Below are 115343 nucleotides of genomic sequence, written 5' to 3'. Positions count from 1 at the left end.
CTGGCCCAGGGTGTAATACATCAATCCCTCGTGACGGCCGACGACTTCGCCTTCCGGCGTTTGAATTTCTCCCGGCTGGGCCGGCAGATAGCGCTGGAGAAATTCGCGGAATCGCCGTTCGCCGATGAAGCAGATGCCCGTACTGTCCTTCTTGCGTGCGGTGGCCAGGCCCGCTTTTTCGGCGATCCGACGCACTTCGCGCTTCTCCAGGCCGCCGATGGGAAACAGGGTGCGGGCCAGTTGCGGCTGGCCCAAGGTATAAATGAAATAGCTCTGGTCCTTACTCTGATCGACACCTTTCAGCAAGCGATACTGCCCTTCCCGCCGGTCCACCCGGGCGTAATGGCCGGTGGCAATGAGATCGGCGCCCAACTCCTGGGCGTAGTCGAGGAAAGCCTTGAACTTGATTTCCTTGTTGCACAGGATATCCGGGTTGGGCGTTCGGCCCGCACCGTATTCGCTCAGGAAAACCTCAAAGACGTGATCCCAGTATTCGGCGGCGAAATTGACCGTGCGCAGGGTGATGCCCAACCGGTCGCAGACGGCCTGGGCATCGGCCAGATCCTGGAGGGCCGTGCAGTATTCCGTGCCGTCGTCCTCGTCCCAATTCTTCATGAACAGGCCGGAGACCTCATAGCCCTGCTCCAGCAGAAGCAGAGCGGTGACCGACGAATCGACGCCGCCGGACATGCCGACGATGACATGCTGGCTCATAGGCTTAGGCCAGGAGGAACTTGAGGACGCTCAAGGGATAGCGTTCCCCCGCGAGGTAATCATCGATCACCTGCAGCACCAGCGGACTGCGCAGGCGCTCCTCGTCGGCGAGCAGTTCCTGCCGGGACCGCCAGACCGCCCGCTCGATGCCCTCGTCCAACGCCTGCTCCGGGTCATGGGCGTCAACCGAGCCGGCGAAGCACACGCGCAGATAACCGGCTTGACCAGCGGGCCTGTTCCACAAATAGATACCCACGAGCGCTTGCGGAGTGAAGCGCCACGCGGTTTCCTCGAGGGTTTCGCGCGCGACGGCCTCCAGCAGGCTTTCGCCGTACTCCACATGCCCTGCCGGCTGGTTGAAGACCAGGCGGCCCGCGGCGGTATGCTCCTCGACGAGGAGAAACCGCCCTTCGTGCTCAACAACGGCGGCCACCGTCAAACGCGGTCGCTCGGGGACTATGGGATTAGAAGGCGGTAGCAGCATTTAGAAATGGACTTTCTTACCACAATGAGGTTGTCAATCAGCGCGGGCTAACTAACAATAACGACAAACCGAGACGGGCCACGGCGAGGCCCTCCGAAAACCATGGAGCCTCCATGCCACGTAATCTCAGTAACCTGGGACTATCAATCAAGTTGCTATTTTCCGGTTATTTAATGGTGATCGCAATCGGCTATGGTATGGCCATGGTACAGATACTGTTTACGCACGGTATGGCAGACGGCAAATTCGGCCTGTCCATCGAGGACATCGTATACAGCTATTACGGCAACCGCTCGGGCTCGCCGCTGGAAGGCAAGCTGAACGGCTCGATGAAAGCCAATGCACCGGACGAGTCCCGCTTCAAAATCATCCAGTGGGTACGCGACGGCGCCGATAAACTGCAGTACGAGAAGGCTATCAAGCCGATTTTCGAAGCCAACTGCATACCCTGCCACAATGGCGGAACCAGCGGTCTGCCTGACTTCAGCCGCTTCGAAACCGTGGAAAAATATGCGCGGCAGGATCAAGGCGCCACCTTCGCCTCGCTGACTCGGGTCTCGCACATCCATTTGTTCGGGATCGCCTTCATCTTCATGTTCGTGGGCCTCATTTTCAGCTTGGTCTCGGGCGTGCCCGTGAAACTAAAAGCGGCTGCGGTGGTCATGCCCTACGTGTTCTTGCTCATGGATATCGCCTCCTGGTGGCTGACCAAGTTGAATCCGCATTTCGCCTTGCTGGTCGTCATCGGCGGCAGCGGACTTGCGATGGCGTTCGTGTTCATGTGGGTGATATCGATGTACGAAATGTGGTTATTGCCGCGACACTTGCCTTTCGCGGACCGCCGCGACGCCTTGCGGCGCGCCTGAAGAACGACCGAACAGCTAGCCTAAACCTTGAAATATGTCCGAACCATCCCATCATGACTCTAGCGGCGATCAGTTGGCGGTAGAGCAATCTAAGCCCAAGCTGAAACGTCCGCCGCTTTACAAGGTCATACTTTTGAATGATGACTTCACTCCCATGGATTTCGTGGTGCTGGTTCTGAGAAACTTCTTCGCGATGAGCGAAGAGAAAGCGACGCAGATCATGCTCCATGTACACACCCGCGGCATCGGCGTGTGCGGGGTTTATTCCAAAGATGTTGCCGAAACCAAAGTCACGCAAGTTAACGAGTTTTCCCGCAAGCATCAGCACCCGCTGATGTGCGCGATGGAAGAAGCCTGAGGCGAATACCATGTTAAGCAAAGAACTCGAGCACTCTCTGAATACCGTTTTCCGGGTCGCGTATGAAAAGCGCCACGAATTCGTCACCGTGGAGCACCTGTTGCTCTCCATGCTCGACAATGAGGCCGCGCTAGAAGTCTTGCGCGCCTGCGGCGGCAATATCGATCTGCTGAAGCGGGAGTTGCAAGAGTTTCTGGACGAGACCACACCGCTGATCCCCCCCGGCGTCAAGCGGGAAACCCAGCCTACGCTCGGCTTCCAGCGTGTATTGCAGAGAGCGGCCTTCCATGTCCAATCCTCGGGCAAGAAGGAAGTGACCGGAGCCAACATCTTGGTGGCGCTGTTCAGCGAGCAAGACTCCCATGCCATACACCTGCTGAACAAACAGGACATCTCACGGCTGGACATCGTCAACTACATTTCCCACGGCATTTCCAAGGTGCAGAGCGAAAGCGAAGGCAGCAGCACCCCCTCCGTGAACGAAGGAGAGGAGCAGGAAGGCGCGAATTCAGCCAACCCGCTGGAGAAATTCGCCGCGAATCTCAACGAACAGGCGCGGCGCGGCAAGATAGACCCGCTGATCGGGCGTAAGGAAGAAATCGAACGCACGGTGCAGGTTTTGTGCCGCCGCCGCAAAAACAATCCGCTGCTGGTGGGCGAAGCCGGCGTGGGCAAGACCGCGATCGCCGAAGGTTTGGCGAAGAAAATCGTCGAAGGCGAGGTACCGGAGATACTGTCCCGCAGCACCATCTACTCCTTGGACTTGGGAGCACTGGTCGCGGGCACCAAATACCGCGGCGATTTCGAGAAGCGTCTCAAGGCCTTGCTGGCGCAATTGAAGAAACAGCCCGACGCCATTCTGTTCATCGACGAAATCCACACCATCATCGGCGCGGGTTCGGCTTCGGGCGGGGTCATGGACGCCTCCAATCTGATCAAGCCGGTCCTGGCCTCGGGGGAACTGCGCTGCATAGGCTCAACCACTTACCAGGAATACCGGGGCATCTTCGAAAAGGACCGGGCGCTGGCCCGCCGCTTCCAGAAAATCGACATCCACGAGCCTACGGTTGACGAGACCTTCCACATCCTCAAAGGACTGAAATCGCGCTTCGAGTCGCATCACTCGGTCAAATATTCTCAGGCCGCGTTGCGCTCTGCGGCCGAACTCTCCGCCCGCTACATCAACGACCGGCATCTACCCGACAAGGCCATCGATGTGATCGACGAAGCCGGCGCCTGTCAGCGCCTGTTGCCGAGTTCACGGCGCAAGAAGCTGATCGGCACCTTGGAAATCGAGGACATCGTCGCCAAGATCGCCCGCATCCCCCCCAAGAGTATTTCAGGCAACGACAGGGACAAGCTGAAAAACTTGGAGAAAAATCTAAAGATGCTGGTATTCGGTCAGGACGATGCGATCGATGCGCTGGCTTCCGCCATCAAACTGTCGCGGGCGGGCCTGCGGGAAACCCAGAAAACCATCGGTTCTTTCCTGTTTGCGGGGCCCACCGGCGTCGGCAAGACCGAAGTCAGCCGTCAGCTGGCCAAGGTGATGGGCATCGAGCTCATCCGCTTCGACATGTCGGAATACATGGAGCGTCACACCGTTTCCCGGCTGATAGGCGCGCCGCCGGGCTACGTCGGCTTCGATCAGGGGGGACTATTGACCGAAGCGGTCAGCAAACAACCCCACGCCGTCCTGTTGCTGGACGAGATCGAGAAGGCCCACCCGGACGTATTCAACCTGCTGCTGCAGGTCATGGATCACGGAACCCTCACCGACAACAACGGACGCAAGGCGGACTTCCGTAACATCGTGCTGATCATGACCACCAATGCGGGCGCCTTCGAAAGCGACCGCCCATCAATAGGATTCACCGCTCAGGACCACTCCAGCGACGGGCTCAAAGCGGTGGAAAAGATGTTCACCCCGGAATTCCGCAACCGGCTGGACGCCGTCATACAATTCAAGGCCTTGGACGACGAAGTCATCCGTCAGGTCGTCGACAAGTTTATTTTCGAACTGGAAGCGCAACTTGCGGAAAAGCGGGTTTCGCTGGCGCTGGAACCCGATGCGCGCGAGTGGCTAGCCAAGCGCGGCTGGGACCCCAAGATGGGTGCGAGGCCCATGGCCCGGGTGATACAGGAAAACATCAAGAAGCCGCTCGCCGAGGAAATCCTGTTCGGCAAGCTGACAGAGGGCGGCATGGTGAGGATCAGCGTCGACGAGGAAGACCGTTTGGCCTTCGACTTCGTGAACCAATCGGAAAAAACCCCCGAGACGGCCTGATGCCGTCTCTCAGCGCTGGCGAAAGGTGATGCGTCCCTTGGTCAGATCATAGGGGGTCATCTCGACCTTCACCCGGTCGCCCGTCAGGATGCGGATATAATGCTTGCGCATCTTGCCGGAAATATGGGCAATGATGACATGCCCGTTATCCAATTCCACTCGAAAAGTCGTGTTGGGCAAGGTTTCTATGACCTTGCCTTCCATTTCGATCTGATCTTCTTTCGACATAAACCCCGTCTCTATCGCCCTGAACGCGGCGCGGTACAGCGCCTCAAAAAGGGCGATGTTAGCACATCAATATTCAATGTTCTCGCCTTTTTCGAACAATCGCCATTGCCCGCCAACATAAGCTTCCAATGGCCGATACTGGGTCTTGTAAGCCATTTTCCGGCAGGCCCCTATCCAGTAACCCAGATATAGCCAATCCAACCCTAAATGCCGCGCTTCGGTGATCTGCCATAAGACGGCCAGAACGCCCGGACTTCTTGCGGCGTAGTCCGGATCGAAAAAGGTATACACAGCAGACCAGGCATCCTTGAACCGATCCACGACTGCCACCGCAAACAACCGTTTTTCAAGACGAAATTCGATAAATACCGTGTCGGACCAATCGCTGGCCAAGAAGCCGATGAACTCACCCGCCCCGGAGTCGGCCATTCCACCGTCACTGTGGCGCGCGCCCAGATAGCGCCGGAACAGTTCGTAGGACTCGTCGGTGTAGGCGGCTGGGCGCATCGTCACGATCACGTCCCGATTGAGTCGCTCGATACGGTGCTGCGAACGGTTCGGCCGAAAGCGCGAGAGCGGGATGCGCACCGGAACACAAGCGGAACACCCAGGACACTGGGGTCGATAAACCAGATTGCCGCTGCGACGAAACCCCAGCGGCGCCAACTCGCCGTAGATTTCCGTTGTCATGGACAGCGTCGGATCGACATAAGCCAAACGCGCCTCACGACCGGCTAGATAAGAACAATCGTGGGGACGATCAAGATAGAGGGAGATTCTCCTCATGGGCGGCACCAGGCCTGTTCCGCAACGAATTGATTGCAATAGACATGCAGCATGTCGATGAAATCGCTGCGCGCCACTTCACGGGCACCGAAACCCTCCAGATGCGACGTATGAACCTGGCAATCGATCAAGGCGTAGCCCCAAGCCTGCAAGCGTTCCGCGCCTAGGACGAAAGCGGCTTTGGACGCGTTGCTGACGCGGTGAAACATGGACTCGCCGAAGAATACCCGGCCGATAGCGACACCGTACAAACCGCCAACGAGCGCGCCGTCAAGCCAGACTTCGAAGGAATGAGCCAAACCCAGCCGATGCAGATCGTTGTAGGCTCGCTTCATCGACGGGGTGATCCAGGTTGAATCCGCATAAGCGCGCGGTTCGGCGCATGCCTCGATGACGGCATCGAACGCGGTGTCGAAACGGAACTCGAATCGCCCCTGCCTGAGCAGTTTTCTCAGACTCCGGGTCGTAACCAAGTGTTCCGGCCGCAACACCAGGCGAGGATCGGGAGACCACCACAAGATAGGCTCCCCAGCGCCGTACCACGGGAATATGCCATGGCGGTAAGCCGATTCCAGACGCGCGGGAGCGAGGCATCCTCCGACCGCCAGCAGGCCGTTGGGCTCGTTTAGCGCCTCGCTCACACTCGGGAAGGGTTGCAGGGGATCGTCGGGATCAAGGACCGTTAGCATATCGGGGCGATGGCACTTCACTAAACCGTAGGCTCACCATCGCACGGGAGACTGAGCGTCCCGCTTCCCATATCCGAACTTCCGATACCTAGAGAGCGACGCAGCCGAACTAAAGACGAAAACGCCGAGCACCTCGCGACCGGTTCGAGGAACTTCAGTTCCTGTCGGCAGCCACGGTCAGATTGACGCCCGGCTTGAACTGCTTATCGGCCCTCGGACCGTTCCACTTCCGCAGTTCCGCCACGCTGACATTGAAGCGTTTGGAAATCGCAAAAATCGAATCACCTTGGCGCACGGTGTATTTGATCGACTGGGAGGATCTGATACCCGCTCCGGCAACCGAGAGGGGAAGTTTTCTGGCGGTGGTATCCTTGGCGGCCAGTGACAAGGTCATACCCGGCCGTATACCGTTCTTTTTGGACAACTTGTTCCAGCTGGTCAAATCATCGACCCCCACCGAATGGCTGCGGGCGATCGAATACAAAGTGTCGCCGTTGCGCACGGTGTAGACCGCCTTCTTGTCCGGTTCGCCGGCCTTGGCCTGCTTCCTGTTCAATGCCTCGTCATCTTCCGCTCCGCCTCGCAGCTTGTGGACGACTTTGACCGAAGTGCCGGGTTCATCATCGCGAGACTGAGCCTTCTTCGCGTGGACATGCGTGGTATCGGACCTCGATTTTTCCTTTATGGAGACCGTATGCTCCTCAGATTGCGCAACCTCCAGCTCATCCTGCACCGGCGACACTTCTTTCTGCATCGAATTGCCACCGAAGACGGCTTGCTCCTGTACCAGGCGCGCCAACTCCTCTTTAAATCCTTTGCTCTTATTAGCCGGCACGTAAAGATGATAGCTGCCGTCCACATCGGCATATTGCCCCTTGAAGCCGGGGTTTAGCGCTATCAACTGATTCAGGCTGATATCGGCGGCGTCGGCGGCCAAAGCCAGATCCAACTGGTCCTTCACCCGGACCGCCCGGTATAGCGCTTTGTTGGGAATAGGCCGCAAATCGATGCCATAGCGTTCGGAATCCACGAACAGGCGAGAAACCGCCAACAAGCGCGGCACATAGGACCGCGTTTCTTGCGGCAGATCCAAAGACCAGAAGTCGGTGGGCAATCCTTTGGCGGCGTTTTTCTGGATCGCGCGGGACACGGCACCTTCACCGCAGTTGTAGGCGGCCACGGCCAGCAACCAGTCGCCGTTAAAGTCGGCGCGCAGTTTTTTCAAATATTTGACCGCAGCCCGAGTGGACGCATAAACGTCGCGGCGTCCGTCGTACGAGCGGCTCTTCTTCAACCCGTAGTTTTTCCCGGTGGCCGGGATGAACTGCCACAGTCCTGCCGCATTGGCAGGAGAAATGGCGTGAGGCTGGAAGGCACTTTCGATTACCGGGAGCAGGGCAATTTCACCCGGCACATGCTGCTTTTCGATATGCAGGATGATGGAATACAAGAACGGCTCGGCGCGCTCCTGGACCCGTTCGATGTAACTGGGGTGGTTGATGAACCAGTTGAGTTCGCGCTCGATATCCTGGTGCTCAACCTCGGGGAACGCATAAAGATCGAACAAACGGTCCCAAAGATTGTCGTATTTGGGCTTGCCATTGGCACCGATGCTGATGGCGCCCCGTTTCCGGGATATATGAAAAATGCGCGACTTGCCCGCCGCCGTTGACTCTGCCGCAGCGTTCTCGCTTAAACTCGCATCGCTTTTGACCTTGCCGCCCTGCTGGCTACAGGCACTCAGGAACAGCGCAAATATCGACGCACAGCATAGAAAACGACCGTTAGGCTTTCGCTGCTTCATGATTGTTTCCTTCTGGATAGACACTCGGCGAGTCATTGCATTAACGAGCCGCTCAACACAATGAGATCAAAAGAAACCAGCACTCCATCGCCGCATCCTCGCCAAGCGTTCATGGCCTGGTACCGAACGACGAAGCTTGGAGTAACTTTGCAAAAGGCCGAAGCATCGTACCTTTTGGACATATTACATCCTACTTATAATCATAAGATATTACAAGTTGGCCCCATATTCTCAGAAAATCAATACATTAGCGACGAATCGCGGCGTGACTTCATCTTGCTGTCAGCCAGTGCCGATGGCGGGCTTACGCCGCTGAATCTGACCCTGGCCTACCCGGATCAACTCCCCATCGCCACCGCCAGCATCGATACCGCCATACTCCCCCACCTGCTCGAATTCGAAAACGAGCCCAGGGCCGTGCTAGCGGAAATCGAGCGAGTCCTGAAACCCGGCGGCCATCTGCACATCCTGGGTTTGAACCCTTGGAGCCTCTCCGGACTGTTCAAGCGCCTCCCCCCCTTCCAGGGCGACATGAGGGACAAGCTGATTGCTCACCACCGCCTGATCGACTGGTTAAACCAGCTAAGCATCGAGGCCGAATGGCAGGCCGGCTTCGACTACTCCCTGGATCACACGATCCGCACACCGGCCACCCTGTTCGGACGATCCATGGCCCACCTGGCGGCCGCCTATGCGATCCGCGCAATCAAGCGCACTTGCACGCTGACCCCGGTGCCGCTGAAAGCTCGTTGGATAAGCACGCCATCCTTGGTACCGGAAGGCCTGCTGGATACTACGAGCGGCGTGCTGAACAGGAAGTCGCCGTAAGCGCCCCTCCCCGGAGCCCGGCCCGAGCCTCCTTGCCGCCCCGCGGCCCTTGTTGCTAAAGTGCCGGTCCTTTTTTGGAACGCCAAGACCCAAGGCCATGAGCCCTCGAAAAACCCGCTTCGCCCCCAGCCCGACCGGACTGATGCACCTAGGCAATGCGCGCACCGCACTGTTCAGCGCGCTCTTGGGCGACCGTTTCCTCCTGCGGATCGAGGACACCGACGCCGAACGGAGCCGTCCGGAATTCGTCTCGGAACTGCTCGACGACTTGCGCTGGATGGGTTTGACCTGGGACGAAGGCCCCGGCTCGGCCCAGCCCGAGGTTGACTATTTTCAGTCGCGCCGGGGGGAAATCTATCGTCATTACTATGAGCGCCTGGAACAAGACGACTTGGCCTATCCCTGCTTCTGCACGGCGAGTGAGCTGGAAATTTCCCGCAAGGTGCAGCTCAATGCCGGCCAGCCGCCCCGTTACAGCGGCAAATGCTCGCGGTTAACCAGGGAAGAAGTCGAACGCCGCCGGGACCAGGGTCTGCAGCCCACCTTGCGTTTCCGTGTGCCGCGCGGAGTCAGCGTGGAATTCGACGACGAAGTGCGGGGGCCGCAGAAATTCGCCACCGACGACATCGGCGACTTCATCATACGCCGTGCCGACGGCTCTCCCGCCTTCTTCTTCTGCAACGCGATCGACGACGCGCTCATGAGCGTCGGCCGTGTGGTTCGGGGCGAAGACCATCTCAGCAACACGCCGAGACAATTACTGCTGCTGCGGGCCCTGGCGCTAGCCTCCCCTTCCTATGCCCACATTGCACTGATACTCGGCGAAGACGGCGCACCCCTGTCCAAACGCAACGGCAGCCGCAGCATCAAGCAATTGCGCGAAGAAGGCTATTTCCCCTCCGCGCTGCTCAACATGCTGGCGCGGGTCGGCCATCACTACGAACAGGACGACTTGCTGGATTTCGCCGCACTCAAAGCGAAGTTCAACATTGCCCACCTGGGCAAATCGCCCTCCCGATTCGACATTGCCCACCTCAAGCACTGGCAGGAATTGGCGGTTCGCGCAGCGGACGACAGCGAACTGTTGCAATGGCTGCGCGAAGAAACCCGCGCCATCCTGCCGGCCAACCGTACAGCGCTGTTCCTGGATATCGTGCGCAGCAACTGCGTGTTTCCCGATCAGGCGCACGAATGGGCGCGTATACTCTTCACCGAAGAACTGTTAGTGGGCGCCGAGGAAGCCGCGGTCGCCCAAAACGCAGGCACCGGCTTCTATCTGGCGGCCCTGGACGCCGCCTCCGAGGCCGGGGAGAATTTCGATCTCTTCATGACCGGACTCAAGGCGCGCACGGGAGCGAAAGGCAAGCAATTGTTCATGCCGCTGCGCGCCGCGTTGAGCGGCCGCCTGGATGGGCCCGAACTGGGCAAGCTTTACGCGGCCCTGGATCCGTTTCTCATACACCGCCGGTTGGCGGAATTCGCCGGCGAAGTCACATGACCCCGGCTCCGACCCCGGCCATCGGCGTCAGCGCAATCGTTTTCGACGACCGGGAACGCGTCCTGCTGGTGCGCCGCGGCAAACCGCCCGCACAAGGGCTTTGGCACGCCCCCGGTGGCCGGCTGGAAGCCGGCGAAAGCCTCGTTACGGCCTGCCGCCGGGAAGTGCGCGAAGAAACCGGGCTGGACGTGACCGTGGGCCCCATCCTCGCCGCGGTGGAGCGTCGCCAGGAGGGTTTCCACTACCTGATCGTAGACTTCCTCGCCCGACTCACCTCCCCGGCCGAAACCGCTCCCAGCGCCGGCGACGACGTGACGGCGGCCGCCTGGGTCGCCCCGGAACACCTGCGGGACTATCCGATCGCCGGCGGCCTGGTGCCCATATTGGAACAGGGGCGAAGGGCGCATCGCGGTGAAATCCTCGGCCTTCACGATGCCGACGGCGCGGGCTCCGACTTCATCGCCCACCGTTAAGCCGCCCGCCCCCAATAATATCGACGCTCCGAAACACTCATGCTCAAAATCTACAACACGCTCCGCCGCCAGAAAGAACTATTCACCCCCCTGGAGCCCGGCAAGGTCCGCATGTACGTCTGCGGCATGACCGTATACGACTATTGCCATCTGGGGCATGCCCGCGTGATGGTGGTGTTCGACACGGTAGTACGCCATCTGCGCCAGCGGGGCTACGCGGTCACTTATGTGCGCAACATTACCGACATCGACGACAAGATCATCGCGCGCGCGCAGCTTAACGGCGAAACGATCGAAAGCCTGACCGAACGTTTCATCGGCGCCATGCACGAGGACGAGCGCGCCCTGAACGTGCTGCCGCCCGACCTGGAACCCCGCGCCACGGCCTCGATACGCGAAATCATCGCCATGATCCAGCGTCTGATCGACCAGGGTTATGCCTACCCCGGAAGCAATGGCGACGTGTTTTATGCCGTGAGCAAGTTCGAGAGCTACGGGCGACTGTCGGGCAAGAACATCGACGAATTGCGCGCGGGCGAGCGGGTCGACGTGGACACGGCCAAGCGCGATCCACTGGATTTCGTGTTGTGGAAAACGGCGAAGCCGGGCGAGCCCCATTGGGATTCGCCCTGGGGGCCGGGGCGCCCTGGCTGGCATATCGAATGCTCGGCCATGTCCACCTGCTGCCTGGGCAATCACTTCGACATCCATGGCGGCGGGATGGATCTCCAGTTTCCGCACCACGAAAACGAGATCGCCCAGTCGGAAGGCGCGACCGGGGAAACCTTCGTCAATCTCTGGATGCACAACGGCTTCGTGCGCGTCAACGAAGAGAAGATGTCCAAGTCCCTGGGCAATTTCTTCACCGTGAGGGAAATACTCTCCCGCTATCGGCCTGAAACCGTCCGCTTCTTCATCCTCAACAGCCATTACCGCAGTCCGCTGAACTACTCCGACGAGAATCTCGACGAAGCCCACAGCGCGCTGACCCGCCTCTACAATGCGTTGCGAGGCCTGGAACCCGGCGCGGAAAGCGCACTCGGCACCCCCTTTCGCAGCCGCTACGAAGCGGCCATGGACGACGACTTCAACACGCCCGAGGCCCTGGCCGTGCTGTTCGATCTGGCCAAGGAAATCAACCGGCAGAAAGCCGCGAACGAACCCGGTGCACGGGATCTGGCCGGCACGCTGAAGGCCTTGGGCGACGCGCTGGGGCTGCTGCAGGAAAATGCGGAGGACTGGATGAAAGGCGGCTCCCCTCAAGCCGCTTCGGGAACCGAAGAACCCTCGGAATCCGCAGTCGAAGCCCTGATCCAGCACCGTCTCGAAGCGCGCAGGAACAAGAACTGGGCAGAATCCGACCGCATCCGCGACGAACTCAAGGCGCTCGGTATCGTACTCGAAGACGGCGCATCCGGAACGACTTGGCGGAGGGCCTGACCGAGGGAGTAAACTATACACCGGGGTGTCCGCTCGCTACCCGATCGACGTTCACTCCCGGAGCCAAACCCGTTTCAGCAAGAGTTCATCACCCTGCCCGGCGCAGATCTCAAGGTCTCCATCGCGCAGCACTAATCGCCACACCGACCCGCATGTCCGATTCCGCTTATGCCGAATAGACGGCAACCACCCGCTACGCCCGTTGCAAAGCCTCCCAAAGCCGGCTGGCCCGCTTGGCTAAAACGGCTGCTGTTCCTGGTCGTCCCTCCCCTGCTGGTCGCACTGGTCGCCTACGTCGGCTACCAGGACTATTCCGTGCGGCAGCAATTCGAAGGCAAGCGCTGGGCCCTCCCCGCCCGGGTCTATGCGAGCCCGACGGAATTGTTCGCCGACCTGCCCATGGATGCCGGACGGCTGACGGCTCTGCTCGATGAGCTGAAATACCGCAGCGATCCCACGCTCTCGACCCAGGCGACCTATGCCCGCAAAGGCAACGAGGTCCGCATCAAGACCCGCGAGTTCCGCTTCGCGGACAAATCGGAACCGGCGCGGGACATCCGCGTGCGCCTGGCCGACGGCCGCGTGGAGGCCGTGGACGATGTGGAGGCCGGGCAGCCGGCGGCCATACTGCGTCTGGAACCGGTGCAGATCGGCAGTTTCTATCCCGCGCTGAAGGAAGACCGGGTGCTGATCAAGCTCGACCAGGCACCCAAGGTGTTGATTAACGCCTTGCTGGCGACCGAGGACCGTGACTTCTACAACCACTTCGGCATCTCGCCCAGGGCCATCCTGCGCGCCATGTGGGCCAACTTGCTGGCCGGCGGCATCGTCCAGGGCGGCAGCACGCTTACCCAGCAATTGGTGAAAAACTTCTTCCTCAGTTCCGAACAGACCTGGTGGCGCAAGATCAACGAAGCGGTGATGGCCCTGGTACTGGAGGCCCGCTACAGCAAGGACGAAATCCTCGAGGCCTACCTCAACGAAATCTATCTGGGTCAGGACGGCGCGCGCGCCGTTCACGGTTTCGGCCTGGCCTGCCAGTATTATTTCAGCCGCTCGCTGGACGAACTGGAACTGCATCACATCGCCTTACTGGTGACGCTGGTGCGCGGGGCTTCCTATTACGACCCGTTCAAGAATCCGGAAAGAGTGCTCAAGCGCCGCAACCTGGTGCTGGACGAAATGGCCGAGCAGGCCTACATCACCACCGCCCAGGCCAACGCCGCCAAGGCCAAGCCGCTGGACACAGTCAAGAACCCGCACCAGGCGATCAGCCGCTATCCCGCCTTCCTCGACTTGGTCAAACGCCAGCTTCAGGCCGAGTATCGCAACGAGGATCTGACCTCGGAAGGATTGCGCATATTCACCACCCTCGACGTCGAAGCCCAGCAGCAACTGGAAGCGGCCATCGCCGCCACCATGCCCAAGCTCGACAAGCAGACCCGCACCGAAGGCCTGGAAACCGCGGCCGTCGTCACCCGGCGATCCAACGGCGAGATCGCCGCGCTGGTCGGCAGCCGCGACGCGCAAGCCTCGGGATTCAACCGCGCGCTCGATTCGGTCCGGCAGATCGGCTCGCTCTACAAGCCGGTGGTTTACCTGACGGCCTTGAGCGATCCGCAAAAATACACGCTGGCCACCCCGCTGCAGGATACGGCATTACGGATTCCCAATCCCGGCGGCGGTCCCTGGAGCCCGCATAATTACGACAACAAGGAACATGGCGCCGTGCCCCTGCACAGCGCGCTGGCGCACTCCTACAACCTCGCCACGGTACGCCTGGGCATGGATGTCGGCGTCGCGCACACGCTCAGGACCTTGCGCAATCTGGGCGTGGAGCGCCCGCTGGACACCTATCCGGCCACCCTGCTCGGCACCGGCTCGCTCAGCCCCATGGAAGTGACGCAGATGTACCAGACACTGGCCAGCGACGGCTTCATCACGCCGCTGCGCGCCATCCAGGCGGTGGTCTCCCAGGAGGGTCAGCCATTGCAGCGCTATGCCCTCAATGTGCGGCAGGCGCTGGACCCCGGCCCCGTCTACCTGACCAACACGGCCTTGCAGGAAGTGTTGCGCGACGGGACGGCACGCTCGGCCTACAACATCATCTCTCCAGAGCTGAACGCCGCCGGCAAAACCGGCACCACCAACGACCTGCGGGATAGCTGGTTCGCCGGCTTCACCGGGGATTATCTGGGCGTGGTCTGGGTGGGCCGGGACGATAACCAGCCGGCGAAGCTGACCGGCGCGCAGGGCGCCTTGCAGATATGGGCTCAGACGCTGAGGAAGATCAGCCGCGAACCGCTGGACCTGATCCCGCCGGACGACATCGAAACCGTCTGGATAGACCGGGACAACGGCTTGCGGGCGAGCGAGAGCTGCCCCAGTGCGAGCCCCTACCCTTTCATACACGGATCGGCGCCGAAGAGCTATTCGCCGTGCGCGGGCGGCCAGCCGCCGCCGGCGGAAGAAAGCGGCGGGTTTCGCCTGTTCTAGCCTTGCCCCCCTCGACAGGCATGGGGAGGGCACGGGCCGAATCGGGCGTAGGGACTTCCAGTGCGCCAGCCCGAGGAAACCGGAGTTCGCTCCCGCTCATGCCGGCCTGCGGATTGACCCCTTCACGGGTTGGAAGGGACCGCTTCCAGCGCCTTCCAATCTTCCGGCGTGTTGACGTTGGTAAACCACTCGGGGTGATCGTGGCAATCGGCCAGCGCCAGCTTGTGGTGGGAGAGCCACCGATCCACCTTGCGTTGGCCGGCCGCCAGATAGGCCTCCAGGTCGGAGAGCAAGGCCGTCTCGGCCAACAGGAACACCGGATGCAGCCGCTCGCCGTCGTGGGCGGCGCAAACTTCCGCGCCCTGGGCTGCGAGGGTGGAAACCAGCCGGTCCAGGAGTTCGCCGGCTATCAGCGGCGAGTCGCAGGGCACGGTCAACACATAAGGCGTTTTCGCGGCTTTCATGGCAGCGAGCAATCCGGCCAGCGGACCGTCGTAGCTTGCAGTCGCATCGGCGATCACCGGATAACCCAGGGCGGCGTAAGCCTCGTGGTTGCGGTTCGCGTTGATGAGGACGATGTCCGTCACCCTTTCCAATGCGGAGACGGCCCAGGCGACCAACGGCCGGCCGCGAAAACTCAGCAAACCCTTGTCGCCGCCGCCCATGCGCCGCGCCCGCCCGCCCGCCAGGACCACGCCGGTGATTTTTTTGCCGTAAGCCTGCATGATTGCCGTCTATCCATCCCGTTAGCCCGTGGGGCCCGCTCGGCTTGTCGAAGTTCGTCCCTCGACAAGGCAAAGGACTCTTGGGCCGGGTTTAGCGATGCCGGAATCCGAACCGCCTCATGACCAGCCGACCGCTTTCGATTGTCGCATTATCGCTCCTGCTGCTGCCAGGCTGCGCCAGCCATGCCCCGGGCATCCCGCCGGGCTTTTACGAAGCCAGCACCCGCAAGCCCTACGCCGATGTCATGGCGGAGCTGGAATTGGCCATCACCGAGCATAATTTCCGCATAACCGGCCACAACCACATCGGCAGCGTCATCCGCGAGCGCGACAACATCGCCTTCCCGGATTACGACACCCTGCAATTCTGCAATCTGACCTACGCCCGGCAGATGCTGGAAATCTCCCCGGCCGCGGTGGCCTACATGCCCTGCAACATCTCGGTCCGGCAGCAGGGAGAGCTCGTCTATGTCACCACCCATTTGCTCCCCACGGACACCCCCGATGCCCGATTGAATGCCTTCTTCACCCGCATGAACGGCGAACTCAAAAAAATCGTCGACTTCGCGGCGGAGCAATGACTCGGTCCGTCCCATCGCGCCGCGGGGTACATCTTGATAGGCCTGGCCGGGAACACCGCTCGAATCCGCCCCAACAAAACGGTTAGAATGCCGCCTCGCTATCGAAACCGCCCGGAGAAAACCATGTCTGTCGGCCAATTCTGCAACCGCGAGACCGTCATCGTCCGCAAACAGGACTCCATCGTCGAAGCCGCCAAACTCATGCGCGAACACCACGTCGGCAGCATCGTCGTGGTGGAAGACAGCAAGGGTGTGGTCGCGCCCGTCGGCATCCTCACGGACCGGGATCTGGTGATCGAAATTCTCGCCGCCGAGCTCAATCCGGACGAGGTCGCCGTCGGCGACATCATGAGCTACGAATTGCTGACCGCCCGCGCATCGGACGGTCTCTGGGAAACCCTGCAACGCATGCGCGGCAAGGGCGTGCGGCGGGTGCCTGTGGTGGACGAGCAAGGAGGACTGGCCGGCATCATCTCCAGCGACGATTTGCTGGAGATCCTGGCCGGCGAGCTGGGCGAACTGACCAAGCTGATCGCCCGCGAACAACAACGCGAACAACGCGTCCGTCCGCCGGTCTGAGCCCCCGATCGTCTGCGCACGAGCCTAGTCCACCCTCCGGAATCGCCATGCCATGAGCCTGACCATTTATCACAACCCCCGATGCAGCAAATCGCGCGCGGCCCTCGAACTGGTGCGCGGAAAAAATTCCGCGGCGGAAGTGGTCGAGTACCTCAAGGTACCGCCCACCGCCGAAGAGCTGGAAAACCTGCTGAACCTGCTCGGCATGGAACCACGCGAGCTGATGCGCAAGGGCGAGGCCATCTACAAGGAGGCCGGGCTGGATGACCCGTCGCTCGATCGCAAGGCCTTGATCGCCGCGATGGTGCAACACCCCATACTGATCGAGCGGCCCATCGTCGTCCACGATGGCAAGGCCGTCATCGGAAGGCCGCCGGAAAAAGTGCTGGAAATTCTGTGATCGCCCCGTAGGGCGGCAAATTACTTAAGTCGAGATACCACTCCAGGCCTCCCCTTGTTTCCGGCGCCCGCGATACCGCGGGCAGCACGAATGTCCACCACACCGTCTATCCAAGAGTTAACCGCATGGTTGAAATCCTGATCCTTTATTACAGCCGTTACGGCTCCACCACCGACATGGCCAACCAGATCGCCCGCGGGGTCGAGGAAGTTCCTGGCGCGACGGCCAAGATACGCACGGTGCCTGAAGTATCGCCCGTGTGCCAAGCCACCGAGGACAGCATACCGGCCTCCGGCCATCCTTATGCGACCATGGACGATTTGAAAAATTGCGATGGCCTGGCCTTGGGCAGCCCCACCCACTTCGGCAATATGGCCGCACCGCTGAAATATTTTCTCGACAGCACCAGCGGGCTGTGGTTTTCCGGGGCGCTGACGGGCAAGCCGGCCGGGGTGTTCACCGCCACATCGTCCATGCACGGCGGGCAGGAAACCACTCTGATCACCATGCTGCTGCCCTTGCTGCATCACGGCATGGTGCTGGTCGGCATCCCCAGCCGCGAACAGGCGCTCACCGACACCGTTTCAGGCGGCACGCCGTACGGCCCCAGCCGCCACACCGGGCGCGACGACGACGGCATGACGGAAGACGAGAAGAAACTCTGCCGCGTCTTCGGCGCACGGCTGGCAAACGTAGCCCTGGCTCTCAAGAACGCCGGCGCGCGATGAGTTTGCCGGGTGTCGGGGCGCTGGTCGGTTATTTCGGTCTGCTGGGACTGTGGATCGCCTGGAGCATCCTGCCTGGCGGTCCCCACAAGCCGCCCACCGCCTTGCTGCTGATGATCTCCACCCTACCCTTGCTGCCGTGGCTGCGCGGTCTGCTGTACGATCGTCGCACGAGCTATCTGGGCTTGGCCGTGCTCAGCCTGGTCTATTTCATCCACGGCGTGGGCGCCTTGACCAGTCCGGCCGAACGCATCCCGGCCGGGCTGGAAATCGGATTCAGCCTGACGCTCTTCCTCGGCGCCCTGTTCCGCTTGCGCTCGCAACCCTCGTCATGAGTCTGCCCAGACAACTGCCGCTACGCCTCGCCTTCAACCCGCGGCACGGCTTCGCGGAATACCATGCCGGCGCCAACGCCGAGGTCGTGGACCATCTGCGCCGCTGCGCCAGCGGCACGGGCGAGAGCTTCATCTTCCTGCACGGCGATTCGGGATCCGGCAAGACCCATCTGTTGCACGCCTGCTGCGGCGAGGCCCAACAGCACGATGCCAGCGTCTTCTATCTGCCCCTGGCGGAGCTCGCCGACCATGGCGCCGGCATGCTGGAGGGACTGGAACGGCAAACCCTGGTCTGCCTGGACGACATCGAGGCTATCGCCACGCGCAACGAATGGGAGCACGGGCTGTTCGATCTGTTCAACCGGCTGCGCGACGCGGGCCATCGCTTGATCGTATCCTCGCACTTGGCGCCGGCCGAACTCCCCATCGCACTGCCCGACCTGCTCACCCGGCTCAACTGGGGCCTGACCCTGCGCCTTCGCCCCCTCGACGACGACGACCTGCTGGCCGCTCTCGCCCTGCAAGCGCAGTCGCTGGGCCTGGAGCTACCCGCACCGGTCGGACGGTTTCTGCTGAACCATTGCCGGCGCGACCCCGCCCACCTGCGTCGGCATCTGGAACAACTCGACACCGCCACCCTGGCAGCCAAGCGGAAACTGACCATTCCTTTCCTCAAGACTTATTTGGAAGAAAACCCATGAACGTATTGGTGATAGGTACCGGCGCCGTAGGCAGCTTCTACGGTTCTTTGCTGGCACGGCAAGGCATCGCGGTCTCGGTGCTTGCGCGCTCGGACTATGAGCACGTCAAGGCGCACGGCATCCAGATCCAGACCAAGAACGACGTCTATGACTTCGTCCCGCACCAAGTCGTGCGCAGCGCAGCCGAGCTGAGCGAAAAACCGGACTATATCCTGCTCTGCATCAAGGTGGTCGAGGGCGCCGACCGCATCGGCCTGCTGAAGAACGCCGTCGGTCCGAACACCGCCATCGTGCTGATTTCCAACGGCATCGACATCGAACAGGAAATCGCCGAGGCCTTCCCCGACAACGAACTTATCAGCGGTCTGGCCTTCATCTGCGTGACCCGCACCGCGCCAGGCAAAATCTGGCACCAGGCCTACGGCCGACTCGCCCTGGGCAACTATCCGAAGGGGCTGTCGGAAAAAACCCAGGCCCTGGCGGCGGCTTACGAGAAGTCCGGCATCAACTGCGTAGCCAGCGAGGACATTACCACCGCGCGCTGGCAGAAATGCGTGTGGAACGCGGCCTTCAATCCGCTGTCCGTGCTGTCCGGGGGGCTGGCCACCTCCGACATACTCAACACCCAGGAAGCCTTCTGCCGCGTCATCATGGAAGAGATCGCCGCCATCGCCAAGGCGAGCGGCCATCCGCTGGCGGACGACATCGTCGAGGTGAACATTTCCAGCACCCACAAGATGCCGCCCTACAAGACCAGCATGCTGCTCGACTTCGAAGCCGGCCGTCCCATGGAAACGGAAGCCATCCTCGGCAACGCGGTGCGCTACGGACTGCGCCTGGGCGTCGCGATTCCCCATCTGGAAGCGGTCTACGCCCTCATGAAACTACGGGAGCTCAAGCTGCAACAAGACCAGTAAGCCAAGAGCTTACTACGCGTCGAGGGACACTCCATTAACGAGGACTCAGCCCCGCGAGGTGTTTAGCAGACCGGTGAAAAACACTTGGAACCTGCCCGGTAAAAGTTTGGGGCACGTCTACGCCGCGCATGGGCTTGCTCGAAAAGCGAGCCCCCCATTCTAGGTCGCCCAAGCCCGCAACGTCCCGCCCCGCAAGGGCCGAGCGCTTTGCAAATTGACTCCGCTTTTTTCTCGGTATCGGGTGTGCCAGATTGGATATGGAGTTAACCAATCGATTACTTCTTACCTTGCCCCAAAAGAGTCGCGCCGCGTTGCTTTGACGCGATTTGCAGCATCGGGCCGATTACTACGCTTAACCCCCTGCCCGAAATTCGGGGGCCACTTCACCATTCGGAACAATAAGCCGGCAGCAAGAATACGTCACTTTATTTCCCGCTCAAGCCTTACTCTTCCGGCAGCTTGTGAGCGATACCCTTATGGCAGTCTATGCAAGTCTTGCCGGATTCCTCCGCCGACGCTTGCCCATGCTTTTTCTTTGCGGTCTTGTCTTGCAATTCCATGTCCATGGCATCGTACCGGTGGCAGTTGCGGCACTCGCGTGAATCGGTACGCTTCATCCGATCCCATTCGTGTTGCGCCATTTCCGCCCGCTTGGCTTCGAATTTTTCCTTGGTGTCTATAGTGCCGACCAAGGTCCCCCACACTTCGCCTGAGGCTTGCAGCTTGCGGACAATCTTGTGCGTCCAGTCCCTGGGCACATGGCAATCGGAGCAGACCGCGCGCACGCCGGTGCGATTGTTGTAGTGGACGGTTTTCTGGTACTCCTGGTAAACATTGTCCCGCATCTCGTGGCAGGAAATGCAAAATTCCAGGGTGTTGGTGGCATCCATCCCTGTGTTGAAGCCTCCCCAAAATAGTATGCCGAGGATGAAGCCTGTGCCCAGCAAGGATATCAGCGAGTAGCGCGCGCTCGGGCGGCGCAAGACCGCCCAAAGGCTATTGCGCGTCGATGGAGTAGTTTCCGACATGGTCAACCTTTAATATTCCGCCGCACGGTAAGCGGCGGATTCGTCTCGATCGAGTCGCCCTAGTGCGCGCTGCCGTAGAAATGGACCAAGGCTTCCAGGTCTTCCTTGTCGAGTTCCTCGATCTTCGGCTTCATTTTTTTATGGATCGGGCGCTTTCCCTCGACGAAGTCCTTCAACGCTGCGTCCAGGTAAGCCATTTTCTGGCCCGCCAGTATGGCCGCGTCGTCGCTGGCGAGGCTGCCCCCTTCCGAGTGGCATTTTTCGCAACCTTTTTCGTGGAGGCTCTTGCCCTTGGTGGCCAGCGCCGGATCGAATTTCTGTGCGGAGCGGACGAATTTCTGCGCCGCGTAATAACTGGCCAGTTGTTTGATGTCGCCTTCACTCAACTCGCCGGCCACTTGACACATGTCGGTCTTGCCGCCTTTCTTGGCGCCGTCGCGGATTTTCGTCTCCACGCAAGGCCGTTCCTTGTTTTTGTACTCGGTCAGGCTGATGTTGAGATATTCCGCGGAAGTTCCGCCTAGGATCGGTACGTCCACTTCCGAGTTGGCCCCCTCCTTTCCGTGGCAAGCACTGCAGGCTTCGACCAGTTTGTCCACTTCGGCGGCCGAAGCAGGCGCCGATAGCGCTAGGCCGAACAGGGCGCTACTAGCCAACACGATGTACACGCTGCGTTTGTTTTTCATAGTTTCAGCCTCTTAATTTTTAATGTCGTTTATAGGGAGTGTGACAACCGCCGCTTTCCTTAAAAACCCAGAGCAACACCGACCATCACCGTGTGGTAACCCCCGGTCAACGTGCTGTAGATTTGGTCATCGTAGTAGTCATAGGAATAGGAACCCTTGAGCTTGGTGAATTTGTTGAAGGCGTAATCCGCCCCCAACGCCAAGGTTTGCAGGGTATTGTCCACCTGCTCATCGATGGTGGGGAGCTTGCTCGCGATATAGCCGGTCGTGTTGTGCCCCTTGGCGTGCGATAGGGTGTAGCCACCGCTCAAGTTAAAAGCTTTGTTCACTTGCAGATCGGCGCCGACCGAGAACACATAGGTATCGACCAGGTAGTTGGGCGTGTCCCGCGTTTTGAACCATACCGGATTGTTCGGTGCCTCGAAGCGCCTGCGGTTGGAAGAAATGAAGTAGGACGAGAAATCGTTGCGCAGCCATCCCAGGGTGGCAGTGGTGGACAAACTCTCGTTGGGAGTAAAGCTCAGCGAGATGCCGGACGATTGCTGCGTATTGTCGGTGCTTTGTTCGAGCGAGGCTCCATCGACCTTGGTCGGCACGGTAAGCGCGTAAGTAAGGCTATTGTTGTCGTTTTTCTTATTGCGGTAGTTGTAGTAGAAGCTAAGCGCCGTGCGCTCATCGAACGCGTAGTTGATCTTGGTCTTCAAACTGACCGATTCCCCCGGCTCCGTGACCAATCCGGTCTGGCTGGCGTTAAGGTAGGACGGCGTTATCCGGACGATCAGTCCATTTAAAGGGCGCGCCACCCAAGTGATGTAGCCCTCGTTGGAGAACGACTGCTGCCTGTACAAAGACCGTTGCGGCTGTATGCCATTCAAAGTCGGCGCGACCTTGGAGGTTGCGGTCCAGGTCAGATCCCGGTCCTTGTCCTCACCCTTCCATCCGACGGTCACGGTGGACTTGAACACGGGTGGGCGGAACGTGGCGGACGCCCCGTAAGTGAAAGACTGGATCGTGTTGATGCGTACTCCGAGAGTCTGATCCGTCGTGGCGCTCAACAGTCCTGTCGCCGGAAAAGTCGAGTCGTTTTCCCGGTTGTAATACTTGGCGTAGCCTTCCAGCCCTACCCAGGACAGTTCGGCGGAATTCAAGTTGAGGTAGGCGTTATTGGTCATGATTTCGCCCTTGTCATAACCCGCGGCTAGCTGGTTCTGAGTGAACGAATCCTGCTTGAGCAGAGACATGCCATAACCCGCCGCCACGGTAGTACGGCCGAATAACTTGGTCATGCGTAGTCCGCTCGTGAACAATGTGCTGTCCGGCATGTAGTCGACGGGATGATTGCTAGGGACGATGTTTGCGCTGAATGGCGCGAAGCTGGCGACGGTGAAATCCTTCGCCTGATTGTTGAATTTTTCCACCGACCCGTCATAGGCAATCTGCAAGTTACCCGAGGCGCCGCTTAGATTGAGCGAGTAGCGGTTCATTTGCTCATCGACCGGCATGTCGAATCCGCGCCAACGCTGCACAGTTCCGGCGAAGCCCCCTCTGACGTCGGAGCCACCCAGTGCGAAGGTACCGAATCGGTTGCCATCACGCTGATAGCCATCGTAATTGAACCGGCCGGTAACGGTCGTGCCAAACAATTCCGGCTTCAGGGCGATGCCCCCACCGTAGGTGGAGCGGTCGATCTTGTACAAGGTCTGACCGGAGTTGTCGTTGAAACGAGACACGTAGCCGCTGCCGGTGTTGTTATTTCTGGGTCCTGCATAGGCCGGATCGGTGCCACCGGCAACTTGATTGGGGCTATAGAGAAAGTCCACTCCGCCGGTGGCCGAACGAAACATCGAATAATAGCCGGTGACACCGAACAACTCGGTGTTGGCCTTGGCGGTTCCCCGCTGGTTATAGATGCCGAAACCCTGCCGCTCCAGCGAGAACACATCGCGCTGCGGATTCGTCACTCGCAGGCGCAAATCGGCGTCGGGATAAAAGCCTGACCGGTTGTCGCCGCCGCTCATCTGGTAGTTGTAGCGTTCCAGAAACTGCGTTTTGTCGCTGCCTACGCCTTTGTAATAGTCGAAGTAATAGGCCTTGGGCGTTACCTCCGCGCTGACAGTGTTGCCGCTTTCCGCCGACTTCTCCGCGGCAGAAGCCAAGTCGATGCCCTGGATCGCCAACAAGGACACGGCAAACTTGAACAATGTTGTGGTTTTCATGGTGTCTGATTCCCTATCCATCAATGCCTGAGGTGCTGATCGAAAGCGCTTCCGTGGATCGCGCCATGACAGTTCACACAATTACGCAGTACGGCTCCCGAAATGGTTTCGGTCGTGATATTGCCGGTGTCAGTGCTTGCAGTTTGTCCGTGGCGATTGTTGGGTAGCGAGTGGCACTGCAGGCATTGCATCGGCATGGCGACTTCGAGCAGCCTGCGGTTCGGCGTGCCGTGCGGGTTATGGCAGTTGGCGCAGTCTTCCGCCGCGGGCGGGTGCTCGAACACATGCGGTCCGCGGACAGCCTGATGGCACTTGGTGCATTGCTCTGTCTTGCTGACCAGGGTCGTTTGCTTGCTATCGTGTTGGTTATGGCAGTTGGTGCAGGAGATAGCGCCCTCCCTCAACGGGTGGTGCGAAATCATGTTGAAGCGCGCCAGTATGTCCTGATGGCAGGTAGCGCAAAGCTGGGCGTTCTTGTCCATTTTCAGATTAGCGATATTTGAGTCCTCGCCGATCTTGGGTTTATGTATGCCGTGGCAGTCTGCGCACTTCACGCCGGCCTTATTGTGCTCGGAGAATGCGAAATTCATCCGGTTAGCGTCGGTGGTATGCCCCTTCCCGGTACCGTGGCACGTCAAGCAGGTTTCCGAAGCAATATCCTTATTCGGCAATATTTTCTTCGAGTTTCTGTGCGCCTCCGCGTCGGTGTGGCACGACAAACAATCGCTGTGATGGGCGTGCACTTTGGCTTCCGAGTCGTCGTGGCACGACGTGCATGCCTTGCCGGCCGGCGGCGGAGCCGCTTTTTCGGCAGCGCCCGCCTCGCCAAAGCAAACGAACATCGCCAGTAAGGCCAGGACGGCCATGTTTAAGGCCGACGTATGCGGTAGTCGGAATCTCCTCTTCCCGTCGAACGGATGGACAAAGCGGCGTGCTGAAAGTCTATTCATCAAGGGGATAACCATGTAATCCAATCTCATCGTTTTAATCCTTAATCCCACCAAAACGGGAAATCATTAGGAAAAACACCGGGCGACAAACGCCGGAAGCCTGTGCAATGTTGTTGTGAAGTTTTTTGGCCCGGATAATTCGCAAAAATGGGCGAACCTCGTTTAAGTGATTGATAAATTGACAGTTACTCCAATAACGCTTCGGACGAAGCTAAACGAGATCGTCCATGAGCCATACTACTCAAGAAACCCTGCCCCCCGGCGGACGTTTTGACGGTCGGCAGGAAGTTCGACGGCGCGGTATCGAGAAGGCCTCGTGGATCAGTTCCGGATGGGCTCTCAAACGGATTTACGAAACATTCGGGTTGGGCTCGTATTTCCAATTGCAAGCATTTCTCCTTGAAGAGACCTCGCAGTCGCGCGCGCTCCTTAAGCCCTTACCTTCTATGCGGACATGACTGCTTGAGGCGAAACACAGCAAATACCACGCCATCTCTTGCATTGAATCAGCGGTCCGGCCAAGTTCGCCGGAACTCAGTGCCTGGGAACAACGGGCAGACTGAACGGCAACATTACTTAAGCCAGGGTCCCATTTTCCAGGGCCAGTTCTGATCAGCATGGCACCCCTTAATTTCGCAGGAATCTGGTTGCAAGCCAGCTTCGCCATCCAGGTTAGCGCGCCGATAAAACAACCGTTGTTGTCGGGCGCATTGGGCATGGACGTGGACCAAATCCGCCAGCCGTCAGGCAAACTGCTCAGACTGGTGATCGAATCCCCAGCCGCCAGAGGAGGCTCGGCGCCACGCTCCGCACTCATCGGAATGGCCATGACCGGCTGGATACTATAGCTGGGCGCTGGCGGCCTGCCGCTCACATTCGGTACTTATCAAGGACGAGGCGACACGTTAAGACTATCCTTTCCGGCAAGTCCGACCGTAAACGACGCGCGGGCGGCGTTCCGCGCTTGACCCCGAACACATTGATGGAGACACCGCGATGATGGAATCCACGCCCAAAGACATGACGCGCCCGGCGGATTTGGTCATGCATGGCAAAGGCACCGGGCCCGTGCGCAAACAGCGTCCGATCTATCAGGATTTGCTTCCTCCCTGCAACAACGCCTGCCCGGCGGGCGAAAACATCCAGGCCTGGCTTGCGCTGGCGCAGGCCGGCCAGTACGAGCGGGCCTGGCGCGAATTGGTGCGCAACAACCCGCTGCCAGCGGTGCACGGCCGGGTTTGTTATCACCCCTGCGAGAGCCAGTGCAATCGCAAACAGGTGGACAGCCCGGTCAGCATTCATGCCGTCGAACGTTTCCTCGGCGACCTGGCCCTGAAAGAGAACTGGACCATTCAGCCCGATGCGCCGCCCAGCGGCAAGCGCGTGCTGGTGGTGGGCGCCGGCCCCAGCGGACTTTCCGCCGCCTATCATTTGACCCGACTGGGGCACCAGGTCGAAATTTTCGAGGCCGGTCCGATGGCCGGCGGAATGATGCATTTCGGCATTCCGGCCTATCGGCTGCCGCGCGAGGAGTTGGATCAGGAGGTTCGGCGCATCCAGAACATGGGGGTCAAGATCCGGCTCAACCACAAGGTTCAGGACGTCCTGGCGGAAAAGGAAAATGGCCGCTTTGATGCGGTGTTCGTCGCCATCGGCGCCCATCTCAGCAAGCGGGTGGATATTCCGGCGCGGGATGCGGGCAAGATACTGGATGCGGTCAGTTTTCTACGGCAAGCGGCGTCCGGCGACGCCCCTTCGATCGGTCGCCGGGTGGCGATCTACGGCGGAGGCAACACGGCCATGGACGCCGCGCGCACCGCCAAGCGCCTCGGTGCCGAGGAGGCGTTGATCATCTACCGGCGCGACCGGGCGCACATGCCCGCCCATGCCTTCGAGGCCGACGAGGCCATCGAGGAAGGCGTCAAGATCAACTGGCTTAGGTCCATCAAGGAGATCGACGAGACCCATATCCAGGTCGAGGTCATGAAGGTCAACGCCGAGGGTTATCCCGAACCCACCGGCCAGTTCGAGACCCTGGAAGCCGACGCGCTGATCCTGGCCCTGGGCCAGGAAACCGACTCCGCATTCCTGCAAAACGTGCCGGATATCCAGTTCAAGCGGGACGGGGTCGTGGAAGTGGACGCCAACATGATGACCGGCCATGCCGGGATTTTTGCCGGCGGCGACATGGTGCCCAGCGAACGCACCGTCACGGTGGCCGTCGGCCACGGCAAGAAGGCCGCCCGCCATATCGATGCGTATTTGAAAGGCGGAGCCTACGTCAAGGCGCCTAAGCACGACCTGGTGGGCTTCGACAAGCTGCACATGTGGTATCTCACCGAGGCCGGGCAGCGTCTGCAGGAATCACTGGACCCGGAAAAACGCGCTTATGGCTTCGCCGAAGTGGTCAAGGGACTCGGCGAAGCGGAAGCACAATACGAGGCCAAGCGCTGTTTTTCCTGCGGCAATTGCTTCGAATGCGACGGCTGCTACGGCAGTTGCCCCGAGCAGGCCATCGTCAAGCTCGGCCCCGGTCAGCGCTATCGTTACGATTACGACAAGTGCACCGGATGCGCGGTCTGCTACGAGCAGTGCCCCTGCCATGCCATCGAGATGATCCCAGAACCTGGAGTTTAAGCCATGAACGCGGCTAAGGTTACAACCCTGGAAGGCAACGAGGCGGTCGCCTACATCGCCTATCGCATCAACGAAATCTGCGCCATCTATCCGATCACGCCGTCCTCCACCATGGCCGAACTGGCCGACCAATGGGCGTCCGAGGGCAAGACCAATATCTGGGGCAACATCCCGCTGGTGGTCGAGATGCAGAGCGAGGGCGGCGCCGCGGGGGCGGTGCACGGAGCGCTGCAGACCGGCGCACTGACCACTTCGTTCACCGCCTCGCAGGGACTGCTGCTGATGATCCCCAACATGTACAAGATCGCCGGGGAACTGACACCCATGGTCCTGCACGTGGCGGCCCGCTCGCTGGCGGCCCAGGGATTGTCGATTTTCGGCGATCATTCCGACGTCGCCGCGGTGCGCAACACCGGCTTCGCCCAACTGGCGTCCAGTTCGGTCCAGGAGGGCCACGACATGGCGCTGCTGGCCCAGGCCGCCAGCCTGGAGGCTCGTATCCCCTTCGTCCACTTTTTCGACGGTTTCCGCACGTCCCATGAGGTCAACAAGCTCTACTTGATAGCCGACGAACACATCCGCGCGATGATGGCTTCGGAACAAGTCCGGGCCCATCGGGGCCGGGGGCTCAATCCAGACAACCCCTTCATCCGCGGCACCGCGCAAAACCCCGATATCTATTTTCAGGCGCGGGAAACGGTCAACCCCTTTTATGCCAGGCTGCCGGCGATCCTGCAGGCCAAGATGGACCGGTTCGCCGAATTGACCGGCCGGCAATACCATTTGTTCGACTATTTCGGCCATCCGGAAGCCGAGCGGGTGGCGGTCATCATCGGTTCCGGCGGGCAAACCCTGCGCGAGACCGTGGATTACCTGCAGCAGCGGGGCGAAAAAGTCGGCGTGATCCTCGTGCGGCTGTGCCTGCCGTTTTCCGCGGAGCATTTCCTGGGCGCGTTGCCCGCCACGGTTAAAGCCATCGCGGTGCTGGATCGAACCAAGGCACCGGGCGCGACCGGCGAACCCTTATACGGCGACGTGATCACCAGCCTAACCGAAGCCTACAGCAACAGCCTGCTCCCGACACTGCCGCGGGTCGTCGGCGGCCGCTACGGCTTGTCGTCCAAGGAGTTCACCCCGGCCATGGCCAAGGCCGTGCTGGACGAGTTGCAGAAAGACACACCGAAGAATCACTTCACCGTCGGCATCCAGGACGACGTTTCGCTGACCAGCCTGGAGTTCGATCCCGGCTTCGACATCGAACCCGACGACGTGGTGCGCGCCCTGTTCATCGGTCTGGGCGCCGACGGCACCGTCGGGGCCAACAAGAACAGCATCAAGATCATCGGCGAATCGACACCGCTCCACGCCCAGGGTTATTTCGTCTACGACTCCAAGAAATCGGGTTCGCGCACGGTCTCTCACGTGCGATTCGGACCCAAGCCCATCCTGTCGCCTTATCTGATCCAGTCAGCCAGTTTCATCGGCTGCCACCAGTTCGTCTTCGCGGAGAAGATGAATGTCCTGGAATCGGCCCGGCAGGGCGCCACCTTTCTGTTGGACAGCCCTTATGGTCCCGAAGAGGTCTGGGATCATCTGCCCCATCCCTTGCAGCAGCAGATCATCGACAAAGGGATAGCCTTTTACGTGATCAACGCCACCCAGGTGGCGCGGGAAACCGGCATGGGCAACCGCACCAACACCATCATGCAGACCTGCTTCTTCGCCATCTCCGGGGTGTTGCCGCGGGATGAGGCCATCGCGAAGATCAAACAGTCGATCCAGAAGACCTACGGCAAGAAAGGCGAAGACGTCGTCCAAAAGAATTTCATCGCCGTCGATCAGACCTTGGCACAGCTTTACCGGGTCGAGGTTCCGTCGCAAGCGAGCAGCCGTGTGGAACTGCCGCCGACCGTACCCAGGGAGGCTCCGGATTTCGTGCAGACGGTGACCGCGCCGATGATGGCCGGTGCCGGCGACCGCTTGCCGGTGTCCCTGCTGCCCATAGACGGCACCTATCCCAGCGGCACGACGAAATGGGAGAAGCGCAACATTTCCGCCTACGTGCCGGTTTGGGAGCCGGACATCTGCATCCAGTGCGGCAACTGCAGTTTCGTTTGTCCGCACAGCGTGATCCGTTCCAAGTTTTACCCGCAGTCCCAGTTAGAACGGGCGCCGGAAGGCTACAAGTCGGCGCCTATCAGCGCCCGCGGTTTTCCCGAGACGCGCTACACCCTGCAGGTCTATCTGGAGGATTGCACCGGCTGCGGCTTGTGCGTGGAGGTCTGCCCCGCCAAGAGTTTGCAACAATCCGGCGTCAAGGCCATCAACATGAAGCCCAAGGAACCCATCCTGCAGCAGGAGCGGGCCAACATCGGGTTTTTCGAACAAATTCCGGTCAACGACCGCTCCAAGGTCGACTTTTCCTCGGTGCGCGGCGCGCAATTTCTCGAACCCCTGTTCGAGTTCTCCGGCGCCTGCGCCGGATGCGGAGAAACTCCCTACGTTCGCTTGTTGTCGCAGTTGTTCGGCGATCGCTTGATCATGGCCAACGCCACGGGCTGTTCGTCCATTTACGGCGGCAACCTACCCACCACCCCATGGACCAAGAACGCGGAAGGCAGGGGTCCGGCCTGGTCCAACTCGCTGTTCGAGGACAACGCCGAATTCGGCTTGGGCTTCCGGCTCGCCGCCGACAAGCATCTCGCCCTGGCCCGCGAACTGGTTAAGGAACTAAAAGACTACATCGGCGCGGATCTGGTAGCCGAACTGCTCGAAGCGCCGCAGGTGACCGAATCGGAAATCCGCCTGCAGCGCATCCGGGTGGCGCATCTCAAGGCCGCCCTGATCGGCTTGGACAATGAAAAAGCCAGGGATCTGCTGTCGGTGGCCGATCAACTGGTCCGCCGCAGCATCTGGATCATGGGCGGCGACGGCTGGGCCTACGACATCGGCTCGTCCGGCGTCGACCATGTGCTGGCCAGCGGCCGCAACGTGAACATCCTGGTGCTGGATACCGAGGTCTATTCCAACACCGGCGGGCAGATGTCCAAGTCGACTCCCCTCGGCGCGGTGGCCAAGTTCGCCGCCGCGGGCAAGCCGGTGGCCAAGAAGGACCTGGCGCTGCAGGCGATTTCCTACGGCAGTGTCTATGTCGCCCGCGTCGCCATGGGCGCCAACCCGCAGCAGACGCTTTTGGCCTTGCGCGAGGCGGAAGCCTACCCCGGCACCTCCCTGGTGCTGGCGTACAGCCACTGCATCGCCCACGGCATCAACATGCAGCACGGTTTGAAGCAGCAGGATCTGGCGGTCGCCAGCGGGCATTGGCCGCTGATACGCTACAACCCCACGCTGCGCCAGACCGACCGCAACCCCTTCGTGCTCGACTCGCCCAGGCCGACCATCAAGCTGAAGGACTACGCCTTCAACGAACTGCGTTACAAGATGCTGTCCCGCGTGCACCCGGAAGAAAGCCAACACCTGATGCAACTGGCGCAGCAGGTGGTCGACCAGAAATGGGAGATCTACGAAGAGATGGCGGCCGGGGACGGCAAGCGATTTCATCCCGATGCCACCCTCAAGAGCCGACAATAAGGAGGCGTTATGGACCTGACTACCAATTACATGGGTCTCGAACTGCGGCATCCCATCGTCGCGTCCTCGTCGCCCTTGTCCGGAACCCTGGACGGCATCAAGCGGCTCGAAGATAGCGGCGCCGCGGCGGTGGTGATGACTTCGCTGTTCGAAGAACAGATACGCCACGAAAACGAATCGTACTCCTACCTGGTGGAATCGGGCGCCCAGAGTTTCGCCGAATCGCTGAGCTATTTTCCCGATTTCGACGCCTACCCGGTCGGTCCCGACAACTATCTCAACATCCTCAGACTGGCTTCGGAATCGACCGATATCCCCGTCATCGCCAGCCTCAACTGCGTCACCGGCCAGGGCTGGATCGACTACGCCAGGCAAATGCAGGAAGCCGGAGCCAAAGGCATCGAACTGAACATCTATTCGGTGGAGGCCGACCTGGACGTCTCGGGGGCGGAGGTGGAACAGCGTTATCTGGATATCGTCAGAGCGGTGAAAGCCACCGTCGAGATTCCCATCGCCCTCAAGCTGAGCCCTTTCTTCAGCTCCATGGGCCACATGGCGAAAAGTCTGGCCGCCGCCGGTGCCGATGCCCTGGTGTTGTTCAACCGCTTCTATCAGCCGGACATCGACATCGTCGACCTGGAAGTCGCCCCTACGCTCAGTCTGAGTTCAGCTGGCGAAATCCGCCTGCCACTGCTCTGGATCGCACTGCTGCACGGCAAGATCAATGCCTCGCTCGGCGCCACCCGTGGCGTGGAGAGACCGGATGAGGTCATCAAATACCTGCTGGCGGGGGCCGACGTGGTGATGACCACCTCATCCCTCCTGCGCAATGGCCCGGCTCACCTCGGCACCCTGCTCGACGGCCTGAAACACTGGATGGAAACCCGGGGGTTTGCCTCCGTTTCCACGCTGAGGGGAAGCATGAGTCACGACAAGATTACCAATCCCGGTGCCTTCGAACGCGCAAATTACATACGCGTCCTGGAGAGCTACAAGAGCCCCTACGTGTAGTCGCCATGTTCACAGGCTATCTTTTCGCCGGCGCCATCACCCATAATCGGCGCATGCCGGAAACACCCAGATGAACGAAAACGACTACGTGACTTCAGCAGTCGGCGTGCGCCTGCCACGCATACTCTACGGCACCGCCTGGAAGGAGGAGCGCACGGCGGGACTGGTGGAACAGGCCGTCACGCTCGGCTTTCGCGGCATAGACACGGCTTGCCAGCCCAAGCATTACAACGAAGCCGGCGTCGGCGAAGGACTGGCTCGCTGCTTCGCCAAGGGCTTGCGCCGGGAAGACGTTTACCTGCAAAGCAAGTTCACGCCGCTGCAAGGCCAGGACCCCGAACGCGTTCCTTACGATCCCAAGGCGCGCCTGGCCGACCAGGTTGCACAATCCTTCGAGACCTCGCTGCGCAATCTCCGGACCGATCACTTGGACGGCCTGGTGTTGCATTCGCCGCTGGCGGACGAAGCATCGTTGATGGAAGTCTGGGGAGCCCTGGAGGCGGTATGCAAGAGCGGCGGCGCCCGGCAGATCGGCATCAGCAATTGCTACGCCCTGGAAACACTCACACGGCTGTACGACCTGGCCGAGGTCAAACCCGCCCTGATACAGAACCGCTTTTATGCCGACACCGGCTACGATCGCGAGATACGTCGCTTCTGCCGACAAAAAGGTCTGATCTACCAGAGCTTCTGGACCTTGACGGCCAACCCCAAGGTTCTCGCCGGCGAGACTCTGCAGAACCTGGCGAACAAATACGCGCGCTCGGCCGCGCAAGTTTTCTACCGCTATCTGACGCTGACCGATATCATTCCCTTGAGCGGAACCACCCGCGCACAGCACATGCAAGACGATCTGGCGATTTTCGACTTCGAGCTGACACCGGCCGAATGCGCGAGCGTGGGCCGGCTGCTTGACCGGGAGCCGGCGGCCGCTTCCTGAGCCGATACGGAAGCGGAAGCCCGCGCCAGCCGCCTTAAATGGCCGAGATTCCAAACTCGCGCTTTTTAATCCTCATCCGCGCGAGTAAAATTGCCGGCCACATTTGCGGCCGCCCGATGGGCGGGCCACATCCACCACCAGCGCCAACGCCCAAGGTATAGCCCTCATGTTTGACAATCTGACCGAACGCTTAAACGACAGCCTACGCAAGATCCGCGGCCAGGGCCGTCTGACCGAAGCCAACATCCAGGACACCTTGCGCGAAGTGCGCACGGCGCTGCTGGAAGCCGACGTTGCCCTGCCGGTGGTCAAGGATTTTATCGAACACGTCAAGGATCGCGCCCTGGGCCAGGAAGTGGAAAAGAGTCTGACGCCAGGCCAGGCCATGGTGAAGATCGTCCATGAGGAACTGAAGAACATCATGGGCGTCTCGCTGGAAAAGCTGAACCTCGCCTGTCAGCCGCCCGCGGTGATCCTGATGGCCGGCCTGCAGGGTGCGGGCAAGACCACCACGGTCGCCAAGCTGGCCAAATGGCTGAAGGAGAACGAGCGCAAGTCGGTCGTGGTCACCTCCGCCGACGTCTACCGCCCGGCCGCGATCGAACAGCTCAAGACCCTCGCCGGCGAGGTCAAGGCCGATTTCTTTCCCAGCGAAGCCTCGCAAAAGCCGGTGGACATCGCGCTGGACGCCATCGCCTACGCGCGCAAGAAATACGCCGACGTACTCATCGTCGACACCGCCGGTCGTCTGCACATCGACGAGGAGATGATGGTCGAGATCAAGGACGTCCATGCCGCCATCAAGCCCATCGAGACCTTGTTCGTGGTCGACAGCATGACCGGCCAGGACGCCGCCAACACCGCCAAGGCCTTCCACGACGCCCTGCCTTTGACCGGCGTGATCCTCACCAAGACCGACGGCGACGCCCGCGGCGGTGCGGCCCTGTCCATCCGTCACATCACCGGCAAACCGATCAAGTTCATGGGCGTGGGCGAAAAGACCGCCAACCTGGAATTGTTCCATCCCGACCGCCTGGCCTCCCGCATCCTCGGCATGGGCGACGTGCTCAGCCTCATCGAGGACGTCGAGCGCAAGATGGACAAGGAAAAGGCCGAGAAGCTGGCCAAGAAGATCCAGAAGGGCAAGACCTTCAACCTGGAGGACTACCGCGACCAGCTCAACCAGCTCAAGGCCATGGGCGGCGTGATGGCCATGATGAACAAGCTGCCGGGTGTGGCCACCCTGCCCCAGCACGTGAAGGACAAGGTCAACGAGAAGGAATTGTTCCAGCAGCTCGCCATGATCGACTCCATGACGCCCAAGGAAAGGCTGGATCCCGAGTTGCTCAATAACTCGCGCAAGAACCGCATCGCCCATGGCTCGGGCACCGACATCCAGGAGCTCAACAAGATGCTCAAGCAGTTCGAGCAGATGCAGAAGCTCATGAAGAAATTCAAGAAAGGCAACATCATGAACATGATGCGCGGCCTGAAGGGGCAGATCGGCCGGCCGCAGATGCCGATGTGATCACCCGGCGTGGGGCACCCGCACCGGGCGGTCGCCCCGCTTTGCACATCGCCGGGAAAGGCTAGCCGAGCATGCCGCGCTGAACGATGAAGTCGGCGATCGCCGGCAGGCCCTCCCCCGTTTTCAGGTTGGAAAACACGAAAGGCCGCTCGCCGCGCATCTTGCGCGCATCCCGCTCCATCACTTCCAATGAAGCGCCCACATGCGGCGCCAGATCAGTCTTGTTGATCACCAACAGATCCGAGCGCGTGATGCCCGGCCCGCCCTTGCGCGGTATTTTGTCCCCCGCCGACACGTCGATCACGTAAATGGTCAGATCGGCCAGTTCCGGGCTGAAGGTGGCGCTCAGATTGTCGCCGCCGCTCTCCACCAGCACGAAGTCCAAGTCCGGGAACCGCTCGCATAGCTCGTCCACCGCGGCCAGATTCATGGACGCATCCTCGCGGATGGCGGTGTGCGGGCACCCGCCGGTTTCCACACCCACGATCCGCTCCTCGGGCAAGGCTTGGCTGCGGATGAGGAATTGCTGGTCTTCCTTGGTGTAGATATCGTTGGTCACCACGGCAAGCTGGTAGCGTTCGCGCATGGACTTGCACAAGGCGTCCACCAGGGCCGTCTTGCCCGAGCCCACCGGACCGCCGACCCCCACTCTCAACACGTTGTTTTGCGTAGCCATAGATACTCGTCTCAGGATCGGAACAAGCGGGAATATTGGAATGCGTGGCGGCTGCCGGCGATGGCCAGCAGCGGGCTGGACCCGCCGATCTCCTCGTCGGACAGGTTTGCCGCCTGCGCGACCGCCTGAGGGATGCGCGCGGCGATGCGGATCAGCAGGCGCTGACCCGCCGTCTGACCCAGGGGCACCAGCTTGATGGCGCACAACACCTGATTTTCCAGCCAGCCCCAGCCGTAGCCGGTCAGGACATCGGCGCGGGAAATGCTCCAGGTCACCCCGGCGAGGGCGAACAGCGTGGCGAGGCAGGCTTGCGGATGACGTATCCAGTCCTCGGCCCGCGTCACGCCCAGACCGCCGAGCACGCGCGCCAAGGCCTGCCCGGTCTGCCGGTCTTCCAAACGCAGCTCCTCGGTCTCGCGGCAGGCACCCAGTATGGCCGACCAATGCGCGACCCGCTCGCCATCGTCCTCTTTCCAGGCATCATAGAGCCGGGCCAGAACCGGCAGGTCGGTCCGTGCCAAACAAGCCTCCAGCAAGCCCTCCAGCCACTCGGCCAGTGCGGCTTCGTCGGCCAGCCAGCCGTCTTCCACCGCCTTTTCCTGGCCTTGCGAATAGCTGTACATGCCGATGGGCAGCGCCGGACTGACCAGCTGCATCAGCCGTAGCAGAGGCAGCCCGGCCGACATGGGTTCGTCAATGCCCATGGCCGCCGTGGGCGTAGGCGCCCGCTTCCGGTTCGAACGGGGCCTGCTCCGATTCGACCACCAAGCCCATGCCGCACAGCATGCCGTCGAGCACGTGGTCACGCAGGTAGCGTAACTCGCCCTCCAGGATTTGCAGCGGCACGTGACGGTTGCCCAGGTGATAGCAGGCGCGGGCGAACAGCAAGGCATCGTCGCTGCGGGCCACCGAGAGCGGCTCCGGCGCGGCCACGACCCGTACCACCTCGCCGCCCGGTCCGGTGAGCATGTCGCCGCCGCGCAGTACCGTGCCGCGGGGAAGAAACAAACCCACGTTAGCGCCACCGTCCAGCTTCGCCAGCAAGCGGCTCTTCTGCCGGGCGTCGTAGGGCAGCGTCAGCGTGTCGGTCGGTACCGCGCCGGCCGGCGCGAATTCGGTGAGGCTGGTCATGACACGGCCGTCGTTCAAAACAGAAAGTACCGCTGCGCCAAAGGCAGCTCGGTAGCCGGCTCGCAGATCAGCAACTCGCCGTCGGCCCGCACCTGGTAGGTTTGCGAGTCCACCTCGATATGAGGCAGATAGTTATTGTGGATCAGATCGCGCTTGCCGATGCGGCGGGTGTTGCCGACCACGCCTATGCCTTTTTTCAGGCCCAGTTGCGCCGGCACGCTCGCCTCGACGGCCGCTTTCGACAGGAAACTCAGCGAGGTCGCGTGGCGCGCACCGCCCAAGGCTCCGAACATGGGCTGGTAATGCACCGGCTGGGGCGTCGGGATCGAGGCGTTGGGATCGCCCATGGGCGCGGCAGCGATCATTCCGCCTTTGATGATGAGGCTGGGCTTGACCGCGAAGAAGGCCGGCGACCACAGCACCAGATCGGCCAGCTTGCCGACTTCCACCGACCCCACCTCGTGCGCGATGCCGTGGGTGATTGCCGGGTTGATGGTGTATTTGGCGATGTAGCGCTTGGCGCGGAAGTTGTCAGCACCCTCACCCCCAACCCCTCTCCCAGCGGCGGAAGGGGGCGAGAGATGGCCGCGCTGCTGCTTCATCTTGTGCGCGGTCTGCCAGGTGCGGATGATGACTTCGCCCACCCGGCCCATGGCCTGGGAATCCGAGGAAATCATCGAGAACGCGCCCAGGTCGTGGAGGATGTCTTCCGCCGCGATGGTTTCCCGGCGTATGCGCGATTCCGCGAAAGCGACGTCCTCCGGTATGCCCGGATCCAGATGGTGGCAGACCATCAACATGTCCAGATGTTCGTCCACCGTATTGACCGTGTAGGGCCGGGTCGGATTGGTCGAGGACGGCAACACATTGGCCTCGCCGCAAGCCTTGATGATGTCCGGAGCGTGTCCGCCGCCCGCCCCTTCGGTATGGTAGGTGTGGATGGCCCGCCCCTTGAAGGCGGCAAAGCTGTCTTCGACGAAGCCGGACTCGTTGAGCGTATCGGTGTGGATGGCCACCTGCACGTCGTAGTGGTCGGCCACGTTCAGGCAGCAGTCGATGGCCGCCGGCGTGGTGCCCCAGTCTTCGTGCAGCTTCAGCCCCATGGCGCCGGCTTCGAGCTGTTCGCGCAAGGCCTCCGGCTGGCTGGCGTTGCCCTTGCCGAGCAAGCCGATATTCATGGGCAGGTCTTCCGCGGCTTGCAGCATGCGGCGGATATTCCAGGGGCCCGGGGTGCAGGTCGTCGCGTTCGTACCGGTGGCCGGCCCCGTGCCACCGCCCAGCATCGTGGTCACGCCGGACATCAGCGCCGCTTCCACCTGCTGCGGACAAATGAAATGGATGTGCGAGTCTATGCCGCCGGCCGTGACGATTTTACCTTCGCCGGCGATCACTTCGGTGCCCGGCCCGATGACGATGTTCACGCCCGGCTGCACATCCGGATTGCCCGCCTTGCCGATGGCGTGTATGCGACCCGCCCGGATGCCGATGTCCGCCTTGACGATGCCCCAGTGGTCCAGGATCAGCGCGTTGGTGATGACCGTATCCACCGCGCCGCCGGTATTGGTGATCTGGCTCTGACCCATGCCGTCGCGGATCACCTTGCCGCCGCCGAACTTGACCTCGTCGCCGTAGACGGTGCGGTCGGCCTCCACCTCGATGATCAGGCCGGTGTCGGCCAGCCGGACCCGGTCGCCGGTCGTGGGCCCAAACATTTCCGCGTAAGCGCTGCGGCCGATGCGGCTCATGACGGCGTCTCCAGGCTGCCCATCACTTTCTGCTGGAAGCCGAAAACCTGCCGCCGGCCGGCATAGGCCACCAGCGTCACCTCACGCTCCTGCCCCGGCTCGAAACGCACCGCGGTGCCGGCCGGGATGTCCAGCCGGAAACCGCGGCTGGCTTCGCGGTCGAAATGCAGCGCGGCGTTGGTTTCGTAGAAGTGGTAGTGCGAACCGACCTGTATGGGACGGTCGCCGGTGTTGGCCACGGTCACGCTGACCCGTTCGCGGCCTTGGTTCAGTTCGATCTCGCCTTCCGCGGGGAAAATTTCGCCGGGTATCATGGCCTGGCCCTCAGACGATGGGTTCGTGGACGGTCACCAGCTTGGTGCCGTCGGGAAACGTGGCTTCGACCTGCACGTCCGGGATGAGCTCGGGCACGCCCTCCATCACGTCCTCGCGGCTCAGCAGGGTACGGCCGTGATTCATCAGTTCCGCCACGCTCATACCGTCGCGCGCCCCTTCCAGGATGGCCGCAGTGATGAAAGCCACCGCCTCCGGATGGTTCAGCTTCAAGCCCCTGGCCTTGCGCCGCTCGGCCAGTAAGGCCGCGGTGAAGATGAGGAGCTTGTCTTTTTCTCTGGGGGTTAATTGCATGATTCGATCTCAAGTCGCCCAAATACGCGGCCAACACACCTCCCGCCCCATGACCCAGGGCCGGACCACCCGCCAGGTTTCGCAGAAGGTCCGCCGCAGGGGCGCCATGCGATACCCGATGCCTCGCATCACCAGCAAGCCGTCGAGCAGGGTGACGCCCAGCTCCCTATCGTCCGCGATCAGCGCCTGGACGGCGTCCAGGCCCTCGCACGGAAAGGGATAGGCCAGCATCGTCGCCATCATGGGCCGTCCGGCCAGGCCCCAGTTTTCTCGGGCGAAACGACCGTCTGCCGCGAAATTCTCCAACAGCAGCGGCCGGCCTTCCAGAAAAATCCGCAAGCGGAAATCGGCTTGTCCGCGCCGATAAACCTCACCCGAAGCCGGCCGGCCCAGCGAGACGAAATCCCAGCCGACGTAGCGGCTGCGCGGCGACAAGTCCACCCGCAGGGATGCGGCGAGCGCCGCGCCGTCGAATACGATGGTTTCCTGCGGCAGCCATTCGAGCGCGGCATCGTCGGCGACCGACAAGGCGACCTTCTGCCGGGCCAGCCGTCCGTCGCTGCGATAAAATTTGCCCGCCGCCGGCGTGGTGAGCAAGGCATGGGCACCGGGCTGCGCGACCGCTTCGATAGACAATTCATCCCCGCCGGCCACGCCGCCCGGCGGATGCAGCAGGTAGACGTGGGCCACCGTCCCTTCCGGATAAAATGGACGCTGCACCAGCAAGGGTCCGCGATGGGCACGCCGGACCAAGGCCGTACGCCCCGCACGCGGCGCGAATTCCAGACGCAGCTCCGCCCGCCAACTCCCGGCCTCGCTCGTCACTAGCCCGCACCTGCCATTCGGGCCGCTTTCCGGCCCGTATCCGTCGTTACCATCCATGGGACGGGATGGTAACTGGGAAACGCCCCTCACACCGACAAGTATTGCTTGACGGTCTGCTCGTCGAGCTCGGCCATGGCCCCGGACGCGACGCCGCGACCTTTTTCCATGATGAAATAACGGTCTGCGACCCGCCGGGCGAACGGCAGCTTCTGTTCGACCAGCAAGACGGTCACCCCCAGCTCCTTGTTGAGCCGGATGATCACGTCGCCGATTTCGTGCACGATGTTGGGCTGTATGCCCTCCGTAGGCTCGTCGAGTATCAGCAGCTTGGGGCCTATGGCCAGGGCCCGGCCGATGGCGAGCTGTTGCTGCTGGCCGCCGGACAAATCGCCGCCGCGCCGGTGCAGCATGCTCTTGAGCACCGGGAAAATCTCGAACACCTGCTCCGGGATTTTCTTGAGTCCATCCCTCCGCGCGCCCAGGCCTATCCTCAGGTTTTCTTCCACGCTCATCAAGGGAAATATCTCCCGGCCCTGAGGCACATAGCCGATGCCTAAAGCGGCCCTGCGCTCGGCCTTCAAGCCCGCGAGCGCGTGCTCACCGGCCAGCGTCATGGAACCCGAGCGGATGGGCAGCAGGCCCATGATGCATTTGAGCAGCGTGGTCTTGCCCACGCCGTTACGTCCCATAAGACAGCTGCACATGCCTTCCGGGACGGTCATGTCCAAATCCCAGAGGATGTGGCTTTCGCCGTAACACTGGTTCAGTCCGGCTAGCTTGAGCATCAGGCCCCCAGGTACACTTCGATGACGCGTGGATCGCGCTGCACTTCGTCCATGCTGCCCTCGGTCAGCACCGAGCCTTCGTGCAGCACGGTGACCTTGCGGGCGATGCTGCGCACGAACGCCATATCGTGCTCCACCACCACCACGGAATGCTTGCCCTCCAGAGACAGCAGCAATTCCGCCGTGCGCTCGGTTTCCTGATGGGTCATGCCGGCCACCGGCTCGTCCACCAGCAGCAGCCTGGGTCTTTGCATCAGCAGCATGCCGATCTCCAGCCATTGCTTCTGTCCGTGCGACAGCGCGCCGGCACGGGTGCGCCGCTCGTCGCTCAGGCCGACGGTGGCGAGCACTTCGTCTATGCCATCGCGCTGCTCGCCGGTCAGGCGGGCGAACAAGGTGCGCCACACCCGCTTGTCGGCATGCATGGCCAACTCCAGGTTTTCGAACACGGTCTGCTGCTCGAATACGCTGGGCTTCTGGAATTTGCGCCCTATGCCGGCACGGGCGATGGCGGGTTCGTCGAGCCCGAGCAGATCGATGGTCTGGCCGAAAAACACCGTTCCCCGGTCCGGACGGGTCTTGCCGGTGATCACGTCCATCATGGTGGACTTGCCCGCCCCGTTGGGGCCGATGACGCAGCGCAACTCGCCGTCGTCGATATAGAGGGTCAGATCGTTCAGGGCACGGAAGCCGTCGAAGCTGACCGTGACATCCTCCAGGTAGAGGATGGGGCCGTGCGTGGTGTCCAGTGTCGGATCGACGACGATCTCGGCCTGGTCCGGATCGATTTCGGGCGCTTCCTGTATCAGGCGTTCGTACATCATGACGCCGCCCCGCCGCGTCGGCGCATCAGGCCGACCAATCCGTCCGGCACGAACAGCGTCACCAGCACGAACAAGGCGCCCAGGGCGAACAGCCAGACTTCCGGCAGCACGGCGGTGAACACCGTTTTGGCGTAATTCACCAGGATCGCGCCGATGACGCCGCCGTACAGCGTGGCGCGACCGCCGACCGCGACCCAGATCACCAGCTCCAGCGAATTGAGCGGGGAGAATTCGCTGGGATTGATGATGCCGACCTGCGGCACGTAGAGTGCCCCGGCGACGCCCGCCAAGGCGGCCGAGCAAACGAAGACCCACAGTTTGAAATGCTCCACCCGATAGCCGATGAAGCGCACCCGGGCCTCCGCATCGCGTACCGCGACCACCACCCTGCCCAGCTTGGAATCGACGACATAACGACAGGCCAGATAAGCCGCGGCCAGCATCAGCGCCGTCAGCAGGAAAATGGCCACGCGCGTGCCGTCGGCCTGGAGGGCGAAGCCCAGGATGTCCTTGAAATCGGTCAACCCGTTGTTGCCGCCGAAACCCATTTCATTGCGGAAGAAGGCCAGCATCAAGGCATAGGTCAGAGCCTGGGTGATGATGGACAGATAAACGCCGGTGACCCGCGAGCGGAAGGCCAGCCAGCCGAACACGAAACCCAAGCCGCCCGGCACCAGCACGACCATGATGACGGCGAACCAGAACCGGTCGAAACCCAGCCAATACCAGGGCAATTCCTGCCAGTTGAGGAAGACCATGAAATCCGGCAGCTGCGCGTTACCGTAAACGCCGCGCTCGCCGATCTGCCGCATCAGATACATGCCCATGGCATAGCCGCCCAGTGCGAAAAACGCCCCGTGGCCCAGACTCAGTATGCCGGCGTAGCCCCACACCAGGTCGACCGCCAAAGCCAGCAGCGCGTAACAGAGATACTTGCCTACCAGGGTCAGGGTATAAGTGGAGACATGTATCGACGACGCTTCCGCCGGCAGCAGATTCAAGGCGGGAAGTAACACCGCGACCAGGGCCAGAGTGGCCAGAAACCAGCGGCCGCCCGGATCGTTTTCCAGCAATTTCGCAATGCCCATCGCCTAACCCTCCGCCGCCCGGCCTTTCTGCGGAAACAATCCGCGCGGCTTCTTCTGGATGAACAGGATGATGAAAACCAGGATGATGATCTTGGCCAGCACCGCACCGGCGTAGGGTTCCAGCAGCTTGTTGACCAGGCCCAGCGACATGCCGCCGACCAGCGTACCCCACAGATTTCCCACCCCGCCGAACACCACCACCATGAACGAGTCAACGATATAGGACTGGCCCAGATTGGGTCCCACGTTGGTGAGTTGGCTGAGCGCCACGCCGGCCACCCCGGCGATGCCCGAGCCGAGCCCGAAGGTCAGCGCGTCGACCCGGTCCGTCGGTATGCCCATGGCCCTGGCCATCGAACGGTTCTGCGCGACGGCCCTCACTTCCAGGCCCAGGCGGGTGCGTTTGAGGATCGCCAGCAAGGCGACGAATACCAGCAGGCTGAACACGACGATGTAGAAGCGGTTGAGGGTAAACGCCAGCGCGTGGTTGATCTCCACCGAACCGCTCATCCAGGCCGGCGTGGATACGCTGCGGTTGAGCGGGGAAAAGATCGAACGCACCGATTGCTGCAAGAACAGGCTCACGCCGAAGGTGGCCAGCAAGGTTTCCAGCGGCCGGCCGTAGAGGAAGCGTATGATGCCGCGCTCGATGGCGATGCCGACCAGGCCGGAGATCAGGAAGGCCGCGGGAATCGCGACGAACAGGGAAACATCCAGGTGATCCGGCAGCAGCCGCTGTACCACGTAGGTCGTATACGCCCCTATCATCATCAGCTCGCCGTGCGCCATGTTGATCACGCCCATCACGCCGAAGGTGATGGCCAGGCCTATGCCCGCCAGCACCAGCACGGCACCCAGGCTCAAGCCGAAGAACAGGGTTTCCGCCAGCCGGTTGAGCTGCAGTTCAAACTCGATGTGCTTGATCACGGCCAGGGCGGCGTTGCGGATATCCTCATCCGATTCCAGGTATTCGCCTTCGTCGTCCTTTTCGACCAGCGCGTTCAGCCGGTTGCGCGCTTCCTGGTCGAGCGTGCCTTCCAGGCTGCGGATAGCCACCAGCCGCTTTTCCTTGTCTGCACCGGCGATGTCCGCCAAGGCCAGGGCGAGGACGAGGGCTCCGCGCACCTTGGGATCCGCTTCCACTTCGAACTGCTTGCGCAGCAACTCGATGGCCGCTGCGTCCGCGCTCTGACTCATCGCTTCGACCGCTTTCAGACGCTGGGCGGGATCGTCCACACTCAGTTCCAGCCGGGCGATGAGTCCGTTGAGCGAATTTCTGACCGTGTTGTTGATGGCGATCTTCTTCACCTCGAAGCGCCCTTTGCTACCCAGGCTTTGCCCGCTCAAGGCGTCGCTGACGGCATAGCCCTCGTCCGCCGGCGTCGCGTAGACGACCCGGCCGTCGGCCTTGACCGCATAGAGCCGGCCTTCCAGCAAAGCCTTGAGCAAGCCCGGTACGCGGTCGTCGCGGATAGCGGCCACGACCTGCACCGCATCGCCCAGTTCGGCGAGCGGCGCATCCTTCAGCCGCGTCAAGGCCGCTGTCAGTTCCGGCGCCTCCACCGGCACCGCGTGGGCGGCATGCAGGCTCAGGGCCCACAGCAGCCCCGCCAGCCAGCGGCGCATTCGTGTCGTTAGCAATAACATGCTTCATCCTCCCCGACCTCGGGCCGGGTTGCGGTTCGTAACAGCGTCGTGCGTCCGCCCAGCCCATAGCCCGAGCGTACGCGAGGTATAGAGCCATCCCTGGCAGCTTGATCCGTGTCGGACACTCGTCCGTAGTTCCTAAGCAGCCGAGCCCCTCTCCCAAAGAGAGAGGGAAGCACCAAGCCCGCAGTCGGCTTACGGGCACTCCCGCTAAGCCGACCTACGACCTGACCCAAACCAGGATTTCAGTATTTCTGCCCCGAGCATTTCTTTGTCTTGGTGTTGTAGTTGCCGCAGCTGATGGGCGGGGTCCAGTCGGCGATGATGGGCTTGCTCTCCGGCAGATAGTCCGACCAGGCGTCGCCGTCGACCAGGCCCTTGGTCTGCCAGACGGTCTGGAACTGGCCGTCCTCCTGGATTTCGCCGATCAGCACCGGCTTGGAGAGGTGATGCGCCTTGTTCATCTTCGCCACCCCGCCGGTCAAATTGGGAAACTCGGTCCCGATCAAGGCTTTCTCCACCGCGTTGGTCTCGGTGGTGCCGGCCTTCTCCACCGCCTTCACCCACATGTTGAAGCCGATGTAATGCGCCTCCATGGGGTCGTTGGTCACCCGCTTGGGATTCTTGATGAATTTCTGCCACTGGGTGATAAAGGCGGCATTCGCCGGCGTGTCGACGCTCATGAAGTAATTCCAGGCGGCCAGATGGCCGACCAGGGGCTTGGTGTCGATGCCGGAGAGCTCCTCCTCGCCGACCGAGAATGCGACCACCGGGATCTTGTCGGCGGCGATGCCCTGGTTGCCCAGTTCCTTGTAGAAAGGCACGTTGGCGTCGCCGTTGATGGTGGACACCACCGCCGTCTTCTTGCCGGCCGAGCCGAATTTCTTGATGTCGGCCACGATGCTCTGCCAGTCCGAATGGCCGAAGGGCGTGTAATTGATCAGGATGTCCTTGTCTTTCACGCCCTTGGATTTCAGGTAGGCCTCAAGAATCTTGTTGGTGGTGCGCGGGTAGACGTAGTCCGTTCCGGCCAGCACCCAACGCTTCACCTTGAGGTCGTTCATCAGGTAATCCACCGCCGGGATGGCCTGCTGGTTGGGCGCGGCGCCGGTGTAGAACACGTTTTTGGACGATTCCTCGCCCTCGTATTGCACCGGGTAGAAGAGCAGGCCGTTCAGTTCCTCGACCACCGGCAGCACCGACTTGCGCGAAACCGAGGTCCAGCAGCCGAATATGGCGGCCACTTTTTCCTTCTGCAGCAGCTCGCGGGCCTTCTCCGCGAACAGCGGCCAATTCGAAGCCGGGTCCACCACCACCGGCTCCAGCTTCTTGCCGAGCAGGCCGCCTTTCTTGTTCTGCTCATCTATCAGCATCAACACGGTGTCTTTCAAGGTGGTTTCGCTGATGGCCATGGTGCCCGACAGCGAGTGCAGGACGCCGACCTTGATGGTGCCTTCGGCGCGGGCGGTGGACGCGAGCGTGGCGGCGAACAGGCCGCAGGCGGCCAGCAGGCCGAAATGACGCAGGCTGAACTTCTTCATGATGACTCCTTGGGAATGGGGAGAAGACTTAGATCTGCAACTGGAAACCCAGCTTGATGGACGAAACGCGGTCGCCGGAAGCGCTGCTGCTGTAGTCCAGCCCCTTGGTCAACAGGTCGCCGTATTCATAAAACAGCATGACCTTGGCATTGTGGCCGTCGATGATGTAATTGAGGCCGGCTTCGTAGACGTCGCGCGTCGGGCTGGCCACCGGCGCGACGTTCACGTAGCGGAGGTAAGGCTGGAATTGTCCGATGCCGATTTTCTCGGGAATCAGGTACATGCCGCTGACGTCGTACGCGTTGCCCTCGAACATGGCGAACCCGCCGCCGGCCAGACGTGAGGCCATGCCGTAACCCTTGATGCCGTAGTTCTTGTATTCGCCGTTGACCGTTACCACGCCCCAGTTGTCGGGCAGGTTTTGCTCGTACAGCACGTCGACCGAGGTGCCGCGGAATTGTCCCTGGTCCTCGACGGTACCGGCGCCGTCTTCCTGGTATTGATTGGAAACGGCCAGGGTCAGGATATCGCCGCCCTTGCCGTAGTAGGTGCCGGAGGTGTAGTAGCCGGGATTTTTCTCGACGTCGAGGAAGTTGAGCGCAAAGCGCTGGGCGTAGAGGATGTTGTCGTCCCGGTTGGCCCCGCCGCGCAGACCACGGAAGAAACCCGCTGCGTATTGGAAGCGGCCGCCGAACACCGAACCCCAGAGGGTCGCGCCGTCGTCGCGGCCGAAAGAGCCGGCGGAGGTACCGTCGGACTTGATGGTCAGGTTGAAGTCGGCCGGCTCGAACGGCGTGCCGGCGCCGAAGACGTTGTACACCGCGCTGTAGAACGGACCGTTCATCTCGCGCCGCTCTGCCGGCACCAGCATGCGGCCGGCCCAGACATTGAACCAGGGCTCGTACTCGAACTTGGCGATCGCATCCAGCACCCGCACCTCGCCGCCGTTGCTGCAAGTCTGGCAGTCGGTGTTGAATTCCAGCTTGAGATATTTGTGGATCTGGCCGTTCAGATAAAGACGGATATTGTCCAGGCTGAAGTCGTTGCTCCACTTGCCGGCATGGGCGGCCTCTTCGGTGGTGGTGAAGCTGGTGCGCAGGCCCGCGCCTACGCTCACCCACTTGGTGTCGTCGATCTTGAAGGTAGCCCCGGCCTGCGATTCCGGCCCGTAGCCCGTGCCGGCCAGCAGCCCGAGCGCCAGCGCGACGGCGACCGTGCGCCCGTTCTCCGTCCGCCGGTTGACTAAGTTTGCGTTTTTCATTTGGAATCCCCTGGATGGTTATATGGCGCCTGGGCATCGCCTTGCCCGTACCGGTAGTCCGCGATTCCCGCTAGGGAAATGGCGGCCCGCCGCACGTCCGTTCGGGGTCCATTAGATTTCTGCGGCTTTATCTCAACAATCAGTCAAATGACGTATGCCTGAACACGGATTTCGGCCGTAAAGTTGCCTCGGACACGGGGACAGTCAGCGGGCGCCTAGGCCCAGCACACACGAGAGCAAACGACATGAACACGCGATGGCTGTTGCCGCTGGCGTCGGGCCTCCTCTTGACCGGCTGTGCCGCGGGGCTAAAACCGGAGGGCTCGCCTCCCCGGCCCGAAACGGTAGGCCGCATCCTCTTGCGCCTGCCGCCGGAAAACCTGTCCGAGCGCGGCTCCCGGCTCGATGCCGACAAGCTGGCCGCCGCAATAAGCGGCAACCTCGCCGCGTGGGGTTATCCGGTCACGACCGATGCATCCGTCGATCACAGCCATGTCATGGAGGCGAAAGTCGGCGCGGTGGAAAGTGGCGGCACGCCCACCGGCTTTTCTTTCAGCGTCGGCGACTCGGACCCGCGGGCACGGGGCTTCCAGAAGGCGGAGGTGGTGACCGTCGTCTGCACCCTGCGCGCCATTCGACGCCCGACGGAAAACGCCTATCTCAAGGAGCCCTTCGTCGCCGACGAGGTGCTCAAGCGAGGCGCTCGCGCCAAGGGCGAACAAGCGCTGTTCGACGCCTACGTCGACCACATCGGCACGACCTGCTTCAACCTCCTCGGCGAATTGAAGATCCGCCACCGCCGGCCGGACCCGCAGATCACCCCAAGCGGCTCGACGGGCACCTGGTTTCCGGAAGTGCGCATCGAGGTCACCGACCAAGGATCCACTCCCCCACCCGCATCGTCCCCGGCCACCGGCGGGTGGCCCCGACCGGCGGAGCAACCCTCGGATAACCTAAACCCGCCGCTGCGGACCGAAACGAAGCAAGGTGAAACCCGCAAGCAAATGATCATCCACAACCAGGGCAGCCCGATCATTCTGGAGTTCGGCTACGAACGGAAATAGCCGGGGGCGTTCCTTCATCGAGCCAGAACCGCGGGAGCGGGCCTTAGTCCGCCGGCGTCGCGGCCTGAAGGCTGCTCCCGTCAAGACCTCGCGCCCAAGCTTGAGACATTCCGCACCGTTGTGTAGCGCAACTTGCCCCGACGGCTCGCATGGCCGCCACGGACCGCCCGGAGGCTAGCCGCACCGGCGTGGGTCCATTATTTGCTGGTTTGTATCCTGGCCCGCGGATCGGCTAGACCGACCGCCCTTTCGACATGCCTCACGACCCACACGGGAACCTAAGCGTGGGAAACCATAGCCAACAATCCATCGCCAAGATCCGCCGCGACTACAACACCTGGGTCGCCAACGAAACCCTGGAAGACTACGCCTTGCGCTACGCGCCCCGGTCGTTCCGCAAATGGTCGGAATTCCGCGTCGCCAATACCGCCTTCGGCTCGGTGTCCTTCCTGGTTCTGGAGGCGATCGGCGGGGCGCTGACCCTCAGCTACGGTTTCACCAACGCCTGCTGGGCCATCCTCGCGGTGGGCCTGATCGTGTTCCTCACCGGCTTTCCTATCGCCTATTACGCCGCCCGCCACCACGTGGACATGGACTTGCTCACGCGCGGCGCCGGTTTCGGCTATATCGGCTCGACCCTGACCTCGCTGATCTATGCCGCCTTCACCTTCACCCTGTTCGCGCTCGAGGCCTCCATCATGTCCCTGGCGCTGGAGATGTATTTCCGCATCCCCCTCGCCGTCGCCCACCTGGTGAGCGCGCTGGTCATCATTCCCCTGGTGACTTACGGCATCACCAACATCAATCGCCTGCAGCTATGGACCCAGCCGGTCTGGCTGCTGCTGCTGATAGCGCCCTACTGGGCGGTATTCCACAGGGATCCGCAAGCCCTGGCCGGACTCGCCGCTTTCGGCGGACACGGCGCGCATCCGGCGGAATTCGACTGGCTGAAGTTCGGGGCGGCGGCGACCGTGGCCTTCTCCATGGTGGCGCAGATCGGCGAACAGGTGGATTTTCTGCGCTTTCTGCCGGACAAGACCCCGGCCAACCGCGGGCGCTGGTGGACCGCAACCATCCTGGCCGGTCCGGGCTGGGTGGTCATGGGCATGGCGCGCCAGTTGGGTGGCGCGCTGCTGGCCTACCTGGCCATACAAAGCGGCGTGCCGGTCGAGCATGCCCACGAGCCGACCCAGATGTATCTGGCCGCCTACCTGGACCTCCTGGGCCAGCCGGAATGGGCCATGGCGGCCACCACCCTGCTGGTGGTGATCTCGCAGATCAAGATCAACGTGACCAATGCCTATGCCGGCTCGCTGGCCTGGTCGAACTTCTTTTCCCGCCTGACCCACAGCCATCCGGGCCGCGTGGTGTGGTTGGTGTTCAACGTGATGATCGCGCTGCTGCTGATGGAGCTCGGCCTGTTCGGCGCACTGGAGCGCGTGCTCGGCCTGTTCTCCAACGTGGCGATCGCCTGGATCGGCGCGGTGGTGGCCGATCTGGTCGTCAACAAGCCGCTGGGACTGAGCCCGCCCCTGGTCGAATTCAAGCGCGCCTATCTGCCGGACATCAATCCGGTGGGCGTGGTGTCGACCCTGGCCGCTTCGGTCATATCCATCGCCGCCTTTCTCGGCGCGTTCGGCACTACCGCCCAGGCGTTTTCGCCCTTTCTCGCCCTGGGCATCGCCTTTCTGCTCGCCCCGGTGATCGCCCGGATTACGCGCGGACAGCATTATCTGGTGCCCGACCGGGCGGCGCGCGAAAGCGCGGTGACGGATGCCGGCTGTTGCATCTGCGGCAACACCTTCGAGGCGGAGGACAAGGCTTATTGCCCGACCTATCAGGGCAACATCTGCTCGCTGTGCTGCAGTCTGGACGCCCGCTGTCTCGACAGTTGCAAGCCCAACGCGCGGCTGGACGACCAGTTGCGCCAGTTCGCCAAACGCTGGCTCGGCTGGATCGGCGTGAGCGCCGCGCTGAAGCTGCGCATGCTCAAGTACACCCTGGTTTATCTGCTGCTGGCCGCGGTGACGGGCGTGTTCGTGGGCGTGATTTATTACCAGGACATCCTGGCTTTGGGTAACGCACCTATGGCCGCCGTGCTGTACGGAAGCTATGTCAAGGTCATCGCTTGCTTGTTGGTATTCCTGGGGCTGGGTACCTGGTGGCTGGTGCTCAACAACGAAAGCCGCCACGTGGCCCAGGAGGAATCGACCCGGCAAACCCGGCTGTTGCTCAAGGAGATAGCCGAGCATGGCAAGACGGATGCGAAACTCAAGGAAACCATGGCTTTGGCAGACCGGGCCAATCGGGCCAAGAGCCGTTTCCTCAGCGACATGAGCCACGAATTCCGCACTCCCTTGAACAGCATCCTGGGTTACGCGCAATTGATGAAAAAAGACGCCGCCATCCCGCCGCACCGGCGCGAAGCGGTCGACATCATCGAGCGCAGCGGCGAACACCTGTCCCAGCTGATCGAGGACATCCTGGACATCGCCCGCATCGAGGCGCGCAAATTCGACCTCAAGCGCGAACCCGTGAATCTTCCCGCCTTGCTCGACCATCTGATCCGCATGTTCAAGCCGCAGGCGGAAGCCAAGGGGCTGGCGTTCCGTTGCCAGGTTTCCGACCGCCTGCCCCGGCGCATACGCGGGGACGAAAAGCGCATCGGCCAGGTGCTGATCAACCTGCTGCAAAACGCGATCAAGTTCACCCGGACCGGCGAGGTGGTGCTACGCGTCGGCTATGGCGGCGAAGTCGCCGTGTTCGAGGTCGCCGATAGCGGCGAAGGCATACCCGAGGACGCCTTCGACGCCATCTTCCAACCTTTCAGCCGCCTGCGCGGGGGACGGGGCAACGCGGTTTCCGGCAGCGGCTTGGGCCTGACCATCAGCAAGATACTCACCGAAATCATGGGCGGCGAGCTCAGCGTGAAGAGCGTGCCCGGACAGGGAAGCACCTTCAGGGTGAAAATGTTTCTGCCGGACCTGCTGGCGGTGGAAAGCCCGGAAGAAGAGCACATCGCCGGCTACTCGGGACGCCGGAGGCGCATACTGGTGGTCGACGACCAAGGCGAACAGCGCACCCTGCTCCGCTCGGTCCTGGAGCCACTGGGTTTTGTGCTGAGCGAGGCGGAATCCGGACGGCGCTGCCTGGCGTTGACGGCACTGGAACCGCCGGATCTGATCCTGCTGGACCTGCAACTGGACGACCTGCACGGCACCGAGGTGGCGCGGAAGCTGCGACAGTCCGGTTACGCGGCGCCCATCGTCGTGGTCAGCGCCAAGGCCTACGCGACGGATCGCAAACGCGCCCTGGCCGCCGGATGCGACGATTTCATCGCCAAGCCGCTGCAAATCGGCGAATTGCTCGCCAAGATCCGTCTGCACCTGAGTCTGGACTGGATCGGCCACGGCTCGGCGCCGGCGCCCGCCCGCTCCGAAGCGGTCGCGCCCCTCCTCATGCCGCCAGCGGCGGAGCTCGCGCAACTCGCCAAATATGCCCGCATCGGCGACTTGCGCGGCCTGACCGACCATCTCCAGCGACTGGCTGCGGACGATTTCGCCTATCTGCCCTTCGCCATGCGGGTACAGGGCATGGCGAAGGCATTCCGGCTGGCCGACATCAAGCAATTGCTCGGTGCGGGATGAGCAGCTTCTCTTCCGCGAACGGCCCGGGCACGGTGATGATCGTCGACGATGCGCCGGGCAATCTCGCCCTGCTGTCGGACGCCCTGCAGGAAGCCGGCTATCGGGTGCTGATCGCCACCGACGGGATTTCCGCGCTGGAACAACTGGCCTACGCGACGCCCGACATCATCCTGCTGGACGGCATCATGCCGGGCATGGACGGCTTCGAGACCTGCCGCCGGCTCAAGCTGAATCCCGCGACCCGGCGCATTCCCATACTGTTCATGACCGCCTTGAGCGATCTGGACAATTTGTTGCGCGGCTTCAACGAAGGCGCCGTGGATTACATCGTCAAGCCCTTCCGCAACGAGGAGGTGCTGGCCCGCGTCGGCGCTCAACTCACCCAGGCGCGGGCCGCGCAACGGGCGGAGCAGGCCTTGTCGCAAGGCGGATTCGCCGCCCTCGCCGTCGACGCGAACGCCGGGATCACGTGGCTCACGGCGGAAGCCGCGCAATATCTGCACGACCTGGCCGGCGACCGCGACGGCTTGGCCGGTGTCCTGCCGGCGCCGCTGCATGATTGGGCCAGGCGGGAGATGCGCTGCGATGCCGCCGCGCCGGAAATCTGCACGCTATTGCGGGATGGAGTCCGCTACTCCGCCGCGATCGCACCCTGCCAAAACTCGGGGGAATACCTGGTATTGCTGCAACGGCGGTCAGCGGATTGGGACATCGACGCCGTGCGCGGCAGCCTGGGGCTGACCTTCAAGGAAACCGAGGTGCTCATGTGGATCTCCCGCGGCAAGACCAACCGCGATATCGGTCTGATCCTCGGCTGCAGTCCTCGCACGGTGAACAAGCATCTGGAACATATATTCGAGAAGCTGGGGGTGGAAACCCGCAGCGCGGCGGTCGCCGTGGTCATGGAAAGAATCGGCGGCTGATCCGGTGAGCCGCGGCGTGAACCGTATCATCACCCCGCCCCATAAATTGATGCTTTTTCTCAAGATTGTTATAGTTTCGCCGCTTTGAACAGCGCCAATTAGGTGAAACCGGCTGTGTGCATCCGGCGGCGAGTTACGCCCCCGCGCGATACGCCCTCCCGACTCGCTGTTTTGGCCTGCGATCCCCTCCTGTTTTCCTTGTCAACCAACGAAAACTTTTTACCCGGCGGGGACGCGCTGCGTAAGCGGTCCAGAGCCACGGGTATTGCCCGCGCGGCTCTTCGAAACAACAGAACATACCCGAACGGGCCGGTAAACCGGCCGGATGCTCCCGAACGGATGAATTGCTGCACTCGAGAAGAACAATTTACAAGAACTAAGGGTTCAAGCGCTCGACCCATGATGAGCGTAACCAGCGTCTAGGCCAGGGAGAGCAGGGTCCTGCTTCAAGAACCGGGGCCCGCGTATCGATCCGCATGCTGGTGGATTTCCAAAACTCCAACGAATAAAGACTGCGTCCAGTTATGCCCAATATCTTAATCACGACGGACAGCCCCCATTCCAGAGGAAATCCCCGCGCGTAAAGCTCGCCCGCTTTCTCGGCCAGGCGCTAAAGGAACAGCCGAATGAAAAGAATGTTAATCAACGCCACCCAGCCCGAGGAAATCCGGGTTGCCCTGGTGGACGGACAGAAACTGTACGACTTCGATATAGAGATACCTTCCAAAGAACAAAAAAAATCCAATATCTACAAAGGCACCATCACCCGCATCGAACCCAGCCTCGAAGCCGCCTTCGTCAATTACGGCTCCGAACGCCACGGTTTCCTGCCCTTCAAGGAAATCTCCCCGGCTTATCTCAAACACTCGCCCGACGAGGAATACAGCCGCCGCGACATCAAGGACTTATTGAGGGAAGGTCAGGAAGTCGTCGTCCAGATCGAAAAAGAGGAGCGCGGCAGCAAGGGTGCCGCACTGACCACCTATATCAGCCTGGCGGGCAGCTACCTGGTGCTGATGCCCAATAATCCCCGCGCGGGCGGCATCTCGCGGCGCATCGAAGGCGACATCCGCAGCGACATGCGGGAAGTGATGAGCGCGCTGGAAGTCCCCGAGGGCATGGGCCTGATCGTGCGGACTGCCGGTGGCGGCAAGACGCCGGAAGAGCTGCAGTGGGATCTGAATTACCTCCTGCAACTGTGGGAAGCGATAGACCGCTCGGCGCAGGAAAAGTCCGCGCCCTTCCTGATCTTCCAGGAAAGCAACGTCATCATCCGCGCCCTGCGCGATCACCTGCGCGCGGACATCGACGAAATCCTGATCGACAACCCGGCTACGCACAAGCTGGCCTTGAGCTTCCTGCAGCAGGTCATGCCGCAGTTCATCCACAAGGCCAAGCTGTACCAGGATGCCGTACCGCTGTTCAGCCGCTACCAGATCGAGGCCCAGATCGAGACGGCTTACAGCCGCGAGGTGCCCCTGCCCTCCGGCGGCGCCATCGTGATCGATCACACCGAGGCGCTGACCAGCATCGACATCAATTCGGCGCGCGCGACCAAGGGCAGCGACATCGAGGAAACCGCGCTCAACACCAACCTGGAAGCGGCCGACGAGATTGCCCGCCAGTTGAAGCTGCGCGACCTCGGCGGCCTGTTCGTCATCGACTTCATCGACATGATGGCCGCGCGCAACCAGCGCGCGGTGGAAAACCGCCTGCGCGACGCGGTCAAGTCCGATCGCGCGCGCATCCAGATCGGCCGCATCTCCCGCTTCGGCCTGCTCGAACTTTCGCGCCAGCGCCTGCGTCCCTCGCTGGGTGAAGCGACACTGATCACCTGCCCGCGCTGCAAGGGGCAGGGCAGCATACGCAACGTCGAATCCCTGGCCCTGTCGGTGCTGCGCCTGCTCGAAGAAGAGGCGATGAAGAAGAACACCGACAAGATCATCGCGCAGCTGCCCATCGAGTCGGCCACCTTCCTGCTCAACGAGAAGCGCTCCATCATCGAGCAGATCGAAAAACGGCAGGAAGTTTCCATCGTCATCATCCCCAGCCGCCACCTCGAAACCCCCGCCTTCGACATCCAGCGCATCCGCAGCTCGGCACCCGAGGAAGAGCAGGAGCGCAAGCCCAGTTACCAGCTCATCAAGAAGGAAGAGCCCTCCCTCCCCACTTATTCGAGGGGGACCGGCCCCGCCGGCGCCGAGCAACCGACGGTACGCGGCATCCTGCCGCCCTCCCCCGCCCCGGTGGCCCCGGCCAAAGCGGGACAGCCGGCAGCCGGCGGCGGCCTGATCAAGCGCTTCCTCAACATATTCACGGGCGGAAAAGAGGACGAGGAAGCCAAGCCGGCCGAACCCGCCGCCGCCCTCCCCCCGCGACGCGCACCGTCTGCGGAGACCGCGGGCGAACGCGGCGGACGACCGAGCCGTCCGGAACGCCCGCATCGCGAGCGGCCGGAACGCCAGGAACGTCCAGAACGTCCAGAACGTCCAGAACGTCCAGAACGTCAGGATCGTCGCCCGCCGAAGCCGGTGCCCGCAACCGTCGCACATGCACCGGCTCACGCCTTTGTTCCCACCGCCGTCGGCCTGGTTGAAGTCGATAACCTGCCTGCTACCGACACCTCACCCGAAAGCGAAGACAGCCGAGGGCGCGACCGCCGCGACGGCCTCCGGCGCGGCTCGCGTCGCCGGCGCGGTCGGCGGGGCGAAGGCGCTTACGGCCGCAACGGCGGGGGTGAGAGAACCGAGAACGTCGAAACCTTAGACGCGGAACCGAGCGAGGATGCCGACGCGTCGGAAAGCCGCGCCGTCGACACAGAACAGGCCCCGCGGGCATTTGTTCCGCCCGCGCCTTTCGTCGCCGAAGGCGAAGCCGAGGCGCCCATCTCCGCGGACACCGTATCACCCCAGGCCGCTCCGCGCCGGCGGCCGCCCCGCGATCGTCACGTCCGTCGCGAACCGCACACGTATATCGACTGGGTAGAACCCAGCGTGGACGCAGCCGAAGCAAGAGCCGAGGCACCGGCTGAAGCCGGCGCACAAGCCGTAATCCCGGAGCCCGTCGCGGAGGAAGCTGCACCCCAAGAGCGGCCGCTACCTCCCGCTGCCGACGAAACCCCGAGCCCCACCGAGGCGGATGAAGGACCCGCAACCGTGACGGAATCGACCGCCACGGACGTCGAGTGGCCGCTGCCGGAGCACGCCGAACCCTTGGCGTATCCGCCCGAGGCGGCAACGGAAAGCGGTGAATTCGGCGACGAGCAGGAAGAGCAGACCTTCGAGTCCACGGAAGCGGCGGACGAGGCCGAAAGCACCGACGCCGAAGAAAGCCCCGTGCGCGAACGACGTCCGTCGAATCGTCGACGTGGCGGACGCGGCCGGCGCGGTGGCGAACGGCGCCGCCTCCCGCGCCCCGAGGGCGAAACCGGCGGGGAACCGGCTGCGGAAACCACAGACGGCGGGGAGGCTCCGGCCCCGACGCCAGAAGAACCGAGGACGATTCCGCCGCAAACCGAAGACTGATCGGAAAACCGGCTCAGCGCCTCTCAACGCAAACCCCGACACGGCATGCCGTGTCGGGGTTTGCCGTTTTTGCCCCCCGATAATCCGGCTAGTTTTTTAGCCCGGTCCCCCGCCGCAGCAATAGCAAGGCCCAGACGGTCAGGACAAGAATGAAGCCGCCGGTGATGGCGAAGGCATGGCCGAGATGCACGTCGCTCACGCCGAGGAAGCCGTAGCGGAATGCATTCACCATATAGAGGATGGGATTGCCCAGCGAAAGGGTACGCCAGAACGGCGGCAACAGTTCGATGGAATAAAACACCCCGCCCAGGTAAACCAGGGGGGTGAGCACGAAATTGGGGATGATGGAAATATCGTCGAAACTGTTGGCGAAGATGGCGTTGATGAAACCCGCCAGCGAAAATAAGGTGGCCGTGAGGACAAACACCGCCAGGATGATCTCGGGATGAGCCGGCCTGAAGCTGCTGAAACTCATCGCCACCGCGGCCACCACGCCGCCCACCACCAGGCCGCGGGCGATACCGCCGCCCACATAGCCGGCCAGGATGACCCAATCGGGCACCGGGGCGACCAGCAGTTCCTCGATGTGGCGCTGGAACTTGGTCGAATAGAACGACGACACCACGTTGCTGTAGGCATTGGTGATGACCGTCATCAGGATCACGCCCGGCACGATGTAATCCCGGTAGGCCAGGCCGTCCATCCGGCCTATGCGCTCGCCGATCAGGGTGCCGAAAATGAGGAAATACAGGGAGGTGGTGATGGCCGCCGGCAGCACGGTCTGCGGCCAGATGCGGACGAAGCGGTGTATCTCCTTGTACAGGATGGCTTGAAGAACGACGCGGTAGCTCATGACGTATGCCGATTCGGTGACGGGCGCTTATCCAGCAGATTGACGAAAAGCTGCTCCAGGCGATTGGAAGCGTTGCGCAGTCCAGCGACCTGCACGCCGTGGGCACCGAGGGCGTCGAATAAGCCGTGCACGCCGAGCGCCGTCGGCACGTCCGCTTCCAGGGTCAGCGCATCCAGCCGGCGCAAGACATAACCCGGCACTTCCGGCGCGGCATCCAGCGGACCTTGCAATTCCAGGATGAACCGGTTGGTCGTGAGCTTGGCCAGCAAACCCGGCATGTCGCTGTGTTCGACAATCACGCCGTGGTCGATGATGGCGATGTTGCGGCACAGATTTTCAGCCTCTTCCAGATAGTGCGTGGTGAGGATGATGGTCGTGCCTTCGCCGTTGATGCGCCGGAGAAAATCCCACATGGCACGGCGGATTTCGATATCGACACCCGCCGTCGGTTCGTCGAGGATCAACAACTTAGGGCTGTGCACCAGGGCGCGGGCAATCATCAGTCTCCGCTTCATGCCGCCCGAGAGCTGGCGCGAGACCTGATCGCGCCGATCCCACAAATCCAGTTGTTCCAGGCTGGCCTGCGCCCGCCGCCTGGCCTCGCGCCGCGCTATGCCGTAATAGCCGGCCTGATTGACGACGATGTTGCCAACCTTCTCGAACTGGTTGAAATTGATTTCCTGCGGCACCAGGCCGATGCAACGCTTGGCCGCATCGCGCTCGCGGTCCAGGTCGTGGCCGAACACCGTCACCGTGCCGGCGGTCTTGTTGACCAGCGAGGAGACGATGCCGATAGTGGTCGACTTGCCGGCGCCGTTAGGCCCCAGCAAGGCGAAGAAATCCCCGGCCGGCACGTCCAGGCTGATGCCTTTGAGCGCCTCGAAGCCATTGGGATAACGTTTGTAAAGTGATCTCAGAGACAGGGCATTCATACCGGGATCAAATTTTCGGAACGGGTCCTTGGGTTAAAATGGCGTTCGGGCCGGCGATTCTAGCAGAATGCCTCCTTCTCAATCCGCGTGGAACCACCAGACCGTGAGCAACCAGACTCCCCCCGAACTCGTCGCCGCCATCGACCTGGGTTCCAACAGCTTTCACATGATCGTCGCCAGCCTGCGCAAGGGCGAACTGGTCATCGTCGACCGCCTGCGCGAGATGGTTCGCCTCGGCGGCGGCCTGACGCCGAACCGTAGCCTGACGATCGAAGCCCAGCAAAAAGCCATCGACTGCCTGCAGCGCTTCGGCCAACGCCTGCGCGACATGCCGCCGGGCAGCGTGCGCGCCGTGGGTACCAACACCCTGCGCATCGCCCGCAACGCGGACGCCTTCCTGGAACTGGCCGAACGGGCTCTGGGCCATCCCATTGAAGTCATCGCCGGCATCGAGGAAGCCCGCCTGATCTACCAGGGCGTGGCCCACAGCCTGGCGACCGACGGCCAGCGACGTCTGGTGATGGACATCGGCGGCGGCAGCACCGAATACATCATCGGCGTCGACAAGACGCCCTTGCAGAAAGAAAGCACGCACATGGGCTGCGTGTCGATGAGTCTCTCTCACTTCGGCGACGGCAAGCTCACGCCCAAACGCATGAAACGGGCGGTGATCGCCGCGCAAATGGAGCTGGAGCCGCTCCAGCATACCTTCCGTCACGGTGCGTGGAATGAAGCCGTGGGCGCCTCCGGCACGCTCCGCACGGTGGAAAAGCTGCTGATGGCCCACGGCTGGAGCAAGGACGGCATCACGCTGGATGGCCTCGGCAAACTGGTCGACGCGCTGCTCGCCGCCGGCCACATCGACAAGCTGCCGTTCGCCGAACTCAGCCTGGACCGCAAACCGATACTGCCCGGCGGTGTCGCCATCATCTACGCCACGTTCAAGAGCTTGGGGATTCCGCACATGAAGGTCGCGGATGGCGCCCTGCGGGAAGGCCTGCTTTACGACCTTCTCGGGCGCATCAAGCACGAAGACGTACGGGCGCGCACCGTCAACGCGCTGGCCGCCCGTTATCACGTGGACGGCGAACACGCGGCGCGCGTCCGTCAAACCGCCCGCGATTTCTGGTCCCAGGTCGCCGCCTCAGCAGGCATCGTCCGCGAAGCCGGCGAGCAATGGCTGGACTGGGCCGCCGAACTGCACGAGATCGGCCTGGATATCGCCCACAGCGGATACCACAAACACAGCGCCTACATCGTGGAAAACGCCGACTTGCCCGGCTTCTCCCGCCAGGATCAAAAGCTGGTCGCCACCATCGTCCGTGCGCATCGGCGCAAATTTCCCCAAAAGCTGTTCAAGGAACTCGTGGCTCCCTGGAATACCGCCGCCCGCCCAATCGCGCTGGCCTTGAGGCTGTCCGTGCTTTTGCACCGCAGCCGCAACATCGCCAAACTGCCACACATCCGGATCGACCTGACCGACAAACACCTGAGCCTGCGCTTCCCGGCCGGCTGGCTGGACGAGCACCCGCTCACCGCCGCCGACCTGGAGCGGGAGGCGGAATATTTGAAGGCCGCCGGCGAAACGCTGGATTACAGTTGACTTCAGACCTCAAACAGCGGAGCGCGGCCCCGCAAGCGCTGCACCTGAACGCGGAAATCCCATGAAAATACTTTATCTGCATGGCTGGCAGTCCGTCCCTGGCGGGGTCAAACCGGGCTATCTGGTCGAGCACGGCCACGAACTCCAGCAACCGGCCCTGCCCGCCGACGATTTCGACGAGGCGGTGCGGATCGCCCAGGCCGAGTTGGATAGCCACCATTCCGACCTCGTGGTCGGTTCGAGCCGGGGCGGCGCCGTCGCCATGAACCTCTCCGCCGGCGGCAGGCCTCTGGTTCTGTTATGCCCCGCCTGGAAGCGCTGGGGCGTAGCAAGCACCGTCGAACCCGGCACCTTGATCCTGCACGCCCCGGCCGATGACGTGATCCCGTATGCGGACTCCGTGGAACTGCTGAAAAACAGCGGTCTGCCAGACTCGTCATTGATCAGCGTCGGCAACGACCATCGTCTGGCCGACGCAGAGTCCTTGCGCGCCCTGTTGTCGGCGGTGGAACGGGCCGGCTCGCGACGGCTCCTTTGATACGGCATGGGCCGGTGTTGCCTGCCCCGGTTACGCCGCACCCTCCAGTGGTCGGATTAGACACCACCGTCTCGCGCGCTAGGCCCCCATCCCCGCGCTGACTTTCGCGAGATGCGTTCCGTATACGACGAAGCCACCCTCTTTTTTGCTTGCGCGAGCCCGTTACGGCTGAGGGTGACTATAAAATTTCACAATTTGTCTGTTAAATTGTCATCGTCGATCACCATCATACGGATACCAAGCCATGGCCAAGAATTCACTTCCCTCATCTAAGGACGCAGTAATCGGCAAAACGGAGACGACCGGCGAGGTCCCCGAGTCGAAAGCCGCCGCCACCCCGGCAGCAACGAAAGCGGCTGCCAAGGCCCCGGCCAGCCCGGCTGAGCCGAAACCGGCGGCGAAACCCGTCGTATCCCCCGTCGTCACCCAAACCGTCGAAACACCGCCTGCCGCAAAGACGGCCCCTAAGCCTCAGGCCAAAGCGCCGGCCAAATCAGCCAAGTCCGATGAAGCCAAGCCGAAAACCGCGCCGAAACGGACGGCCACGCGCAAAGCCAAGAGCACAAGCGCCCCGGGCGGCGAACCAGGAGCGGTGGAGATCGACGCCTGGATCAAGGAAGCTGCGTATTATCTGGCGGAAAAGAGAAATTTCGCCCCCGGTTATGAAGCCGAGGATTGGGAACTGGCCCGCGCGCAGGTGCTGGCCCGTCTGGCGGAAAGCAAAGCCAAGGGCTGAATCCCACCGCCGCTCAACGCCCGCTTTCATGCGGGCGACGGCTCGGCAAGACTTGCCGGGCCGCGTTGACATGGGCGACGCTTAAAACCTGTCGCCGTCATGCCGGTCGCCGCTGCGACAAAGCGGACGGCATGCTCATAGAGCCTCTCGCCCCGTCGACCGGTGCCCCGGCTGCAAGCACCCCCTGGGCCTACGAAACCAAAGTCTGCGCGCTTAAAGCCGTGAGCCCATGGACGAAGCCCGGCACGAGGCCGGGCTTCGCTGGGACCGCTCTCTGCCCTTGTACGATTAGGCCTTGCGGCGACGCAGGCCGACGATGCCGGCCAGGGCCGAGCCGAACAGCCAGACGGCGCCCGGAACGGGAACCGGCGCGGTCGCGGTGAGTGCGATGGTGCGGTCGATGCCGTCGGCCGGATGCTGCACGTTGATATAAGCCTTGTTCGGGTTGAACAGGTCGAAGTACAGACCGGTGCTTTCCGCACCCGCCGTGGTCAGGCTGATCCATTTGCCGATGCCTTCGGCCACGCCGTCATGGTTCTCGTCCTTGGCTAACCAGACGTCTTCCACGCCGCCGTCCTGGTCTTCGACGATGTAAATGTTGCCGGCAGCGTCGATGGCTAGGTTGTCGGGGTTCTTGAAACCCGCCGCGCCGGCAGAGCCGCCGGTGGCCAGGTCGAGCGTGTCGGTACCGGCGAACAGCTTGACCTCGTTGGTGCCTACGTTCAGCGAGTAGACGCGTCCGCGACCGTTGCTGCTGACGCCGTCGTCGTCGGAATCGGTGGTGGTGAAATAGAGGAACTGGTTGCCATTGGCCAGCGTCTGGATTTCCAGATCCTCCGGACGGTTGTAGCCGGTTCCCAGGACACTGGCGTTGTCGGCCGTGGCGCGGCCGTCGACGGTGCCGTCGGCCAGCACGGTGGAAATGCCGGCCAGGGCGCCGCCGTTGAGGTCGGTGATGGCTTCCCAACTCCCGATACCGGTGATCGCCGGACCATTGTTACCTTCGAACTGGCCGCCCGCGCCCACCTTCAGCGCGAAGGTCTGGCCGGCCGCGAAAAAGTCGGCGCCACTGGTGGCGTTCGGATTGGCGGAAACATATTTATAGATCGAGCCACCGTTCAGTTCGTCCACGAAATACAAGGCCTTGGATGCGTCGAAGGCCAAACCTTCATGGGATACGCGCGGGATGACGCTGCGCTGCACGAAGTTGGCGCCGCTGGCGGTGGCCGTGGTCGGGTCGGTCACCTCGAACAGACGGCCCTTGGTGCTGCCGGCGCCCCAGGACTCCTCGGCGGTCAGATAGCCGCCCCAAGGCGTCCAGCGGGATGCGTCGCCGGCAACGAAGCCCTGGGTACCCGGAGCGACGATCGTCGTGGTGCGCGTGTTGTAGTTGCCGTCCCACAAGTCGATGCGCTGCACGCCGCCGGTGCCGGTCTCGAACGGAGCGAACAGGTAGCGGCCGGCGTTAGGACCGGTTTCGTTGGCCGCAATCATGTCCCAGTTGCCGGAATTTGAACCGGGAACCAGGGTGTTCTGGGTGGCGCGGTCGGCGATGGTTTCCTGGCTGAAATTCGGCGAAGACAGCCGGTAAGGCTTATCCGACCCCGGATTGAGCGGCGTGGTGTCTCCGACCAGGGGAGTGAAGTCGTCGAACAGGGTGTCGGCGGCGAAAGCGGACGGGCCGGCCAACAGCAAGGCGATCGCCGCAGCGATCTTGGTGGTAACGTAAGGAGTGCTCATGTAGGCCTCTTGATCGAGCAGTTAACGGTAGGCTTCGATACTCGAAGCCGCGGCAAGGATTCCTGTCGCTCCGGCCGGCTTTTCCCTCTAAGAAAATTCCAAAACGCCGGAGCGCTGCCTTTGTAGGCTAAGCAGATGACAAATGGGTTTAGGTTCGGTTAACAGTTTGTGACGACTTCATGACATGCCTGGGCGCGGTCGTGAAAAGGCCCGGTAGCGAAGCCCACTATGCCGCGGCGTCGATCGACCGGTTTGCCGTCGGCGAAACCGGCCGAACCAAAAAGGACCGCTGAGCGGTCCTTTTTGTGGGCAACTTGCGCCGGGATTTCTCCCAGGCGGCCTCGCAGCGAACTAGGGCAGCGGATGCTGCTCCAGATTCTTCTCGACGATTTCCTGATGGACCGAGAAGACCTCGGATGAATTCGGGTCGACGACTACCCGCAGCCAGTGGACGTCATCGGCACCGAAGGTTTCCACGCGGGTGAGGTTTTCGATGCGCCGCTTGCTGAGGCTGCCCAGCACCGGCTTGTCCACGCGGAAATAATGCGAATCGCCGTGCGCGAGCACGACCGGCTTTTTGAACCTGACGGCTTCGGCCTCCAGATCCGCGAGCACTTCCTCGAAACCGCGCCGGCCGGCGCTGCCTTTGGCCAGTTCGAAACCGGGATCGGCCTGGAACAGCAGCAACACGCCCTTGGCGTCTTCCGCCTTCGCCTGGGCGAAAGTCTCCTGGATCCAGGCGCGGGCTGCCGCGATGCGGCGCGCCACTTCCTCGTCGTCGGCTGCGGTGCGGGACGCAAACGGCGCCAGGGCGTTGTTGCTGCCCACGATGTGCAGCGTCGCGAACACGACGTGCTGCTCCGTCCAGCGCGTGTTCTCGACGAATTCCGCATAGTCGGGATCGGCCGCCTGGGTTGCGACCGTCATGGTCTTCCGGCCCAGCGTCTGGCCCGGTACCGGATAAAACAGTTCGCGCAGCTTGGCCAAACGTTCCAGCGGCGGATAGGAACCGTTGTTGGCGCGGTGGCAATCGGTCCATTCGTTGTCGCCGGGCGTTAAAACGAAGGGTATCTCGAAACGCTGAAAGCGCTGTAGTCGGTCCTCCAGTACCTCGTCCGAGCACAAGGTGGAGCCGTTCTTGATGTCACCGGCATGCAAAACCCATTTCAGTTTCCGATCGGCGTTGATCTCCGCGATCACGTTGTCGAGCTTCCAGAAGTCGGCCGGCGCATAGGGAACGTCGCCGATCAGGGCGAACTCGAATCGGCCGTGGCCGCGGGCATCCTGATGCTCGGGTGCGGCGGCAGCGGCCTGGACGGTCATGGCCGCGCAGGCGGCGGTGAAAAGCAAGGACTGGATGAATTTCATAGGGCTTGATTCCGGTTGGGTGAGCGTGGAAGGACGGCGGACGATCCGGGTCCGTTCCTGACTTCAGCGCGGTGTTCAAGTGCCACCGCAGCACGCGGGCAATTAAGCGCGCGCTCCGTTACGGTTACGCTACAAATCGGTTACGGGTTCTTGAACCCGGATTTTTCGCGCCCGCCCCCTTGATCGGCATCCGTGCCGCATGGCCGGAATTATTTGGTTTTACCGGAACCGGTGGTTAAGATGCCCCGGAGACCACCGCGCCAGGCCGGTTTCAAGCAGCCGGGCGCCCCGACTTACGCAGGTATCCGTATGATCACCCTCACCATCAACGGCAAACGCCATTCGGTCGACTTGCCCGGCGACACCCCGCTGCTCTGGACTCTGCGCGACCACCTGGGGCTCACCGGGACCAAATACGGCTGCGGCATCGCGCAGTGCGGCGCCTGTACGGTGCACATCGACGGACAGCCGGCCTTCGCCTGCATCACGCCGATCGCGTCCCTGGCCGGCAAGAATGTCGTCACCATAGAAGCCATAGGCGATGACCCGACCGGCAATGCCATACAAGAAGCCTGGCTCGCGCAAGGAGTGCCGCAATGCGGTTATTGCCAGCCCGGCCAGGTGATGGCGGCGACCGCCCTGCTCAAGCGCACCCCCAAACCCAGCGACGCCGACATCGATGCGGCGATGAGCGGCAACATCTGCCGCTGCGGCACCTATCCCCGCATACGCGCCGCCATCAAGCTGGCCGCCGGCCACACGGGACACGGCACAGCCACCACGACGGTGCTCGCCTCCCCTCCGCCGGAAGAAGCTGACGGAGAACGCCCAGCCCGCCTAGCGGCGATTTCCTCGACAGGAGACCGGTCATGAGCAACTCATCACAAGCCTATCGCCGCGACACCGCTACCGACGGCCTGAGCATCGTCAACGTCAGCCGGCGCGAATTCCTCAAGGACCTGGCGCTGACCGGCTTCGTGCTGGCCGGCGGATTCCCGGCCTTCACCCTGGCCGACGAAACGGCCGCGCCCAAGGAAGCGGCCAAATTCGGCGCCGACGGCATGCCGCACGGCTGGGTGGACAATCCGCTGGTGTTCGTCGCCATTGCCGCCGACGGCACGGTGACCATCGTTTGCCACCGCTCGGAGATGGGCCAGGGCGTGCGCTCCAGCCTGCCTCTGGCGGTGGCCGACGAGCTCGAAGCCGACTGGCAGAAGGTGCGCATCGAGCAGGCGCCCGGCGACGAAATCCGTTACGGCAACCAGGACACCGACGGCTCGCGCAGCCTGCGCCATTTCTTCCTGCCCATGCGCCGGGTCGGCGCGGCGGCCCGCCAGATGCTGGAATCGGCGGCGGCGGCCCGTTGGAAAGTGCCGGTGGAGGAAGTCCGCGCCGAATCGCATCAGGTGGTCCATACGAGCAGCGGGCGGAAACTCGGCTACGGCCAACTGGCCAAGGCGGCGGCGAAACTGCCGGTGCCGGCTCGGGAAAGCCTGCGCCTGAAGAATCCCAGCGAATTCCGCTATATCGGCAAGGGCCAGACCGGCCTCTATGATGGCCACGATATCGTCAGCGGAAAGGCGCAATACGGCATCGACACCCGGCTCAAGGACACGCGCTACGCCGTGGTGGCCCGGCCGCCCAACGTCGGCGGAAAAGTCCTGCGCTTCGACGCCGACGCTGCCCTCAAGGTGCCGGGTGTGGTCAAGATCGTCGAAATCCCCAGCAGTCCGCCACCGGCCGAATTCAATCCGCTGGGCGGCGTGGCGGTGATCGCCCGCACCACCTGGGCGGCCATCCAGGGACGCAAGGCGCTCAAGATCGAATGGGACAAAGGGCCGCACGGCGCCTACGACTCGGTCGCCTATCGGGCGGAGCTCGAAGCGTCCGCGCGCAAACCGGGCCAGGTGGTGCGCAACGAAGGCGATGCCGATGCGGCTTTGAAATCCGCGGCCAAACGGGCAGAAGCGGAATACTACGTTCCGCATCTCGCCCAGGCGCCCATGGAACCGCCGGCCGCGACCGCGCGCATCGCCAACGGGAAATGCGAGGTCTGGGCCTGCATCCAGTCGCCCCAGGCCGCCCGCGACCGCGTAGCGAAGTGGCTCGGGCTGCCGGCGGACAAGGTCACGGTGCACGTCACCCTGCTGGGCGGCGGTTTCGGCCGCAAATCCAAGCCCGACTTCGTGGTCGAGGCGGCTCTGCTGTCCAAGGCCGTGAACGGCAAGCCGGTCAAGCTAACCTGGACGCGCGAGGACGACCTGAGCCACGGTTATTTCCACACGGTTTCGGTCGAGCGCCTGGAAGCCGGCCTGGACGCCCAGGGCAAACCGACGGCCTGGCTGCACCGTACGGTCGCACCCAGCATCGGCTCGACCTTCGGACCGGACAACAAACACGAGATGCCGGTGGAACTGGGCCTGGGCGTCATCAACGTGCCCTTTGCCATCCCCAACCTGCGCATCGAAAACCCGGAAGCCGAAGCCCACACGCGCATCGGCTGGTTCCGTTCCGTGTCCAACATACCCCATGCCTACGCCATCCAGTCCTTCGTGGCTGAACTGGCCCACGCGGCGGGACGCGATCCCAAGGATTTCCTGCTGGATCTGATCGGCCCGCCGCGCCACATCGATCCGCGCACCCTGGGCGACACCTGGAACCACGGCGAATCGCCGGAACTCTATCCCATCGATACCGGACGCCTGCGCCGGGTGGCCGAAACCGCCGCCCACGAAGCCGGCTGGGGCCGTGCCTTGCCCGAGGGCCGCGGACTGGGCATCGCCGCCCACTACAGCTTCGTCACCTATGTTGCGGCGGTGGTGGAAGTGGCCATCGGCAAGGACGGCGAACTGAGCATACCCCGTGTCGACGTGGCCGTGGACTGCGGCCCGCAGGTCAACCCGGAACGCATACGCGCGCAGATCGAAGGGGCCTGCATCATGGGCGTCAGCCTGGCGACGCTGGGCGAAATCAGCTTCAAGAACGGCGCGGTGGAACAGGACAACTTCCACACCTACCAGATCACCCGCATGGATAATGCGCCGCGCGAAATCCGGGTACACCTGCTGCCCACCGAGCAATTCGACACCCCCCTCGGTGGCCTCGGCGAGCCCGGCGTGCCGCCCATCGCCCCGGCGCTGTGCAATGCGATATTCGCCGCCACCGGCAAGCGCATACGCAGCCTGCCGATACGCGATCAGTTGCAGAAAGCGTGAATGGAGCGCAGGCGGATTTCCGGTCGGGCATCCAGCGGAATAAGTCCGGCATGATAGACCCGCAGGCAACCGCGCTGGCCAAGGCGCGCTACAACCGCATCGCACGCATCTTCGATGGCCTGGAAGCGCTGATGGAACTCCGCGCCAAGACCTGGCGACAGCGCTTATGGGATCAGGTCGGGCCGGGAAAGATACTGGAAGTGGGCGTGGGGACCGGGAAAAACATGGCGTATTATCCCAAGGGCGCCGAGGTCTGCGGAATCGACCTGAGCGATCGCATGCTGGAGCGGGCGCGCCGCCGGGCCGAGCGCGAGCACATCGCCGTGGATTTGCGGGAGATGGATGCGCAGTCCCTGGACTTCCCGGACGGGTCCTTCGACGCGGCCGTGGCCACTTTCGTATTCTGCTCGGTTCCCGACCCCGTACTCGGGATGGCGGAGCTGGCCCGCGTGGTCAAGCCGGGAGGCACAGTCCTCCTGCTGGAACATGTGCGCCTCGAACAGCCCCTGATCGGCCGGCTCATGGACCTGATCGACCCCGTGATCGTCCGCATGGTGGGGGCGCACATCAACCGGCGGACGCTGGAAAATGCCCGCCTCGCCGGATTGGCCGTGGAATCGGTCGAGAACATGACGGCGAACGGCCTGGTCAGGCTGATACGGGCACACCCCGGGAATTAAGCCGGTGCCCGCAGGGAGGCGCATCTACACGGGCTATCTGGCTGGGGGAATGCCGGCCGACGGACCCGACGCCGCCAGCGCAGCTTCCATCTCGTCGCGCATTTCCTGCGCACTCGCGTCGGATGAAAAATGGCCCATGGCACCGCCGGGCAGCGGTTTTCCGCCGGGCCCGTAGAAATAGACGGGGATGGTCTCGACCCAGCGTGCGGCCTTGAGAAGATCCATGAACTGCACGCCGGCGACGTCGGATTGCTCCTGGCTTACCAACACGGCCGTCGGCGGCATCATCCGCAGGCGCAGGAGGGCCTCGATCGAACTGGGCGTGTTGAAGACATGCCATCCCTTGTCCGTGAATGCCTTGCGCAGCTGCGCGACGCGCTCCTGGTTCTGTTCGACGATGAGCAGACGCGGCGCCACCTTGTGATCGGCCGTCGGGCGCTCGAGTGTCGCCGCCACATAAAACGCCAGATCGCTCTGCACGTACTCCTGATTCCCGAGGAATTCGCAACCGAAAACCGAGCCCGCGTCGGTGACGTGGGTGTTGCGTATATTGGCGCGCAGCCGTTCCACGGGGATGCCGTTGGGAAGCGTGAAAGCCAGTTCGACCTTCTCGTTGTTCGCCACCACGACGGCGGTCGAGACGCGGCATCCGTCGAGGCTGAGGTCGCGGACCTCCCCCTCGAACTCCTTGCCCTCCAGCGTGACGCGGCACGGAACGAACAGATCGATGCGCTGGGATTTGCGGAACGCGACCAGTTCCAGACTCTCGGGCCATGCCACCAGGCAATAGGAAATGTGGGGGCGTTCGTCCCAGTCCAGGATGGTCGACTCGAATCCGCAGGCCTTGCCCTGGGTCACGAAACGCACGACGCACCGGTCGCGGCGTTCCATATAGACATAGTGCGCCTCCGTGCGGGGGCGATCCAGCATGATGTATTGCGATTTGACCCAGCCGCGCACCACGGACCGGTAGCGCTGTCCCGACTGGCTGGCGACCTTGAGCTGCAATAAGACCGGCTCGTCGACCGCAAGAAACGCCTCTATGTCCCGCCGATATTCAGCCACCTGTCCGACCCTCCACGTCCAACTTCTGCGCGCGAGGGGACAATCTACCATAGGCGCCGCGGAGACCTGAATCGGCCGAGTCGCGCATCGGCTCGGAAGCGAGACAGCGGCCCGAAACGCGCCGGAATTCGCGGCCTGCCGAATTCCGGCGCGCTTCGGGCGCGGGAGGCTATTTCTTGGGACTGCCGTGTTCGGGCATGCCGTGCATCTTGAGTTGTTGCGGCACCTGATGGGACTTCATGTGTTGCTTCATCGCCTGCAGCCACTCGTCCTTCAAGCGCGCCTGCTCCTTTTCATCCTTGGCATCGCGTATCTGATGCATGAAGTCGTGACTCTTCAGCATGAATTCCTGCATCTGCCGCATATGGGCGTCCCGTTGCTCTTCGCTCATGCCGTGCATGGCTCCCATGCCCCCCATTCCACCCATGCCTTCATGAGCTGGCATGGGCGGCGGAGCCTCTTTCTCCTCCGCGAACGCGAACGCACCGAACGTGGCGATACAGGCTGAAAAAGCGAACATACTGACGGATTTGTTCATGGCTAACTCCGATGGATTAACGGTCATCAGCTCGGGAAGCACGACGAGACGGGCGCCCGTCGCGAACCCAGAATGCGCCCGCGCCGAAACGGCGTCAATCGACGGGAAGCGGGAAACTCTCGGGACCGGTCCCCGAGTCTAACGGGAGGCTATGCAGATCTCGCAGGCGAAGACCCGCCGTCCGGATCGTAGAGCGACTCCATCGGGTAATGTTCGAAACATAGGCGGGCATCCAGCTGCGGACCGCTGGACGGCAACCGATCCCTCAGCAGGGAGATTCAGGCTGCTTCGATTTCGGCCACCGTGCCTTTGAAATGCGAATGGCGGACTTGCGCACCGGCAAGCCTCGACTCGGCCCTTACAAAGGCTTGGTCACCACCACCACGCCCGGCTCGTCGATCTTCTTGCTCTGGGTGAAGCCCAGCTTGCTCATCAGGTGCAGCATCTTGACGTTGTTCGCCAGCACCTCGCCCTGCAGGGTGTGGAAGTTCTTTTCCCGCGCGGCATCGATCACGCAAGTCATCAGCCGGGTGCCTATGCCCTTGCTCTGCCAGTCGTCCGCGACCACCAGGGCGATTTCGCCGCTTTCGCCGTCCGGATTGCTGAAATAACGCGCCACGCCGACCTCCAGCTCCTGATTGTCTTTTTTGACGACCGCGATGAAAGCCAGTTCGCGCGAATAATCGAGCTGGGTGAAGCGGATCAGCATTTCCCGGCTGAGTTCGTGCAGGGTCTCCATGAAGCGGAAATACTTGGCCTCGGGCGACAGCCGGCGGACGAAATCGCGTTCCATCTCCGCGTCTTCCGGACGAATGGGGCGGATGGTGACATCGACGCCATCGGGCATTTGCCAGTGTGTGACCAGGTGGCTGGGATAAGGATGGATGGCCATGTGGTCGTAGGGATGCCGCCCCGGCGGCTGGTATTGCACGACGATGCGTGCATCCAGCGCCCAGGCGCCGCTTTCGTCCACGGTCAGCGGGTTGATGTCCATTTCCTTGATCTGCGGCAGTTCGCAGACCATTTCCGAGACCCGCAGGAGCACGTGGACGATGGCATCCAGATCCGCCGGTGGCAGATTGCGGAATTTCTCCAGCAGCCTGGAAATATGGGTCTGCCTTATCATCGAGCGGGCGATGTAATCGTTCAAAGGCGGCAGCGCGACCGCGCGATCCTGCAGGATTTCCACCGTCACCCCGCCGGCGCCGAAACTGACCACCGGCCCGAACACCGGATCGTCGATGACGCCGACCAGCAGTTCGCGCCCGCTGCCGCCGCGATACATCTTCTCCACGCTCACGCCTTCCAGCCGTGCCTCAGGCCGCAGTTCGCGTACGTGCTCCAGCATTTCGCTGTAGACATGGCGCACCGCTTGCGCCCGGCCGACATTGAGGCGGACGCCGCCGACATCGGATTTGTGCGTGATGTCCGGCGACAGGATCTTCAGCGCCACCGGGAAACCCAGATATTCCGCCGCGGCCAGGGCCTCATTGGGCGAATGGGCGGTCATCGCGGGCAGCATGGGTATGCTGAATGCGCGCAGCAGCGCGCGGGTTTCCAGGGCCGAGAGCAGCGTGCGGTTTTCCGCGAGGGCCCCTTCGATGATGAGCTTGGCACCCTCGATATCCGGCGGTTCCAGTTCGGCCAAAGGGCCCGGCGCCTGCATCAACAATTCCTGGTTGCGACGATAAGCCGCCAGAAAGCCGAAGGCCTCCAGCGCGCTTTCCGGGTTGATGAAACTGGGCACGTGATGGCGCGCGAAGGTTTCCCGTCCCTTGCGCACCTGGGTTTCGCCCAGCCAGCAGGCGAGTACGGGCTTGCCTTCGGGGTTGTCGGCCTTGATGACGGCCTTCGCCGCCTCGGTGGGCGCGGTCATGGCTTGCGGCGTCAGCATCACCAGCAGACCGTCGATCTGATCGTCCGCCAGGCAGGCTTCCACCGCCGCCTGGTAACGTTCCGGCGTGGCATCGCCCAGGATGTCGACCGGATTGTTGTGCGACCAGGTTTTGGGCAACACAGCATCCAGTTTGGTCCGGGTATCGGGGCTCAGCTCGGCCAATTTTATCCCTTGCTCTACCGCGCGGTCGGTCGCCATCACGCCGGGCCCACCGGCGTTGGTGATGATGGCCAGGCGGTTGCCGCCGATGCGATGCGGATTGGAAAGCAACTGGGCGGCGGCGAACAATTGCTCTATGGTGTCGGCCCGCACCACGCCGGCGCGCTCCAGCGCGGCATCGAACACGTCGTCGGAACCGACCAGCGAACCGGTATGCGACATGGCGGCGCGCGAGCCTTCGGCGTGGCGCCCGGCCTTGATGACGATGACCGGCTTCAGGCGGGCCGCCGCGCGCAGGCCGCTCATGAAGCGCCGCGCATCGCGCACCCCCTCGATATACATCAGGATGCTACGGGTCTCCGGGTCCATGGACAGATAATCCAGGATGTCGCCGAAACTGACATCGGCGGCATCGCCGACCGACACCATGGTGGAGAAACCGACCTCGTGGGCGCTGGCCCAGTCGAGGATGGCCGTGCAGATCGCGCCCGACTGGGAAACCAGCGCCAGCGATCCCGGCTTGGCGACGTTGTTGCTGAAGGTGGCGTTCATGCCGATCGAGGTGCGCATCAGCCCCAGGCAGTTCGGCCCGAGTAGACGGACCCGGCTGCGGTGCGCTTCTTCGAGCAAGGTGTGTTCCAGCGCCTTGCCGGCGCCTTCCAATTCGCCGAAACCGGCCGAAAGCACGATGGCGGCCTTGATCTGATGTTCCCCGCAGGAACGGATGATCGCCGGCGTCGTGGCCGCCGGGGTCGCGATGATGGCCAGATCGACCCGTTCGTTCAATTCGTCCAGCGAGGCGTAGCAAGGTTTTTCGCCTATGGCTTGATACTTGGGATTGATGGCATGAACCGGCCCGGCGAAGCCGCCGTTCAGCAGGTTCTCATACACCCGTCCGCCGACTGCTTCCGCCAGCGGACTGGCGCCGAATACCGCGATGCTGCGCGGCGTGAACAAATGCTCCAGATAATGCCTGCCCATGGGACTCGTCTCGGATGGTCGATGTTGGTTCGGACCGGCTGCACGGAACGCGCGACGCCGGAATACAAAAACGCTGGCCGCATTCTAGAGGAATGCCGGGGACGCGTCAGGCGCGCGGATTACCTTTGGATTTGCAAAAGTCCCTCGCGCGTTGACAGACGCCGGGCGGCGGACCGAAGCTGTGCCCTTCCCGAACAACCCGGAGTCCGGCCATGAGCGGTAGAGACCTCAAGACTTATAGCGATGCGGAAATCGAGCAACGGCTGAAGGAAGAACTGCCGCACTGGTATTACGAAAACGGCTGGATAAGGCGGAAATACAAGACCGCCGGATGGAAGGCCACGCTGATGGTGGTCAACACGGTGGGCCATCTCGCGGAAACCGCCTGGCACCATCCCGACCTGACCGTTTCCTACGCCTTCGTGATCGTGAAACTGGTCACCCACGCCGCCAAGGGCGTCACCGACCGGGACTTCCTATTGGCCAAAAAAATCGAAGAGGTCCTAGGCTGGGATGCCGCAACCGAAAGCGCCGGCATCTTCGAAGGCACGCCGGACGACCCGCGGTTCAAGTACATCAAGCACGATAAATAGGATACGAACCCTGGAGCGTCAGGCGGCCGTTCCGAACAAGCGCCGATAGTTCTCCGAACTGAGCTCGCAGACGGTTTCAAACCGGGTTTGCCTCAGATCGGCCACGAATTCCGCCACATGGCGGACATAGGCCGGATAGTTGGGTTTACCGCGATGGGGTATGGGCGCCAGGTAGGGCGAATCGGTTTCGACCAGGAAACGGTCGTCTGGCACCCGGCGCGCGGCATCCTGGATCTGCGCGGCGTTGCGGAAGGTGACGATGCCCGAAAACGAGATGTAGAAATTCAGGTCCAGGGCGCGGCGGGCGGTTTCCCAGTCTTCGGTGAAACAATGCAGCACGCCGCCGACCTCGGCCGCGCCCTCCTCTTCCAGGATACGCAAGGTATCTTCCCGCGATTCGCGGGTGTGGATGATGAGCGGCTTGCCGGCCGCCCGCGCGGCACGGATATGGGTGCGGAAGCGCTCATGCTGCCAGGCCAGATCGCCCTCGCTGCGGAAATAGTCCAGCCCCGTCTCGCCTATGGCCACCACTTTCGGGTCGGTCGCCCTCTCAACCAGGTCTTCCACGCTGGGTTCGTGGCAATCCCTTTCGTTGGGATGCACGCCCACGGATACCGAGATGGCGTCATGCCCTTCCGCCAGCGCCCTCATCGCCGGGTAAGCTTCCAGACTGATGGAAACGCAGAGCATGTGGCCCACGCCCGCCTCCCGGGTTTCCTGGACGAAGCGGGAAAAATCGTGGCCGTAGGGTGCAAGGTCGAGACGGTCGAGATGGCAGTGCGAATCGATGAGCATGATAGGAAATTGGAAATGAAAAGGCCCCGTACGGGGCCGTTGGGCAAGTGCGGGGTATCACAGCGTGTGCGTGGGCCGGTCCGACTCCACCGCGCCAGCCAGGTAATTTTCGATCCGGCTGCGGGTCGTGCCGCCGTCCTGTTCGCTGAACTGCACGCCGATACCGGTGGAACGGTAGCCTTCTGCACCCTTGGGCGTAATCCAGATAACTTTGCCGGCGATGGGAATACGCTCGGTCTCATCCATGAGATTGAGCAGCATGAAGACCTCGTCGCCCAGTTGATAAGGCTTGCCGGTGGGGATGAACAAGCCGCCGTTTTTGACGAAAGGCATGTAGGCGGCATACAAGGCGTTCTTTTCGCGGATGGTGAGCGACAAGAGACCCTGACGCATGGGGCTGGGTGCGGGTGTGGCTTCGCTCATGGGATGACTCGTTTCAATGGCGTTGCAGACGTGACCATAGGATCAGCAACTCTTCGAGCAGCAAGGGGCGGTTGACCTGCCCCGTCAGCATTTGCCGCGCCGCCAGGAGGCGATCCAAAAAGGCGTAAATCGCCTTCAAGTCTAGCTTTTCGCTGAGGGCTTGCAAACCGGGCCGCAGGTCCGGGTTATCCAGGTCGGCCTGCGCGGACGCAGCCCGTAAGCGGATCAGGTCCTGAGTCCAGGACAGCATCCATTCCGTCAGCGACTCGCAGCTCACCGGCGGCGTCTTCGTGCTGGACGGTTGCCATCGGTCGGCCACGCTCAGCGGGTCCTGCCGCTTCGCCCCTACGGCTTGCCAAGCCGAGAAAAAACCGCTGCGGCGCTCGATCGCGTCCTCGCCGGCCAGGGCCAGTGCCCGCAACGGCGCGCCTTGGGCCAGTGTCAGCAAGGCATCGGCCTGCGCCACGCCTTTGCGACTCAGCCAGGCCAGCGCCAGATCGCGCGTCGGCGGAACTATGTTCAGGCGCTGGCAACGACTCAGTATCGTGGCCGGCAAGCTGTGCGGGTCATCGCTCAACAGCAGCATGAGCGTATGGGCATCGGGCTCCTCCAGCGTTTTCAGGAGGCTGTTGGCGGCTGAAATATTCATGCTTTGGGCCGGAGCGATGATGACCACCCGCTTCCCGCCATATTGAGGCGCGAGCGCCAGTTTTTCGATCAGGCCGCGGATCTGATCGACGATGATCGGTTTGCCGGCCTCGATCGGTTCGACCCGTTGCAGGTCGGGATGGGTCTGGGCCTGAAAAAGCAGGCAACTCGCGCAAATGCCGCACGCTTCATCGGACGGCGATCGGCACAATAGACGCTGGGCGAAAGCCAAAGCCAGGCGCATCTTGCCCAAACCCGGCTTGCCGGTGACCAGCAAGGCCTGGGGCAGGCGATCGTTGGCCGTATAAGCGATCAGACGCTGCCAGGCCGGCGCCAGCCAGGGCAGGTCGTCCGCCAGACTCATGTGCCCAGCCACGGGTTCAGGTGACGGGCGATGGCGTCCTGCACCGACGCCAGGGGCTGGGACGCATCGACCAGCCGCACCCGCCCGGGAAACCGCCGCGCCTGATCCAGATAGGCGGCCCGTATCCGCTCGAAAAAATCGACCCGCTCGCGCTCGAAGCGGTCGGACTCCCCGCGGGCCCGCACGCGCGCCAGACCGATATCCACGGGCGCATCGAACAAGAGGGTGAGATCGGGGCTCAGGCCGGCTTGAACATGCCGTTCCAGCGATTCGATGAAAGCCCGTTCCAGACCCCGCCCGGCACCCTGATAGGCGTAGCTGGCGTCGGTAAAGCGGTCGCAGACCACCCAATGCCCCGCCGCGAGCGCCGGCTCGATGACTTCATGGATATGCTGGGCACGCGCCGCGAACAGCAACAGGAGTTCGGCCCGTGGGTCGATGGCATCACTCCCCAGCAACAGCGCCCGCACCGCCTCGCCCAGTCGGGTTCCACCCGGCTCCCGCGTGGCTATCGCTGGATGGCCGGCCTTTTCGACCTGATCCCGCACGAACGCCAGGTTGGTGCTCTTGCCCAGGCCTTCGCCGCCTTCCAGGGTGATGAACTTTCCACGTGTCATGGCTGATGTCGCTGATAGAGTTCGACGGCGCGGTTGTGCTGATCGAGGGTGTCGGAAAATACATGGCCGCCATCACCCCGCGCCACGAAATAAAGGCTCTCGCCGGGTTCCGGATGCAGGGTGGCACGGATGGCTTGCTGGCCGGGTAATGCGATGGGAGTCGGCGGCAGGCCGTGATGGACGTAGGTGTTGTAGGGCGTATCGCGCATCAGGTCCTCCTTGCGCAGGTTCCCGCGGTAGGCGTCCCCCATGCCGTAGATCACGGTGGGATCGGTTTGCAACGGCATGTTCCTGGCCAGCCGGCGCAGGAATACGCCGGCGATCTTCGGCCTCTCCTCGGCCAGGCCGGTTTCCTTCTCGACGATGGAGGCCAGTATCAAGGCTTCGTACGGCGATGCGAGCGGCAGTTCGGGCGCCCTGCCCTGCCACTCCTGCGCCAATATCGTTTGCATTTTCCGCTGGGCCAGCCGCAAAAGTTCCAGCGCCGCCATGCCTTTATGGTAGAAATAGGTATCGGGATAAAACCAGCCTTCGGGCACGTGATCCGGCATGCCCAATAGCGTCATCAAATCCTTGCCGCTTTTTTCCCGCACGTTTTGCAGCAACGCGGTTTGCCTGTCCATGGCTTCGAGCATCTGGGCAAAACGCCAGCCTTCCGGGACGGTGAGCGGATACTGCTTGACCCTGCCCGCCACCAGCATGTCCAGGACCTGAGTCTGGCCCAGCCCCGCAGGGATCTCATATTCGCCCGCCTTGAGCTTCCCCGCCACGCCCTGGACATAGGCGTAGAGCGTGAACCATAGCCGGCGATCCAAGACGCCGGCCTGCTCCAGTTGTTCGGCGATGGCTTTCAGGCCCCGCCCGCGCGCAATCTCGATGACGACCGTCTGGGCGTTGGCAACCTGACGCGCGGGAAAGGCGCGATAATCCATCCACAGCCAGCCGGAGTAAAAGCTGGCCAGAACGACGAAGATGCCGGTCAGGCGCCGCATGCCCTGGCGATCTCGCTCTCGATGTGCGCGTCCAGTTGCGCGATCAATCGTCCCGTCAGCGGGCCCGGCCGATAATCGCGGGATTCGAAGCGACCGATGGGCCGGATGCGGGTGACCGAATTGGTCAGGAACAATTCGTCCGCATCGTAAATTTCCTCCAGGCCGAGCCGGGTCTCGGCGACCGGCACATGCAGAGCCGTGGCCAAACGGATGACCACGCCCCGCATCACACCGCTGACGCCGCAGCGGTCCAGCAAGGGGGTGCGCACGACACCGTCCTTGACCACGAACAGATTGCTCATGACACCCTCCACGACATGGCCGTCCACATCCAGCAACAACCCTTCCAGGATGGTTTCGTCTTCCCATTCCGCCCGCGCCAGCACCTGCTCCAGGCGATTCAAATGTTTGACGCCGGCGAGGCGCGGTTGCACCGCGAGGCGCAACCGGCATAGGCGCACGGCAATCCCTACGCTATCCCTACTCGAAGGAATTGCGGGATAAGGATGCAGGCTGACGACGCGCGTCGTTTGAGCCGGCACGGGAACACGATAGCCACGCCCGCCGGAACCGCGGGTCAGGATGATCTTGATGACGCCTGCGCTCACGCCCACCGCCAGCCGGGCGACTTCCCCGGCCAGGAGTTCGGGATCCGGGGATTCCATGCCCAAGCGGACGGCATCGCGCTGCAGCCGCTCGAGATGTTCGCTCAGGAACAGGGGAAGGCCGCGCGATACGGCGAGCGTGGTGAATATTCCATCGCCGTATTGAAAGCCGCGATCGGCGATGTCTACGGTCCGCTCGGGAAATCCATTGATCAATACCGAACCGGCGTGTGGCAAGGCTGTGGTCCTTGGAAGCAATCCGACGGGAGTTGAACGGTGGAGAAAACCGAGCGTGTCAGGACGAAAATGCGGGCCGCCGCTCGAAGCGAGCCCGCACGAACTCCGGCTGATCAGCCGTAACGCTTGAATATCAGGGTGCCGTTGGTGCCACCGAAGCCGAAGGAGTTGGACATGACGATGTCCAGCTTGGCCTGGCGGGCGGTATGCGGCACATAATCCAGATCGCACTCCGGATCCGGATCGTCCAGGTTGATGGTGGGCGGAATGACCTGGTCGCGCAGGGCCAGTACCGAGAATATCGCCTCGATGCCACCGGCCGCCCCCAGCAAATGACCGGTAACGGACTTCGTGGAGCTCACCGGAGTACGGTAAGCGGCATCGCCGAACGCCGTTTTAACCGCGCGGGTTTCCGCCAAGTCGCCGGCCGGGGTCGAGGTGCCGTGCGCGTTGATGTAATCGATCTGATCGGAATTGATACCGGCGTCGCGCAGCGCCGACTTCATGCAGCGCGCAGCCCCTTCCCCGCTCTCCGGCGGCATGGTCATGTGATACGCATCGGCGCTCAATCCGTAGCCGATCAACTCCCCGTAGATGCGCGCGCCGCGCTTCTGCGCATGTTCCAACTCCTCCAAAACCACCACACCGGCGCCGTCGCTCAGCACGAAGCCGTCGCGGCCCCGATCCCAGGGACGACTCGCGCGCGTGGGCTCGTCGTTGCGGCGAGACAAAGCGCGCGCCGAGGCGAAGCCGCCCAGCGAGGTCGGCGAGGTCGCCATTTCGGCCCCGCCGGCGACCATGACGTCGGCATCACCGTAGGCGATCAGGCGCGCGGCATCGCCGATGCTGTGGGTGGCCGTCGCGCAGGCGGTAACGATGGCGAAATTCGGTCCTTTCAGTCCATATTTGATGGACAGATTGCCGGATATCATGTTGATGATGTTGCTCGGCACGAAGAACGGCGAGATCTTGCGCGGACCGCCTTTCTGGTAAGCCGCGTGACCGTGCTCGATGCCGGTGATGCCGCCTATGCCCGATCCGATCACCACGCCGATGCGTTCGGCATTGTCCTCGGTCACTTCGAGCCCGGAGTCTTCGATCGCCTGGCTGCCGGCCGCCAGCCCGTAATGGATGAAGATATCCATCTTCTTGGCTTCTTTCTCGGCGATGTATTGGCTGACGTCAAAGCCGCGAACCGAACCACCGAAACGCGTGGCAAAGTCCGATACGTCGAAATGCTCGATCGGGCCGATACCGCTCCGACCGTTCAACACGTTGTCCCAGGAATCGGCGACATTCAGGCCCACGGGCGTAACCATGCCCAGGCCGGTGATCACTACACGACGCTTACTCAAGATAGGCACCCTGCTACAAACAAAAAAACGCGCCCCACCGGATCTGGGATCCGGTGGGGCGTTCGGGGCGTTTTATTAGCTGTGGCTTTCGATGTAATCGATAGCCTGCTGCACCGTGGTGATCTTCTCGGCATCTTCGTCCGGGATCTCACATTCGAATTCTTCTTCCAGAGCCATTACAAGTTCAACCGTGTCCAAGGAATCGGCTCCGAGATCGTCTACGAAGGAAGCTTCGTTGGAAACTTCTTCTTTCACGCCCAACTGCTCGGTAACGATCTTTTTAACACGCTCTGCAACGTCACTCATTGTATTGTTTCCTCGAAGGTTACTCGTAAATTTAAAGCCGGTGAATTTTAATTTGAAATGTGCTCATTACAAGCTTTATCTGCGCTCGCGGGATTTTCTTATCAGTTTGAAATCCTCGCGTAGGCCTCCACGCGGCGGCGCGTACGATACCACGATAGCGCCAGCGCGGAAACGGAGCGCCGGTCAAGCCATATACATTCCGCCGTTGACATGCAGCGTCTCGCCCGTGATATAGGAGGCCTCCGCAGAAGACAAAAATGCCACCGCGGCGGCGATTTCCTCGGACTCACCCAAACGCCCCAGGGGAATAGACCCCAACAAGGCCTTTTTATGTTCCTCGGGCAGGTCGCGGGTCATATCCGTGTCGATGAATCCTGGCGCCACCGCGTTGACCGTGATGTTGCGCGAACCCAATTCCTTCGCCAGCGATTTGGTGAAACCTATCACGCCCGCCTTAGCCGCCGCGTAATTCGCTTGACCGGCATTACCGGTCGCACCGACCACCGAGGTGATGTTGACGATGCGACCGGTCCTGGCCTTGACCATGCCTTTCAGGAAGGCCTTGCTCAAACGGTAAACCGAGGTCAGATTGGTCAGTATGATGGCGTCCCACTCCTCGTCCTTCATGCGCAACATCAAGTTGTCGCGCGTGATGCCGGCATTGTTGACCAGCACGGTGACCGGCCCGAATTCGTCGCTGACCGCCTTGACGAAAGACTCGATGGACGCGGGTTCCGCAACGTCGAGCACCTTGCCATGGCCTTGCAGGCCGGCGCTGGCGAACGCGGCACCGATAGCGTCCGCGCCGGACTCACTCGTCGCCGTGCCGATCACGGTAAAGCCGTCGCGGGCCAGCCGCAAGGCGATCGCATGGCCGATGCCACGGCTGGCGCCGGTCACTACAGCAATTTGTCCACTCATTTCACAAGCTCCAGGGCTTTGTTCAGGGAATCGGGACTAAAAACAGCCTCGGCCCGGGCCTCGGGTGCAATGCGCTTGGTGAGCCCCGCTAAAACCTTGCCCGGACCGCATTCGACGAAGCGGTGCACGCCCTGCTCGTACATGAAGCGCACCGAATCCGCCCAGCGCACCGAGCCGTAGAGTTGTTTTTCCAGGGCAGAGGCGATCACCTCTGGCGCGGGATGCGGGGCGACATCGACATTATGAATGACGGTAATCGCCGGACTCTCGATCTTGACGCCGGCCAAGATCGCATGGAATTTTTCCGCGGCCTCCTGCATGAGGGGGCAATGTGAAGGCACACTCACCGGCAAGATTACCGCGCGTTTGGCACCGTGAGACTTGGCGGCTTCGATGGCTTTTTCGACCGCGGCCGCATGACCGGCGATGACAACCTGGCCGGGCGCATTGAAGTTGGCCGGCGTCACGACCTGCTCGGCCGTCGAAACGCTGCTGCAGACCTCCACCACCACATGGTCGTCCAGGCCCAGGATGGCCGCCATCGCGCCCACTCCCGGCGCGACCGCCGCCTGCATCAGCCGGGCACGCTCCCTCACCAGCGACACCGCATCCCGGTAAGCGATGGCATCGGCGCAGACCAAGGCGGTGTACTCGCCCAGGCTGTGCCCCGCCGACCAAGCGGGCACCACTTCACTCACCTTGCGCCACACCCGCCAGACGGCGACCCCCGCCGCCAACATGGCGGGCTGGGTGTTTTCGGTGAGGTTAAGTTCTTCGGCCGGACCGTCTACAACCAGCCGCCATAAATCGAAGCCGAGCACATCGGAGGCTTCCGCGTAGGTTTCCTGCACTTCCGCGTGTTCGGCGGCGAGCTCCTGCAGCATGCCGACCGATTGCGAACCCTGGCCGGGAAAAACGAAAGCCAGGCCGTTGTCTGTCACACTCATGGATTACTCCCGGATCAATAGCGTATCAACGCCGAACCCCAGGCGAAGCCGCCGCCGAAGGCCTCCATCAGCACCACCTGACCGCGCTGGATGCGCCCATCGCGGATCGCTTCGTTGAGCGCCAGGGGAATGGAGGCGGACGAGGTATTGCCCTGGTTTTCGATCGTCACTACGACCCGATCCATGGGCAGTTTCAGTTTCTTGGCCGTCGCGCCGATGATGCGGATATTGGCCTGATGCGGCACCAGCCAGTCGACTTCGGACTTGTCCATGCCATTGGCCGCCAGGGTATCGTCGACGATGCGGCCTAGCGTGTTGACGGCCACCTTGAACACCTCGTTACCCTGCATCTGGATGTAGCGCTCGTCGTCGATGCCGACATCGGAGTTGGGTAGGTATAACAAGTCCTGGAACTGGCCGTCGGAATGGATGTGGGTGCTCAGGATGCCGGGCTGCTCGGCCGCTTCCAGCACCACCGCGCCCGCCCCGTCGCCGAAGAGGATGCAGGTGGCCCGATCGTTCCAGTCGACCACGCGCGAATTCAGCTCGCTTCCGACCACGAGGGCGCGCTTGGCGGTACCCGTGCGCACATACTGATCGGCGATGCTCAAGGCGAATATGAAACCCGAACAGGCGGCCTGCACGTCGAAGGCGGCACCTTGACGGACCCCCAAACGCTGTTGCAGCAAACAGGCCGTACTGGGGAAGATGCGATCGGGGGTGCTGGTCCCCAGTATGATCAGATCGATGTCCTCGGGACCGACACCAGCGGCTTCCATGGCTTGGCGCGACGCGATCTCCGCCATGGCGGAAGCCGTTTCGTCTGGGGCGGCGATATGGCGCGAGCGTATCCCGGTACGCTCGAATATCCACTCGTCCGAAGTATCCACCGTTTGCGCGATGTCATCGTTGGTTTTGACCTCGGCGGGCAGGTAGCCGCCGGTGCCGGTGATGCGGGCATATCGGGTCACGCGTTTGTCCTCTCGGCAAAGATCTCCTCGACCCGCTCGCCTATGCGCCGGGGGACGTCTTTTTCTATTTCCAGCTCGGCGATATGGATGGCGCGCGCGACGGCGAGTCGATCGGCATTGCCATGGCTCTTGACCACGATGCCGCGCAAGCCCACGAGGCTGGCGCCGTTATATTGGCGGGGGTCGAACTTGCGCCGTATGGAACGCAGCACCGGCAGTGCCACGAGCCCGGCGATGCGGGTCAGCCAATTTTTCTGGAAAGCGTCCTTCATTTCCTGACCTATCATCTTGGCCAAGCCTTCGCTGCTCTTCAGGGCCACGTTGCCGATGAAACCGTCGGTCACCACGATGTCCACATCGCCGGTATAGATATCGTTGCCTTCCACATAACCAATGAAGTTGATGTGGGACTCCGCGATCAGCTTGGCCGCCTGCTTGACCTGTTCGTTGCCCTTGATTTCTTCCTCGCCGATATTGAGCAGGCCAACCGTGGGATTGGGGTTGTCTTCCACGGCTCGCACCAACTCGTAACCCATCACCGCGAACTGGCGCAGATGCTCGGCGGTACAATCGACGTTCGCCCCCAAATCGAGCATGTGGGTGTGTCCCGCATGCGAGGGCACGGTAGCGATAATCGCCGGCCTGTCCACACCGGGGATAGTTTTCAGGACGAACTTGGCGATGGCCATCAGCGCCCCGGTATTACCGGCGCTGACGCAGGCCCCGGCCACGCCCTCCTTGACCAGATTGATAGCCACGCGCATGGACGAATCTTTCTTGTTGCGCAAGGCCTTGGACGGGGATTCGTGCATCTCCACCTGCTCGGAGGCATGGTGGATGCGCAGACGATCACCAAACCGACTCCCGGCACCGGCCAGAACGGATTTCAGCGTCGTCTCGTCGCCGACCAGTATCAGATTGAGGCGGTGATTCGCCTCCAGGCAATCAAGCGCGGCGGGCACCACGACACTGGGCCCGTGATCACCGCCCATGGCGTCGAGCGCGATGACCAAACTGTCGCTCATGCGACGCTCCGTAAGCAATCAACAGGGTTGAGCATTATGAATTCGAGATCGGAAACGCCCGTCGCACACACAGGATGGACGGGCGGGATGGACGCGAAGCGGAAGCGGGGCAGAAAGCCCGCGCTTATTCTTCAGAGATGGTTTCGCCTTTGACGTCTACGACTTTGCGGCCACGATAATAGCCTTCGGGGCTCACATGGTGACGCAGATGGGTTTCGCCGGTGGTCGGCTCGATGGACAGCGCGCTCGCGCTCAGCGCATCGTGAGAACGGCGCATGCCGCGCTTGGAACGGGTTTTACGATTCTGTTGAACAGCCATAGCTAACTCCGGTGTAATTAATGCGTTTTCTTTAACTCTGCCAATACCGCGAACGGATTCTTGCGTGCCTCGACCGGCGGGGCCGGCTCCGGCTCCTGCGCTTTCTGAATGGCCGACACGCAGGACTCATGCTGGGGCACCGAGGGAACCGCCAGCAGCAACTCGTCCTCGACCAACTCGACCAGAGAGACCTTGTCGTCTTCGAGCATCAGCGCCTCGTAGCGCTCGGGGAGCAGATTCGCCTCGTCGACGGTGCGTGCGACGGCGAGGCTCACGGCCACATCGACGTTCACGCTCATCGGCGCCAAACAGCACTGGCAAATCAGTGCCAGTTCCGCCCTGACCCGGCCCGTTACGGTCACATGCCGGCCTTCTTTGGCGAAACCAAGCTCGAATGCCGCAGAACCGTCCCGGTTCGCGACGGCGTCCACCAGGCGCGCCATGCGGGCGAAAGGCAAGGCGCCCGAGAACCGGCGCTGCTTTTCCGCCATGACCGTGGGATCGACGAACTCGGGCAAATGGTCGAACATAATCGACAAATGATACCGACTCGGAACAATTTCTGTCAAAGCTAAGCGAAGCCGGCGTTGCCTCCCTGCGGCCGTCCCTGACATTTCGCCGGCCGACACCGGGGCAACGGCGGGATATGACTGCAATCAGCGCTTCTCGCGTCGCGCCGGGACCTACCCCCCGAACTCAAAGCTTGGTGCTCACCATGAAACCTACCCACCGCGGCAGACTGGGAACATAGGTGTTCCAGTTCGCATTGAAGCCGTAGTCGGTATCGAAGAGGTTATTCACAATCAAGCTTGCATCGACGAGCCTGTCCCGTCGGCCAAATCCGATCGCGACATCGGTTATACCGTAAGGGTCCACCATGGCATAACGGGACAGCGATGGGTCGTTATTATAGCTGGAGGTGAACCGATAATTGACGTTGGCATGAAAGTCGAGGCTATCGGATATCGGCCGCGCATAGTTGGCGTTGAGATTGAACGTAAACTTGGGCGCGCCGGGCAAGGTTTTACCGCTCGCGTCGTAATAGGGTATCGAGCTGCCGCCAAGTTCCAGAGGCTTGGCCAAGAATTTGAAATCTTCGTAGCGGGCATCGTTGTAGGCCCCGGCAAAGCGCAAGGTAGTATATTCAATCCCGGAATAGGTAAGATCCAGCTCCACCCCTTTGGTATGAACCTCAGGCACATTGCCCAAGCCACTGGTATAAGCAATCTTGCCATCGTTGTTCACGAGGGTTTGCGCCTGGTCTTCGAAATACATCGGCTGGAGATAATCGTCGATTTTGGTGAAGAAGACATCGGCAGCGACGAACAGGGAGCGATTGAACAGAGACGACCTGAACCCCAGCTCAAAGCTATTGCTTATCTCTTCCTTGGCGGGCGCTGACTTGCCTCCATTGACGGTCGCGCCGACGACTTGCGAAATGCCTGCTTTTTCGCCGTGTTGATAAGTGAAATAAGCCGTGTGGTTCTCGTTAAACTTGTAGATGGGGCTGAACGTCGCGGTCGGCAGCACCTTCTCAAACGGTTCGGCGTCCGTGTTTTGATAAAGTCCGCCCAACCGAGCGAGACGTATCGCTTTGGCGTCCGCCACCTGTTGCTTTTGTGCGTCGGTTAGTTTCGCGTAGGAAGACTGCTTAAAGTATTTCTGCGCGACTAAATTGGCCAGGGCTAATTGCTCCGCCGAGTTGCTCGTAAGTCCCCCTTTCGCATTACTGTTGAATCCGCCCAATTGCACATTATTCCGCGATGCCGGATTCAACTCCGCACCAAAACCCTGATCTTCGATTCGGCGCAGCGAACTAGTCCGGCGATCTTCGCTCGTCAGACGCAAGCCAGCGTTGATCGTCAACGGTTCGGACAGGTGGAAATTGATATTGCCATAACCCGCCACGCTTTCATTACGAAGAACATCTTTGGTCTTGGTAAATAGCCGGTCTATCGAGTTCAGCATCAGGTACCGCCCATTGCCGTCGGCATCCAGCCGATTATATTGATCAACAGTGGCATAGTAAGCCCCGGCATCGGAGCCGTATCTGTTTTGGCTCCACCGCTCGGGCATGTAGTTTCTGTACAGATAAACTCCGGTCTGGTAATCGACGAAACCACCCGATTGTGACCTCAGCTTGAATTCTTGGCTGTATTGTTCGTATTCGACGTGACCGGCGGAGCGGGTACGATCGATGTCAAACACGGTATTCGGTCCGCTACCGGCATCAAAATAGTAATCCCTATAGGCGGTGATCGAACTGAGAGTATGGTTAGCTACGTCCCACGACAGATTCAATGCCCCACCCTTGGTACTATAGCGATGGGGGAGTTGGTTTAGCCGATTGACCTGATCTGCAAGGTAATTGCCGCTGACCGAATAATTACTCTCCTGTGCAAACCAGCGTCGGCTTAGCCTGCCCGTAGGCTCAAGGGCCTGGTTGACGGCAATGGGATTCCCCGACGCGTCTCGGGTATCGTAATAATCCGGTGTCGCCCTCCAAAAGTTGAGAAAGTTAACATTTTCATTAATCGTGGGCGTGAACTCCACGTTGAGCTTGGCCGTAAACGTATCACTCGGCGTCAATAAGAGTTGGAGGCGTCCGAAAGTGCGATCGCGATTCTGGAAAGTACCTTTCTGGTCGTCGAGGTTCCTTTCTTGTCCATCGGCCTGCTCGCGGTAAAAAGTTCCGCGCCAGGCAAGCAATCCATCGATCACCGGGCCACCGACCGCGGCCTGCGTCCGGATCGTGTTGCGTTGCCCGTAGGTGATGGACGCATTGGCCTCGGGGGTAAAAGTCGGCGCCCTCGATGTGATGGTAATTTGCCCGATGCTGGAATTTTTCCCTCCCAAGGTTCCTTGCGGGCCTCTGGTAACGTCGAAACTTTCGAGATCCACAAAGTTCGTGGATGCCGCGATCGCACCGGTGCCGTAAGCTACTCCGTCGACATTCATTCCTACGCTAGGATCGAGCTGGCCTACGCCACTCGCCCATCCTACCCCACGAATGGTCAAGCTTGCCGCCTGCGGATTGCTGTATCCCATTCCGACATTGCCGACGCGGGTAATGATGTCGCGGAAATTGACGGTGTCCTGCTTTTGCAGTTCCGTCCCGGCCACGACAGAGACCGACTTCGGAACATCTTTCAGTTTTTCCAGTGGAGTTTTTCGACGTACCACAACGTCATCCAGGGTCTTGGCGGACTCCTCTTCAGCTTGCTGCGCTGGTTCGGTTTGCGCCACAGGGGTCGCGACCTCCGTACTTTGTGCCGCTTGCGCCGGCGGAGTCGCCGTGGTGTTCGCCTCCGCATGGGTTTGCGATTTCAGCAACAATTGCTTGAGGGCCTCGATTTCCTGACGCTGGTGCTCCATTTCCTTGCGTTGCCGTTCGTTTTCGGCCTTCAATTCGGCGACCTGGGAATCGTCCGCCGCCAACGCTTGGCCGTCGCACGCTAGGTACAAACTCAATATCACCCCCTGCGTAATAAGATTGAGGGGAAAACGGTTTGTCTTGGCCTGCATATATTGTGGAGACCGTGCTGGGGAGAGTTCGTGCATTCAATAGTCCTGAAATCCGCTCGGAATGCTGTCTACGCGGTCATTTCTGACGCTCAGACAGGCCTGCACCCCCATGCCACGTTCAATGATCTTTATTTGAACGAGTTGGGTGATGTCCCCCACAGGCAACCGCCATGCCACCACTCCGGAAAAATGGCCTTGCAGCACCGCTCGGCATATCCATAGGGCGTACCGGGACCCTCGCGCGAGGCAACTCGGTGTCTCAGCACAGCCCCAACATGCCCCTGCCCACCCTTGAATGCACGTGACGAGGCAGCGTCCGCGCAAATTGCGCAGACAAAACCATCTGCCTTCCCCGAAACTTTATGGAATACCGTCGCCCCCTGTAATGAGCGACTAAAGCGACGAACTAACGGTAACGCCAACCCAACGCTTGTCGGTGGGATAATATTAACCCGGCCATAAAATACCGTACGTTCTAAGCGGCGTACTTGATGGGGGCGGCTTTGAAGTAGGCGCGGATGCGGGCGGGCTGTTTCTGGATCGAACGCAGGTGCGAAGTCACCTTGCGCTTCAGGTGAGAGCCGTCGCGCACGGGTTCGGCGGCACTCATCCGTGCCTTGAGGTCGGCATTGAGGTATTCGTCCGGATTGAGTTCAGGGGAATAGCTGGGTAGGAAAAACAGCTCGATCTGGTCGGTTTTGTCTGCCAGCCATGCTTTGACCGTTTGGCTGTGATGAACCCGCAGGTTGTCGAGGACCAGAAACACCTTGCGCCCCGCCTCACGGACCAGGCGCTGGAGAAACTGGATGAAGACATCGGCGGTGAGCGTTTCTCGATACATCATGAAGCGCATCTTCCCTTGGTTGGTGATGGCGGAGATGAGGTTGATGCGCTCCCGCTTGGACTGGGACAACACCAGCACCGGCGTTTTGCCGCGCGGCGCGTAACCGCGCGGATAATGCTCGACCGAACTGACAGCGGTTTCATCGCCCCAGCAAATTTCCGCCCCTTCGGCCTTGGCCCGTTGGGCGATGGCTGGGTAGTCCTCTGTGAGCCACTTTTGCACCGCCGCCGGTCGTTGCTCGAAGGCGCGTTTGAGCGGGCGCTGCGGCGTGAATCCCCAGCGCTTCAGATAGTTTCTGACCGAGCGCACTGGCAGGTTCAGCCCAAAACACGCCTGGATATGCGCTCGCACCGCCTGCGCACTCCATAAGGCGAAGCGCAGTTTCACTTGATCCGGCGTTTTGTCCACCAGGTCTTTCTGGAGAACGCTTTCCTGAGCGGGCGTGAGACGGCGACCGTTGCCTGCGGGCCGACCACGCTGGGCCTCTTTCACGCCATGCCCGGCTTCGGCTTTAAGCAGCCAGAGCGTCACCGTGGGACGGCGCAAACCCAACTCCCGCGCAATCGCCGCCTGGCTATGCCCTCGCCGGTGCAAGCGGATGACCGTACGGCGCAATTGCTCTCGTGCCGCCGGCTCCAGTTTTCGAGTATCGATTCGTTCTGCTTCCATGCTCGAATTTTACCAGACTCAGTACGGTATTATTTGGCCGGGTTAATAGGTATTCCAGCTTGGGGTATAGGAAGTATCTTGGTCAAATACGTTCTTGATGATTAGATTCGCATCGAACAGCCTGTCCCTACGACCGATACCGATAGCAAAATCCGTAGTCCCGAGGGAGTCCTTCCACGCGTATCGGGATAATGACTGGTCGGTATTGAATCGGCTTTGGTACCGATAATTGACATTGGTATGGAATTGCAATGTGTCCGCAAACGGTAGCGGGCGAGCATATTCGGCGTACAAGTTTGCCGAAAACTTAGAGGCATACGGCAAGGTTTTTCCACTCGCGTCGTAATAAGCCACCCCCGTACCATCATTAAGCTCCGCCGGTTTCGCCAAGAACTTGAAGTCCTCATACCGCGCATCGGTATAGGCGCCAGCCAGGCGGAACGTCGTGTATTGCAAGCCCGTATAAGTCAAATCGAACTCCACCCCCTTACTCTGCACCTTGGGCACATTGCCGAGCCCCGAGGTATATGCGGTCTTACCATCGTTATTAATGGCTGTTTGAACCTTATCCTCGAACAGCATCGGCTGTATATAATCGGTGATGTCGTTCAAATAAATGTCCGCATTTACGACTAGCGTCCTATCCAACAATACCGACTTGAGACCTAGTTCGTAAGCATCGCTGGTTTCCGCCTTATTGGGGACGGACTTGCCGCCCAATACCGTAGCGCCGATGATTTGCGAAACGCCGGCCTTTTCGCCATGCTGCCATGAAAAATAGGCCGTCTGACGTTCATTGAACTTCCAGCTCGGACCGATATTCCAGCTTTTCAGAAGATCGTTGAAAGGTTCGGCCTCGGTTGTCTGAAATAGAGTACCCAAGGCTGAATTGCGGATCGACTTGGCGGCAGCCACCTGTTTTTTCTGATCCGTACTAAGCGAGCCGTAACTCGCCACGCCGAAATATTTCCGTGCGACGAAGTCCGCCAGTGCCAGTTGCGCCGCGTTGTTCTGCCCGGCGATCAAAGCCCCTGAGTTGCTATTGGAAGCAAAGCCGCCCAACTTCACGTCATTTTTCGATACGGGGTTTAGTTCTGCGCCGAATCCGTTATCCAGCACCCGCGACGCGGCCGTGGACGTACGCTGCTCGTGGGTCAAGCGCAGGCCCGTAGCAATCGTCAGGGGTTCGATAGGATGCCAGGTTGCGTGACCGAAAATAGCGCCACTCTCATTATCGTATTCCTCCTTGAGCTTGGTAGATAACCTATCCACCGAATTTAATAGCAGGCCACGACCAGTCACGGAAAGCGATCGGTTTAAGGGAGTATCGGCTCCGTTATTCAGAGGATCCAGGATATTGTACTGGGCCGTGGTTGCCCTGAAAGCGCCGGCATCGGAACCGAACCGGGTCAAATTCGTCCGGCTGGGCACTTTTACTTTTAGTAGGTACACGCCGGCCTTGTAATCCACGAAACCACCGGGCTTCGAGCTGACGTTCAACTCCTGGCTAAATTGATAGTTATCGACCTGACCCGAAGCCGGAGGTCTGGAAACGTCAAATGGATTATCGCCTGCGCCACCGGATGAAAAGTAATAATCCTTGTAGCCCGTGATCGAGGCCAAGTTGTGATCGGCCACATCCCAACTCAAATTCAGGGAGCCGCCCTTGGTGCCGTAATAAGTGTAACGTTGATTAGCGATATTGATTTCATTACTCAGATACTGGCTGGGCGAATAATTCGGCTCTTGCCCGAACCAACGTCTGCTCAACTTACCCGCCGCCTCGTTGGTTTGATCGACGGGCCTGCCGGTATCGTAATAATTCGGTGTAGGCGTAGGGAATGTCGAGGCGTTATCCGACCCTTCCTTAGCCCTGGGCGTGTAATCCATGCTGACGCGCGCACTGAAATTGTCGGTCGGCGTGAGCAGGAATTGTATGCGCCCATAAGTACGATCCTTGTTTCGGTAGGCGTAGTCCGGATCGTATTTGTTGTATAAATAACTATCCGACTGCTCCCGGTAAAACGATCCCCGCCACGCGAGTAAGTTATCGAGTACCGCTCCGCCCAGCGCGCCCCGGGTAATCAGGGTATTAAAATCGCCGTATGCAATCGAGCCGTATGCCTCCGGGGTAAAGCCGGGCGCTTTGGTTGTGATATTGATTTGTCCCAAATTGGCGTTCTTGCCGCCGAGCGTGCCGGTTGGCCCGCGCGTAACGTCGACGGTCGCCAGGTCGACATAACTGAAAGAGGAAACCATGGCGGAGGTTGCGTAACTGACGCCGTCGATGGATACGCCCACGCTAGGGTCCAAACCATTTAACTTACCCGTGACGCCCACGCCACGAATAAACGTGCTTGCCGTTTGGGGATTACCGATCGTCATCCCCACATTGCCGATTTTTTGGACTATCGACTGAAAATTGTTGGCCTGGAATTTTTCCAGTTCCGCACCGGTCACGACCGAAACCGATTTGGGCGTATCCTTCAACTTTTCCAGAGGGCTCTGGCGCTTCACCACGACCTCTCCCAGGGTCGTGTCCTTCTCCTCTTCGCCTGTGGCCGCGACGGTCTCAGGCGCTTTAGCGTTCTCTTCGCGCGCCGGCGCCTGCGTCGTCGCAACACCCGCCTCCTGCGCCTGAACGGCTTGTGTTCCGGCAACCGCAGTGGAGTTTGCCGCCGCGCCTCCGGATTGAGACTTCAGCAGCATTTGCTTGAGGGCCTCGATCTCCCTGCGCTGCTTCTCGTTCTCCGCCTTCAATTCCGCAATGGTCGCGGCCTCGTCCGCCGCGTAGGAGGGCCCACTGCAAACGACGACTCCGCTCAGGAGTATGCCGCGCATGATGGGCGTGAGGCGGAAGCATGCGGTGTTTTCACGGCCGCGTTGCGCATGCCGGGGGATAGCGATCTGATTCATTCCCGAAGTCCTATGAAACTGTTCGAAATACCGCCCGCGCCTTTCCATTTGGATTCGTGCGCGTCCGGCTCCTCACCGTCCTCCCTTGAACCGTGTCTTCCTTACATTCCCTGCGCACCAACCTGGCAACGCTCGGCGATAGATCGAACAGTTTTTCGAATAAGATCGGGTGATATCGGCAGTGAGCAACCGATGTGCCAACAACTCAGACTCGACGAGCGAGCGCCGCCTAATATGGAAATGGGGAATATTTCCTGAACTTGCTCGATGCCGGGCGGCAACGCCGGGCAGGTCACGAAAGCAGCGGGATCAAACAGTGAGGCCGCCGATGCTGAATGCGGGGCAGAAGCGGACCATCGTGCGTATGCAGGACCAGACGGGAGAGGCGGCCGCAACCCGGTTTGTTCGGGCCGCGGCTGCCGGAAGAACCGCCGTGCCTGGCGGCGAAGAACGCGGCGGTCGAGCGGCATGCGATGCAGCCGCCCTCCGGCGTGAACCGGGGCCGCCGTCAATAGTGGAACGTGGCCCTGGCGTAGTAGAACGCGCCATCAACCGGGTATGGCGAAAAGGTCGGGTACACGGCCGCGTTGGTCGAGCCCCGCGTGATGGGCTTGGTCTTGTTGGGATGGGTGTCGAAGACGTTGTTGGCGCCCACCACGAAGTTCAGGCTGGACGTGAGATCGTAGCCGACAGAAAGATCGAGCAGAGCCGTGTCCTTGATCGTATTGCGGGTGAATGGGGCGAGGCCGGTGCCAGCATCCGACGTCAGCTGCGACGACTCGCCGTAATGCGTCACTCGCGCGTTAAAGCTCCAGTCGCTGATGAAATAATTCGCCGCGAGCGATAGCTTGTACTTCGGGTTGCTGTCTTCCAGTCCCGAAACGATCACCGGGGTAATCAAGGCGCCTCCGCCCAATTGGGCCGATGCGTTCTTGATGTCGGTGACCTTGGTATCGATATAGGACGCGGTGAAATTCCACTTGATGCGACCGTACTCGTCGAATTCCGTAGCCCAATCCGCCGCGGCGTCGACCCCTCGCGTGCGGGTGTCCACCCCGTTGGTGAAGAAGTTCAGATTGGCCGACGAACCCTGGAAAAAGATGCCGTTGGCGGCGATAGCGTTGCGCACGGCCGGGCCGTTCAGGTTTCCGGTATTGACGATGCGGTCGGAGATATTGATCTGGTAGATATCGAGCGATGCGTAAACCTTCTGGATCGGTTCGAAAACCAAGCCCACGCTGAAGTTGCTCGACTCTTCCGGCTTCAAGGCGGGGGCGCCAAGCAGTTGGGCCGCGGGTGAATTGACCGCCAATTGGATATTGGAAAAACTCGGGCTCACGTTGGTGGCCGAAAAGTTCTGCTCCGCCAGGGTCGGCGCCCGGAAGCCCGAGCTGGCCGTGCCGCGTATGGCCAAGCGGGGATTGAAATCGTACCGGGTCGAACCCTTGCCGATGGCGGTATCCCCGGCGTCGCTGTAATGTTCGAAGCGGCCGGCGAGTGAGGTTTGCCATTCGGGGGTGAATTTGGTTCCCAGCTCGACGTAGATAGCTTCAACATGCCGCGATTCGTTGCGCGCGTCGCTGAACTGATAGCCGGGAAAGGCCTGCGAACCCTCCTTGTAGCGGGACGCCGCATCGCCGGCAATCAGTTGATAGGTCTCGCGGCGGAATTCCACGCCGCCAGCGACGTTCAAAGGCGCGGGCAGAAAATCCACGTCGACCGGCTTGGTCAAATCCAGGTTGGTGGTCCACTGGCTGTTCTTGAACGTTCCGTTCTCGAACTTCGTGGGGGTGAACCCCTTGTCGCGATACAGCCCCTGATTGGCCGAGTGCTCCACGATAATGTCGGCGTCGTCGCGGCCGTAAGTGCTGCTGAAATCCCACCGTCCATCGCCCAGAAAAGCGCCTTTTGCACCTGCGGTGAGTGCCAGATCCGTTTCTTCTATGCCTATGGTCGGCACGAAACCGGTGGGGTAGACCGCCGGCAACAGGTTGTAGCGCCGGAAGTTCTGCTGGGCGTCGGCCTTGCGGTGACCGGCCGTGCCGAAGCCGTAGAGTTCGATGTCGTCGGTCAGCTTGAATCCGGCATTGAATCCCAGATCGTAAAGCTGGTAAGCCGGCTCGCCGGCGATGCGGTTCACCCATCCCGGACTGGGAATATTGGCGGCCTTGATGGTGGGATGCTGGCCGGAATTATTGGTGTAATCCTTGTCCGTCCATTCCGCGCTCAGGTTCAAAAAACCCTGATCGGCATCGCCCAGCTTGAACCCGCCGTTTACCGCGACATTCTCGGTCTGGCCGTTGTCCTTGCTTTGCGGATTGACGTCGCTCTGGTCGTAGCGTCCATAGCCCACCGTCACCGAGCCCCCATGGTTGGCCGACTTCAAGATGATGTTGACCACGCCCGCGATAGCGTCGGTGCCGTACTGCGCGGCCGCGCCGTCTTTGAGGATTTCGACATGGTCGATGGCGGAAACCGGTATCTGAGCGAGATCTACCGCGGTGGCGCCGGCGAAGGTGCCCGAGGCATTGACGATGGCCGTGGAGTGCCGGCGCTTGCCGTTGATGAGCACCAAGGTCTGGTTCGGCCCCAGTTGGCGCAGCTGCACTTGTCGGGTCAAATTGCCCACGTCTCCGCTGCGCGCCGGCACATAAAACGACGGCTCGAGCTTGTTGAGCGCGTCGATCAGGTTGACCTGGCCGGTTCCTTTCAATGTGCTGGAAGAAATCACGGTGACCGGCGAAGCACTGGCGCGCGCCTTGATGCCAGTCTGGCGCGAGCCGGTCACCACGACCTCATTCAGAGTGTCGACCTCCGCATCGCCTTGCGTCGCGGAGCCGTCCGCTCCGGCTGCTGCGAGCGGCCCGGACTGCTCCTGCTGATCGGGCGGCGCCGCTACAGGGGCTAGCGGCAGCGTCTTCGGCTCCTCGGCGTTCTTCGATTGCAGCAAGCGCTTCAAGGCCTCGTTCTCGGCTTTCAGCTCGGCGATGGTGCGTGCGTCATCCGCCGCATAAGCCTGAGCATTTGAAACGACGGAAAATCCCAGCAGCATACCCCCAACGATCCTAGAAAACGGTATCGTAACGGGGAAATGAGAATGACGTTTTTCGGGTTTTGATATCACGGTGCTATCCATATTTATATCCTTAATAAACCTTCTTTAAAATCTCTTTATCCATCCCATGGCATAGCCGAGAAGACCGCATTTTCCCCGCTATCGAAAACCGCCGTCGGCCTGCCTATAACCACCACAAAATACGCTGGGCTTACTGCCACAAACGCTGGTAGACGGGACGCGTGTCTAATAGGGCAACTATCATGCCGCACCTTCCCGTTGCGGGATAAGCGCATACCCGATGCAGCAAGCCGGACCGGTCGTAACTGGGATTTCGTGCAATTGCAGATCGGGAACACTTGATTCGCGACCCTAAATCTTGCCGCAAGCTGCTCAAGAGGCATGGCGCGTGCAGCGTATGCACCTAAGAAAACAGCCGAAAGGAAACGCCGGACGAAATGGATATATCCAAATGATGCCCGGCATTGTGGGGGGAATAGGCGTCGAAACTCCCGGCTACGGGCTGCTTGGACTACCAGGCGCGAATACGCCGGGCAGGGGCAGGAACTACTCGCGAACTCGGCCGTGAGAGTTTCGATCGCAAGGTGTTTACGCTTAAAGCTGGGTACTGACCGTGACGCCTATCCAGCGCGGTATGCTCGGCTTATACGAGTTCCATACCGACAGATTCCCGTAATTGGTATCGAACAGGTTTCTGACGATCAAATTCACGTCGAACAGTTTATCCCTGCGTCCAAAGCCTACCGCCACATCGGTCAAACCATAACCGTCGACCACCGTATAGCGTGACAAGGAGATATCCGGGTTATAGGAACTGGTGTAGTTGTAGTTGACGTTCGCATGAACCTCATTGTCGTCGAATATCGGCCGGGCATATTCGGCGAACAGGTTGAACGTGAATTTCGCGGCGCCCGGCAACGTTCTTCCGCTGACGTCGTAATAAGGTACCGCCGTTCCTCCCAACTCCGCGGGTTTGGCGCTGAATTTGAAGTCCTCGTAGCGAGCATCGTTGTAAGCGCCGGCAAAACGTATCGTGGTAAAAGGCAAACCGGTATAGCTGGCATCCAATTCCAAACCCTTGACTTGGACCTTGGGAACATTGCCGAGACCGGCGGTATATGCCAATAAGCCGTTATTATTGACGATGGTTTGCGCCTCGTCGTAGAAATACATCGGCTGTATGTAATCGCTGACGTCCTGCAGGAATGCCGTCGTATTGATGGCCAGAGTTTTATCGAAGAACGTCGATTTCAAACCGATTTCGTAGGAATCGGTTTTTTCCTCCTTGAGCGTGAACGTCTTGCCCCCGTTGAGCGTCGCACCGACGATTTGCGATACCCCCGCTTTCTCGCCGTGCTGCCAGGCGAAATAAGTCGTGTGGTTGTCGGTGATTTTATAGCTGGGACTGATATTGACGGTCGGCAGCATCCCGTCGAACGCTTCCGCGTCGGTGGATTGGTACAAGCCGCCTATGGATGCCAGGCGTACCGCCTTGGCGTCGGCCACTTGCTGTTTTTGCGTGTTGTTCAATGCCGAATAATTGGCGATGCCGAAGTATTTCTGCGCCACGAAATTCGCCACCGCCAACTGAGCGGCATTATTGCTGGTCAGATTGCCGCTCGCATTGCTGTTGAATCCGCCCAGCCGCACATTGTTCCTCGACGACGGATCCAACTCGGCACCATAACCTTCATCGACGATGCGTATCGAGGATCGGACGTTCTGCCTATGCTCCCATGACAGGCGCAAACCGCTGTTGACGGTCAAAGGCTCGAACAAATGCCAATCGGCATTGGCATAGATGGACCGGCTTTCCCCCATGAAATCGTTCTTGGTTTCGGTGACCAGACGATCCAGCGAATTGATCATCAAATAACGGCCATTGCCGTCGGCATCGAGGCGGGCATATTGTGCTGCGTTGGCGTTATAGGCGCCGGCATCCGAACCGCCGCGTATATTGGTGCCCCAATGCTGGCGATTGAAACTGAGATAATAAGTACCGACCTGATAGTCCACTAAACCGCCCGGTTTCGACGCGATTTTCAATTCCTGGCTCACCTGCTGCTGGCGCGCTTTCCCGGCGGTTGGCGGGCGAGTGATATCGAATACCGTGGCCTGGCCCGACTGGAATTCGAAGAAGTAATTATGAAAACCGGTGATCGAACTCAGGGTATGGCTGCCCAAATCCCAATCGAGGTTGATACCCGCTCCTTCCGTCTTGTTCAGGGTCGGTAATACGACACTTTTCTCGATTCTTTGCCGCAAATAATTGCCGGCATAAGTGTAATTGGCCTCCTGCTTGAACCAGCGGCGGTTGAGCTTACCTACCGGCTCGTTGGCCTGATTTACCGCGATACGCTGACCCGTCGCATCGACGCTGTCGTAATATGCAGGTGTCGGCCGGTTGTAGAACCCGGCCTGACCGGTCACGTATTCCCCTCCGGCCGGGGTATAGTCGAGTTTGACCCGAGCGGTAAAACTGTCGGTAGGCGTCAGCAGGAACTGCAATCGGCCGGACGTACGGTCCTTGTTGAAATAAGTATTCGTCTGCGCAGCGTTCTCGAAGGGGCTGTCGGCCTGCTCCCTGAGAAAGCTGCCGCGCCAGGCCAATAATCCGTCGAAGATGGATCCGCCGGCGGCGGCCTTGGCGATCAAGGTATTCCACTGGCCGTAACCGATGGACGCTTCCGCCTCCGGGGTAAAGCTCGGCGCCCGGGTCTTGATGGAAATCCGTGCGGCGCTCGAATGCATGCCGCCCTGAGCACCTTGCGGCCCGCGCGTCACGTCTACCGACTCCAGATCGGAAAAACTCACCGACGAAGCCAGCGGGATCGAGGCATAACTGTCGCCGTCGACGACTATGCCCACGCTGGGATCCATACCTTCGGCAGCCGCCGTGGAAGCGGAACCGAGATGGCCGATGCCGCGCACGCTGAGGCTGGATTCGCGGGGATTGGTCGAACGCCATTTGACGCTGCCGATGCGCGTAAGGATGTTGGCCATATCGTTGGCCTGAAACTTTTCCAATTCCCGCCCGGTGACGACGGACACCGACTTGGGCGTATCTTTCAGTTTTTCCAGCACGCTCCGCCGTTTAACCACCACTTCGCCCAGCGTCGCGCCGCTTCCGTCGTCGCTGCTCGCGGTTTGCGGGACTTCGCTTACTTTCAACGCGTCCTCGCTTTGAGCCGCATTGTTGGCGGGTTCGGCGGCCGGCGAGGCCGTCTGGGGTCTGGCCTGCCCCAGCAACTGGCGTTTGAGAGCTTCGATTTCTTCGCGCTGGTGCTCCATTTCCAGTCTCTGTCGTTCCATCTCCTGCCGCTGCCTTTCGTTCTCGGCTTGCAATTCGGCATAGCTGCCGGCCGCCATGGCCGGATGAGCGGAGAAGGTGGAAAGTCCTAACAGCATTCCCTGCATGATGGGGGTGAGTGCATAGTGAAGACCCGTCCGGCGTAGATGTGCCGGCGGGTTGGATTTGAATTGCTTATTCATCGGATTCCTGCACGAACGTTGAGGTAAAAGACACCGCTCCGTTCCTGTCTTTCGACCGATTAAGGGCATGGGAAGCCGTGGGATGAGCACGTCGGAAAGGGAACGCTGAGCAGCATCGGCCCTATGCGCAACGATCATGCCGCGGGGGCTACGGACGAGGAGCGCGCCGTTGCGGAAGGCAAGCGCGCCTGTTTATGAAGGGATACGGCGGACACGCTGCCTTACCCTATGGCGGCCAATCCCCTGGTTGCCGCGGCGTGCCGGGCACCGCTGTTAGCCTCGAGACAGACGACATCCAAAATTGGTGGCTGATGCCCAAACGACGAGTCAGGCTGTCGGTCACTCGGAACGACGTCCGTACTCGGGCGGTCGCTCCGGCCGGTTTTAAGGAAGAAATCCCCTAGGCAAACGCGCAGGCTTTAGGCAGGCTATCGAATCCGTTTCGTTCCGCCGACGCCTCGATGACCCTGCGTACCCGACTCTATCTAACCCTGGCGCTGACCCTGATCGTGATCCTTTCCATGGGAGCCGCTTTCTCCATCCATCACGGCCGGCAGGCGGTGGAAAGCGAGATCCGCTCGTCGGTCGAACTGGCGCTCCACCTGATGGACGCCGGCAGCCCGGGCCAGCCGGCCAGCGAAGAGGCCTACAGCCGCTGGCTGCTGCCCCTGGCGCAATCGCAAAGCACCCGGCATCTGCGCATCCAGGTGCTCCGCAACGGGCAGGCTGTGGTCGCGACTCCGCCCCCGGCATCGGCAACCGATTCCGCGCCGGCTTGGTTTGCCCGTTGGGTCACGCCCACCCCCCAGTGGGTGGAGCGGAGCTTTCCGCTGCCCAACGGAGTTCCCGTCCGGGTCGTCATTCAGGCCGATCCCCAAGCCGAGATCGCCGAAGTGTGGGAAGAGTCGCTGGGATTCCTGGAATTGCTGGGCCTGCTGGCCGTGGCGATCTACGGCATCATCCACATCATGCTGGGCCGCGCTTTCCGCTCGGTGGGGGTGATATTGCGCGGCCTCGAAGGCATAGAAACCGGCGATTACGGCGCCCGCCTTCCGCACTTCGCGCTCCCGGAGTTCGCCAGCATCGCCGATACCTTCAACCACATGGCGGCGGCCCTGGAAAAAGCCCGGCAGGAAAACCGCACCCTGACCCAGCGCTCCCTGGCCATACAGGAAGAAGAGCGGCGTTACATCGCCCAGGAATTGCACGACGAACTGGGCCAATCGCTGAGCGCCATCAAGGTGCTGGCGGTTTCGGTACGCGCCATGGTGCCGCTGACGGAAGGACGCGAGGCGCTGGCGACCATCGCGCAGACCTGCGATCAACTCTTCGAGGTGGTGCGCTCCCTCATGCGCCGCCTGCGCCCGGTGATGCTGGAAGACCTCGGGCTCACCGCCTCGCTGGAAGACCTCATCGCCTATTGGAAGGCCCGCCATCCCGACTGCGCGGTGACTTTTCACTGCGAGCCGGCCGTTGAAGCCAGCGCGGGGACCGCCAAGATCCACCTGTATCGCATCGTCCAGGAATGCCTGACCAATGTTAGCCGCCACGCCGGGGCCAATACCCTGCGCATCCGCCTGACGGCGCCCGAGGCCGGCGGCACACGGACGATACATCTGGATTTTGCCGACGACGGCCAGGGCTTCGACGCCACCCGGCCACCGACCGGCTTCGGCTTGTACGGCATCCGCGAGCGGGCGCTGAGCCTGGGCGGAAAATTCGTTTTGGGCACGCAGCCCGGCCGCGGCGTGCGTATTTCCGTCACCCTGCCCTGCAAGAGCGAGGACGATAGCGATGAGTAAAACCCGGATATTGTTGGTCGACGACCATGCGGTGGTCCGAGCGGGCTACCGTTTGCTGCTGTCGCAAACGCCCGGACTGGAAGTGGCGGGAGAGGCCGAGCGAGGCGAAGTGGCCTGCGGCATCTATTCCGACCTGCAGCCGGACGTGGTAGTGATGGATCTGTCCATGCCGGGCATAGGCGGCGTGGCCACCATAGCGCGCCTGCGGGCACGCGACGCGCACGCCCGTATCCTGGTGTTCAGCGTGCACGACGAGCTGGTCTATGTCGCCCGCGCCCTGGAGGCGGGCGCGAAGGGCTACATCAGTAAGAGCAGCGCGCCGGACATCCTGGTGGAAGCGGTCCGCCGCATCGCGGTCGGCCAGCCCTACATAGAGCCGGAGATCGCCCAGCGCCTGGCGCTGTCCAAGGCCACCGGCAACGATGCGATGAGCGTGCTCAACAGCCTATCGGCGCGCGAATTCGACATCTTCTGCCTGCTGGCGCGCGGCTACACCACCCGCGAAGTCGCCGAAGAACTGCGCCTGGGGCTCAAGACCGTGTCCAACTATGCAACCCTGGTGAAGAACAAGCTTTCGCTAAGCACCAGCGCCGAGATGGCCAGGCTGGCTTATCAGATCGGGCTCATCAAGCACTAGCCGTATCGTCGGGTTAGGTTGCAGCCTAACCCGACCGGCCTGTCCGGGCCGGGATACGGCTATTTCCCGCTTTCCAACTGCTTACGGAGATGATCAAGCCCTGCCCGAAACAAAGCCTTCAGGGCTTGAGTGGCGGCTTCGTCGCTGAGATTTTCCGGCGGCTCGTTGCCGGTGTCGCCGCGGTAGGCGCGGGCGTACCAGGTCAGCTTGGTGCCACCCTCAATCGCGGTAAGCTTGAGGCCGCCGCTGTAGGAACTCACCGGCAGCGCTTTGAGATTTTCCTTGGCCAGGCGGTAGCGGTATTCGAATTGGCTCTCGTCGTAGGTATCCAGGGCTTCTTCCACGCTCTCGCCGTTTTTCAGCGTCAGCACGCGTCTGGCGCCCGGCGCATTGCCACCGGAACTCTCACTCTTGGCCACGGCGGGATTCCAGAAATCCGGCCGGCCGAACTCCCTGACCGCCGCCCACACCTTGTCGGGCGGCGCATGCAGGGTCACGCTCTCGTCGATTTTCTGCGGGGTGGGTCCATGCGCATGGACCGCCAGGGGAAAACACAAGATCGCCAGAAATAGTCGGGGCAGACGCACGGTGGATACTCCTCTATCGGGTTTCAGAATCGATGCCGCTTGAGCGGCGCATGGCTGTAGAGATCGGCGAGATAAAACGCGGCCAGCGAGGCGAGCGCCAGACCCGCGTACAACCAGGCCACATCGGTATCGAGCGTTTGCCGATGAGCGCGCGCAGGATTGTGCAGTTCGTCGAGCAGATCGCCGGGACGTTCCAGGCGGCGGTACGCCAGGCCGGATACGCGCGCCAGTTCGCGCAGGTAGTCTTCCTTCAGCGACGAAAGGTGCTCGTGGCCCAGTTCCCAGTTGCCGCCGAAAGGCGCATTGCGGGCGTGATAACCCTCGGCACCCTCGGGCGCCCGCTCCGGCAAGCCGAAACGGCTCTGGTGCGGCACTTCTTCCGGGCCGTAAAAGCCCGCCGGCTCGCCCTTTTCGTCGAATTTGGGTATGGGTGAGAGCGTCAAACCGCCCACGCCCACCACCACGCCCTGGGCTTTGCCCTTGATGTCGGCAAACGGGGGACGGTAGCGGGGATTGCGCGGCGGTGCCTCCTGGCCGTCGGTCAGAAACAGCAAATCGGTCTCACCGCCGGCCAACAGCTTCATTCCGTCGTACAAGCCATCGGCGATGCGGCTGTCGGCGGCCCAGGCCATGCGCCAGTCGATGGCGTCCAGGCTGGCCGCGAGCACCGGATAGCCCTTGCAGACTTCGATGGGCCGGTAAAGCAAGGCGACGCGGCGCTCGGTGAACAGCCCCAGCCCCACGCGTGAACCGCAGGGCAGTTCCGCCAATATTTGTTTCAGGGCCGCGGCGACGAACTCCAATCGGCTGACGGAGCGGCCCTCCCACCGATAGTCGCGCACGTTCATGCTGCGGGTGATATCGACTACGACCAAGGCATCGGCGATTTCCCGGCCGGCCGGGCGGACCGGCCCCCACCACGCGATCGCGGCCGAAACCAGGGCCACGCCCAACAAGGCCTTGCGCATGACGCGGGCCATCACGGCAGCCCCCGCGGGAAGCCCGGCAGCGTCGTCCAGTTGCGCCGCGTCTCTTCCTCCGGCGGGGTCTCGTCGCCGCCCGAGTTGCGCCGCGCCATCTCGGGCAACAAGCGCATGGCGAATTCCAGGTTGTATTTAGCGTCCCAGTCGCCGGGATCCAGCGCCAATGCCCCCCGGTAGGCCGCCTTGGCCAGTTCCAGCAGCGGGACCGCCCGCCGGGTTTCCAGTTTCTCGGCCAGTTCGGCCGCGCGGCGCAACTGTAAATTGCCCAAATCGTAAAGCGCCGCCTGACGCACCTCGACTTCTTCGGAGTCGCTCACACGGGCGTAAATATCCAAGGCATCGTCGTAACGGCCCAGGCTCGCCAGATGAGCGGCTCTGGCCAACAGCACCGGTGCTTCGGCACCGAAGCGGCGTTCGACGGGCAAATCGTTCCCCGCGCTTAATACCGCCAAATCCGCGTTGAACAGGTTCAACCGATAAATTCGCACGGACGAGTAAACGGCGAGCATGAGGAACAGGGCCGCCGCCGCCAGCCAAAACCACCGCAATCCAAGCAATCTCATCAGGAGCCGCCTCCGCGGCTTTCCAGCCACTTCATGATGCCCAAATAGACCAGGCAGAGCACCGCCCAGCCGTAGCAATACCCCGTCAGATCGAGGCACGGCTCGCGCTCCCGGTATTTCAGAGGCGCGCGTTCGAGCCGGTCGATTTCCGCGATGAATGCCGCCAGCTTCTCCGGCGATTCCGCTTCGAACGCACGGTAGGGCACACCCAGGCTCTCGAAGAAAAGATGCAGATGGCGCTCGGGACGACTCTGCGGTGTGTCGTCGTCCGGATTTTCCGAGGCCTCGAACAGGCCGGGCGTGTTCGCGGTACGCAAAAACAGCCAGTAAAGCCGGGTATTGCTCGCGAGAAACTGCGTGCGCAGCAAGCGTTCGCCGGCCGGATCCAGCACCGCCGCGCCGTCCGAGATCAGCAGCACCACCCGGCTGCCCGGCTCATGGGACGGGGGGAAAAAATTCAGCGCCATCGCCAGTCCCTTGCCCACATGGGTGTAGGCCAAAGCCGGCGTGGCCAGCGCGTCGACGGCGGCCAGGGTGGCCTCGCGGTTGTCGGTCAAAGGCTGCACGAACAAGGGAGCGGTGCTGAACGACACCACGCCGTAACGGTCGTGTCGCCGCGCATTCACGAAACCGCCGAGCAGGCGGCGAGCCGCCTGGGATTTCGACTCCTCGCCGCCGCTCGGGGCCCGGCCGGCGAAGCTGTGATCCATGCTGTTGCTGCGGTCGAGCAGCAGCACGATGTCGGCACCGTAGCCCGACTTTTCCGACCATCCACCCTCGCGCGTCGGTCCCGCCATGCCCAGCACCAATCCCGCAAATGCACCGGCTCCGACCAATTTGAGGGAAAAATCGAATGCCCTAGACCAGCCGTCCGACGGCCACATGGCTACCGACGAATAAGCGCCGGACTCCAGTGTCCCCCGCCACAACGGCAGCAAGGCCAAGGGCAGCAGCCAAAGCAAGGCCGGGGTCTGAATGTGGATGCCCGTCATTCCGCGAGCTCCAGCCGGGCGCAGGCGGCAAGCAGATCTTTCAGGCGCCCGGGCAGGGTTCCGTCGCTGTCAACGGCGTCTTCATCGAAGTGAACGGCGTACGAAAACTTGTAAAAGTCCTCGATGTCCGCGCGCCGGGGCTCCCACGCCTGCCGTTCCGCGAAAAAAGCGTCGAGCCGCTCGGCGAAAACCGGCTGCCCGGCATACCGGTTGAACGCGCGATGGACGATGGCACAGGCGTGCTTGACGGCCGCCGTATCCCAGGGACCCGCTCCCAGGCGCCCCAGCTCGGCCCCGGCGCGGGCAAAGACGCCGGCTTGCGGCCACCAGCCCGCCAGCCAAGTCCAGCGCAAACCGCTAGCCAAGGCCAGCAGCAAAGATCCGGTCAGCGCCAACGCGGCGGGGACGACAGACAGCTCGGCGGGCACCCGGTCCGGGCGCAGCGTGTGCAGGCCCTCCACCCGCAGGCCCCGCAAGGGGGCGGCGCTGAACTCCCAGGCCGGCAACTCCAGCGGGCGCCGCTCGCCCCCGCATTGCATCGTCAGATTCACGCCGGGCACGCTGAGTCCTTTTACCTCCAAGGGCGCGTAGAAAATCTGATAGGTCCGTTCAATACGCGCAACCGGGCCCTCGGCGCCCTCCAGACGAGCGTGTTTAAGATCCAGCCAATAATCAAAGGCTCCCGGTTTGGGCAGGGACTCCGTCAAGAACCGGCACCCTTGCGGCAGCGTCACCACATTCACCAAGGGGATTTCGTCGCCGATGACATAGCCGAATGCCCGTGCCGGTTCCGACTCCACGAGCGGATCGCGTGCATCCGCGCGGTACGGCAGAGCCGACGCGCACCCCAGGACGAATACCGCTAAGCCACGCCGCTTCATGAACGCCACGCAAAATAGCGGTTGAACGCATCCGCCGAGAACGCGCCTTCGACGAACAAGGGCTGACAGCCGCGTGCACGGGCCAGAGCCTGCAGGCGCTGCCGGCGGTCTTCGAAAGCCGACTCCAGGCGCCGGCGCAGTTCGCCGCGGAGCCATAACACACGTTCGCCGCCGCCTTCCAGGTCGACCACCCGCCGCGGCCCGGTTCCGCTGGACTGCCGGCCCTGTTCGGCCTCATCCCATAGCACCACCGGCACCAGATCGTGATGATGCAAACGCTCGAACACCAGCCGTATCGTCCCTACCGGCAGGTGGAAGTCGGAGATCAGAAATACCAGCCCTCGATGTTGCGACAAATACGGCGCGCATTCCGCCAAGCCTCGCGCGTGGCTGCCGGACGGCACCCAGTCGCGCAGACGCGCGGCCAGCGTCAAAGCCGCGGCCAGGCCGCGATGGGCGGGAACATGAAGCGCGCTCAATGGGCGTTCGGCGCAGCCGACGAAGCCGAACCGGTCGCCGAGGCGATAGCTGGAATAAGCCAGGGATTCCACCAAATCGGCCAGGAAACCGAGCTTGCGGATGTTGCCCCGATAACCCATGGAGCCCGACAAGTCGGCCACCACCCAGACCGGAATCCGGGTAGGCTGCCGATATCGGCGCACCCAGCAGGTCTCCAGCGGATCGACCAGACTGCGCCGCAAATCCAGGCGACGGCCGTCGGGATGGGCGAGAAAAGGCGCCCAATCCTGGAATATCCAGCCCGATCCGCTGTGCGCGCCGCGATGCGCGCCGGCGCGTAGGCCGCGTGCGCGATCCTTGAGGCGGTAATCGATTTCAGGCACGGGCATCACGGAGCAGCGACGGCATTCAGCAGTTTGTTGACCAGCACCGGTACCAGCGCGGCCCGGCGATATTCCAGCATCGGGTCCAATGTCAAACGGTGCCCTATCACCGAAGGGAAAACGGCCTGCACGTCCTCCGGCAGCACGGAGGTGCGGCCAGCCAGCCAGGCATGCACGCGGGCGGCGCGTATCAGCAAACTCATGCCGCGCGGGCTGGCACCCACTTGTACCGGCGGGATGCCGTCGGCGTCGGGCAATTGCACCCCGTAATCGGCGGGATGGTGGCTGGCCTTCCACAGGTCCAGCACATAGGCGCGCAGCCTGGGGCTGGCGTTCACCGCCTGCTGCAATCGGGCGCCGAGCGCGTTGAGGCCCGCATAGGGCAGGATGCCCGGCGTAACCTCGGCGACCAGCGCGTCGGTATCGTGAAAGCGGGGATCGAACATGACGGCTTCCAGACTGGTATCGTCGGCGGGATATTCGAGCGGTATCTCCATCATGAAGCGGTCGCGGGCGGCCGCAGGCAGCTCGAAGGTTTCCTCCTTTTCCACCCGGTTGCGGTCGGCGAACACCAGCAAATGGGGAAAACGGAATTCGCGGTTGAATGCGCCGACCGCGCGCTCGGCCATCACGCGCAGCAACTGGGCGTGCACCTGCGGACGGGCGCGGTTGATTTCGTTGAAAAAGAACGTCGCCAGGGATTCGCCGTGGCGCAGCAGGGGGCCGGGCTCGACACGGGGTTTTCCCTGGCTGTCTAGCTGGGTGTGATAGATCAAATCGGTCGGCATCATGTCCATGCTGCCTTCGATGCGGCCGCTTTCTCCCCCCAGCCCCCGGGTCAGGCCGCGAAGCAAGGTGGTCTTGCCGATGCCCACGTCGCCTTCCAGCAAGGCATGGCCGCGTGCGTGCACGGCAATCAGCAACAAGCGCACCGCGCGCGCTTGTCCGAGCACGATGGCGTTCAGGTTTTCTTCGAGGCGTAGGGCTGTCTCCCGCGCCTGGGCGAGCTGTGTGTCTTGAGTCATGAGAAATTGGCCGGCGTCTTCGCCTTAACGATGAAAGTCCAGGCTATCGGAGGGCGGATGCCCGCCAGGGCGATCCGCCAAACTCCATCCGGCGGAACCCGGCAAAGCCGGCACCGCCCCATGCCTGCTTATTCGACCTTGTAGTTGAATTTGCCGGTCGCGTTGTATTGCTCCACCCGCTTGGCGTTGCGCGCTTCCATCGCCTTGATCGCTTCCTGCTGCTTGTTAAGCTCGGCGGGATCGTGCTTGGGATCGTACTGGCTGCCGGCCACCTTTTCCGGGAAGCCGGGCTTGGGCTGCCAGCAGTTGCCGGCCGATTTGCAGACGGTACCGTCGTAGGCCTGCGCGGATGCGGCCAATACGGCGAGAACCAGGGCGGGTAAAACAATTTTCAGCGTTGCCTTCATGACGTGCTCCTGTCGTGGTCGGTTATTTGAGCCATTCGGCCTTGGCGGGATCGCCTTTGTAGATGCTGCGCAGGAAGCTCATGATTTGCAGCAACTCGTCGGCGTTCAGATTGGTGTATTGCGGGCCCATCATGCCCTGGGCGCCGCCCCAGAGGATTTCGAACAAGCCCACGTCGGTGGCGCCGCGCGGATAGGTCCAGTAGTCGTCCGCCAGCCCCGGTCCCAGCTTGCCCTCGGCCTCGTGGCCGTGGCAGCCGGAACAGGCCGTCAGATACAAACTGTGGCCTTTGTCGATGGCGGCCTTGTCGGTGTTGTAAGGGTTCTTGCCGCTTTGCTTGAACTTCTTGAAAGCCTCGGTATCGCCCCCCTTCTTGCCGTATTCGAAATCCAGGGTTTCGCCGGTGATGGCATGGCGGAAGGTGATCTCGGCGGATGCCGCCGTGGCGGCCAGCGCCGCACCCAAGGCGAGTGCGGTCAGCGTTCTGCGTTTCATGAATGATTTTTCCTCGATGTCTGCTTGGGGCGCCTAGCCCGCTTTCTGTTTGTCGACGCCGCTGCCTTCCGCTCTGGCGCCGGGCTCGTCCAGCGGCAGCAACGGGATGCCTTCTTCCTTGAGCAGGGTTTGAATCTCCTCGTTGCGCTTCTTCAACACGCGGTCGATATCGGCCGCCAGGGCTTTTTCACCCTTCCTCACTCCGATGGCGGAGGAATAGTGATGCGGTACCTTCTGGCCGTCGGCGCGTACCTGATGATCCGGTATCACGCGCAATTCCAGGGTCTTGTCCGCCTGCTTGACGTAGCGGCCGGCCTGGGGGCCCCAGATCACCGCCAGGTCGGCATTTCCGCCGGCGACTTCCTGCACCAGCTTTTCCGGATCGAAGCGGATGTACTGGTTGCGTTTGGACTTGAAGCCGACCAGCGACTGCTGGTAATTGAACAAATCGTTGTAACGTCCGATCTTGCGGATCATCGCTTCCGCCGGGGTGTCCGGCACGAAGGCGATACGGTTTGCCTTTTTCAGGTAGGCGTCGTCCCAATCTGCCAGCTTCAGCCCCTTGTCCTTGCGGACGACGAAGACGTAGCCGGACCGATAGTAGGGCGACGTGGTGAGCAAACGGGGATCGCCCGCGTCGACGCCGATGACTACGTCGCAGAGCCCCCGATCGAGTTGATCGCGGATGAAAAGCCGCGGATCGCTCCACCAAACGTATTCCACCGTCCGCCCCAAATCCTGGCCGATCAGCTCGGCCAGCTTGTTTTCGAAGCCCGCCTTGTTCTTGTCCGAATAAGGCAGGTCGTTTTCCCCTGCGCACACCTTGAGCGGCGCGGCGGCCTGCGCACCGCCCGCGATAACGGGCAGCGCCAAGGCCAAAATAGCGATGCGTTTCAGACGCATGGGTTCTTATCCTCGTAAATCGATGCGGAAGGGGTAGATCGGGTTAGCGCCAGCGTAACCCGACGTATCGGCGATGTCGGGTTACGGCTAATGCCTAACCCGACCTACCGTTAATACGCCTTACAGCGAGAACACGAAGACCGAACCGCCCTGCTGGGTGAAGTGGGCGAGCTCCTTGAACGCGCCCACCGCGCCCAGACCCGCGGTCGGGTCCTTCAGGTCGAACACCAGGCCGACGCCCGGCCAACCGCCCACGCCGCTGTAGATGGCGACGTACTGCTTGCCGTTATGCGCATAGGTGATGGGATGGCCGATGGAGCCCGACGGAAGCTGGAACTGCCACTTGAGTTCGCCGGTACGGGTGTCGCGCGCCTTGATGTAGCCGTCCAGCGTGCCGTAGAAGACCAGGTTGCCCGCAGTCGCCAGCGTGCCGCCCCAGACCGCGAACTTCTCCGGTATCTCCCATTCGATCTTGCCGCTGACGGAGTTAAGTGCCTTGACCTGGCCCAGGGTGCCCTTGGGTCCCGGATACATGTTCAAGGTCGCGCCTACGAAAAATTGACCGGCGCGGTAGGGCAGCATGAAGGGCTCCCAGTCCATGCAGATATGGTTGGTGCCCATGAAGAACAGCTTCTTGTCCGGGTCGTAGGATTCGAGTCCCTGGTTGTGATAACCCATGGCCGAGGGGCAGATGCCCTTGGCTTCGTGATCCATGCGAGTGCTGTATTCCGGATCGCGGATGGGAAGGCCGGTCTTCAGATCCACTTTCTTGACCCAGTTGACGGTATCGTCGATCTTGAACGCGTTGACCAGATCGCCGTTTTCGCGGTTGAGCGTATACACGATGCCGTTGCGGTCCGGATGGGTGAGCAGCGGAGTCAGCTTGCCGTTGACTTCCTGCTCGGACAGGCCCATGTAGTTGACGCCGGCGTAATCCCATTCGTCGTGCGGCGTCTTCTGGTAACCGAACTTGGCCCGGCCGGTATCGGCGTCGCGGCCCCAAATGGTCATGGTCCATTTGTTGTCGCCGGGACGCATGGTTTCGTTCCACGGCGCCGGGTTGCCGGAACCGTAATAAATCATGTCTAGCTTGGGATCGTAGGCATACCAGCCCCAGTTGGTGCCGCCGCCTATCTTCCAGGCGTCGCCTTCCCAGGTTTGGGTGCCGAGGCCGAACTGCCCATAGTGCGGGTTGTGTTCGTTGAATTTGGGGTCGAGCAGCAAATCCTCGTCCGGGCCGGTCGCGTAAGCACGCCATTCCTGCTTGCCGTCCTTGATGTTGTAGGCGGTGACGTAGCCGCGCACGCCCAGCTCGGCGCCGGCGGAACCGACCAGCACCTTGTCCTTCACCACGAAGGGCGCACCGGTCAGGGTGGAACCCACGGTGATGTCGGAGTTCTCCAGCTTCCAGATCTCCTCGCCGGTTTTGGCATTCAGCGCCACCACGTGGCCATCGAGCTGATTCAGGAATATCTTGGCCGGGCCATGATCGCCAGCCGGTGCATAGGCCAGACCGCGGTTCACCACGTCGCAGCAGGCCACGGCGCGAGCGGCCGGATTCTGCTTGGGCTTGTATTGCCAGAGTATCTTGCGGGTGTCGTTGAGATCGACGGCGTAAACGTTGTTGGGGAACGGCGTGTGGATGTACATGATGCCGTCGACCACCAGCGGCGCACCTTCATGACCGTTCAGCACGCCGGTCGAGAAAGTCCAGGCGACCTTCAAATCCTTCACGGTGTCGGCGTTGATTTCCTTCAGCCGGGAAAAATGGGTGGCACCGTAATCCTTGGTCTGCATGACCCAGTTCTTGTCTTCGTGGGACAATTTGTCGAGGTCTTGATTGGCCTGTGCCTGGCCCATCAAGGCCAGTAGAGCGGTAGCAATGGCGGTCAGAGACGCGGGCGCCCGTCTTGCAATGTGCATAGTTTCCTCCTGTCTTGGTTATACCGGCCCCTTTCGGGAGCGCCTGGGATCGTGTCGATCACGAGGCCGGCATTTTCGGCAGTAGCCCTCCCGACGGGATACGGAATTACACCCCCCAGCGTCCTGGAAAGCTTCCATCATGAGTCGGGAAAACGGGCATCATGCTATTGGGAAAACTACCCACGCCCCCATGGGAGTGCGGTGGAAACTGAGTCAGGCTCCCCGTCCGCCCCCCCCAAAAAAAAACGCCGGACTGATACGCCCGGCGTTCGTGTCGGCTTTGAAGGTTGGCCGTACGCTATTCGGCCTTAGCCTGTCCCATACTTTCCGGCCTGACGGCGATACCCCAGGGAGCGTGGCCGACGGCGACGGTCTTGACCGTCCTGCGCTGATCAAGGTCGATGATGGACAGGTCGTCGCTCAGGCCGTTGACGGCGTAAAGGCGCTTCTGGTCCGGGGAAAACTCCAGGAACCAGACCCGCTTGCCTACCTCGATGTAGCTCAGCACCTCCAGCTTCTGCGCGTCCACCACCGCCACCCTATCGGCCCGGCCCAAGGCCACGTAGGCGTAGCGCCGCTGTTTGTCAATGCGTATGCCCACCGGCTTGACCAGGCCGGGAGCGACGCCAGGCAACTTGAACTCCAGTTTCTTCACCAGACTGCGGCTGGCCGTGTCGATGACGCTCACGGTGCCGCCGGTCTCCGAGCTGACCCAAAGCTGCAGGCCGTCATCGGTAAACCTGGACGAACGGGGACGGCCGTCTGCCGGCGTGCGGTCGACGATCTCCAGGCTTTGCGTATCGATCCACTGCGCCACGTTGCCGCTCTCGCTGGTATTGATGATCCAGCGGCCGTCGGGGCTGGCGGTAACGCCTTCGGGCTCGATGGCGACGGGTATCTGCTTGACGATGCTGTTTTGCGCGATATCTATGACCGCGAGCTTTTGCTCGTCGTCGTTGCTGACGAACAGCCGTTTGCCGTCGGGCGTTAGAGCGAAGACCTTGGGGTCTTTGAGCGCGGGTAAAGCGCCTATGGGCTTCAGACTCGCGGCGTCCAGGACGCCGATGGCATTTTCTCCCGCATTGGCCACATACAGACGGGAATAGTCGGGACTCAGCGCGAGGCCATGCGGGCGCTTGCCGAGCTTGACGGTGCGTTTGAGTTCGCCGCTGAGACCATCGAGAACGGCGATCGCGTCGTCTTTCTCGAGGCTGACATAAACGACATCGGCACGGGCCGCGCCGATCAAGGAAATCAGGCTTAGGAACAACAGGTTTCTTTTCATAAGGCGTATTGACAGGCAGGCGCTACCGCCGTCCGCCTGAAAGGGCGGCGCGGAAGTGGCGGCATTGGACCGAAGGACAGGGAAATCGCGGCGGCGGGAACGCCCGCCGCTCCGCGAACACGCAGAGAAACCGCTGTGGCAGCGGTTCCGGAAACGCCGATCGCTCAGCGGTTATGGATATACATCGTGACTTCGAAGCCGAAGCGCAGATCGATGTAGGCGGGGGTTTCCCATTTCATGGCTTACCTCGGTAGACGACTAAACCGCCCCAGCGGCGGCATCATCAACGTAAGCCGATGCAACGCCCCGAACAAGACGACGAGACGGGCAGGATTCCTTAGGGATGCCCTGAAATATTCCCCGAGAGGAAAATTGCAATGAAGACCACCCGGATATTGCTGGTCTATGACCATGCCGTGGTGCGTGCCAAACATCCTGGTGGAAGCCGGTCGGCCAGCGCTACATAGAGCCGGAGATCGCCCAGCGCCGGGCGCTGTCCAAGGCCACCGGCAACGACGCCATGAGCGTGCTCAACAGCCTGTCGGCGCGCGAATTCGACATCTTCTGCCTGCTGGCGCGCGGCTACACCACCCGCGAAGTCGCCGAAGAACTGCGCCTGGGGCTCAAGACCGTGTCCACCTACGCGACTCTGATCAAGGGCAAACTCGCCGTGAACACCAGCGCCGAGATGGTCAGGCTGGCTTATCAGATAGGGCTCATCAAGCATTGAGTGAGCGCCATTCCGCCCACACGTTCAGATATCGGCATTGCGGCTTGAGGCCCAGCGATCTGTCCCATCAATACAGCATCCGGGCTCGCCTCTCGATGGAAACACAGTCCGCCCTTTACAGGCAGGTCGCATCGGACAGGCTTGACAGCAGTTTATAATGAAGTTATCTAGTATTATCAATAAACGCTAAAATCTGTTTACTTCCATATAAACATGGACCCAAGACGCAACCCATACGCACCGGGCGCCGGCACGCCACCGCCCGAACTGGCCGGTCGAGACGAGATCATCGAACGTGCGTCGATCGCACTCGACCGAATACGAGCGGGTCGTGCTGCACGCAGTGTCGTCTTATACGGGCTACGCGGGGTCGGTAAAACTGTCCTTCTGCAACGTATTCGTCAAGCCTCGGAACGGGAGGGCTTTGTGCCCGTGGGTTTCGAGGCACCTGAAGACCGCTCATTACCCTCCGTACTCGGGCCGGCGTTGCGCACGACGCTCATCCGCCTGAGCCGCGGCGCCGCCGCCAAGACCGCGTTACAGAAAGCACTCCGAGCCCTGGCTGGGTTTACCAAGGCGGCGAAACTGAAATACGAGGATGTCGAATTCAGCGTCGACTTCGAATCCCTGCCAGGGCTTGCCGACAGCGGTGATCTGGAAACTGATCTAACCGATCTTCTACTTACAGTCGGCGAAGCCGCTGCAGAGGACAAAACGGCCGTCGTCATGTTCATTGACGAGCTGCAATATATCCCCGAAGAACAACTGGCCGCACTCATCAGCGCTTTACACCGAGCCAATCAAAATCAGCTACCTATCACCATGGTAGCAGCCGGTTTGCCTCAGCTCCTGGCACAAATGGGGCGGGCGAAATCCTACGCGGAACGCCTTTTTGAATTCGTACCGATTGGCCCCCTCGAACGCGACGCGGCGAGGCGCGCCCTCTGTGTGCCGGCCGAAAGTGAAGAGGTCGAGTTCGCTGACGATGCCATTGAGGAAATTCTTTTCCGCACAGAAGGCTACCCTTACTTCCTGCAGGAGTGGGGTAAGCATGCCTGGGAAGAGGCCGACACTTCACCCATCACTCAGAGGGACGCCGTTCGAGCGACTGAAGTGGCACTGGCCGAGTTAGACGCGAGCTTTTTTCGTGTCCGCTTCGATCGACTAACGCCCGCCGAGAAGCGCTATATGCGCGCCATGGCGGAACTCGGCCCCGGTCCGCATCGGTCTGGCGATATTGCTGAAATTCTCGGCAAGAAGATCACTGCCGTCGCGCCCGTCCGTAGCCGGCTGATCGAAAAAGGCATGGTCTATAGCCCGTCCCATGGCGATACGGCATTCACGGTTCCCCTTTTTGATGGCTTTATGAAGCGGATCATGCCCACACTGAATCCATAGGTAGGCCACGATAGACCCGGGGAAATCAGCAACATTGTCGGTCGGCAAAAATTCGCGCTTGCTAATGCCGTAAGGCGTATACGGACTCCTCCAATTTTGCAAGGCCGTAACACGGAACCGGCTCTATCAGATTCCGCCGTATGGGAGCGGGACAAGATACCCCATCCATGGCTTGACTAGGACCGGTGCGAAAGCCATTCAGACGGTTATTATTCGCTGCCTGATTGGCGGATCGCCCTGGCGGGCATCCGCCCCTACCCTCGGCGGTTTTGCCCCATAGTCAGCCGAGACTGCGCTCGATGTCGGCTTCGATGGATTCCGGCGAGGTGGTGGAGGCGTAGCGTTCGACCACTTCACCTTCGCGGTCGACGAGGAACTTGGTGAAGTTCCATTTGATCGCCTCGGTGCCCAGCACGCCGGGTTTCGCGCCGGTGAGGTATTGATAGATCGGGTGGGCGTTGGGTCCGTTGACGTCGATCTTTTCGGTCAAGGGAAAAGTCACGCCATAGTGGCTCTCGCAGAATGCGGCGATGGCTTGCGCATCGCCCGGCTCCTGGGCGCCGAACTGGTTGCAGGGAAAGCCGATGACGACCAGGCCTCGGTCCCGGTATTTCTTGTGCAGCGCTTCCAGTCCCGCGTATTGCGGCGTGAATCCGCACTGGCTGGCGGTGTTGACCAGCAGCAGCACCTTGCCCCGGAAATCGGCGAAATTCAGCTCTCCGCCGGTTAGGCCGGGAATCTTGAACGCGTATATCGGTTTGCTCACGGGGCCTCCTGCGGCTCGGTCTGCCAGGGTGGAACGATGCGCTGTTGTTTGGCCTTGCCCTTGTCATAGGCGGCCCAGAGATCACGATAGGTCTTGCCTAGCACCGGATGCACGCGGTCCGGCGCGATCTCGGCCATGGGCTCCAGCATGAAGGCGTATTCGGTCAGATCCGCGCGCGGAACGCGCAGCTTCCCTTCGCTGATGATTTCGTCGCCGTAGAGGATCAAATCCAGATCCAGGGGACGCGGGGCGAACTTCTGGCTGTCGCGGGTGCGGCCGTGCAGCGTTTCCAGTTCGGAAAGCGCGCGAGCGACATCCTGCGGCGGCCGTTCGGTATGAAACGCCAGCACCAGGTTGTAGAAAGGATCGCCCTGGAAACCCACGGCCTCGCTTTCATATACGCTCGACAGGGTCAGGGGGCCGAACAGGCTGCCCAACTCGCGCAGGACGGCCGGGACGTGCCGGTCGCGTTCCACGTTGCTGCCCAGACTCACAAAGACTTCAGGCATGGCCGGATTTATCTCCGCGTTCGATGATGATGCCCACGTCGCTGGCGCCGCTGATCGCGCCTTTCTTGTTCAGGGTCAGCCTGACCCAGGGTACGCCAAACTCCTGGCGGATGATATCGGTGATGCGCTCGGCCAGGGTTTCAACCAGGAAGAAACCGGACTCCTCGACGAAGGAAATGACGCGCTTGGACACCGCCTTGTAATCCAGGGTGTCTTCGATGGCATCGCTGGCCGCGGCCTTGCGGATGTCCGTACCCATTTCCAGGTCGAGCACCACGGTCTGGCGGGTCACCCGCTCCCAGTCATAGATGCCTATGATCGTATCGATATGCAGGCCGCGCAGAAATATAATGTCCATCGTTCGTTCACAGAGTCAAAGTGGGCGGCATAGTTATCACAAACCCCCGCGGCGGGACAAGCCGCGCGCCCACTCTTAAACCATCCGGAGAAATTCATGTCGCTATGGCTGCTCGTTCCTGCCGCCTATCTGTTGGGTTCCGTCTCCAGCGCGGTCATCGTCAGCCGGCTGATGGGCCTGCCCGACCCGCGAGAGCAGGGCTCGAAGAATCCGGGGGCGACCAATGTCCTGCGTCTGGGCGGCAAGAAGGCGGCCATCATCACCCTGCTGGGCGACGCGCTGAAAGGCCTGATCCCGGTATTGATCGCGGTGAGTTTGGGTGTTTCCGCAGAAATCCTGGCGGCGGTGGGGCTGGCGGCCTTCCTCGGCCATCTCTATCCGGTCTTTTTCGGCTTCAAGGGCGGCAAGGGCGTGGCGACCGCGCTGGGCGTGCTGGGCGGCTTTTCCTGGACCATAGGCTTGGCCGTCCTGGGGACCTGGCTGGTGGTAGCCTGGCTCAGCCGCA

At 61.6% G+C, this 115343-nt stretch carries 101 protein-coding genes and 1 pseudogene (2 of these 102 cut by a window edge); 36 read left to right on the top strand and 66 right to left on the bottom strand.

All coding sequences use genetic code 11. The features are described 5' to 3' along the window. Together mnmA and JWZ97_RS00980 are read right to left on the bottom strand one after the other, a co-directional pair. Positions 1 to 714, bottom strand: the 5' portion of a protein-coding gene (mnmA, locus tag JWZ97_RS00985; protein ID WP_205432761.1) for a tRNA 2-thiouridine(34) synthase MnmA. The gene continues 384 nt to the left of window position 1, outside the view; 714 of the gene's 1098 nt are visible here — the first part of the coding sequence; it begins with the start codon at positions 712 to 714; its stop codon lies beyond the left edge, outside the window. A gap of 4 nt (positions 715 to 718) precedes the next feature. Next, positions 719 to 1147 (bottom strand): NUDIX hydrolase, encoded by a 429-nt coding sequence (locus tag JWZ97_RS00980; RefSeq protein ID WP_371822633.1) that lies wholly within the window; start codon positions 1145 to 1147, stop codon positions 719 to 721. A gap of 224 nt (positions 1148 to 1371) precedes the next feature. Here JWZ97_RS00980 and JWZ97_RS00975 point away from each other — a divergent pair, with 224 nt between their 5' ends. The 3 genes from JWZ97_RS00975 to clpA are packed head-to-tail and all read left to right on the top strand — an operon-like array spanning position 1372 to position 4709. Next, positions 1372 to 2064: an elongation factor-1 alpha gene (locus JWZ97_RS00975; RefSeq protein ID WP_371822553.1), complete on the top strand. Its 693-nt coding sequence runs from the start codon at positions 1372 to 1374 to the stop codon at positions 2062 to 2064. Positions 2065 to 2098: 34 nt separating this feature from the next. Then, positions 2099 to 2422: an ATP-dependent Clp protease adapter ClpS gene (gene clpS / locus JWZ97_RS00970; protein WP_205432758.1), complete on the top strand. Its 324-nt coding sequence runs from the start codon at positions 2099 to 2101 to the stop codon at positions 2420 to 2422. Between the two features lie 10 nt (positions 2423 to 2432). Beyond that, the gene (gene clpA / locus JWZ97_RS00965) at positions 2433 to 4709 is read left to right on the top strand and encodes an ATP-dependent Clp protease ATP-binding subunit ClpA (protein WP_205432757.1); all 2277 of its coding nucleotides are present in this window, start codon (positions 2433 to 2435) and stop codon (positions 4707 to 4709) included. A 9-nt stretch (positions 4710 to 4718) separates the two neighbouring features. Here the strand turns inward: clpA and infA are convergent, their stop codons facing one another. The 4 genes from infA to JWZ97_RS00945 all read right to left on the bottom strand — a co-directional run bounded on the left by infA (position 4719) and on the right by JWZ97_RS00945 (position 8240). Then, complete coding sequence (gene infA / locus JWZ97_RS00960; protein WP_205432756.1) at positions 4719 to 4937, bottom strand: translation initiation factor IF-1; 219 nt, start codon at positions 4935 to 4937, stop codon at positions 4719 to 4721. A 66-nt stretch (positions 4938 to 5003) separates the two neighbouring features. Then, on the bottom strand, positions 5004 to 5723 hold the full coding sequence (locus JWZ97_RS00955) for an arginyltransferase (protein ID WP_205434495.1): 720 nt from the start codon (positions 5721 to 5723) through the stop codon (positions 5004 to 5006). Beyond that, positions 5720 to 6412, bottom strand: coding sequence for a leucyl/phenylalanyl-tRNA--protein transferase (gene aat / locus JWZ97_RS00950; RefSeq protein ID WP_205432755.1), 693 nt, complete (start codon positions 6410 to 6412; stop codon positions 5720 to 5722). Before aat ends, JWZ97_RS00955 begins: the two co-directional genes overlap by 4 nt. 154 nt (positions 6413 to 6566) lie before the next feature. Beyond that, on the bottom strand, positions 6567 to 8240 hold the full coding sequence (locus JWZ97_RS00945) for a transglycosylase SLT domain-containing protein (RefSeq protein WP_205432754.1): 1674 nt from the start codon (positions 8238 to 8240) through the stop codon (positions 6567 to 6569). Positions 8241 to 8492: 252 nt separating this feature from the next. Between JWZ97_RS00945 and JWZ97_RS00940 the strand changes: the two genes are divergently transcribed. From JWZ97_RS00940 to mrcB, 5 genes are all read left to right on the top strand, one after another. Beyond that, a complete protein-coding gene (locus tag JWZ97_RS00940) occupies positions 8493 to 9044 on the top strand; it encodes a class I SAM-dependent methyltransferase (RefSeq protein ID WP_205432746.1) in 552 nt (183 codons plus the stop codon). A 97-nt stretch (positions 9045 to 9141) separates the two neighbouring features. Then, positions 9142 to 10542, top strand: coding sequence for a glutamate--tRNA ligase (gene gltX / locus JWZ97_RS00935; protein ID WP_205432745.1), 1401 nt, complete (start codon positions 9142 to 9144; stop codon positions 10540 to 10542). Further along, positions 10539 to 11015, top strand: a complete 477-nt coding sequence (locus JWZ97_RS00930; protein WP_205432743.1) for an NUDIX hydrolase — start codon at positions 10539 to 10541, stop codon at positions 11013 to 11015. Before gltX ends, JWZ97_RS00930 begins: the two co-directional genes overlap by 4 nt. Positions 11016 to 11054: 39 nt before the next feature. Then, a complete protein-coding gene (gene cysS / locus JWZ97_RS00925; RefSeq protein ID WP_205432741.1) occupies positions 11055 to 12455 on the top strand; it encodes a cysteine--tRNA ligase in 1401 nt (466 codons plus the stop codon). A 168-nt stretch (positions 12456 to 12623) separates the two neighbouring features. After that, entirely contained in the window at positions 12624 to 14951 is a 2328-nt protein-coding gene (mrcB, locus tag JWZ97_RS00920) for a penicillin-binding protein 1B (protein WP_205432739.1), read from the top strand. Positions 14952 to 15073: 122 nt separating this feature from the next. Here mrcB and mobA read toward each other — a convergent pair whose 3' ends face one another. Next, positions 15074 to 15676: a molybdenum cofactor guanylyltransferase MobA gene (gene mobA / locus JWZ97_RS00915; protein ID WP_205432737.1), complete on the bottom strand. Its 603-nt coding sequence runs from the start codon at positions 15674 to 15676 to the stop codon at positions 15074 to 15076. A gap of 119 nt (positions 15677 to 15795) precedes the next feature. Between mobA and JWZ97_RS00910 the strand changes: the two genes are divergently transcribed. From JWZ97_RS00910 to JWZ97_RS00880, 7 genes are all read left to right on the top strand, one after another. Beyond that, the gene (locus JWZ97_RS00910) at positions 15796 to 16257 is read left to right on the top strand and encodes a DUF302 domain-containing protein (protein WP_205432736.1); all 462 of its coding nucleotides are present in this window, start codon (positions 15796 to 15798) and stop codon (positions 16255 to 16257) included. 123 nt (positions 16258 to 16380) lie between these two features. After that, complete coding sequence (locus tag JWZ97_RS00905; protein ID WP_205432734.1) at positions 16381 to 16836, top strand: CBS domain-containing protein; 456 nt, start codon at positions 16381 to 16383, stop codon at positions 16834 to 16836. Between the two features lie 52 nt (positions 16837 to 16888). Continuing rightward, positions 16889 to 17236, top strand: coding sequence for an arsenate reductase (glutaredoxin) (gene arsC / locus JWZ97_RS00900; RefSeq protein WP_205432732.1), 348 nt, complete (start codon positions 16889 to 16891; stop codon positions 17234 to 17236). A 125-nt stretch (positions 17237 to 17361) separates the two neighbouring features. Continuing rightward, the gene (wrbA, locus tag JWZ97_RS00895) at positions 17362 to 17964 is read left to right on the top strand and encodes an NAD(P)H:quinone oxidoreductase (RefSeq protein WP_205432730.1); all 603 of its coding nucleotides are present in this window, start codon (positions 17362 to 17364) and stop codon (positions 17962 to 17964) included. Continuing rightward, positions 17961 to 18296, top strand: coding sequence for a DUF2069 domain-containing protein (locus JWZ97_RS00890; RefSeq protein WP_205432728.1), 336 nt, complete (start codon positions 17961 to 17963; stop codon positions 18294 to 18296). Before wrbA ends, JWZ97_RS00890 begins: the two co-directional genes overlap by 4 nt. After that, positions 18293 to 18997, top strand: a complete 705-nt coding sequence (gene hda, locus JWZ97_RS00885; RefSeq protein ID WP_205432726.1) for a DnaA regulatory inactivator Hda — start codon at positions 18293 to 18295, stop codon at positions 18995 to 18997. Before JWZ97_RS00890 ends, hda begins: the two co-directional genes overlap by 4 nt. Next, positions 18994 to 19914, top strand: a complete 921-nt coding sequence (locus JWZ97_RS00880; RefSeq protein ID WP_205432719.1) for a ketopantoate reductase family protein — start codon at positions 18994 to 18996, stop codon at positions 19912 to 19914. Before hda ends, JWZ97_RS00880 begins: the two co-directional genes overlap by 4 nt. A 443-nt stretch (positions 19915 to 20357) precedes the next feature. Here JWZ97_RS00880 and JWZ97_RS00875 read toward each other — a convergent pair whose 3' ends face one another. The 4 genes from JWZ97_RS00875 to JWZ97_RS00860 are packed head-to-tail and all read right to left on the bottom strand — an operon-like array spanning position 20358 to position 24824. Further along, positions 20358 to 20942, bottom strand: coding sequence for a NapC/NirT family cytochrome c (locus JWZ97_RS00875; RefSeq protein ID WP_205432716.1), 585 nt, complete (start codon positions 20940 to 20942; stop codon positions 20358 to 20360). Positions 20943 to 21001: 59 nt separating this feature from the next. Then, on the bottom strand, positions 21002 to 21628 hold the full coding sequence (locus tag JWZ97_RS00870) for a c-type cytochrome (protein ID WP_205432715.1): 627 nt from the start codon (positions 21626 to 21628) through the stop codon (positions 21002 to 21004). A gap of 59 nt (positions 21629 to 21687) precedes the next feature. After that, a complete protein-coding gene (locus JWZ97_RS00865) occupies positions 21688 to 23844 on the bottom strand; it encodes a hypothetical protein (protein WP_205432713.1) in 2157 nt (718 codons plus the stop codon). 20 nt (positions 23845 to 23864) lie between these two features. Further along, complete coding sequence (locus JWZ97_RS00860; RefSeq protein WP_205432705.1) at positions 23865 to 24824, bottom strand: cytochrome c3 family protein; 960 nt, start codon at positions 24822 to 24824, stop codon at positions 23865 to 23867. A gap of 966 nt (positions 24825 to 25790) precedes the next feature. Here JWZ97_RS00860 and JWZ97_RS00855 point away from each other — a divergent pair. From JWZ97_RS00855 to ffh, 5 genes are all read left to right on the top strand, one after another. Further along, positions 25791 to 27431 (top strand): NAD(P)-binding protein, encoded by a 1641-nt coding sequence (locus JWZ97_RS00855; protein WP_240342418.1) that lies wholly within the window; start codon positions 25791 to 25793, stop codon positions 27429 to 27431. Between the two features lie 3 nt (positions 27432 to 27434). Then, a complete protein-coding gene (gene nifJ, locus JWZ97_RS00850) occupies positions 27435 to 31022 on the top strand; it encodes a pyruvate:ferredoxin (flavodoxin) oxidoreductase (RefSeq protein WP_205432697.1) in 3588 nt (1195 codons plus the stop codon). 9 nt (positions 31023 to 31031) lie between these two features. After that, positions 31032 to 32033, top strand: a complete 1002-nt coding sequence (locus JWZ97_RS00845) for a dihydroorotate dehydrogenase-like protein (RefSeq protein ID WP_205432695.1) — start codon at positions 31032 to 31034, stop codon at positions 32031 to 32033. Positions 32034 to 32103: 70 nt separating this feature from the next. Further along, positions 32104 to 32973 (top strand): aldo/keto reductase, encoded by an 870-nt coding sequence (locus tag JWZ97_RS00840; protein WP_205432693.1) that lies wholly within the window; start codon positions 32104 to 32106, stop codon positions 32971 to 32973. A 166-nt stretch (positions 32974 to 33139) separates the two neighbouring features. Further along, entirely contained in the window at positions 33140 to 34501 is a 1362-nt protein-coding gene (gene ffh, locus JWZ97_RS00835) for a signal recognition particle protein (protein WP_205432691.1), read from the top strand. A gap of 61 nt (positions 34502 to 34562) precedes the next feature. Here the strand turns inward: ffh and ureG are convergent, their stop codons facing one another. The 13 genes from ureG to JWZ97_RS00770 form a co-directional block, all read right to left on the bottom strand. Then, positions 34563 to 35177 carry an urease accessory protein UreG gene (gene ureG / locus JWZ97_RS00830; RefSeq protein WP_205432689.1) on the bottom strand — a complete coding sequence of 205 codons (615 nt, stop codon included), beginning with the start codon at positions 35175 to 35177 and terminating at the stop codon, positions 34563 to 34565. A gap of 11 nt (positions 35178 to 35188) precedes the next feature. Further along, entirely contained in the window at positions 35189 to 35881 is a 693-nt protein-coding gene (locus tag JWZ97_RS00825; RefSeq protein WP_240342417.1) for an urease accessory protein UreF, read from the bottom strand. After that, positions 35871 to 36308: an urease accessory protein UreE gene (ureE, locus tag JWZ97_RS00820; protein ID WP_205432687.1), complete on the bottom strand. Its 438-nt coding sequence runs from the start codon at positions 36306 to 36308 to the stop codon at positions 35871 to 35873. Before ureE ends, JWZ97_RS00825 begins: the two co-directional genes overlap by 11 nt. Before the next feature lie 14 nt (positions 36309 to 36322). Then, positions 36323 to 38053 (bottom strand): urease subunit alpha, encoded by a 1731-nt coding sequence (gene ureC, locus JWZ97_RS00815; RefSeq protein ID WP_205432686.1) that lies wholly within the window; start codon positions 38051 to 38053, stop codon positions 36323 to 36325. Then, positions 38050 to 38367 carry an urease subunit beta gene (locus JWZ97_RS00810; RefSeq protein WP_205432681.1) on the bottom strand — a complete coding sequence of 106 codons (318 nt, stop codon included), beginning with the start codon at positions 38365 to 38367 and terminating at the stop codon, positions 38050 to 38052. The genes ureC and JWZ97_RS00810 overlap by 4 nt, the downstream gene beginning before the upstream one ends. A gap of 10 nt (positions 38368 to 38377) precedes the next feature. Then, a complete protein-coding gene (locus JWZ97_RS00805) occupies positions 38378 to 38680 on the bottom strand; it encodes an urease subunit gamma (protein WP_205432678.1) in 303 nt (100 codons plus the stop codon). A gap of 9 nt (positions 38681 to 38689) precedes the next feature. Continuing rightward, positions 38690 to 39505 (bottom strand): urease accessory protein UreD, encoded by an 816-nt coding sequence (locus JWZ97_RS00800; RefSeq protein WP_240342416.1) that lies wholly within the window; start codon positions 39503 to 39505, stop codon positions 38690 to 38692. 86 nt (positions 39506 to 39591) lie between these two features. Next, positions 39592 to 40290: an urea ABC transporter ATP-binding subunit UrtE gene (gene urtE / locus JWZ97_RS00795; protein WP_205432668.1), complete on the bottom strand. Its 699-nt coding sequence runs from the start codon at positions 40288 to 40290 to the stop codon at positions 39592 to 39594. Further along, positions 40290 to 41114 carry an urea ABC transporter ATP-binding protein UrtD gene (gene urtD, locus JWZ97_RS00790; RefSeq protein WP_371822551.1) on the bottom strand — a complete coding sequence of 275 codons (825 nt, stop codon included), beginning with the start codon at positions 41112 to 41114 and terminating at the stop codon, positions 40290 to 40292. The genes urtE and urtD overlap by 1 nt, the downstream gene beginning before the upstream one ends. Further along, a complete protein-coding gene (gene urtC / locus JWZ97_RS00785; protein WP_205432666.1) occupies positions 41111 to 42202 on the bottom strand; it encodes an urea ABC transporter permease subunit UrtC in 1092 nt (363 codons plus the stop codon). Before urtC ends, urtD begins: the two co-directional genes overlap by 4 nt. Before the next feature lie 3 nt (positions 42203 to 42205). Then, on the bottom strand, positions 42206 to 43849 hold the full coding sequence (gene urtB, locus JWZ97_RS00780) for an urea ABC transporter permease subunit UrtB (RefSeq protein WP_205432664.1): 1644 nt from the start codon (positions 43847 to 43849) through the stop codon (positions 42206 to 42208). Between the two features lie 245 nt (positions 43850 to 44094). Continuing rightward, positions 44095 to 45390: an urea ABC transporter substrate-binding protein gene (urtA, locus tag JWZ97_RS00775; RefSeq protein ID WP_205432662.1), complete on the bottom strand. Its 1296-nt coding sequence runs from the start codon at positions 45388 to 45390 to the stop codon at positions 44095 to 44097. Positions 45391 to 45418: 28 nt separating this feature from the next. Next, a complete protein-coding gene (locus tag JWZ97_RS00770) occupies positions 45419 to 46651 on the bottom strand; it encodes a hypothetical protein (protein WP_205432660.1) in 1233 nt (410 codons plus the stop codon). 245 nt (positions 46652 to 46896) lie between these two features. On the opposite strand from JWZ97_RS00770, the gene JWZ97_RS00765 reads away from it, so the two are divergent. From JWZ97_RS00765 to JWZ97_RS00750, 4 genes are all read left to right on the top strand, one after another. Continuing rightward, positions 46897 to 47715 carry a hypothetical protein gene (locus JWZ97_RS00765; protein ID WP_205432658.1) on the top strand — a complete coding sequence of 273 codons (819 nt, stop codon included), beginning with the start codon at positions 46897 to 46899 and terminating at the stop codon, positions 47713 to 47715. 284 nt (positions 47716 to 47999) lie between these two features. Beyond that, the gene (locus JWZ97_RS00760) at positions 48000 to 51362 is read left to right on the top strand and encodes an ATP-binding protein (RefSeq protein ID WP_240342415.1); all 3363 of its coding nucleotides are present in this window, start codon (positions 48000 to 48002) and stop codon (positions 51360 to 51362) included. After that, positions 51359 to 52285: a response regulator transcription factor gene (locus tag JWZ97_RS00755; protein WP_205432654.1), complete on the top strand. Its 927-nt coding sequence runs from the start codon at positions 51359 to 51361 to the stop codon at positions 52283 to 52285. Before JWZ97_RS00760 ends, JWZ97_RS00755 begins: the two co-directional genes overlap by 4 nt. A gap of 626 nt (positions 52286 to 52911) precedes the next feature. Then, on the top strand, positions 52912 to 55809 hold the full coding sequence (locus tag JWZ97_RS00750) for an Rne/Rng family ribonuclease (protein ID WP_205432652.1): 2898 nt from the start codon (positions 52912 to 52914) through the stop codon (positions 55807 to 55809). Positions 55810 to 55897: 88 nt separating this feature from the next. Here JWZ97_RS00750 and JWZ97_RS00745 read toward each other — a convergent pair whose 3' ends face one another. After that, on the bottom strand, positions 55898 to 56662 hold the full coding sequence (locus JWZ97_RS00745) for an ABC transporter permease (RefSeq protein ID WP_205432651.1): 765 nt from the start codon (positions 56660 to 56662) through the stop codon (positions 55898 to 55900). Beyond that, a complete protein-coding gene (locus JWZ97_RS00740; protein WP_205432650.1) occupies positions 56659 to 57594 on the bottom strand; it encodes an ABC transporter ATP-binding protein in 936 nt (311 codons plus the stop codon). The genes JWZ97_RS00745 and JWZ97_RS00740 overlap by 4 nt, the downstream gene beginning before the upstream one ends. A 103-nt stretch (positions 57595 to 57697) precedes the next feature. Here JWZ97_RS00740 and JWZ97_RS00735 point away from each other — a divergent pair, with 103 nt between their 5' ends. The 3 genes from JWZ97_RS00735 to JWZ97_RS00725 all read left to right on the top strand — a co-directional run bounded on the left by JWZ97_RS00735 (position 57698) and on the right by JWZ97_RS00725 (position 60471). Beyond that, positions 57698 to 59197 carry an exopolyphosphatase gene (locus JWZ97_RS00735; protein WP_371822550.1) on the top strand — a complete coding sequence of 500 codons (1500 nt, stop codon included), beginning with the start codon at positions 57698 to 57700 and terminating at the stop codon, positions 59195 to 59197. Between the two features lie 61 nt (positions 59198 to 59258). Next, the gene (locus JWZ97_RS00730; protein ID WP_205432649.1) at positions 59259 to 59735 is read left to right on the top strand and encodes a hypothetical protein; all 477 of its coding nucleotides are present in this window, start codon (positions 59259 to 59261) and stop codon (positions 59733 to 59735) included. 244 nt (positions 59736 to 59979) lie between these two features. Beyond that, positions 59980 to 60471 carry a DUF2934 domain-containing protein gene (locus tag JWZ97_RS00725; protein WP_205432648.1) on the top strand — a complete coding sequence of 164 codons (492 nt, stop codon included), beginning with the start codon at positions 59980 to 59982 and terminating at the stop codon, positions 60469 to 60471. 288 nt (positions 60472 to 60759) lie between these two features. On the opposite strand, the gene JWZ97_RS00720 is transcribed toward JWZ97_RS00725, so the two are convergent. Both JWZ97_RS00720 and JWZ97_RS00715 read right to left on the bottom strand, forming a co-directional pair. Beyond that, a complete protein-coding gene (locus JWZ97_RS00720) occupies positions 60760 to 62211 on the bottom strand; it encodes an alkaline phosphatase PhoX (RefSeq protein WP_205432647.1) in 1452 nt (483 codons plus the stop codon). A 351-nt stretch (positions 62212 to 62562) separates the two neighbouring features. After that, the gene (locus JWZ97_RS00715) at positions 62563 to 63579 is read right to left on the bottom strand and encodes a metallophosphoesterase (RefSeq protein ID WP_205432646.1); all 1017 of its coding nucleotides are present in this window, start codon (positions 63577 to 63579) and stop codon (positions 62563 to 62565) included. Positions 63580 to 63888: 309 nt separating this feature from the next. On the opposite strand from JWZ97_RS00715, the pseudogene JWZ97_RS00710 reads away from it, so the two are divergent. The 3 genes and pseudogenes from JWZ97_RS00710 to JWZ97_RS00700 all read left to right on the top strand — a co-directional run. Continuing rightward, positions 63889 to 64332, top strand: a pseudogene (locus JWZ97_RS00710) ((2Fe-2S)-binding protein); the annotation flags it as partial. Positions 64333 to 64448: 116 nt separating this feature from the next. Continuing rightward, complete coding sequence (locus JWZ97_RS00705) at positions 64449 to 66794, top strand: xanthine dehydrogenase family protein molybdopterin-binding subunit (protein WP_205432644.1); 2346 nt, start codon at positions 64449 to 64451, stop codon at positions 66792 to 66794. A 50-nt stretch (positions 66795 to 66844) separates the two neighbouring features. Beyond that, positions 66845 to 67474, top strand: a complete 630-nt coding sequence (locus tag JWZ97_RS00700) for a class I SAM-dependent methyltransferase (RefSeq protein WP_205432642.1) — start codon at positions 66845 to 66847, stop codon at positions 67472 to 67474. A 33-nt stretch (positions 67475 to 67507) separates the two neighbouring features. On the opposite strand, the gene JWZ97_RS00695 is transcribed toward JWZ97_RS00700, so the two are convergent. From JWZ97_RS00695 to JWZ97_RS00685, 3 genes are all read right to left on the bottom strand, one after another. After that, positions 67508 to 68539, bottom strand: a complete 1032-nt coding sequence (locus tag JWZ97_RS00695; RefSeq protein ID WP_205432635.1) for a flagellar brake protein — start codon at positions 68537 to 68539, stop codon at positions 67508 to 67510. 169 nt (positions 68540 to 68708) lie between these two features. After that, positions 68709 to 69077 (bottom strand): hypothetical protein, encoded by a 369-nt coding sequence (locus JWZ97_RS00690; RefSeq protein WP_205432633.1) that lies wholly within the window; start codon positions 69075 to 69077, stop codon positions 68709 to 68711. Between the two features lie 358 nt (positions 69078 to 69435). Continuing rightward, positions 69436 to 72114, bottom strand: coding sequence for a bifunctional acetate--CoA ligase family protein/GNAT family N-acetyltransferase (locus tag JWZ97_RS00685; protein ID WP_205432624.1), 2679 nt, complete (start codon positions 72112 to 72114; stop codon positions 69436 to 69438). Positions 72115 to 72326: 212 nt separating this feature from the next. On the opposite strand from JWZ97_RS00685, the gene JWZ97_RS00680 reads away from it, so the two are divergent. Beyond that, positions 72327 to 72707, top strand: coding sequence for a 4a-hydroxytetrahydrobiopterin dehydratase (locus JWZ97_RS00680; protein WP_205432622.1), 381 nt, complete (start codon positions 72327 to 72329; stop codon positions 72705 to 72707). Positions 72708 to 72725: 18 nt separating this feature from the next. Here the strand turns inward: JWZ97_RS00680 and JWZ97_RS00675 are convergent, their stop codons facing one another. From JWZ97_RS00675 to JWZ97_RS00585, 19 genes are all read right to left on the bottom strand, one after another. After that, positions 72726 to 73502 (bottom strand): TatD family hydrolase, encoded by a 777-nt coding sequence (locus JWZ97_RS00675; protein WP_205432620.1) that lies wholly within the window; start codon positions 73500 to 73502, stop codon positions 72726 to 72728. Between the two features lie 57 nt (positions 73503 to 73559). After that, positions 73560 to 73925, bottom strand: coding sequence for a PilZ domain-containing protein (locus tag JWZ97_RS00670; RefSeq protein WP_205432618.1), 366 nt, complete (start codon positions 73923 to 73925; stop codon positions 73560 to 73562). A gap of 13 nt (positions 73926 to 73938) precedes the next feature. Next, positions 73939 to 74937 carry a DNA polymerase III subunit delta' gene (locus tag JWZ97_RS00665; protein ID WP_240342414.1) on the bottom strand — a complete coding sequence of 333 codons (999 nt, stop codon included), beginning with the start codon at positions 74935 to 74937 and terminating at the stop codon, positions 73939 to 73941. Further along, a complete protein-coding gene (tmk, locus tag JWZ97_RS00660; protein ID WP_205432610.1) occupies positions 74934 to 75554 on the bottom strand; it encodes a dTMP kinase in 621 nt (206 codons plus the stop codon). The genes JWZ97_RS00665 and tmk overlap by 4 nt, the downstream gene beginning before the upstream one ends. Next, positions 75551 to 76546: an endolytic transglycosylase MltG gene (gene mltG, locus JWZ97_RS00655; RefSeq protein WP_205432608.1), complete on the bottom strand. Its 996-nt coding sequence runs from the start codon at positions 76544 to 76546 to the stop codon at positions 75551 to 75553. Before mltG ends, tmk begins: the two co-directional genes overlap by 4 nt. Then, complete coding sequence (gene pabC, locus JWZ97_RS00650) at positions 76534 to 77388, bottom strand: aminodeoxychorismate lyase (RefSeq protein ID WP_205432604.1); 855 nt, start codon at positions 77386 to 77388, stop codon at positions 76534 to 76536. The genes mltG and pabC overlap by 13 nt, the downstream gene beginning before the upstream one ends. 113 nt (positions 77389 to 77501) lie before the next feature. Beyond that, complete coding sequence (gene fabF / locus JWZ97_RS00645) at positions 77502 to 78743, bottom strand: beta-ketoacyl-ACP synthase II (protein ID WP_205432601.1); 1242 nt, start codon at positions 78741 to 78743, stop codon at positions 77502 to 77504. A gap of 75 nt (positions 78744 to 78818) precedes the next feature. Further along, the gene (gene acpP, locus JWZ97_RS00640) at positions 78819 to 79049 is read right to left on the bottom strand and encodes an acyl carrier protein (RefSeq protein WP_205432599.1); all 231 of its coding nucleotides are present in this window, start codon (positions 79047 to 79049) and stop codon (positions 78819 to 78821) included. Positions 79050 to 79232: 183 nt separating this feature from the next. Further along, positions 79233 to 79970 carry a 3-oxoacyl-ACP reductase FabG gene (gene fabG / locus JWZ97_RS00635; protein WP_205432598.1) on the bottom strand — a complete coding sequence of 246 codons (738 nt, stop codon included), beginning with the start codon at positions 79968 to 79970 and terminating at the stop codon, positions 79233 to 79235. Then, positions 79967 to 80917 carry an ACP S-malonyltransferase gene (fabD, locus tag JWZ97_RS00630; protein WP_205432597.1) on the bottom strand — a complete coding sequence of 317 codons (951 nt, stop codon included), beginning with the start codon at positions 80915 to 80917 and terminating at the stop codon, positions 79967 to 79969. The genes fabG and fabD overlap by 4 nt, the downstream gene beginning before the upstream one ends. A 14-nt stretch (positions 80918 to 80931) precedes the next feature. Next, on the bottom strand, positions 80932 to 81888 hold the full coding sequence (locus JWZ97_RS00625) for a beta-ketoacyl-ACP synthase III (RefSeq protein ID WP_205432596.1): 957 nt from the start codon (positions 81886 to 81888) through the stop codon (positions 80932 to 80934). Next, positions 81885 to 82913, bottom strand: coding sequence for a phosphate acyltransferase PlsX (gene plsX / locus JWZ97_RS00620; protein WP_205432594.1), 1029 nt, complete (start codon positions 82911 to 82913; stop codon positions 81885 to 81887). The genes JWZ97_RS00625 and plsX overlap by 4 nt, the downstream gene beginning before the upstream one ends. A 124-nt stretch (positions 82914 to 83037) precedes the next feature. Beyond that, positions 83038 to 83232 carry a 50S ribosomal protein L32 gene (rpmF, locus tag JWZ97_RS00615; RefSeq protein WP_205432592.1) on the bottom strand — a complete coding sequence of 65 codons (195 nt, stop codon included), beginning with the start codon at positions 83230 to 83232 and terminating at the stop codon, positions 83038 to 83040. Between the two features lie 17 nt (positions 83233 to 83249). Next, on the bottom strand, positions 83250 to 83762 hold the full coding sequence (locus JWZ97_RS00610; protein WP_205432590.1) for a YceD family protein: 513 nt from the start codon (positions 83760 to 83762) through the stop codon (positions 83250 to 83252). 166 nt (positions 83763 to 83928) lie between these two features. Further along, positions 83929 to 86793: a TonB-dependent receptor gene (locus JWZ97_RS00605; protein ID WP_205432588.1), complete on the bottom strand. Its 2865-nt coding sequence runs from the start codon at positions 86791 to 86793 to the stop codon at positions 83929 to 83931. A gap of 439 nt (positions 86794 to 87232) precedes the next feature. Beyond that, positions 87233 to 88270, bottom strand: a complete 1038-nt coding sequence (locus JWZ97_RS00600) for an IS630 family transposase (RefSeq protein ID WP_205429545.1) — start codon at positions 88268 to 88270, stop codon at positions 87233 to 87235. A 42-nt stretch (positions 88271 to 88312) separates the two neighbouring features. After that, the gene (locus JWZ97_RS00595; protein WP_205432586.1) at positions 88313 to 91186 is read right to left on the bottom strand and encodes a TonB-dependent receptor; all 2874 of its coding nucleotides are present in this window, start codon (positions 91184 to 91186) and stop codon (positions 88313 to 88315) included. Positions 91187 to 91694: 508 nt separating this feature from the next. Next, positions 91695 to 94238, bottom strand: a complete 2544-nt coding sequence (locus tag JWZ97_RS00590) for a TonB-dependent siderophore receptor (RefSeq protein ID WP_205432585.1) — start codon at positions 94236 to 94238, stop codon at positions 91695 to 91697. A 618-nt stretch (positions 94239 to 94856) separates the two neighbouring features. Continuing rightward, positions 94857 to 97754: a TonB-dependent receptor plug domain-containing protein gene (locus tag JWZ97_RS00585; RefSeq protein ID WP_205432583.1), complete on the bottom strand. Its 2898-nt coding sequence runs from the start codon at positions 97752 to 97754 to the stop codon at positions 94857 to 94859. Between the two features lie 461 nt (positions 97755 to 98215). Between JWZ97_RS00585 and JWZ97_RS00580 the strand changes: the two genes are divergently transcribed. Further along, positions 98216 to 99556 (top strand): histidine kinase, encoded by a 1341-nt coding sequence (locus tag JWZ97_RS00580; protein ID WP_205432582.1) that lies wholly within the window; start codon positions 98216 to 98218, stop codon positions 99554 to 99556. Then, positions 99549 to 100193 carry a response regulator transcription factor gene (locus JWZ97_RS00575; protein WP_205432581.1) on the top strand — a complete coding sequence of 215 codons (645 nt, stop codon included), beginning with the start codon at positions 99549 to 99551 and terminating at the stop codon, positions 100191 to 100193. Before JWZ97_RS00580 ends, JWZ97_RS00575 begins: the two co-directional genes overlap by 8 nt. A gap of 59 nt (positions 100194 to 100252) precedes the next feature. On the opposite strand, the gene JWZ97_RS00570 is transcribed toward JWZ97_RS00575, so the two are convergent. The 13 genes from JWZ97_RS00570 to pqqA form a co-directional block, all read right to left on the bottom strand. Further along, on the bottom strand, positions 100253 to 100780 hold the full coding sequence (locus JWZ97_RS00570) for an SRPBCC family protein (RefSeq protein WP_240342413.1): 528 nt from the start codon (positions 100778 to 100780) through the stop codon (positions 100253 to 100255). 23 nt (positions 100781 to 100803) lie between these two features. Continuing rightward, a complete protein-coding gene (locus JWZ97_RS00565) occupies positions 100804 to 101760 on the bottom strand; it encodes a VWA domain-containing protein (protein ID WP_205432580.1) in 957 nt (318 codons plus the stop codon). Continuing rightward, positions 101760 to 102326: an MxaK protein gene (locus JWZ97_RS00560; protein WP_205432579.1), complete on the bottom strand. Its 567-nt coding sequence runs from the start codon at positions 102324 to 102326 to the stop codon at positions 101760 to 101762. Before JWZ97_RS00560 ends, JWZ97_RS00565 begins: the two co-directional genes overlap by 1 nt. Continuing rightward, complete coding sequence (locus JWZ97_RS00555; RefSeq protein WP_205432578.1) at positions 102326 to 103318, bottom strand: vWA domain-containing protein; 993 nt, start codon at positions 103316 to 103318, stop codon at positions 102326 to 102328. The genes JWZ97_RS00560 and JWZ97_RS00555 overlap by 1 nt, the downstream gene beginning before the upstream one ends. Beyond that, positions 103315 to 104118 (bottom strand): hypothetical protein, encoded by an 804-nt coding sequence (locus tag JWZ97_RS00550; protein WP_205432577.1) that lies wholly within the window; start codon positions 104116 to 104118, stop codon positions 103315 to 103317. Before JWZ97_RS00550 ends, JWZ97_RS00555 begins: the two co-directional genes overlap by 4 nt. Positions 104119 to 104195: 77 nt before the next feature. Then, complete coding sequence (locus tag JWZ97_RS00545) at positions 104196 to 105041, bottom strand: hypothetical protein (protein WP_240342412.1); 846 nt, start codon at positions 105039 to 105041, stop codon at positions 104196 to 104198. A 5-nt stretch (positions 105042 to 105046) separates the two neighbouring features. Continuing rightward, positions 105047 to 106066 carry a MoxR family ATPase gene (locus tag JWZ97_RS00540; protein WP_205432575.1) on the bottom strand — a complete coding sequence of 340 codons (1020 nt, stop codon included), beginning with the start codon at positions 106064 to 106066 and terminating at the stop codon, positions 105047 to 105049. A 128-nt stretch (positions 106067 to 106194) separates the two neighbouring features. Continuing rightward, positions 106195 to 106473, bottom strand: coding sequence for a methanol dehydrogenase [cytochrome c] subunit (locus JWZ97_RS00535; RefSeq protein ID WP_205432574.1), 279 nt, complete (start codon positions 106471 to 106473; stop codon positions 106195 to 106197). A 22-nt stretch (positions 106474 to 106495) separates the two neighbouring features. Next, positions 106496 to 106966, bottom strand: coding sequence for a cytochrome c(L), periplasmic (moxG, locus tag JWZ97_RS00530; RefSeq protein ID WP_205432572.1), 471 nt, complete (start codon positions 106964 to 106966; stop codon positions 106496 to 106498). A 33-nt stretch (positions 106967 to 106999) separates the two neighbouring features. Next, positions 107000 to 107869: a methanol oxidation system protein MoxJ gene (gene moxJ / locus JWZ97_RS00525; RefSeq protein WP_205432570.1), complete on the bottom strand. Its 870-nt coding sequence runs from the start codon at positions 107867 to 107869 to the stop codon at positions 107000 to 107002. Between the two features lie 120 nt (positions 107870 to 107989). Continuing rightward, entirely contained in the window at positions 107990 to 109792 is a 1803-nt protein-coding gene (locus tag JWZ97_RS00520; RefSeq protein ID WP_205432568.1) for a methanol/ethanol family PQQ-dependent dehydrogenase, read from the bottom strand. Between the two features lie 298 nt (positions 109793 to 110090). After that, positions 110091 to 111077 (bottom strand): PQQ-dependent catabolism-associated beta-propeller protein, encoded by a 987-nt coding sequence (locus JWZ97_RS00515; protein WP_205432566.1) that lies wholly within the window; start codon positions 111075 to 111077, stop codon positions 110091 to 110093. A 164-nt stretch (positions 111078 to 111241) separates the two neighbouring features. After that, positions 111242 to 111316 carry a pyrroloquinoline quinone precursor peptide PqqA gene (gene pqqA, locus JWZ97_RS00510; RefSeq protein ID WP_205434488.1) on the bottom strand — a complete coding sequence of 25 codons (75 nt, stop codon included), beginning with the start codon at positions 111314 to 111316 and terminating at the stop codon, positions 111242 to 111244. A gap of 281 nt (positions 111317 to 111597) precedes the next feature. Between pqqA and JWZ97_RS00505 the strand changes: the two genes are divergently transcribed. Next, the gene (locus tag JWZ97_RS00505) at positions 111598 to 111807 is read left to right on the top strand and encodes a response regulator transcription factor (RefSeq protein ID WP_205432563.1); all 210 of its coding nucleotides are present in this window, start codon (positions 111598 to 111600) and stop codon (positions 111805 to 111807) included. Between the two features lie 213 nt (positions 111808 to 112020). Continuing rightward, positions 112021 to 113205: an ATP-binding protein gene (locus tag JWZ97_RS00500; RefSeq protein ID WP_205432562.1), complete on the top strand. Its 1185-nt coding sequence runs from the start codon at positions 112021 to 112023 to the stop codon at positions 113203 to 113205. Between the two features lie 280 nt (positions 113206 to 113485). Here JWZ97_RS00500 and JWZ97_RS00495 read toward each other — a convergent pair whose 3' ends face one another. Genes JWZ97_RS00495 through folB form a run of 3 tightly spaced genes read right to left on the bottom strand, consistent with a single transcriptional unit; the run spans position 113486 to position 114838 of the window. Beyond that, positions 113486 to 113971 (bottom strand): glutathione peroxidase, encoded by a 486-nt coding sequence (locus JWZ97_RS00495; RefSeq protein WP_205432560.1) that lies wholly within the window; start codon positions 113969 to 113971, stop codon positions 113486 to 113488. Beyond that, positions 113968 to 114480 (bottom strand): 2-amino-4-hydroxy-6-hydroxymethyldihydropteridine diphosphokinase, encoded by a 513-nt coding sequence (gene folK / locus JWZ97_RS00490; protein ID WP_205432558.1) that lies wholly within the window; start codon positions 114478 to 114480, stop codon positions 113968 to 113970. The genes JWZ97_RS00495 and folK overlap by 4 nt, the downstream gene beginning before the upstream one ends. Beyond that, positions 114473 to 114838: a dihydroneopterin aldolase gene (gene folB, locus JWZ97_RS00485; protein ID WP_205432556.1), complete on the bottom strand. Its 366-nt coding sequence runs from the start codon at positions 114836 to 114838 to the stop codon at positions 114473 to 114475. Before folB ends, folK begins: the two co-directional genes overlap by 8 nt. A 96-nt stretch (positions 114839 to 114934) precedes the next feature. Between folB and plsY the strand changes: the two genes are divergently transcribed. Continuing rightward, positions 114935 to 115343, top strand: the 5' portion of a protein-coding gene (gene plsY / locus JWZ97_RS00480; RefSeq protein WP_205432555.1) for a glycerol-3-phosphate 1-O-acyltransferase PlsY. It continues 185 nt past the right edge of the window; 409 of the gene's 594 nt are visible here — the first part of the coding sequence; the start codon lies at positions 114935 to 114937; the stop codon falls past the right edge of the window.

Origin of the sequence: Methylococcus sp. EFPC2, assembly GCF_016925495.1 — a bacterium.
GTDB lineage: Bacteria > Pseudomonadota > Gammaproteobacteria > Methylococcales > Methylococcaceae > EFPC2.
Note: the sequence above shows the minus strand (reverse complement) of the source record. Positions and strands in the feature narration are given on the sequence as shown.

Coding starts and splice junctions, on each gene's coding strand:
- JWZ97_RS00740 (WP_205432650.1), bottom strand. CDS start 57,594: ATGAATGCCCTGTCTCTGAGATCACTTTACAAACGTTATCCCAATGGC.
- aat (WP_205432755.1), bottom strand. CDS start 6,412: ATGCTAACGGTCCTTGATCCCGACGATCCCCTGCAACCCTTCCCGAGT.
- JWZ97_RS00670 (WP_205432618.1), bottom strand. CDS start 73,925: ATGAGCGAAGCCACACCCGCACCCAGCCCCATGCGTCAGGGTCTCTTG.
- JWZ97_RS00870 (WP_205432715.1), bottom strand. CDS start 21,628: ATGAAAAACAAACGCAGCGTGTACATCGTGTTGGCTAGTAGCGCCCTG.
- clpS (WP_205432758.1), top strand. CDS start 2,099: ATGTCCGAACCATCCCATCATGACTCTAGCGGCGATCAGTTGGCGGTA.
- JWZ97_RS00555 (WP_205432578.1), bottom strand. CDS start 103,318: ATGACGGGCATCCACATTCAGACCCCGGCCTTGCTTTGGCTGCTGCCC.
- JWZ97_RS00565 (WP_205432580.1), bottom strand. CDS start 101,760: ATGGCCCGCGTCATGCGCAAGGCCTTGTTGGGCGTGGCCCTGGTTTCG.
- JWZ97_RS00755 (WP_205432654.1), top strand. CDS start 51,359: ATGAGCAGCTTCTCTTCCGCGAACGGCCCGGGCACGGTGATGATCGTC.
- JWZ97_RS00930 (WP_205432743.1), top strand. CDS start 10,539: ATGACCCCGGCTCCGACCCCGGCCATCGGCGTCAGCGCAATCGTTTTC.
- JWZ97_RS00505 (WP_205432563.1), top strand. CDS start 111,598: ATGAGCGTGCTCAACAGCCTGTCGGCGCGCGAATTCGACATCTTCTGC.
- fabG (WP_205432598.1), bottom strand. CDS start 79,970: ATGAGTGGACAAATTGCTGTAGTGACCGGCGCCAGCCGTGGCATCGGC.
- ureE (WP_205432687.1), bottom strand. CDS start 36,308: ATGACCAGCCTCACCGAATTCGCGCCGGCCGGCGCGGTACCGACCGAC.
- JWZ97_RS00595 (WP_205432586.1), bottom strand. CDS start 91,186: ATGAATCAGATCGCTATCCCCCGGCATGCGCAACGCGGCCGTGAAAAC.
- JWZ97_RS00665 (WP_240342414.1), bottom strand. CDS start 74,937: ATGAGTCTGGCGGACGACCTGCCCTGGCTGGCGCCGGCCTGGCAGCGT.
- JWZ97_RS00685 (WP_205432624.1), bottom strand. CDS start 72,114: ATGGGCAGGCATTATCTGGAGCATTTGTTCACGCCGCGCAGCATCGCG.
- JWZ97_RS00975 (WP_371822553.1), top strand. CDS start 1,372: ATGGTGATCGCAATCGGCTATGGTATGGCCATGGTACAGATACTGTTT.
- JWZ97_RS00605 (WP_205432588.1), bottom strand. CDS start 86,793: ATGCACGAACTCTCCCCAGCACGGTCTCCACAATATATGCAGGCCAAG.
- JWZ97_RS00765 (WP_205432658.1), top strand. CDS start 46,897: ATGAACACGCGATGGCTGTTGCCGCTGGCGTCGGGCCTCCTCTTGACC.
- JWZ97_RS00715 (WP_205432646.1), bottom strand. CDS start 63,579: ATGAAATTCATCCAGTCCTTGCTTTTCACCGCCGCCTGCGCGGCCATG.
- JWZ97_RS00560 (WP_205432579.1), bottom strand. CDS start 102,326: ATGAGATTGCTTGGATTGCGGTGGTTTTGGCTGGCGGCGGCGGCCCTG.
- JWZ97_RS00680 (WP_205432622.1), top strand. CDS start 72,327: ATGAGCGGTAGAGACCTCAAGACTTATAGCGATGCGGAAATCGAGCAA.
- JWZ97_RS00575 (WP_205432581.1), top strand. CDS start 99,549: ATGAGTAAAACCCGGATATTGTTGGTCGACGACCATGCGGTGGTCCGA.
- JWZ97_RS00905 (WP_205432734.1), top strand. CDS start 16,381: ATGTCTGTCGGCCAATTCTGCAACCGCGAGACCGTCATCGTCCGCAAA.
- fabD (WP_205432597.1), bottom strand. CDS start 80,917: ATGAGTGTGACAGACAACGGCCTGGCTTTCGTTTTTCCCGGCCAGGGT.
- wrbA (WP_205432730.1), top strand. CDS start 17,362: ATGGTTGAAATCCTGATCCTTTATTACAGCCGTTACGGCTCCACCACC.
- urtA (WP_205432662.1), bottom strand. CDS start 45,390: ATGAAGAAGTTCAGCCTGCGTCATTTCGGCCTGCTGGCCGCCTGCGGC.
- folK (WP_205432558.1), bottom strand. CDS start 114,480: ATGCCTGAAGTCTTTGTGAGTCTGGGCAGCAACGTGGAACGCGACCGG.
- clpA (WP_205432757.1), top strand. CDS start 2,433: ATGTTAAGCAAAGAACTCGAGCACTCTCTGAATACCGTTTTCCGGGTC.
- rpmF (WP_205432592.1), bottom strand. CDS start 83,232: ATGGCTGTTCAACAGAATCGTAAAACCCGTTCCAAGCGCGGCATGCGC.
- JWZ97_RS00585 (WP_205432583.1), bottom strand. CDS start 97,754: ATGAATAAGCAATTCAAATCCAACCCGCCGGCACATCTACGCCGGACG.
- JWZ97_RS00955 (WP_205434495.1), bottom strand. CDS start 5,723: ATGAGGAGAATCTCCCTCTATCTTGATCGTCCCCACGATTGTTCTTAT.
- JWZ97_RS00515 (WP_205432566.1), bottom strand. CDS start 111,077: ATGAAAAGAAACCTGTTGTTCCTAAGCCTGATTTCCTTGATCGGCGCG.
- urtE (WP_205432668.1), bottom strand. CDS start 40,290: ATGCTCAAGCTAGCCGGACTGAACCAGTGTTACGGCGAAAGCCACATC.
- JWZ97_RS00725 (WP_205432648.1), top strand. CDS start 59,980: ATGGCCAAGAATTCACTTCCCTCATCTAAGGACGCAGTAATCGGCAAA.
- moxG (WP_205432572.1), bottom strand. CDS start 106,966: ATGAAACGCAGAACGCTGACCGCACTCGCCTTGGGTGCGGCGCTGGCC.
- acpP (WP_205432599.1), bottom strand. CDS start 79,049: ATGAGTGACGTTGCAGAGCGTGTTAAAAAGATCGTTACCGAGCAGTTG.
- JWZ97_RS00910 (WP_205432736.1), top strand. CDS start 15,796: ATGACCAGCCGACCGCTTTCGATTGTCGCATTATCGCTCCTGCTGCTG.
- JWZ97_RS00690 (WP_205432633.1), bottom strand. CDS start 69,077: ATGAACAAATCCGTCAGTATGTTCGCTTTTTCAGCCTGTATCGCCACG.
- JWZ97_RS00610 (WP_205432590.1), bottom strand. CDS start 83,762: ATGTTCGACCATTTGCCCGAGTTCGTCGATCCCACGGTCATGGCGGAA.
- JWZ97_RS00745 (WP_205432651.1), bottom strand. CDS start 56,662: ATGAGCTACCGCGTCGTTCTTCAAGCCATCCTGTACAAGGAGATACAC.
- JWZ97_RS00805 (WP_205432678.1), bottom strand. CDS start 38,680: ATGCAATTAACCCCCAGAGAAAAAGACAAGCTCCTCATCTTCACCGCG.
- hda (WP_205432726.1), top strand. CDS start 18,293: ATGAGTCTGCCCAGACAACTGCCGCTACGCCTCGCCTTCAACCCGCGG.
- JWZ97_RS00580 (WP_205432582.1), top strand. CDS start 98,216: ATGACCCTGCGTACCCGACTCTATCTAACCCTGGCGCTGACCCTGATC.
- JWZ97_RS00865 (WP_205432713.1), bottom strand. CDS start 23,844: ATGAAAACCACAACATTGTTCAAGTTTGCCGTGTCCTTGTTGGCGATC.
- moxJ (WP_205432570.1), bottom strand. CDS start 107,869: ATGCGTCTGAAACGCATCGCTATTTTGGCCTTGGCGCTGCCCGTTATC.
- urtD (WP_371822551.1), bottom strand. CDS start 41,114: ATGATGTACGAACGCCTGATACAGGAAGCGCCCGAAATCGATCCGGAC.
- ureG (WP_205432689.1), bottom strand. CDS start 35,177: ATGGCTACGCAAAACAACGTGTTGAGAGTGGGGGTCGGCGGTCCGGTG.
- JWZ97_RS00535 (WP_205432574.1), bottom strand. CDS start 106,473: ATGAAGGCAACGCTGAAAATTGTTTTACCCGCCCTGGTTCTCGCCGTA.
- JWZ97_RS00860 (WP_205432705.1), bottom strand. CDS start 24,824: ATGAGATTGGATTACATGGTTATCCCCTTGATGAATAGACTTTCAGCA.
- JWZ97_RS00810 (WP_205432681.1), bottom strand. CDS start 38,367: ATGATACCCGGCGAAATTTTCCCCGCGGAAGGCGAGATCGAACTGAAC.
- ureC (WP_205432686.1), bottom strand. CDS start 38,053: ATGAGCCGCATCGGCCGCAGCGCTTACGCGGAAATGTTTGGGCCCACG.
- mobA (WP_205432737.1), bottom strand. CDS start 15,676: ATGCAGGCTTACGGCAAAAAAATCACCGGCGTGGTCCTGGCGGGCGGG.
- gltX (WP_205432745.1), top strand. CDS start 9,142: ATGAGCCCTCGAAAAACCCGCTTCGCCCCCAGCCCGACCGGACTGATG.
- ffh (WP_205432691.1), top strand. CDS start 33,140: ATGTTTGACAATCTGACCGAACGCTTAAACGACAGCCTACGCAAGATC.
- urtC (WP_205432666.1), bottom strand. CDS start 42,202: ATGGGCATTGCGAAATTGCTGGAAAACGATCCGGGCGGCCGCTGGTTT.
- JWZ97_RS00730 (WP_205432649.1), top strand. CDS start 59,259: ATGAAAATACTTTATCTGCATGGCTGGCAGTCCGTCCCTGGCGGGGTC.
- JWZ97_RS00705 (WP_205432644.1), top strand. CDS start 64,449: ATGAGCAACTCATCACAAGCCTATCGCCGCGACACCGCTACCGACGGC.
- JWZ97_RS00750 (WP_205432652.1), top strand. CDS start 52,912: ATGAAAAGAATGTTAATCAACGCCACCCAGCCCGAGGAAATCCGGGTT.
- cysS (WP_205432741.1), top strand. CDS start 11,055: ATGCTCAAAATCTACAACACGCTCCGCCGCCAGAAAGAACTATTCACC.
- JWZ97_RS00675 (WP_205432620.1), bottom strand. CDS start 73,502: ATGCTCATCGATTCGCACTGCCATCTCGACCGTCTCGACCTTGCACCC.
- JWZ97_RS00720 (WP_205432647.1), bottom strand. CDS start 62,211: ATGAGCACTCCTTACGTTACCACCAAGATCGCTGCGGCGATCGCCTTG.
- JWZ97_RS00840 (WP_205432693.1), top strand. CDS start 32,104: ATGAACGAAAACGACTACGTGACTTCAGCAGTCGGCGTGCGCCTGCCA.
- mltG (WP_205432608.1), bottom strand. CDS start 76,546: ATGCGGCGCCTGACCGGCATCTTCGTCGTTCTGGCCAGCTTTTACTCC.
- JWZ97_RS00540 (WP_205432575.1), bottom strand. CDS start 106,066: ATGACTCAAGACACACAGCTCGCCCAGGCGCGGGAGACAGCCCTACGC.
- plsX (WP_205432594.1), bottom strand. CDS start 82,913: ATGAGCGACAGTTTGGTCATCGCGCTCGACGCCATGGGCGGTGATCAC.
- tmk (WP_205432610.1), bottom strand. CDS start 75,554: ATGACACGTGGAAAGTTCATCACCCTGGAAGGCGGCGAAGGCCTGGGC.
- JWZ97_RS00880 (WP_205432719.1), top strand. CDS start 18,994: ATGAACGTATTGGTGATAGGTACCGGCGCCGTAGGCAGCTTCTACGGT.
- JWZ97_RS00700 (WP_205432642.1), top strand. CDS start 66,845: ATGATAGACCCGCAGGCAACCGCGCTGGCCAAGGCGCGCTACAACCGC.
- JWZ97_RS00770 (WP_205432660.1), bottom strand. CDS start 46,651: ATGAAAAACGCAAACTTAGTCAACCGGCGGACGGAGAACGGGCGCACG.
- mrcB (WP_205432739.1), top strand. CDS start 12,624: ATGCCGAATAGACGGCAACCACCCGCTACGCCCGTTGCAAAGCCTCCC.
- folB (WP_205432556.1), bottom strand. CDS start 114,838: ATGGACATTATATTTCTGCGCGGCCTGCATATCGATACGATCATAGGC.
- arsC (WP_205432732.1), top strand. CDS start 16,889: ATGAGCCTGACCATTTATCACAACCCCCGATGCAGCAAATCGCGCGCG.
- JWZ97_RS00500 (WP_205432562.1), top strand. CDS start 112,021: ATGGACCCAAGACGCAACCCATACGCACCGGGCGCCGGCACGCCACCG.
- infA (WP_205432756.1), bottom strand. CDS start 4,937: ATGTCGAAAGAAGATCAGATCGAAATGGAAGGCAAGGTCATAGAAACC.
- JWZ97_RS00825 (WP_240342417.1), bottom strand. CDS start 35,881: ATGGGCATTGACGAACCCATGTCGGCCGGGCTGCCTCTGCTACGGCTG.
- JWZ97_RS00875 (WP_205432716.1), bottom strand. CDS start 20,942: ATGTCGGAAACTACTCCATCGACGCGCAATAGCCTTTGGGCGGTCTTG.
- JWZ97_RS00590 (WP_205432585.1), bottom strand. CDS start 94,238: ATGCTGCTGGGATTTTCCGTCGTTTCAAATGCTCAGGCTTATGCGGCG.
- JWZ97_RS00890 (WP_205432728.1), top strand. CDS start 17,961: ATGAGTTTGCCGGGTGTCGGGGCGCTGGTCGGTTATTTCGGTCTGCTG.
- nifJ (WP_205432697.1), top strand. CDS start 27,435: ATGAACGCGGCTAAGGTTACAACCCTGGAAGGCAACGAGGCGGTCGCC.
- JWZ97_RS00520 (WP_205432568.1), bottom strand. CDS start 109,792: ATGCACATTGCAAGACGGGCGCCCGCGTCTCTGACCGCCATTGCTACC.
- JWZ97_RS00600 (WP_205429545.1), bottom strand. CDS start 88,270: ATGGAAGCAGAACGAATCGATACTCGAAAACTGGAGCCGGCGGCACGA.
- JWZ97_RS00855 (WP_240342418.1), top strand. CDS start 25,791: ATGATGGAATCCACGCCCAAAGACATGACGCGCCCGGCGGATTTGGTC.
- urtB (WP_205432664.1), bottom strand. CDS start 43,849: ATGTTATTGCTAACGACACGAATGCGCCGCTGGCTGGCGGGGCTGCTG.
- JWZ97_RS00845 (WP_205432695.1), top strand. CDS start 31,032: ATGGACCTGACTACCAATTACATGGGTCTCGAACTGCGGCATCCCATC.